Raw genomic sequence first — 110,407 nt, forward strand, 5'->3', positions numbered from 1 at the left:
TCTGCTTGGCACAGGATGGTGAAGCATACAGTGGTGCAAGTGTTCGTTACGCGTGGTTGCTTAACGAGACCATGTTTCGATTGCTGAGGAAATTCTCTCAGCGCTTCATGTGATCGGCGTTACCCTGCGTCTCATTGTTGCCTTGCTCTATGACCCGCTTGAGTAGCTCCATGTTGGCCTGACGATAGATTGGCTCAGATATGTCGGTCGAGGTGCGGTATAGTTTGGCTCGGACAGGCAGGCCCATCCCGCCTTGAACAACTTCGAGCTTTAGGGGCAGACGCTCTTCGTCAGACAGGCTCAATCGGAACTCAGCGAAGCCCTGCCTCTTCCCATCGACGTAGTCATAAGCCCAAACATCGAGCCCATCAGAAGTCTTGGAGCCCTCTAGAAGGAGATTATTGAAAATATAGCTTCCTTTGAGACCCTCGGTCTCAATCTCTCCATCGACTACGCCGCCATAAACGCGCAGCCTCATTCTCACTGGGCCGTTGGGAGCGGTTGATGATGCCCTTTCGTCCTCGGTGGCATCGACCCAATCTTCGACATTGCTAGTCCACTGACCCGTGTAATTCTGATCCAAGTTAAGCCAATCGACAACGCCTTGCGTCGCTTTGGGAGCTTCCGCCATAAAGGAGTTAACCTTTGCTGGAAGGTCAAGAACACCTAGGAAAAGGGAAACAATCCAGCCAGAAGCCGCTACCAATATTGTCGTTATGGAAAGCCGTGATTTCCCAGCCATATGGGCCTTATCCTCCGTGTGCGCTATAGCCAGTAATTGCAGTTGGTGTCAGATATGGAGGCTCATGGCTAAATAGTCCCGTATCTCAAAAAGGTTCACAGCGTGTTTGGATGCATCTGCGGGGTGGATGTAGATCGCCAGCCGATTGCTGAAAACACGCTCAGCAGAAGCATCCGCAAAGGATTGCGCCAGTCTTTCGATCATCTTTGTTCTGGAGAGTTGAATTCGCCCCCGTCCGGTCCCAATAATCGGCATCGCCACATCGGCAAGTTCGCCACGCTCAGCAATATAGGTCCAGAGTGCTTCAACTGCTTCGTCAACCATTCGAACCGAAGATCGGGCATTTCCGTCCTCATTTAGCTCCGACATCGCGATAAAAAAGAATGTCTTGCCGTGGGCCTGAAGTTTGGCAATCGTTCCAACAGGATAGCGCTTCTTCTTGCCTCGCCCCGAGGCATGATCGACAGATTGGACACTCTTAAGAGATTCAGAGATTTGCCTATCCATTTCTGCAGTATTACTATTGAAATAGCGGAACGCTAATTGACCTTGCAAGCTTTCGGGAGAAATAAGGCCGCTAGCAATATCTGTATCGAAGGTGGTGTTTGTGCTAATAACAACATTAGAGCATTTTGTTTCGAGTAAGTCTCCGATAATGACATCGTAACAAAAGTCTCTCTTTGGTATTTTGTAGGATACCCTCGAAATAGGGCGCCTTGTTGCGATCGTTATCGTCGCAGATATCGCAAATATTATAAATATAGCGTACTTGCTATACTTGTCTTTCGTATACATACTGAAGAAGTCAAGCATCTCAATAGCAAGGTATATGGCACCTGAAATGGAGAATATACTTACCAACGCACCCTTGGAGAACAAAGAATATCGCCAAAAAGACAGCGTAATTATTGACTTCCAGAAATAACGCACTATTCGATCCCCAATTTTTCATAGGTTTGTTCCGTGTAATAATAGGGACCTGTCTTTCCTTCCTTTTTGAATGCTGTGTGGCTGGCAGGCCAGTTTGTCATGGCGTACTCGACAATCTTCGTTCCAAAAGAAACATAGACAGCCAATTCATCACGGATAGCAGGAGGGCATAGATCGTCCTTCGCCCGTTTCCCGTTCAGATTTACACCGATAATTGGAAGTTCGAGACGAAGAGCAACTTCCATCTCCCATTTCACGAATTTGGTCAGATGGCGCGTATTGTCGCCGATCAGCACAATGAGAAGTTTAGAGTTCGCAAACCGTTCGCGCAGCTGCTTCTTAATACTCTCTTCTTGACTGCTATCCCTAGCCGTATTCAAATCGTGCGCATCATAGAAATCGAAAGTGAAATTTTTATTCTCTGCCCACGCCGTCATAAGTCGATAATATTTCATATCACTATCGCCATCAAAACAAATGTATGTTTTATTGCGGTATGCTATTGGTCTCACCCATATTCTCGAAATAGAACCGTGTGTTCCGCAATTTAACCGCGAAATTGAAGTTCATACTGCAACGAAATGAGTTTTCCCCAAATAGTTTCTTCGGCTTCTGCGGAGGAGTCCGCGGCTCTATAGCTTCCTTCAATGGTTGATCGACGCGCTTGCGATTGCCCGTACCAAGAATTGTTTGAGGGGGTATTCAAGCTGTTTCGCAGGGCTGCTTCCCCCATGGGGTACTGCTGATCTGGCAGGCGCAATCATCGACTTCACCGGCCATGCAGCCGATTTCAGCGCAGAATCCGGGCGTATTCCGCAAGGCATCAACGCGTGGACGACTTTTCCCCCGCTGATACACGTTTCACGCGCCACCGCAGCACTAACCCATTGAAATTGCCGATATCGGCTCGCCCAAACCATCCCTCGGCACGTGGACCGAAAAATTTTCTTTTCCACACCCCTTCGCACCTGACGGATAATCCCCCCATCGCCCTCAGGGAACCCGGGTCATGAACCGGATGCCTGGGGAGGGCGACGGCGTCCGGGCTGGCAGGGGATACGGTGCCCCTGCTGGGTGATGAGCCCCCAAGTCCGGGCCTTGCGGCGGCTGGCGGCGCGAAAGCGTTGAGGCGACTGAGCGGGGCAAGAGCGCTGGCGGACGCATGGCTGCGCGTCACGTACTAGCATCACATAGACGCAAGGCCATGCGTCCGGTTCCCAACCCGGCTTCATCAGCGCGGGACAGTTTTGTGCGCCCAAATTTCCCCCAACCACCCCTGCCCGCGCCCAAAACCCAGCGCGGGCGTCAACCGGAGACAAAGCCATGCCGAGGAAACGCAAGCAGATCGAAATCATCGACCCGCCGCTGCCGGGTTACGGCCACCTGCCTTTTTCCATGCACAACGCGCTCGTGCTCGCCGTCAGCATCGCCGCCACCATGGAGGGCGCGCATTTGAAGTGCCAGCGCCGCGAATGCCGCAATTTTGGCCGCTGCCGCGCCTCGCCACCCGAATTCGGCCGCGCCGGCTTCTGCCCGGTGCCACTCGGCCGCGACGCCGACCGCCGCATCGAAGGCATGCTGCTGTTCACCATGCAGCTCGCCAATGGCTGGCGGTAAGCTCTCAGGACGCGGTTCCTCGCCCCCGCAGCGCGGGGGAGAGGTGCCGAGCGCAGCGAGGCGGAGAGGGGGTGGCGCAGCGCCGACGACCTCCCTCCCCCTTGTGGGGAGGGATAAAGGGTGGGGGTATCCTTGGGAGCGCCGAGGAAAAGACCCCCACCCCGGCCCTCCCCACAAGGGGGAGGGAGAAAAACCCTCAGCCGACATCCAGCACGATCTTGCCGATATGTTCGCCCTCTTCCATGCGCTCATGCGCCCGCCAGGCTTCCCGCAGCGGGAAGATCATGTCCATGACCGGTGCCACGCGGCGGGTGGCGAGCAGCGGCCACACCTGCGCTTCAAGCGCTGCCGCGATTCCCGCCTTGAACTCGGTCGTGCGCGGCCGAAGCGTCGAGCCGGTATGGGTCAGCCGCTTGACCATCAGCCTTGAGAAATCGGCACTCGCCACCGCCCCGCCCTGCGTCGCGATCTGCACGATGCGGCCGTCGACGGCCGCGGCATGAAAGTTGCGGCCGACATAGTCGCCGCCGACCATGTCCAGGATGACATTGGCGCCCTTGCCGTCGGTGATCTCCTTGACCACGGCAACGAAGTCCTCGTTGCGGTAGTTGATCGCGCGGTCGGCCCCGAGTTTCAGGCACGCGGCGCACTTTTCCTCGGAGCCGGCGGTGGTAATCACATAGGCCCCAAAAGCCGAGGCGAGCTGGATCGCCGTCGTGCCGATGCCCGACGAGCCGCCATGCACAAGAAGCGTTTCGCCCGCCTTGAGCCCGCCGCGCTCGAACACATTGTGCCAGACGGTGAAGAAGGTTTCGGGCACGGCGGCCGCTTCGGTGAAGGTAAAACCCTTGGGCACGGGCAGCGCGTTGGTCTCGTGCACCTTGGCGTATTCGGCATAGCCGCCGCCCGGCGTCAGCGCGCAGACCGCGTCGCCGATGCGAAAGCGGGTGGCGTCCGCGCCAAGGGCCGCCACCTCGCCCGACACTTCGAGCCCGGGCAGGTCGGAGGCGCCGGGCGGCGCAGGATAAGCACCCTTGCGCTGCTGCACGTCCGGCCGGTTGACGCCCGCCGCATGCACCCGGATCAGGATCTCGCCTTTGCTCAGTTCCGGCAAATCGCGCTTTTCCGCCTTGAGCACGCGCGGCCCCCCCGGCTGCGAAATCGCCACGGCAAGCATCTTGTCGGGAAGTTGGGCTGCGTTGGCCATGTCTTTTTGCTCTCCGCTGGTCCGGTTCGCCCCGGACTTTACATGTGGTTGACCGCACTATGTATTCTGATTGGCAAATCAGGCAAACGCCTGTCTGGATGTGAAGGAGAGCGAGATGGCGCTGTTCGACGACGAGCCGAAGAAGAAAAAATCCGTCCACGAGATCGGCCAGGACCTGTCGCTGCTTTCGGTCGGCGACCTCAACGAGCGCATCTCAGCCTTGCGCGCCGAGATCACGCGGCTCGAGGCCGAGCTCACCGTCAAGGGCTCGACCAAATCGGCCGCAGAAGCGCTGTTCAAGCGCGGCTGATATCAGCCCGCCACCGATAAGCCCCAAAGAGGCTATCATCACATTTTAGCGCCTCATTGATTCGTGGTGGGACACCTGATGCTCGCAACCTACCGGCCGATCCTGTCGTTGCTTCGCGGCACCGCTTTCCTTTTGGCCGCCTCGGGCCTGCATGGCCTGCTGCTTCCGCTGCGCGGCCAGGAAGAAGGCTTTTCCACCACGGCACTTGGCTTGATGGGCACGGCCTGGGCCGGCGGTTTCGTCGCCGGTTGTTATTTTGCCCCGCGCGTCGTCCGCCGCGCCGGCCATGTCCGCGCCTTCGGCACATTTGCGGCTTCCGCTGCCATCATCGCCCTGCTCACCGGCCTGATCGTCAACGAAGTTGTCTGGATCATGCTGCGCGCCTTCACCGGCTTTGCCATGGCCGGCGCCTTCATGGTCATCGAAAGCTGGCTTAATGAGCGCGCCACCAATGAAAACCGCGGCACGGTCTTTGGCCTCTACATGATGGTCACCTACGCCTCGATCATGGCCGGCCAGATGATGGTCGCCGGCGGCGATGTCAGAAGCGACGCGCTGTTCATGGTCACAGGCATCTTGTTTTGCCTGTCGCTGATCCCGACCGCCGTTTCGAGTGCCGCCCACCCCAAGCCGCTGCAGGACGTTTCGCTCGACATCAAGGGGCTCTACGCCAATTCGCCTGTCGCCTCCGTGGCCTGCTTCCTCATCGGCGTCGCCAATGGCGGCTGGGGCACGCTGGGCGCTGTCTATGGCGCGCGCGTCGGCATTTCGACGCCTCAGATCGCTTTGATGATGAGCCTGGTGGTGGTCGCGGGCGCTGCCATGCAGATCCCGGTCGGCAAGATGTCCGACAGGACTGATCGCCGCTACGTGCTGATCGGTGCGTCGCTCGCTTCGGCAATTGCGGCAGCGCTGATCTTTTTGGTCGCGCCGCGCTCGGGTCCGTTCGTGATTGCCATGACGGCCAGCTACGGCGCCTTTGCCTACACGCTTTATTCGCTTGCCGTGGCGCACGCCAACGACCACGCCAAGCCGGAGGATTTCGTCAAGGTTTCCGGCGGCCTGCTGCTGCTCTACGGCTTCGGCACCATGGTCGGCCCGCTGCTTGGCGCGGGCCTGATGGACCACCTGCGGCCCGAGGCCTTGTTCCTGGCCACGGCTACAGCCCACTTCGCGCTTGCCGGCTACACCGCGCTGCGCATCAAGCGTCGCGCGCCTGTGCCGATCGAGGATCGCGAGGCCTTCAAGACCCAGCCCGCCGACCGCAGCGCAACCCCTGAATCGCTGCATCTAGACCCCAGGCAAAAGACCGAGCCCGAGATCTGAAAGCCATTCATCAAGGGTCGCGAGACAATGCAGCCAGCCTTGCGACTCATGGTTGAGATTTAGTGCCTGTTGCGGCACAAAGGAGCCATGACAGCTGACGACTCCTTCCTGGCTATTTCAGATGCCAACCGGCGCCATCTGCTGGAGGAATTGCGGCGCGGCCCAAAGACCGTCAGCGAACTGGCGGCCGGATTGCCGGTGTCGCGGCCTGCGGTGTCGCAGCACCTCAAGGTGCTTTTGGATGCTGGCTTGGTCAGTGCGCGTGCCGAAGGAACGCGCCGCGTCTATGCGGTGAGTGTCACCGGCTTCAGGAAGCTCAACATCTGGCTTGATCAGTTCTGGGATGCTTGAGAGGCGACGAGGAGCTTGCCTGAATGGCACGCTCTGGCGTGCAAAACACATCACCCTGTCCCGGCGGCGATGTGTTTCGCCGCCGGCCACGGCCCGCGCGAAAAGACGCAGGCCTTAAGGGGAGACCGTGATTGTGGCCTTAATGCTGGGTCGGGTCCCCTTTCAGCTTTTCAATCTCGTCCTTGAGAGCCAGCTTGCGACGCTTCAGCATGACGAGTTGCAGGTCGTCCACGGATGGATGATTCATCGCTTCGCCGAGCTGACGCTCGATGTCGCCATGTTTCCGCTGAAGCTCTTCAAGATGGGATGCAAGAGACATGATTGGTTCTCCCTTTCATGGTTTCCTCGGTCGCACCGCGCACAAGCGTGCCCACCGCAGACAGCGCTCTGTGACGGAACCATGACAGTCTGCCACCCCCGATCGGCGATGTCGAATAAAGTGTGGTAGCATTTCCTGACAGCGCGAAATGTGATAAGGGCTTCGCGGCCGGTGACAAGGAGTCGCCGCCCCCGCCTTAGGAGCGCCCCGGGTGCGCCAGTGAGTTTGCAGACGGTAGACATGTCGGAACAGGAACAGGCCGAGATTCGTCTCGAGTTTGCACGCTTGAAGCAGGACCATGCCGATTTCGACGCCGCGATCAACGCGATGATCGCGATGGGCTGCGATACGTTGCAGATCCAGCGGATGAAGAAAAAGAAGCTGGTCCTCAAGGACAAGATCACCCAGATCGAAGACCGGATCATCCCAGACATCATTGCCTGAGAATACGCCATTTGCGGCCGGCCCTTGGTTGCGGTGGCAGCGCATTTCGGTTAAGCGCAGGCTTGTCAAGCAGGGGTGCCGCGCGTGAGCAAGGACAGGGTCGACGTCGCCATCATCATGGGGAGCCAGTCAGACTGGGCGACCATGCGCCATGCCGCCGAATTGCTCGACGTGCTCGGCATTGCCTATGAGGCGCGCATCGTCTCGGCCCACCGCACCCCCGATCGTCTTTATGAATTCGCCAAGGGCGCCAAGGCTGCCGGCTTCCGCGTCATCATTGCCGGCGCCGGCGGTGCCGCCCACCTTCCCGGCATGACGGCGGCGATGACCCCGCTGCCGGTGTTCGGCGTGCCGGTCGAATCCAAGGCGCTGTCGGGTCAGGATTCGCTTCTCTCGATCGTGCAGATGCCAGCCGGCATTCCAGTGGGAACACTTGCCATCGGCAAGGCCGGTGCCGCCAATGCAGCGCTGCTTGCAGCAGCCGTGCTCGCGCTTTTTGACGACGCGCTCGCCACGAGGCTCGACGAATGGCGCGCCGCCCAGACCGCAAGGGTCGCCGAACAGCCGACGGACGACGCGTGAGCGCGCCGCTGCCTCTCGGAGCCACCATCGGCATCATCGGCGGCGGCCAGCTCGGCCGCATGCTGGCCATGGCGGCGGCCCGTCTCGGCTACCAGACCGTAGTCCTTGAACCGCAGGCCGATTGCCCGGCGGCCCAGGTCGCCAATCGCCAGATCGTCGCCGCCTATGATGCCCCCGCCGCTCTCGACGAGCTGGCGCGCGCAAGTGCGGTCGTCACCTACGAATTCGAAAACGTGCCCGTCGCCGCCGCCGAGCAACTCGCCCGGACCGTCGCTGTCTACCCGCCGGCGCGGGCGCTTGAGGTCGCACAGGACCGCCTGGTTGAGAAAGCCTTCCTGAACGGCATCGGGATATCCACAGCCCAGTTCATGCCTGTGGAAAACGACCAGGAGCTGGCCGCAGCCCTTCAGGCCTTTGGCGGCAGCGGCATCCTGAAAACCCGCCGCATGGGTTATGATGGCAAGGGCCAGCTGGTTTTCCGCAATGTCACGTCAGGCGGTTTTGATGGCGCCTGCGCCTCGCTCGGCAATGTGCCGCTGATCCTCGAATCCTTCGTCGCCTTCGAGCGTGAAATTTCAATCATCGCCGCGCGCGGCACCGATGGCAGCATCGCGGCCTTCGATCCGGCCGAAAACGTGCACAGCAACGGCATTCTTGCCAGCTCGACCTTGCCGGCAGCGATCGGCGCCGAGACTGCGGAAGCTGCACGCGAAGCCGCGCGCAAAATCCTCGCAGCCCTCGATTATGTCGGCGTTATCGGCGTCGAGTTTTTCGTCCTCGGCGACGGCTCGCTTTTGGTCAACGAAATGGCGCCGCGGGTGCATAATTCCGGCCACTGGAGCGAGGCGGCCTGCGTCGTTTCACAGTTCGAGCAGCACATCCGCGCCGTCGCCGGCCTGCCGCTCGGCGACGCCAACCGCCACTCCGACTGCGTCATGCAAAACCTGATCGGCGACGACATCACCAAGGTGCCGGCCCTGCTGGCCGAACCCGACGTCGCCGTCCATCTCTACGGCAAGGCGGAAGCCCGGCCCGGCCGCAAGATGGGCCATTTCACGCGGCTTGCGCCGCGCCACTGACAGGCGGTATCGGCAGCAAGGGCCTTCGCGATCTCGCCGCAAACGACGCAAAATCCGATTGCACCAGATTGAGGATCGGCAACGGGTGGATGGCTGGCGTTTGCGTGGTACGCAAGCGAGTATCCGACATCAGCAATGGCCATTGGGTTTGCCTATGTCCTACATAGATGCCTATCTCATCCCCTTAGAGCCCTCCAAACTTGAGGAATATGAGCGCTTTTCCAAGCATGTGGCTGAGGTGTATCGCGAATATGGCGCAACGCGGGTCGTGGACTGCCAGTTGGATCGTTCCGTCGCCAACGATGCCGACTTTCACGCGGAACAAGCACGCCATGATCTAAACGCCGACGGGACGCCGCTTCGCAACTTTGAGACGGCGGCTGCGGTCCGAAGCGGCGAGACGGTCATTCTTTCCTGGACCGAATGGCCAAGCAAGGCGGCACGCGACATAGGCCTTGCGAAGGCGCTGGCCGACCCACGCATACAGCCAAAAGAAGGTGAGACAATGCTGTTTGAAGGACGGCGCTTGATTGCCGGAGGCTTTCTCAAGCTGATCGACGTTTAGCCTGCAGTGGGTGGAAAGCGTTAAACAGAAGGTCCTTTGGTGCGGGCAGCGTCAGCGCAACATGGTCATCATCGCGAAGCGAGGCCGTCGAGCAGGAAGTCGAGGCCGCTTCGGAAAGCGCCATCCCAATCGTTGTCCAACAGCAGACGAGAGCGTTCGATTGTCGGGTAGCATTCGCCTTGACCTGCAAGCTGCTGCTGAGCGGCGGTCCTGTCGTCGTCCGAACGGTCGAAGCTCGCCCGGGTAATGGTGGCGCCCATCACATAATTCCAGAGCGACCATATCGCGACGTTCATATCTGCGTCCGCTACACCGGCTCCAGACAGGGTCTTGCTCAGCAGTTCCAGGCGGCTGAGGATGCTGGGGCCAAGCGCCCGGCGCGGCAACAAAGATACCGACCAGGGATGGCGCAGCATGCTGGCGCGCCAGTCGTCGAGCATATGAACGACGTCTCCGCGCCAGCCTTGAGACCCAGCTATCTCAGGCGGTCCGCGATATTCGAGCACCGAGTCGAGCGCCAGATCAAAGACATCCTCTTTGTTGTCGACGTGCCAATAGAGGCTCATCACGCCCGAGCCGAGGCGATCGGCCAGACGACGCATCGTCAATCCGTCGGCCCCTTGAGCGTCCAGCAGTTCCACCGCGGTCGCCACGATACGTTGCCGAGAGAGCGGCGGTTCACCGCGCAACTCCCGCACGGGCTGGAGCGGCCCGCTTGCCGCCTGAGACCGTTTGCCTCGGGCGCCGCTACGCTTGGCTGCCATTCGTCTTCCTCGCTGGTCGGAACCTCGATTTTGGCAGGCAACGTCAGCAATGTCGATGCTGAGCGGTTGACTCGTACGCCGTACCATACGATGAATCGAGCATCATGGTACGACGTACGAGTCAACATATGGGCGATGGGCCAAAGGTCGATCATGCCGGCCGTGAGGCTACGTTGCTCGCAGCCCGCGGAGCCAAGAGAAAATCATGTCACGCGCAATCAAGCATCTGCTTATCGGAGGGCTAATCATCATGACCACGGCAGTTCCCACTGCAACGACAGCGAATGAGAATGATCTCAAGCTGACCATCGTCAATCCAAAAAACCTCCACGACCCGTCGCCGAATGGCTACAGCACGGCGGTGATTGTGCCCCGCAATGCCCGGATTGCCTACATCTCCGGACAGGGCGGCCAAGACAGCACGGGAGCTTTGTCGCCCGACTTCGCTGTCCAGGTTAAGCAGGCCTACGCAAATTTGCGCACCGCGCTCGATGCGCTCGGCGCCAGGCCGGATCAGGTCGCCAAGCTCACGGTGTTCGTGGTCGATCACGATATGTCCAAGCTTGGCGTGCTGACCCAGAACGTTAGGGAAATGTTCGGCGAGGCGCTGCCGGCGCAGACACTGGTCCCCGTTCCCAAGCTTGCGATCGACCCGATGCTCTTCGAGGTCGAAGCCGTGGTCGTTCTGCAGTAGTGGCACCCGGATGCGCGATCGTTGCATCCAATGCCGGAGAGGCTGGCCCTACTGCGCCGGCACCGGGCAACTCAGGTCGCCCTCCTCGCATTTGAGATACACGCCGAGCTGCTCGACGCGCATGTCGGTGACGTCTTTCAGGCACATCGCATAGATCATCGGATAGACCGATCCGCCATCGACGCCGGAGGCAGAGAATTTGCATTCGGCGTCGCGGAAGGCGATCCAGGCGCGTTGCGACTCCTGCAGCAGTTTCTTGGTGTCGGCGCTGTCAGACAGGCGCTTGATGATCTCGCCATAGGCCTTGTTGAGCTTGGCGTCGGACACCGCGTAGTCGGCGCCGGCACAGATGTTCATGCCGGTCTGGGTCTGGTCGTTACGGTCGCATTCTTCGGCAACTGCCACGGACGCCACCATCGAACACGCGATTGAAGTCAGTAGAATCGAAAGCCGCATATCTCCCCTCCGTTGCTTGGACCTGCGCGAAAATTCCAGCGATGCCGATTGCTGGCAAGCCCTGGCATAAGGCATCTCCGGTGCGTTATACGCCGATGGCCAAATCAATCCGCGAACGTTGTGCTGCCTGCGGTTGACTGGCTACGACTCCTCGTCTAAGAGCCTCTCACACAAATTGGGCGCGCTCCTTTGGCGCGCTTTTAGTTTCGGCCCGGTGATGGGCCCCATCCGACGGGTTAGTGACATGAAGATCAAGAATTCGCTCAAGGCACTCAAGGGCCGCCATCGTGACTGCCAGCTGGTTCGTCGCAAGGGCCGCGTCTACATCATCAACAAGACCGCCCCGCGCTACAAGGCTCGTCAGGGCTGATGTAGGCCCAGCCGCTCGCGGCTGGCGCATCACGGCAATTTCAGTTTGACGTTCCCATGCGGGGGTCTAGAGTTTCCGCATGCGGAACGTTTTTGCCTTTTTCGCCCTGGCCATGGTGGCAACGTTCCCGCCGCAGCTGGCGCTTGCCCAATCCACCGACAGCCCCGTTGTCGCCAAAGCCGATAATCAGCTCGATTCGCTGTTTGCCGATCTAAAGCGCGAACGCAACGAAAAAGCCGCCGAGCGCATCGCCAGCCGCATCTCGGAAAGCTGGAACAAGTCGGGCAGTGCCTCGGTCGACCTGATGATGCTGTGGTCGGAGCAGGCGATCAAAGCCCAGAAATTCGACATCGCGCTCGATTTCCTCGACCAGGTGGTGACGCTGCAGCCGCAATATGCCGAAGGCTGGAACCGGCGCGCCACCGTGCATTTCCTGATGCGCAACTATCGCAAGTCGATGGCCGACATCGAACGCACGCTGGTGATCGAGCCACGCCATTTTGGCGCCCTGGCCGGCATGGCGCAGATCATGGCCGCCACCGGCCACGACGAACTGGCTTTGCGGGCCTGGCAGCGCGTGCTCGCCGTCTATCCGATGCTGCGCAACGCCCAGAGCGAGGTGTCGCGACTGTCGGAAGAGCTAGCCGGCGAAGGAATTTAAGGGGAATGGGGGAATAAGGCGGTAGGGCAATATGGCAGTATGTATCGGCGCCACCTTCGATGCCTTACCTACTGCCCTACTGCCCTACTGCCCTACTGCCCTACTGCCCTACTGCCCTACTCCCCCACTGCCCTACTGCCTAAATCCCCCCGAGCCGCATGAACATCCTCGCCGCAATCCTGGTCCTGCTGCTAGCGCTGATCCTCGCGCTTGCGGGCTTTACCCGCGTGACATCCTGGCTGATCGAGCGGCGCAATCCGCCGGTGGGCAGCTTCATCGACATATCAGGCACCCGCATCCACTATGTCCATGTGCGGGCATCCGCTGGCGCAGACCTGCCGCCGCTGGTCTTCATCCATGGCGCGAGCGCCAATCTGAAGGACCAGATGCTGCCGCTGAGGCAAATGTTCGAAGGCCGCGCTGAGATGCTGTTCTTCGACCGGCCCGGCCATGGCTGGTCCGGCCGCGGCCCAGGCAACAACGAGACCCTGTTCGAACAGGCGGCGACCCTCGCAGCACTGATGGACAGGCTCGACATCAAGGATGCGATCATCGTCGGCCATTCGTTCGGCGGCGCGGTGGCAGCGACCTTTGCCCTCGAACACCCCGAGCGCACGCGCGGGCTGCTGTTCTTGTCGGCGGCGACGCACCCTTGGCCAGGGGGCGGCACGTCGTGGTATTACAGTCTCAGCGCCAGGCAGATGATCGGGCAGATCTTTGCACAAACGGTCGCCAATCCGGCCGGGCTCATGCGCATCGACAACGCCACAATATGCGTCTTTTCGCCCAACAAAGTGCCGGACCTCTATGTCGACAACGCCTCGATCAAGCTCGTGCTGCGGCCAAAGGCCTTCCGCGCCAACGCCGTCGATGTCGAAGGGCTTTACCCCCACGTATTGGCCAACGCGCTGCGCTACCCCATGATCGAGGCACCGACGGTGGTGATCTCAGGCGACCACGACACTGTCGTTTATGAAGAGATCCATTCGATCGGCCTTGCCCGCGACATTCCGGACGCCGAACTGGTCTGGGTGAAGAACCTTGGCCACAAGCCGGACTGGGTGGCGCCCGATCTTGTCGCTGCGGCAGTCGAGAAGCTCGCCGGCCAGCCACGCGACCTCCAGGCGGCTGCGAGGGCTGTCGAGGCGCGGATTGTGGGTGACACGTATGGCACTGACATTTGCGTCAACGAAAAAGCGCCGATTTAGGGGAGTAAGGCAGTAGAAGCGGCTGCTCGCTACTGCCCTATTCCCTTATCTACTGCCTTTGCCTTCCGGCCCAACGTAAGCAATGCGCAGCATGTTGGTCGAGCCCGGCGTCCTGAGCGGCACGCCGGCGGTGATGATGACGCGGTCGCCGGCGGCGGCAAAACCCTCGTTGTAGGCAACGTTGCAGGCGCGTTCGACCATGTCGTCGAGATTGACGGCATCGGGCGAGACAACGCAGTGCGTGCCCCACAACAGCGACAGGCGGCGCGCCGTGTCGAGGATCGGCGACAGCGCGATGATCGGCACCCGTGGCCGTTCGCGCGCGGCGCGCAGGCCGGTGGTGCCCGAAGCGGTGTAGGTGACGATCGCCGCAAGCTTCAGCGTCTCGGCGATTTCGCGCGCTGCAAGCGAGATGGCATCAGCACCCGTTGCTTCTGGCTCGGAGCGCTGGGCATTGATGATGCCGGGATAGGTCGGGTCCTTTTCGACCTGCTGGGCAATGCGGTCCATCGTCGCCACCGACACGACCGGGTACTGGCCCGCTGCCGACTCGGCCGACAGCATGATCGCATCCGCACCTTCAAACACGGCGGTTGCCACGTCGGAGACTTCGGCGCGGGTCGGCACCGGTGCGGTGATCATCGATTCGAGCATCTGGGTGGCGACAACCACCGGCTTGCCGGCGCGGCGGGCGGCACGCGTGATCTGCTTTTGGATGCCCGGAACCGATTCGATCGGCATTTCGACGCCGAGGTCGCCACGGGCAACCATCAAGGCATCGGAAAGCTCGATGATCTCGGCCAGACGCGCCACAGCCTGCGGCTTTTCGATCTTGGACATCAAAAGCGCGCGGCCCTGGGCGATCTTGCGCGCTTCGGCGAGATCTTCAGGGCGCTGGATGAACGACAGCGCGACCCAGTCGACGCCGGTCTCGAGCACTGCGTCGAGGTCCCTGCGGTCCTTCTCGGTCAGCGCGCCGACCGGCAGGTCGGTGTCGGGCAGGCTGACGCCCTTCTTGTCGGAAATCTTGTTGCCGGCAACGACCGTGCAGACGATCGACTTGCCGTTGGTCTTCACCGCCCTCAGTTCAAGCTTGCCGTCATCGATGAGCAGGCGATGGCCTTCCTGCACCGACTTGAGGATCTCGGGATGCGGCAGGTGGACGCGGGTCGCGGTACCAAGCTCGGGATTGTCGTCAAGCGTGAAGGTCTGGCCGACGGTCAGCTCTTCCTTGCCGTTGGCGAACTTGCCGACGCGGAGCTTGGGTCCCTGCAAGTCGGCGAGGATGCCGATGGGACGGCCCACCGCTTCTTCGACCTTGCGGATGCGCCCGACAAGCGTGCGCATCGAATCGTGGTCGGTATGGCTCATATTGATGCGGAAGACGTCGGCGCCCGCATCGAAGAGCTTGCGGATCATGACCTCGTCGGAGGAGGCAGGACCGAGAGTTGCGAGTATCTTGACCTTGCGGCTACGTCTCATTGAGGGTTCGTTCCCGAGGCGGCTGCAGCGCCACCCGTTGCGGGCTCGTCGGTGAGCTGGACCATCCAGTTCGCCTGTTCGCCCGTATCGTATTCCTGGAAGCCGGCGCGCTGGAAACCGCGCGCCACGCAATCGGTGACGCCGGCAACCTTGAACTCTTTTTCAGCCACGCACATGTTGATGGGGCCATCCCAGCGTCCGCCACGCTCGGCATCTTCTGCATAGAGATAATAAAACCTCGATGACAGCGGGCCTTCGATCAGCGTCTTGCAGGTGGAACCTTCGATGTGCCACCAGCCTTCGGTGATCCAGCCGGCCTTGGCGCGATAGCCGATGCCGACGCCGACAAGGCTCTGGGTCGCGTTGCAGACCCTGAAATCGGCATGTGCCGGGGTCGCTGCGACTGACGTAAACAGCGGAATTGCCAGGAAAAGGAAGAGCATTGCGAAGGCTGAGCGTGCGCGCGGCCTCCCGGCAAATTCCATCCCCAAGCCCCTCTTCGACGAATTCTGCATTTTCTGGTGCCCTTTTCGGCAATGATCAGGCGCATGTCAACGCATGGCACAGCGCTTATCCAATCGATTTAGATGCGCTTGGCCGGCATGATTTGCTGCCCCATCTGGCATATTCGAAAAAAGGTTGGCAAAACAACGGCGTTAGCACATATCCCCACATCAGGGACGGCCACGAAACTACACCCAAGCCCTGCCGAAGGACAAATTGCCGCCGATGACGCGAACAGCAATCTTTGCCCCTTTCGAGATCATCGAGGGCGACCGCAACAGGGGCATGGTGCTTTTGTGCGACCATGCCCGCCGTGACCTGCCGCAAGAATATGGCGATCTCGGCCTGGCGCCCGAGGAGTTCGACCGCCACATCGCCTATGACATCGGCGCCGAGCAGGTCACCCGCAAGCTGGCGGCACTCACCGGCGCACCGGCGGTCCTGGCCAATTTTTCGCGGCTGCTGATCGACCCCAATCGCGGCGAGGACGACCCGACCCTGATCCGCCAGCTCTATGACGGCTCGGTCATTCCGGGCAATTATCCGATGTCCGAAGAAGAACGCGAGCGCCGCCTCGACACTTTCTACCGGCCCTATCACGACGCTGTCGGCGCCATGGTGTCCTCGGTCCACAAGCAGACAGGCACCACCCCCTTCATTCTGTCGGTGCATTCCTTCACGCCTGTCATGCAAGGCCGCGCCAGGCCCTGGCATGCCGGTGTGCTGTGGGACATGGATCACCGCGCCGCCTGGCCGCTGATCGAGATGCTGGCGCAAGATGTTGATATCGTTGTCGGCGACAACGAGCCCTATGACGGCGCATTGCGCGGCGACACCATGTTCCGCCACGCCATCGTCAATGGCTTTGCCCATGCGCTGATCGAGATCCGGCAGGACCTGATCGCCGACGACAGGGGAACCACCGATTGGGCCAAGCGCCTCGCCCCCATCGTTGACGCGATCAACAGCCGTGCCGATATACATGAGGTCAAGCAATTCGGCTCGCGCACCGGGCCGCTGTGATGGAGATCAAGATGGCCGAACTGACAAAAGCGCAGCAGCGCGATTTCGAGGCGGCTGCCTTCCGCCGCTTGCTGGAGCATCTGCGCGAGCGCAGTGACGTCCAAAACATCGACATGATGAACCTCGCCGGTTTCTGCCGAAATTGCCTGTCCAACTGGTACAGCGATGCGGCCAAGGAGGCTGGCGTCGAGCTGTCCAAGGAAGCGTCGCGCGAGATCGTCTACGGCATGCCTTATGCCGAATGGCAGGCCAAGCACCAGCTGGATGCTTCGGACGCGCAGAAAGCAGCCTTCGAGGCCAGCCGGCCCAAGGACCACTGACGCAGAATCTGCTGCGGCGTGTCAGCTGCGCCGCCACGTCCCCTTGACCCTCCTGCCATCATGAGGCATCGAACCGGGCCGAAATGCCCTTGGCGCGCCGAGTCGCGCTTTCCCATTCACAGTTGCCCCAATCACAATTGCGGAGTGCCCCATGGCCGACGAAATTTCAGACACCAGCCAGACCGTTGCCGCCGGCCAGTTGCGCGCCTTCATCGAGCGCATCGAGCGGCTTGAAGAAGAAAAAAAGACCATCTCCGACGACATCAAGGACGTCTATGCCGAAGCCAAAGGCACCGGCTTCGACACCAAGGCGCTCCGCACGCTGATCCGCCTGCGCAAGCAGGACCAGGCCGAACGCGATGAGGCCGAGGCGATCCTCGACCTGTACAAGGCCGCGCTTGGCATGGTCTGAGACCGACCATCGGCTCTCCGCGTGTCCGAGACGACACGCGGAGGCCCCGGGTGCCTGGAGCATTGGCGATCAGGCTGAGAATTTGGTTTCGCTTCGCCGCGTCCGCAGCTGTTCACCATGATGGCGAACGATACTTTCGCCGCACTTGTAAACGCGGCAGATATGATGCCCTATTTGAGGGTTAGACTGTCGCAAGAGCGGCAATGGCACGGGGTCACAGGCGATGACAGAGACCGGGCGCTTCCATCCTTCCGACAACCCTTTGGCCGGGCCGAGCGGCCTGCCGGCTTTCTTCTCCAGGCGCTGGAACGGCGAGGTTCCGCTCGGGCAGCTGTTCTGGCGCGACATGGTCACGGTCGGCAGCCTGATCAATGTCATAAGCACCATCGTTGCGCTGGCCATCCTGGCCGCCAAGATGTCGGCCTTGATGGCGGTCGCCGTCCACCTGATCCCGCTGCCGTATAATCTGTTCCTCTATGGCAGTGTGCTACGCACGGCAGACATGGCAGGCACGCCCAATGCCGGCACGATAAAGCTCGGCGCCACTTTATGGATCATCCTCGCCAGCCTGCTTTGAAGCTCAGCTCGCCGGCTCGAAGTTCAGCGCCACGCCGTTGATGCAGTAGCGAAGGCCGCTCGGCGGCGGGCCATCGGGGAAGACATGGCCAAGATGGCTGCCGCAGCGCGCGCAATGGCATTCCGTGCGCACCATGCCGTAGCTGCGGTCGACGGTGTTTTCGACGGAGCCTTCGACAGGATCGTTGAAGCTCGGCCAACCGGTGCCGCTTTCGAACTTCAGCTTGGATTCAAACAAGGGCTGGTCGCAACCAGCGCAGGTAAAGGTGCCGGCACGCTTTTCGTAGAGCAGCGCGCAGCTTCCCGGCCGCTCGGTGCCGTGGTGGCGCATCACCTGATACTGCTCGGGCGAAAGCAACGCGCGCCATTCGGCGTCGGTGCGGGTGACGGGGTAGGTCTTGGTGTCCATGCTATGGTCTCCCACGATTTTTCTTCGCACAGATAGTTACGAGTGTTGCCTGATGACAGGGCATCACTTCGCGGTGAAGGGAATCAGTGTTTCCGCGACAGTTGTTTCGTTGCTGCTTCAAGCCCGGCCAGCGTCAGCGGGTACATGCGGCTGGAGAATATCTCACTGACCATCTTGATCGAGCTGGTGTAGCCCCAGTGCTTTTCCCGCGTCGGATTGAGCCAGACGGCGTTGGGCCATTGCTCTAGTACCCGGCGCAGCCACACTGCCCCCGGCTCGGGGTTCCAATGTTCGACCGAACCGCCGGCATAGGCGATCTCGTAAGGGCTCATCGAGGCGTCGCCGACAAAGATCACCTTGTAGTCGTGGCCGTATTTATGGAGCACGTCGAGCGTCGGGATCACCTCCTGATGGCGGCGGCGATTGTCCTTCCACACGCCCTCGTAGAGGCAATTGTGGAAGTAGAAATATTCGAGCTGCCGGAACTCGACACGCGCGGCCGAAAACAGCTCCTCCACGACCTTGATGTGGTCGTCCATCGAGCCGCCGACGTCGAAGAACATCAAAAGCTTGACCGCGTTGCGCCGCTCTGGCCGCGTCTTGACGTCGAGATAGCCATGGTCGGCGGTAGCGTGGATGGTGCCAGGCAGGTCGAGTTCTTCGTCCGCACCCTCGCGCACCCAGCGGCGCAGGCGCTTGAGCGCCACCTTGATGTTGCGGGTGCCGAGCTCGACGCTATCGTCGAAGTTCCTGAACTCGCGTTTGTCCCAGACTTTTACCGCACGGCGATGGCGGCTTTCAGCTTGCCCGATGCGCACGCCCTCAGGATTGTAGCCATAGGCGCCGAAGGGCGAGGTGCCGCCGGTGCCGATCCATTTCGAGCCACCCTGATGGCGGCCCTTCTGCTCTTCGAGCCGCTGCTTCAGCGTCTCCATCAGCTTTTCGAAACCGCCGAGTGCCTCGACAAGTTTTTTTTCTTCGTCGCTGAGCGTCTTTTCGGCGAGCCGGCGCAGCCATTCCTCGGGAATGTCGGCGACATTGACAGCACCCTCCCCGGCAATCGCCTCGACACCCTTGAAGTAGTGCGAAAAAACCTGGTCGAAGCGGTCGATATGGCGCTCGTCCTTCACCAGCGTCGCGCGGGCGAGATAATAAAAGCCCTCGACATCATAGGTGACGAGATCGGCATCAAGTGCTTCGAGCAGCGCCAGATATTCCCTGAGCGATACCGGGACCTTGGCCGCCTTGAGTTCGAGAAAAAACGGTATGAACATGTCGGGCACTTTGCTTCGGCGCGGCGCGACACGCAAGCCGGTGAAGCGGGCGGCGGGTCGCTTCGCTGCCACACTCAAAGGTAAAAATAAGATTCAGTCTTTTTTGGTAATTTCCCGTTAGCAATTCAAACCAGTGGAGTCCGGGGGCCGAGTCTTGCCGTCGGTCGGTCTTGTTTTGCGTACGGGTAACAATGCGTTTTTCAGCTGCGTCAGCGATCCTTCTCGCCAGCATGGCCTTGGCCGGCTGCACCTCAAGCTCCGGCTTGGGCGACCTCATGGCGCAGGCAGGGACATCGTCCGAGACGACGAGTTCGGTCACCCGGCCAGCGAGCCCGATTCCATCAGCCGATGTGGCACCTGTCGCAGCGCAACGTGCCGTGCCTCAACAGGCCATGGCTGCGCCAAAACCGATGACGTTGGTCGCGCCGCCGGTAGAGGTGGCGATGGCAATGCCGACGCCGATGCCTCAGGCACCGATGGCACCGGCACTCGAACTTGAAGACATGCCTGTGCCGGCGACCAAGCCGAACGCGCTGGTTGCCCCATCACGGCCGATGCGGGCAACGCCTTTCGCGCCGGGCCAGATTTATGGCCGCCGTTTCCGCGACGCCAAGCCGATCAATTTCGGCAAGGCCTCGCCCAAGAACCTGGCCGTGCACGGCGTCGACGTCTCGCGCTGGCAGGGCGACATCGACTGGGCCAAGCTGCGCACGCAAGGCGCCAACTTCGCCTACATCAAGGCGACAGATGGCGGCGACCATCTCGACCCGATGTTCAAGAAGAACTGGCGTGCCGCCGAAGCCGCCGGCCTCAAACGCGGCGCCTATCACTTCTTCTACTGGTGCCGCACCGCCGGCGAGCAGGCCGACTGGTTCATCCGCAACGTGCCCAAGGTGGCAGGCGCGCTGCCGCCGGTGATCGACGTCGAGTATAATGGCGAGTCGAGCTGCAAACGCCGCCTGTCGCGCGCAAAGACGCTGGAGAAGATGCAGGTCTTCATGGACAAGCTCGAGCGCCACTACGGCCAGCGTCCGATCATCTACACCGCGCCCGATTTCTACGCCGACAATCTCGAAGGCGAATTCCTCAGCCACCCGTTCTGGCTGCGCGCCGTCGCCCAGCATCCCTCGAAGGTTTATCCGGGCCGCAAATGGGTGTTCTGGCAATATTCGGGTTCGGGCCTGTCGCACGGCGTCGACGGCAAGATCGACCTCAACGTGTTCCGCGGCAGCGAGGCTGCCTGGCACGAATGGGTGGCGAACACCGCAGGCTGAGGCACGGCGCGCGACGCGCCATGCCTCACTTGTAACTTACAGCAGGTCGTATTCGACGAATCCGGTGAGCCGCGCGACGCGGTCATAGAGCTTGCGCGCCGTGGCGTTGGTCTCGTGCGTCATCCAGTAGACGTTGCTGACGCCGATCTTGGCCGCTTCCTGCTTGACCGCCGCAATCAACGCCGCCCCGACGCCCTTGCCGCGCGCGGCGGGGTCGGCGAACAGATCCTGCAGGTAGCAGTTGTTGACCTCGGCCCAGCATGAGCGGTGGTAGAGGTAATGCGTCAGGCCGACAGCCTTGCCATCGGCAATGGCGATGAAGCCCTTGGGCTCGAACTCGCCATCGGCAAACAGACGCTTCCAGGTGATCTCGTAGATCTTGTCCGGCAGCACGGTGTTGTAGAAGTCGAGATAGGCCGTCCACAGCCGCCGCCACTCGGCATGATCGGCAAGCTGCAACGGGCGAATCGTGATGTCGGTCATCAGGCGTCTGCTTTCCATAATCGCGTTGGTTGGCTGGAGCCTGCCCGAGCGGCGATGCGTCGCCAACGGTCCAGAGCGCGGAAAGCGTTGTCCGGGCGGCGGCGCCCTTACCCCCACCCCTAACCCCTCCCCACAAGGGGGAGGGGGATCTTCATCATCGCTGCTGCCAAATCCTTTGAAGGCCGGATCCAGCCTATGCCGAAAAGTCCCCCTCCCCCTTGTGGGGAGGGGCTAGGGGTGGGGGTCCCCTTCAACGAGGATATTCGATCACCCCTGCCGTCTCGCCATGAACGCCAGCCGCTCGAACAGATGAACGTCCTGCTCGTTCTTGAGCAGCGCGCCATGCAGCTTGGGCAGCGCGTTCTTGGGGTCGGCGCGCAGGTCTTCGGGCGCCACATCATCGGCGACGAGCAGGCGGATCCAGTCGAGCGCCTCGGAGGTTGAAGGTTTCTTCTTGAGGCCCGGCACCTCGCGGATCTCGTAGAACTGCGTCAGGGCCGCGCGCACCAGGCTCTGCTTGATGCCGGGATAATGAACCTCGACGATCTTGTGCAGCGTGTCGACGTCGGGGAAGCGGATGTAGTGAAAGAAGCAGCGGCGCAGGAAGGCGTCGGGCAGTTCTTTCTCATTGTTGGAGGTGATGATGACGATGGGACGCACCTCGGCGCGGATCGTCTCGCCGGTCTCGTAGACGAAAAACTCCATGCGATCGAGTTCCTGCAACAGGTCGTTGGGGAACTCGATGTCGGCCTTGTCGATCTCGTCGATCAGCAGCACGACCTTCTTGCCGGCGGCAAAGGCGTCCCACAGCTTGCCGCGCTTGATGTAGTTCTTGATGTCGTTGAAGCGGCCGTCGCCAAGCTGGCTGTCGCGCAGGCGCGACACCGCGTCATATTCGTAGAGGCCCTGCTGCGCCTTGGTGGTGGATTTGACGTTCCATTCGATCATCTCGAGGCCGAGGCCGGCGGCAACCTGTCGGGCCAGCTCGGTCTTGCCGGTGCCCGGCTCGCCCTTGACCAGAAGCGGGCGTTCGAGCGCGATCGAAGCGTTGACCGCGACCATCAGATCCTTGTCGGCGACATAGGCCGACGTTCCTTCAAAACGCATGCGAAACTCCAAATACTGTCGGTGGGGACACTAGGGAGGTGCGGGCGATGGGGCAAGCGCAACGTCCCTTCTCCCCTTGGCGTGGAGAAACAGGCGCGTCTATCCACGCGGAGTGCTGACAGGTAGCGACAGTCGCGATCCTTCAGTGTCGCGGTCCTTCGCACCCCCCTCTGGCCTGCCGGCCATCTCCCCCACAAGGAGGGAGATCATGCTTTCATCGGCGCCTCAGCCAATCGCCAACGTCACAACGTTTATCCCTGCGAACCTGCAGGATGAGCGCCACCATCGACGCGACTGATCTCCCCCCTTGTGGGGGAGATGGCCGGCAGGCCAGAGGGGGGGGGCGAAGGAATGCGACGTAGAAAATGGACGAGGCCACCAGGAAACAAAAAAGCAAAACCCGTGTTCACGCTTCAGCCGTAAATATCGTTGCGCAGATCGCAGCATTGCCATGGCGCATCGCATCCGGAGCGCCTATATTGGCTGTGACGATCTGCGCTTCTCGGCAGGAGAGCATTTTCCCCGGGGCCTTAACGATCCTTAGGGAGCTGTCACTGGGAAGACCCGTGGGTCTTTTCACACGGCGCCCACCTACTTTGTAGGTCTCCGGGATCGACTTCTCCACCGGTTGTGTGGATCGTCACTTTCCCAACATCGAATGCCCGGCCCTGGGCGTCACCGACGCCTGGTAAAGCCGTCGATGGCAGCGACGATGGCTTCGCTCATGCCCGGGTCGCGTGTGTCGTGCCCGGCTTCGGATACCAGAACGAGTTCGCTGCCAGGCCAGTTTCGGTGCAGGTTCCATGGCGTGACCAGCGGGCTGCCAAGGTCGAGCCGGCCGTGGATGAGCACGGCGGAGATATGCCCGAGACGGCTTGCATCGCGCATCAACACGCCGTCTTCCAGCCAGGCACGGTTGCGCCAGTAATGGGTGACAAGACGGGCGAAGCCGAGCCGGAACTCCGGCTGCTGGTAGCGTGGATGCGGCTTGTGATCGCCGCGAATGGCAACGATCGCCATTTCCCAGTCGCACCAGTCCTGAGCTGCCTTGTGATGGATATCTGGGTCCGGATCCATCAGCAGGCGATGATAGCCATCGGCGAGATCGCCATCCCGATGTTCCACGGGCGCCGCGTCACGAAACCGCTCGAAGGCTTCCGGGAAAAACGCGCCGACGCCACGCGTGATCCAGTCGATCTCGCCCGCCGTTGTCGTGGCGATGGCATTGAGCACCATTTCGGTGACTCGTTCCGCATGAAGCCGGGCGTAGGCCAAGGCCAGCGTCGACCCCCACGAGCCGCCCAGCACCAGCCAGCGCTCGATGCCGAGATGGCGTCGCAAGCGTTCGATATCGGCAATCAGATGCTGGGTCGTGTTGGTGGACAGATCGATGCCGGGGGTGCTTGCATGAGGCACGCTGCGCCCAGCACCACGCTGGTCGAACAAAACGATACGATACACCTCGGGATCGAAATAGCGCCGCGCTCCAATAGAGCAGCCAGAACCAGGTCCGCCATGCAGGACTATTGCGGGCTTGCCTTCAGGCGCACCACAACACTCCCAGTAGAGGCGGTGGCCGTCACCGACATCGAGCGTGCCATGTTCATAAGGTTCGATCGCGGGATAGAGGTCAGCCATGGCGCGCAATTATCCGACAACGATTTCGGCTTTGTGACAGCTAGAGGGTGACGACCTGTCGTCGCATGGTCAATGCCGTGCCGAAGCGGGTTTGCTCTTCGCCGACCAGCTCGAACGCGCAGGAGGCGTAAAAACCCAGCGCTTCGGGATTGGCGATCACCCGTAAATGTCGGGCGCCCATGGCGGTGGCGACACGTTCAGCGTGAGCGACAAGCAAACGGCCGACGCCCTGCTTCCAATGCTCGGGCTCGACGAACAGCCCATCGAGTTCGGCATCGCCATCGGCTCGCGGCAGCACGACGCAAAAGCCCAGCACCGCGCCTTGCAATTCGGCGACATGGACGTACCCGGCTTCGATCTGCTCAAGCGGCAGGTCGATCGCATCGGGATCGGCCAAAAGCTGTTTGCGGTATTCGTCGGAGACAAGTGAAGATCGGCGCTGCAAATCTTCCAGCAGCGCACGTTCGCCGTTGCGGGCCAGGCGGATGATCGTTTCCAAATGAACGGGCATGTTCAAATTCCTGCGGCGAGCGCTTTGTCGAAGTCGCTATCGAAACACACGTGCGATCTGGCCTTTTCTAGCCTGACGCTTTTATAAAGGCGCCATGACGATGCAATCGCTGAAAAAACAACTGCGCAAGGAAGCACTGGCCCGGCGCGATGCGCTCGACCAGTTCTGGCGCATCGAGGCCTCGCTGGAGATGGCCGAGACCGCGCGCGACACCGTTCCGATCGAGCCGGGCACCATCGTTTCCGGTTTCTGGCCGATGCGCTCGGAGGTCGACGTCAGGCCGATGATGTTTGCGCTGCGCGAGCATGGCGCCAGGCTTTGCCTGCCGGCGATCCTCGACAAGCACACCATCGAGTTCCGCGAACTGGTGCGTGGCGCGCCCATGGTCGACATGGGTTTTGGCACCGTCGGGCCGCATGAGGAGGCCGAGGTTCTGGACCCCGACATCATGCTGGTGCCGCTTGCCGCCTTCGACGCGCGCGGCCACCGTATCGGCTATGGCGCGGGCTACTATGACCGCGCGATTGCCAAGCTCAACGATGCCGGCAAGCACCCCAGGCTGATCGGCATCGCCTTCGATTGCCAGGAGGTCGAGCGCGTGCCCGAAGAAAACCACGACGTCATCATCCCCGAAATACTGACCGAAAGCGGGTTGCGCAGCTTCGCCCCTGAATTGTAGATGATTTCATGAGACTTCTTTTTCTAGGCGACATGGTGGGCAAGGCCGGACGCACTGCGGTGTGGAACCAGCTGCCTGGCCTGATTTCGGATTTCCGGCTCGATTTTGTCATCGTCAACGGCGAAAACGCCGCCGGCGGCTTTGGCATCACCGAAGAGATTTTTCGCGAGACGCTGAATGCCGGCGCCGACGTGGTGACCACCGGCAATCACGTCTGGGACCAGCGCGAGGCATTGGCCTTTGCGCCGCGCGAGGAGCGTTTCCTGCGGCCCGCGAATTTTCCCAAGGGCACGCCGGGTAGAGGCTCGGGGCTGTTCATCGCCAGGAACGGCGCGCGCGTCCTGGTATCCAACATCATGGGCCGGGTGTTCATGCATCCCGAGCTCGACGATCCGTTCCAGGCCGGCGAGCGCGAACTTTCCGCCTGCCCGCTCGGCGAACAGGCCGATGCGGTGGTGATCGACTTCCACGCCGAGGCGACGAGCGAGAAGATGTGCTTTGCGCATTTCGTCGACGGCCGCGCCAGCCTCGTTGTCGGCACGCACACCCACCAGCCGACCGCCGACCACCAGATCCTCAATGGCGGCACGGCCTACCTGACCGATGCCGGCATGTGCGGCGACTATGATTCTTCCCTTGGCATGGACAAGGAGGAGCCACTCAACCGGTTCCTCTCCAAGGTGCCGAAGGGCCGCTTCGAGGCGGCCAACGGGCCAGCGACGATCTGCGGTGTCGGCGTCGACATCTCCGACCGCACGGGTCTTGCCGAGCGGATCGCGCCATTGCGTCGCGGCCCCCGGCTCGAAGAAACCGTACCTTCCTTCTGGTCCTGACATTGACGAGGGGCCGGTGGACACCTACTTGCCCGCAACACGTCAGCAAATGTTAGAGCGGCCTCGCGGCCGCTCGTTTGTTATTTACAAGGACTAAGGGGACACAAAGATGATCGAATTCCTGACGCCGTATCTCAGTTTCATGAACGACCCGACCGCCTGGGTGGCGCTGCTGACGCTGATCGCGCTCGAGGTCGTGCTCGGCATCGACAATCTGATCTTCATCTCGATCCTGACCAACAAATTGCCGGAGGCCCAGCGTGCCAAGGCGCGGCGGCTCGGCATCGGCGCGGCACTCGTCATGCGGCTTGTGCTGCTGGCGACGATTTCGTTCATCGTCGCGCTCACGGCACCTGTCTTCACCGCCTTCGGCCATGGCTTCTCCTGGCGCGACCTGATCCTGATCGCCGGCGGCCTGTTCCTGGTGTGGAAGGCAACCAAGGAGATTCACCACTCGGTCGATCCCGAGGACCACAAGGACGAGATCGTTTCGCGCACGCTGCAGCTGTCGCTGGGTGCCGCGATCTTCCAGATCCTGCTGCTCGACCTGGTGTTTTCGATCGACTCGATCATCACCGCCGTCGGCATGACCGACGAGATCGGCATCATGTACATCGCCGTCATCGTTGCGGTTTCGGTGATGCTGCTGGCAGCCACCCCGCTCGCCAAGTTCATCGAAAAGAACCCGACCATCGTCATGCTGGCGCTGGGCTTCTTGCTGATGATCGGCATGACGCTGATCGCCGACGGCTTCGGCTATCATGTACCCAAGGGCTACATCTATGCGGCGATGGGTTTTTCGGCGCTGGTCGAAGGACTCAACATGCTGCAGCGCAACCGCCGCAAGCGGCAAGACGCCGACAGGCACTGATGTTTTGAATAAATCCGGCGGCGGATCATCTCGCCGCCGGATGCATTTTCAAGAGACGCCCTTGCTCACCATGCGTCCGGCTCACGGACGAGGTCACCGATGGGCGAGCACTTCTTTGCCGGGGAACTTGATGGACAGGCTTATCTCCTTCGCCAACTTCCACCGAAGAGCCAGGGCATAGTCGCTCGAGCTGGTCAGTGGAATGACGAAGGCGCCTGGACCACCAATGACATTGTCGGCGAAATACTGGGTGAGATCGTACGGAACGCCGCGTATCACTTCGGGCAGAGCGATTGCATTGATCGTGCATCCCTTGGCGATTGCCCGCAGCCGGCTCACTTCAACGGGCAAGCCGTCATTGTTGGTGCCATTGGCCGAGATGTCGATGATCTTGCTGGAGGCATTTCCAGGGTATCTGTCGAACAGCAGGTCGCCCAAGTCGATGGCGAAGGAAATGGACGTCGCGCAGTAGGAATTGCATCCGTAGCCCCTGTCGCCCGCGTTGCGGATGACAGATGCCGCCGCCTGCGCGTCCTGTGCTCGGCAGACGCTTGTCCATGGCATCACTGAGCGCATTTGTCCGCGGCTCGACCATTCGACATAGGTGATCGCTATGCAGCCGGTACGGGTGCGCGCGATGGCTGCGATAACCTCGGGCGAGGAGATTGCGGCGGCATGGCCCTCGCGTTGCAAGTCGGCGGTGGCGGGATCGATGGATGCGGAGACATCGACCGCGAATACGATTGCGGTGTCGGCTTCGGCGGCCTGTGAGGGTGGAGGCCAAGCCGGTGTCAGGGCGGCGAGTATGGCCAGCGGGCGAGCCATCGCCAGCGCCGCTGGAACAGCGACGAACCCCGTTGCGGTACGAAACCGCTCCACGCCCATGAATGCCCCCCAATCCCTCGGGTGACCACGTCAGATGCTACGCCACATTCCGAACATCTGACAGGTGACCGAAGGAGCTACCTCCATGCGGCGGTGGGCTTTCCGCCCTCGTCGAAGACCTCAACATGCCGCTGCACAAATGGCGCATGTAGGAGAACGGCGGCAGGCACCAAGGCTGAATGGCCGGCGGCGGGCATTGCGTCCGTCGCCGGCAACACTTTCAGATCGCGACTTGTGCACTCACCACGCGTCGGGTTCGCGCACCATGTGCACGACATTGGCCGGGTTCATGATCCAGCCACCGCGGAAGCTTTCGCCGAGCGGCTCGATGGGGTCGCAACGGGTCACGCCGGCATCGGCCAACTGCCGCAGCGTGCCGGTGGAATCGGGCGTGAACAGTTCCAGCCAGACCTCTGCCTGGCTCATCGTCGCGGCCTCGTCGATCCAAAGCTGGTTGGGGCCGAGCTTGAAACCGATCGCCGGCGCCTTTTCGGTGATGGGCACAAGGCCGACAGTATCGCGATAAAAGGCGATGGTTGCTTCATATTGATGGCTGGGCACCTTCATGGCGATGTTGATGCCGCCCTCGATCTTTGCTGTCATTTTATTGCTCCTGATATGGTTCACTTGCAGTCAGACGTCGGCAGTTCACCGCGCATTTCGCTGGGGTAAAACCCCTCGCGAAGATTGATGCCGTATTCGACATAGGCCTTCATGGCCGAGAGCATCTGCGACCAGCCCTCGCAATTGGCGTAGGACGATTTTCGCCCGGCCGCGTCCTCGCGCCAGCCGTCCTCGGCGATGGTGACGAAGGTGCCGCCGTCGTCGAGTGGTTCGAAATTCATCTCGATGCGGGTCTTGTAGGCCGGCTTGATGTCGGGACCACTGCCATCCCAGCGCAAGACGATACGCTTGTCGGGCACGACCTCGTCGACTTCGACGGGGACCGAACCCCACCAGGTGACGGTGGCACCGGTGACCAGCGGTGCGCTGGCCCCGCCAAGGGTGGTGAAATAGCCGCTGAGCTTGGTGGGATTGACCACCGCGTCGAAAACCTCGGCCACCGGCTTGCCGATGCGGCCTGAAACTCTGAAACCAAGGGACATTGCCGCTCCTCCTGCTTGAATGGGAGAAGAATATGTTATAGATTTATAACATGTCAAGCGATTCGAAAGACGACCGCGTTTTCAAAGCCCTCGCCCACCAGCGCAGGCGCGAATTGCTGGACCGCATGAAGGATGCGCCGCAGACCACAGGCATGCTGTGCGAGGCCTTTCCCGACATGGATCGCTGCACCGTGATGCAGCATCTGAAAGTTCTGGAAGAAGCCGATCTGGTGGTCGCCAGGCGAGAAGGCCGCGAACGCTGGAACCATCTCAATTCACTGCCGATCAAGCAGGTCCACGACCGCTGGATCAGCGAATACGCCACTCATGCGATGAGCATTCTCGACCGGCTGAAGCTCGACCTCGAGGGCTGACGACGCCGGGATGCCCACAGGGCGGCGTCAAAGTATCAGATCAAGCAGCACTCGCCTTGCGTGCCTCGATGGCAGCGCCGTGCTCCTTGCCCCAATTGGCGAGCGGCTCAAGCGCATTGTCGAGCGAGATGCCGAGTTCGGTGGCGGAGTATTCGACACGCGGCGGCACCTGGGGGAACACCTCGCGATGAACCAGCCCGTCGGCCTCCATCTCGCGCAGCTGCTGGATCAGCATCTTTTCGCTGATGTCGGGCACGAGCCGCTTCAACTCGCCGAAGCGGCGCGGTTCGGTGTGGATCAACCACAGAATCAGCGCCTTCCATTTGCCGCCAATGACCTGAAAGGCCGGGCCGAGGCCGCAACTTTCCGGCTGCGTCTTTGCCATGGAAATCCTCAATTCTTACTTTGAAGTCAGTACCTTACAAAATTGTAGGTACTTGTTAGCACGAATGCAATGCATAGGTTTCGCACCATGCCGCGAATGTTTCGCGGTCCGACTTCAAGGACAAGACATGGAACCTGTACTCTTTTACGGCGTGCCGCATGGCTGCTCGTTCGGCTCGATCGTGGCGCTCGAATGGCTCGGCCAGCCCTACCGCCTGCACCGTATCGACATGCTGGCCGAAAAGCCCGGCGGCGCCTTTGCCAAGGCAAGCCCGCTCGGACAGACGCCGGCTCTGCTTTTGGGCGACGGCAGCGGGCTTAGCGAAAGCCTGGCGATCCTGCACCACATCGCCGCGCGCGGCCTCGACAAGGGACTGGGCTTCGCCCAGGGCACCAGGGAGTTCGACCAGCTGAACTGGATGCTGTCTTACCTGCATACCTCGTTCCACTCCGATCTCGGCTATGCCTGGAATGCCTTCAAGCTCGACAAGAACGACAAGGCCGGCCGCGAACTGCTGCGCAAGATGGCGCGCGAAAAGGCCGCCAACGACTATGCCTATCTGCAGACCGTGCTCGAAGGCCGCGAATGGCTGGTCGGCGACCACAAGACCGTGGCCGACGCCTATTTCATCGGCATCGCACGCTGGGGCGAGGACCTTGGCCTGTTTGATCTCGCCAGGGAGTATCCGCGCCTGCACCAGCACATGGCCAAGCTCCAAGCCGACCCGGCGGTGATCTTCGCCCATGCCATCGAAGACGAGAAGCCAGCGACCTCGGCCGGCGGCTTTCGTGGCCACACGACGATCAACGAGCTTTCGCCGCGCATCGCCGCATGACGTCTTGCCCTCCCGCCGCGGCGTCGTTGCGGGAGGGCCAACAACCCAAGTGCCGCCCACGGGCGGCGGACTGACGTTTTCGCGCATTCGGCAAAGGCCAAACGCTGGACGTCCAAACGCTGGACGTATTGAGCCGATTTATCTATAACGCGGCCCATTCCAACACTGCCGAAGCGACAAACAGGGGTCCCATGGCCGGCCATTCACAGTTCAAGAACATCATGCACCGCAAGGGCCGCCAGGACGCGGTGCGGTCCAAGATGTTCTCAAAGCTCGCGCGCGAAATCACCGTTGCAGCAAAGACCGGCGTGCCCGACCCGACGATGAACCCGCGCCTGCGCCTGGCCGTGCAGAACGCCAAGGCCGTGTCGATGCCGAAGGACAACATCGCGCGCGCGATTTCCAAGGCCTCGATGGGCGATGCCGAGAACTACGAAGAAGTGCGCTACGAGGGCTATGGCCCCGGCGGTGTCGCGCTGATCGTTGAAGCACTGACCGACAACCGCAACCGCACCGCTTCCAACGTGCGCGCCGCCTTCACCAAATCGGGCGGTGCGATGGGCGAAACCGGCTCGGTGTCGTTCATGTGGGACCGCGTCGGCGAGATCGTCTACGCCGCCAAGGCCGGCGACGCCGACAAGGTCATGGACGCGGCGATCGAAGCCGGCGCCGACGACGTGCAGTCCGACGAGGACGGCCACACCATCATTTGCGCTTTCGAAAACCTCGGCGAAGTGTCCAAGGCGCTCGAAAGCTCGCTTGGCGACGCCGAGTCGGTGAAGATCATCTGGAAGCCGCAGAACAACATTCCCGTCGACGAGGAGCGCGCCCAGTCGCTGATGAAGCTGGTCGGCACGCTCGAAGACGACGACGACGTGCAGAACGTCTACGCCAACTTCGAAGTCGACGAAGCAACGCTGGCCAAGCTCAGCGCGGCGTAACCAACAATATAATTGGCGCCTTTCGGAAGATTGCCGAGGGGCGCCAATTGCTTTCCCAAAATGGATGGTTAAGCCTCATTTTCGGTGAGGGGAGACCATCCAAATGACAAGTACTGAGAGCGCACCAGCGCGAGCGGGCTTCTGGCGCCGTGTCGGCGCGTTGCTGATCGATTCGATCATTATATCATTATATTGCTTCCGCTGCAAATACTGACGGCGGTATTGTTCGCGCAGACCAATGGCGCGGTGCAGGGCAATTTCGGCATCACCACGAGGGTCTGCGCAACGATCGAACATCTGCCCGAGGGCTTGCAGCCGCCTCCCCTGGCCAGCACCAATTCGATCACCGAATGCCGCGGCAGCCTTTTCGGCTTCGAGACGTCGCGTACCCTGTCGGTTGGCACCGTTATTGAACAGGGCAATATGACGACCGGCCGGTTCCTGACCTACGCGCTTGACGCCGATAGCAAGCCAACATCCCCGTTCGATATGACCTGGGTGGCGATGCTGGCGCTGCTGATCTACCTGATTTCGATGGAATGTCGGCGCGGCGCAACTGTCGGCAAACGTGTCCTCGGGGTGAGGACCATCGACACCGCCGCGCCCTCTCAAATCGGCATCCCGCTGCGCAAGGCGATCACCAGGCAATTGGCGATGTGGATTGGCACGATCCCGGCATTCCTTGTGATGATCAAGATACTGTTTTTCAGCGACGATCCGCTGAACGCGATGTCCGGCAATGGCTTCTGGCTTGCATTCACCGTCGCCTTGGGGATCGAGATCGCATGGTTCATCTGGATCATCGTTTCGGTTTCCAAGAAGCGCGATCCCATTTATGACCGCATCGCTGGAACGAGCGTATTGAGGATAGGATGACCCTCCCCCAGATCCGCATCACCTACTGCACCCAGTGCATGTGGCTTCTGCGGGCCGGAAGCCACAGAACAACGTGCCGGTCGACGAAGAACGCGCCCAGTCACTGATGAAGCTGGTCGGTATGCTGGAAGACGACGACGTACAGAACGTCTACGCCAACTTCGAAGTCGACGGAGATTGCCGGGAGGCGCCAATTGCATTCCCAAAATGGATGGTTAAGCCTCAGTTTCGGTGAGGGGAGACCATCCGGATGACAAGTATTGAGAGCGCTCCAGTGCGAGCGGGCTTCTGGCGGCGCTTCGGGGCTTTTTGCATCGACTATTTGGTTGTGTTCGTGCCGCTTTATCTGGTCATAGCCGCACTGTTTTCGCTGACCAATGGCGCCGTACAAGGTCATTTCTCCTTGAGGCTTGGCGCTTGTTATGACACTTCGGTTGAATGGCATTCTGCACCTCCTCCGGCCGGAATTGATGTTTGGCAGGAATGCAGAACGTCAATTTTGGGTATTACCACCGCTGTCCAGCTCGTGGGAAAGAACACCGAGAATGGAACTGGGATCACGATCCCGGTCGATGCGTCCGGGCAACTTCGCGATAAAGTGCTCGATGCCGGCATCGTCGAACCGCTTGTGCTATTCCTCTATCTGTTTTTCATGGAATGGCGTTCTGGTCGCTCCTTAGGAAAACGCTTCGTCGCCGTTGTCGTACGCGATGTCAACGATGAGCGGCGCATTGGCCTCTCTGCCAACAAGGCCTGTCTCCGCCAGTGTGCAAAAGCGGCAGGCCTACTGCCAATGACCGCCATACAAATCTGGTACACCGTGGCTGAATGGAGGGACGCCATCCCAAAGGACGAACAGCAGCTGGCCTTCTGGCGAGACGTGGCGCTGACCTCCATGGTATTCGCGGTTGCCTGGTTCGCTTGGATTGCCGTATCGATTATCTTCCGACGCGATCCGATCCAGGATCGCGTCGCCGAAACTACCGTCAGGATAGACACAGCTTGACCAACGCACCCCTCCCAACGATCCGCATCACCTACTGCACCCAGTGCATGTGGCTTCTGCGCGCCGGCTGGATGGCGCAGGAGCTGCTGTCGACCTTCGGGACCGAGCTTGGCGAGGTGGCGCTGGTGCCGGGCACTGGCGGCATCTTCACGGTGACCTGCGACGACAAGCTGATCTGGGACCGCAAGCGCGACGGCGGCTTTCCTGACGCCGCCCAGCTCAAGCAGCTGGTGCGCGACGTGATCGACCCCGAGCGCGACCTCGGCCATTCCGACCGCAAGGGCCACAAATCCAAGGACCCGGCCTGACCGGCAGCCACGAAAACTTTGCGGGGACCGCAAAACGGCGCCACAGATAAGATCGATTTGCTGCGCAATCAGGACATTGGATCGCGCCGTGGGACGGCACGGTCGCAGGGGCACAGAGCGGAAAGCATCCATGACAACAAGACCACGCATCGCAGTTCTTTTCGGCGGACGCTCCTCCGAGCACGACGTCTCGCTCATGTCGGCAAGCAACGTCGTCAAGGCTATCGACGCCTCCAGATACGAGGTCGTGCCCATCGGCATATCCCGCGACGGGCGCTGGTTCCTGGCTGAACTCGACCACGACGGCGCGCTGCCCAAGGCGGTGCCCGCTGATGGCACCGAGGTGGCGCTGGTGCCGGGCGGCAAGGGACGGCTGATCGCCCTGCCCGCCGGCGAAACGCCGTTCGAACTGCCAAAGGTCGACGTGCTGTTTCCGGTGCTGCATGGCCCGTTCGGCGAGGATGGCGCGGTGCAAGGTCTCGCCGAGGTGGCCGACATTCCTTACGTCGGCTCCGGCGTGCTTGGCTCGGCCAACGCCATGGACAAGGACGTGGCCAAGCGGCTGATGAACCAAGCCGGGGTGCCGGTGGCTCGCGGCGTGACCGTGCATTTCGGTGACCGGCCCTCTTTCGACGCCATCAAGGCCAAGCTCGGACTGCCTGTTTTCGTCAAGCCGGCGCGGCAAGGCTCATCCGTTGGCGTCAGCAAGGCCGAGACGGCGGAGCAGCTGGACAAGGCGCTGGCCGAAGCCTTCAAGTATGACCGCAAGGTGCTGATCGAGGAATTCGTCGCCGGCCGCGAGGTCGAGTTCGCCGTGCTCGAGGCGCCCGACGGCCAACTCTCCGTTTCCGTGCCGGGCGAGATCGCGCCGGCGGCGAGCCACGGCTTCTACACCTACGAGGCCAAGTACATCGATGCCGACGGGGCGGCCCTGCGCATCCCGGCGGAACTGCCCGAGGCGGCCACGGCCAAGCTGCAGGAGGTCGCCCGCGCTGCTTTCCTCGCGCTCGGCTGCGAGAGCATGGCGCGCGTCGACTTCTTCGTGAAGGCGGATGGCTCGGCGCTGGTCAACGAGGTCAACACCATCCCCGGCTTCACGAACATCAGCATGTATCCAAAGACGATGGCGGCCTCCGGCGTGTCGTACCCCGATCTCGTCGGCCGGCTGATCGAACATGCCGTGGCGCGTTGGAAGCGCCAGGCTTGAGACAGGAAAGGCCGGGTCATCCCGGCCTTGTGCCTATGCAGCGCGGAAGGCCATAACGAACGACGCCAGCGACACGAGACAGGCGACCGCGCGGACATGGTTCCACGGCAGCCATTCCTGGAGATATCGCGTCCACATCGTCGCCCCCTCGGCACTCGCCGGGTCGACGGCTGCGAGCGCGTCGTTGAGTGGCACGTTGAAGACCATGGTCACCAGGAAACAGCCCAGGAGATAAGCGACACTGCCGGCGAGCAGCCAGGCCGAGCCCGCCTCGCTCCAGCCGAAGATCGCCTTGGCGGCAAGCACCAGCGACAGCACCGCGAGCCCCACGAACACCGCCATGAACAGCGGGTTGATGATGGTGACGTTGATCTGCTGCATGGCGGCGATGCCTTGGGCCGCAGGCAAGCGCGCGAATGACGCCATGATCGTGTTGGAGAAGATGAAAAACAGGCCAGCCGCGATGCCACTGCCAAGGGCTGCGACAAAGACGAGCGCGGTGAACAGCAGCGCGATCATTGTGCGTCTCCCCATATGCCCGATGCGGAGACCGCCCTGGCATAGTCGCGGAAGTCTCGCGCGGGCCGGCCGAGTGCCTGCTGGACGCCATCCGCAAGATGTTCGTTGCGGCCGTCCAAAACCTCGGTGAACAGCATCACCAGCAGGTCGATGAGATCCGGTGGCAACTGCTGTTCGGCGAGGCTTGCCGCGAATTGTTCCGGTGTCAGCTTGATAAAGCGGATGTCGCGGCCGCTCGCCTTGGCGATCTCGGCGGTCGCCTCTGCGAAGGTCAGCAGGCGCGGGCCAGTGAGTTCGTAGAGCTGGCCGATGTGGCGATCGTCGGTGAATGCTGCCACCGCGACCTCGGCAATGTCATCGGCGTCGATGAAGGGCTCGCCGACAGCTCCCACCGGCAACGCCACTTCGCCTGCCAGCACTGCGTCGAGCAGGAAACCCTCGCTGAAATTCTGGGCGAACCAGCTGCAGCGCAGGATGGTCCAGTCGCAGCCCGTGCGCTTGATCAGGTCTTCCGCCCGCTGCGCCTCGGGCTCGCCGCGCCCCGACAGCAAAACGAGGCGCTTGACGCCCATGCCGACAGCAAGGTCGGCGAATGCACCGGCGGCCTCGGCGGCACCGGGAGCGGCGATATCTGGAAAATAGGAGATGTAGGCAGCGCCGACACCATCGAGCGCCGGCGCCCAGGTGGTGCGATCGTCCCAATCGAAGGACGGGGTGTTGCCGCGCGATCCGATGCGGACGGGGAGCCCCCGGGCCGCTAGCTGCTCGGCTATGCGGCGGCCGGTCTTGCCGGTGCCGCCAAGGATGAGAATGGGCTTCGTGGTCTGTTCGGTCACTGTCACTTTGGCCTCCTTCATAAACATGAGCATTCCTCACATTTGCAAATGTGATAAACCCTCATATTATGACCGTCAAGCAGAATCGTTTCGGGCCGGATGCCATGGAAGTTTTGGAAGAGAACAAGGCCTTGCGCCGCGCGCCGAGCCAGAAGCGCAGCCAGGAGCGCGTCGGGCGCATGCTCGAGGCTGCAAGCGCGCTGATTTCGGAAGGCGGCAGCGATGCGATGCGGATGGGCGAAGTCGCCGAGCGCGCTGGCGTGTCGATCGGCTCGCTCTACCAGTATTTTCCCGACAAGGGCGCGATCATCCGCACCCTGGCCGAACGCTACAATGCCGAGGGCCGCGCCTGCATCGCCGACGGGCTTGCTGGTACCCACGACACGCTGGGGCTCATCGCCGCCTTCGGCGGGCTGATCGATACCTATTACGGCATCTTCCTTGCCGAGCCTGTCATGCGCGACATCTGGTCGGGCACCCAGGCCGACAAGGCACTGCGCGACATCGACCTCCGCGACAGCCGCGCCAATGGCGCGCTGTTGGCTGAGGCGTGGCTGCGCGTGAAACCGGGGGCGGATGCGGCGGAGGTCGAGCGCAAAGCCTTCCTGATCATGTCGCTGGGCGAAGCGACGATGCGGCTCGCCATTTCGGTCGAGCGCGACGAGGGCGACGCGCTGGTGGCCGACTACAAACGCATGGCGCTTAGGGAGATCGAGGCGCTGTAGTGTCCCCCTCCCCCTTGTGGGGAGGGGTTAGGGGTGGGGGGGGTAATTGGCCGTTCACCCGTTTCCGGCGGCAAACGGAGAAGAGGCTGCCAGACACCCCCACCCTTTATCCCTCCCCACAAGGGGGAGGGAGGACGTCGACGCCCCGCTCATCCTCATCCGGTAGCAGACCGCAACAAAAAACCCGCCACAAGGGCGGGTTCTTGATAACAAGCGAAACGGGTCGGCTTAGATGCCGAGGCCTTCGTAGCGCTTCTTGAACTTCGACAGACGGCCGCCGCGATCGAGCAGGTTGTGGTGGCCGCCGGTCCAGGCCGGGTGCGTGGACGGATCGATATCGAGGTTCATCGTATCGCCTTCCTTGCCCCAGGTGGAGCGGGTCATGTAATCGGTGCCATCGGTCATGACGATCTTGATGGCGTGGTAGTCGGGATGGATATCGGCTTTCATCGCTCTGTTCCTGCTGTCGCGGCGCGGCTTGCGCAGGTATCCTGCGGCGATGCGCCTCTTTCGAAAATTCGAAGCCACGGCTAGATAGGCCACGGCTTCAGAAACGGTCGGCGTGCCTATACATCAGCCGATTTCGAATCACAAGGCCGCCAGCCGGCAAATGGGCCGCGGCCGAGAGGGAAATACCATGGCGAACACCACAACGGCTGCCAACGAAGCGCGCCGGCGTTCGCTGCGCCCGCTGAGCCGGCTCTCGCCCTACCTCTACCGCTATCCCAGGCTGGTGGTTGGCGCCATCATTTCGCTGGTTGCGGCCGCCGTGACCACGCTGACGCTGCCGATCGCGGTGCGCCGCATGATCGACCACGGTTTCTCCAGCGCCGATTCGAGCTTCATCGCCAAATATTTTGCCATGCTGGTGGCGATTGCCGCCTTGCTCGCTCTGGCTTCGGCCTGCCGCTACTATTTCGTCATCACGTTGGGCGAGCGCGTCGTCTCCGACATCCGCCGCGACGTCTTTTCCCATGTCACCTCCCTGTCGCCGGCCTTCTTCGACACGGCGATGTCGGGCGAGATCGTCTCGCGCCTCACCGCCGACACCACCCAGATCAAGTCGGCTGTCGGCGCCACCGCGTCGGTCGCGCTGCGCAACATCATCTTGTGCTTGGGCGCGCTCACCATGATGGTGGTGACGAGCCCCAAACTGTCCAGCCTGGTCATTGCCGCCATCCCGCTGGTCGTGCTGCCCCTGGTCGCTTTCGGGCGCTCGGTGCGGCGCAAGTCGCGCGCAGCGCAGGACACGCTTGCCGACGCCACAGCCTTCGCTAGCGAGCAGATCGGGGCGATCCGCACGCTTCAGGCCTTCACCAATGAAAGACTGGTAACGGGCAAGTTTGCCGCGGCGGTCGAGACGGCCTTTGCCGCTGCCCGCTCCTCGGTGCTGGCGCGCTCGGTGCTGACCTTTTTCGCGATTTTCATCATTTTCGCTTCGGTCGTGGCAGTGCTGTGGTTCGGCTCGCGCGACGTGCTCGAAGGCACATTGTCGCCTGGCACGCTCGGCCAGTTCCTGCTCTATTCGGTGTTTGCAGCCGGCGCCATGGGCAGCCTGTCGGAAGTCTGGGGCGATTTGAGTTCCGCTGCCGGTGCCGCCGAGCGCATCACCGAGATTCTTGGGGAAAAGCCGACTGTTGCAGCACCCGCTACGCCGGTCGCCCTTCCAGCCAAAAGCACCGGTGCGATCGAATTCCGCGACGTGACCTTCTCCTATCCTGTCCGGCCCGACCGCGCCGCTGTGCATGGGCTGAGCTTCACCGTGAAGCCGGGCGAGACTGTCGCTATCGTTGGACCATCAGGCGCGGGCAAGAGCACAGTCTTTTCGCTGCTGCTGCGCTTCTACGACCCAGAGGCCGGCGCGGTCCTGATCGACGGCGTCGACCTGCAGAAGGCCGATCCACAAGCCGTGCGCGACCGCATCGCGATCGTGCCGCAGGACGTGACGGTGTTCGCCAGCACAGCTGCCGAAAACATCGGCTTCGGCCGACCCGGCGCATCACGCGCCAAGATCGAGGCCGCCGCCAAGGCAGCCCTTGCCGACGGGTTCATCGAAAAGCTGCAGAACGGCTATGAGACTGAAGTCGGCGAGCGTGGCGTGACGCTGTCGGGCGGCCAGCGCCAACGCATCGCCATCGCGCGCGCCATCTTGCGCGACGCACCGATCCTGCTGCTCGATGAAGCCACCTCCGCGCTCGACGCCGACAGCGAAAGGCAGGTGCAGATCGCACTCGAGCACCTGATGCAGGGCCGGACCACCATCGTCATCGCGCATAGGCTGGCGACAGTTCTCAAGGCCGACCGCATCCTTGTCATGGACGGCGGTACGATCGTCGAGGAAGGCACCCACGCAAGCCTTGTCGCCAAGGGCGGCATCTATGCGCGCCTGGCCAAGCTGCAGTTCGACACCGGCGCCGACGCCTTCAAGGGCGCTGCGGAGTAGGCTGGCCAACCAGCCTCACAGGAACGTTGCGATGTCCGACAGCGGGCGCTTTTCCGTGGCGTGAACGGGGATCGTGGCGCCTTCCTTGGGATAGCCCACGACCATCAGGATGTAAGGCTTGTCGTGCGGATCGCGGCCGCAGATCTCGTTGAGAAAGCTCATCGGATTGGGCGTGTGCGTCAGCGTTGCGAGGCCGGCGCGGTGCAGTGCCGCGATCAGGAAGCCGGTGGCGATGCTGACCGATTCCGGCACGTAATAATTCTTGCGCGTCACACCGTCGGCCGAGCGGCTCTTGCGCTCGCCAAAGACGCAGATCAGCCACGGCGCCTCTTCCAGGAACGGTTTTGAGGCATCGGTACCGAGCGGCGCCAGGGCCTTGAGCCACTCCTCGCCGGCGCGGCCTTCGTAGAAGGCGCGTTCCTCGACCTCCGCCGCCTCGCGGATCTGGCGCTTGATATCGCCGTCGCCGATGACGGCGAAATGCCAGGGCTGGTGATTGGCGCCATTGGGTGCTGTGCCGGCTGCAAGAATGCAGGTCTCGATGATGTCGCGCGGCACCGGCCGCGTCGAAAAATCACGTACGGTGTGGCGCGTCTTGATCTCGTCATAGAACGACTGCGCCCCGGCCCGCATCTCCTCGATTGGCTTTTCCTGGTAGTCGGGCAACGGCACGGTGCGGTATTGGGCAACGGGCATATTCATCGAAGCAACTCGCGGCGAGAGTGACAGTAAAGACCCGCCCCGACATTCGGCAAAATAGCCGGCATCGTCAATCGCCTGGGCATGAGGCCAAGGAGGAAGCGCCAAGCGGGCAGCTAAGCCCGCCTGGCAATTGCCACGCCTAGAACTTCACCGCGAGGCTCGCCTTGACGCCATGGTCGCGGGCGTGGCTGGCGATCTGACCGGAATAGTTGAACCCAAGGCTCGCTTTCGGCGAGATCGCAACATCGAGCCCCGCCTCAACCAACAGCGCGTCGCGGGCAACAGGTGAGCCGTAGATGGTGAAGCTGTCGCCGCCGGCAAAGGCAACGATGCTGGCAGGGTTGACTTCGCCGAAGGCATGGCGCCAACCCAGCCCGCTGCGCACCGTGGCGGCGGTATCGCCAAGCTTGAAGTCGGTTGCCGCGCGCAGGCCGAGCGTCGTTGTCGTGCTGTCAAAACGCGTCGCAGCGCTGGTCAATGCCGCGGAACCGCCGGTTTCAGCAAATGCGTCGGTCGAGGAGCTGACGTAAGCGAGGCCAGCGAACGGCTCGAAGGCAAACCGGCCCTTTTCGACCCGGTAGCCCGCCTCGACAAAGGCTTGCGCTGTGCCGGCGTTGTAGTCGGCTTTCAGGGTTTCGCTCAGGCCGGGGAACGACACGTTGCGGCTGGTTTCGATGGTGTGCCAGGTGTAGGCGGCGCCGGCACGCAGGCCAAACGCGCCCCAATGACGGCCGCCATAGGCGCCGACATGGAAATTGTCGCTATCGCCGGAGGAAGCTCCGTCGTCGGCATCGAAGCTGGTGCGGCTGTAGCCGGCGAGCAGGCCGAGCCTGAAGCCATCGCCCACGATGGTGTCACCGCCAGCGATCAGACCGCCGGTGCTCTGGTCGAAGCCGCCAATGCCATTGCTGGCGTCGACCGAGCCCCAATTGCCGACCGCCTGGCCCCAGACGACAAAGCGATCCGTGTCGGCGGCGACCAGTTCAATGCCGTCGTCGCCATAGCCCATGACAGGCATGTCGGGGGCTGCCACGTCGCCAAAGGCCGAGCGAACGCGGTCGTTGGCGAACTGGCCCAGAAATGCGCTCGACTGGGTGGAGGCGCCACTTGCCGAAGCATGAACGTCGCCTGAGAGCTGGTTGAGCGCGTCGCGGGCTTCCTCTTCATTGGACGACATCATGAAGGCGGCGCGGAGGGGATTGTTCTCCAGCAGGCTGTCGATACCGCCGGCGACAGCGCCTTGGTTGGGTGACTGCGCGACGCTGCCAAGCGACGCGTCGTTGCGCGTCAGCGTCAGCGTCACATCGTTGCCGCCATCGCCGCCAGCGTAGCTGATGGAATGATTGAGGAAGAGAAGATTGTTGAGATTGCCGACCGAGGCGAAAGTGCCCGTGACCGCATCCGCACCATCATTCTGGATAAGCGTGAACGGGCCGCTGGTCGGGTTCCAGCTTGTGTTGGTCGGCGGCGACATGAGCAGGCTGAGCTTGGCACCCGATATGTTGACCGTGCCATTGACAGTGAGCTTGTCAGCACCGGCAGGCGTTGCCTCAATCTCGAGAATACCGTGGTTGACGTAGTTGCCGTTGATGGTCTGGCTGTGGACGAGACCCGTTGCGGCCGGGTTGGCCGTATCGCCGACTGCGTGGGTTGCGCCGGATGAAATGGTCACGTTGCCGATAACGGTGCCGCTGCCGCCGAAGCGAGCGCCTGAGTCCACAGAGACTGGCCCAGCCAACGTGCCGCTGCCCTTGTAGCCGACATTCAGCATGCCGGCATTCACGAACGTTTCGCCGGCAAATGCGGAACTGTCGCCGCTCAGCGTTATGGTCCCTGATCCCTGTTTGAAGAAGTCGCCCGAGCCAGCAAGCTTGCCGCCCCAGCGCTGGCCGTTGGACATATTGGAGATCAGCTTGCTACCCGCTTCGATGGTAATCGCGCCGCCCGCATTGGCGAGCCAGTTGCTCGTGCCGCCGCCATCGCCAAACTGCAGCGTACCGCCATTGGAAATCAGAACAGTACCGCTGCCGCTGTTACTGCCCGTCAGGATCAGCTTGCCGCCGCTAATATGCTCAAAAGCGCCGCCACCGCCGATTTTGCCGCCGAAGGTCACTTCGCCAGTACGGTTGAATACAAGAGTACCACCGTTGTTGACGGCACTGGCAATCGATCCAGTTGAGCCACCGTCACCGACCTTGAGTGTCGCCCCTGTGCCGATACCTACACTGCCGGTGAACGTGTTTGCCCCGGTCAGAACCTGCGTTCCCCCGTTAATCATGAGACCGCCGGCACCTGAAACGACACCTGCAAACACTCCGGTCGCTGCACTAACTCGTAGATAGGTGTTGCCGACAATGACGGAACCGTTGCCATTCAGAGTCTTGATTTCCGCAGAGGGAGCATCAGAGACGTCGAAAGTGCCTTCGACAGTAACGCCGCTGGACTGGTTGATGCGCCCCTGGCCGGCAAGGGCGAGTGTTCCACCCAGCGCAATCGTCGTTGCTCCAGTATAGGAGTTCATGCCGGTCAATGTGAGGGTGCCAGGCCCAGAAATATTCAGGCCGGCGGCGCCCTGGAGGGTCGAACCTACAGTAGCCGTCAGACCTGCATCCACCTGGATTGTTGCGCCCGTCGGAGCCAAATTCAGATTACCACCATTGATCTGATAGCCCGCCGCGGAGAATTTCAGTGTATCGAAGTGCTGGGTACCTGAAACCCCGACCCTGCTATTTGCGACACCCGCAAACACCGCGACACCGCCAAGCCAGACGTCATTTGCCGAGCCGTCTAGGTTGGTCCAATTGGTTCTGTTGTCCCATTCATCGCTGCCACCGTCGACCTGATTGTTGGCAGCGGTGTTGCCCCCATCCCAATACTGATCCGCCGCGAGCACAGGCGATGCGGCATTCAGCACGACCGCCACTGCCCCGAGCGTCACCAGCGCTGTGCCGGCCCGCAAGGCGGCGATACGCGCGATTGATCGGTTCGACGGTTGGCTTGGAGAAGTCCTGGTAGCTTGAATTGATTGAATACGAGTCCGCGTCGCAACGCTGCGGCCAAATAGATTCATTATGTCCCACCACTTGTATGCACGCCCCAACGGGCAAAAAACACGACGCAGGGACCCCGACGCCCTACCCAAAACTTAACAATAGTTTTGTTTAGAACAGCCAAGTTATTGTAGCAATGGAAAATATTAGCGACGGATCACTCAACTCGGGACAACTGGCACATCCGCAAGCTAGACTCATCTTGCCAGCGCGATGACTCCCGCATTGGCGCGGAATGACCACTTGCCAAGGGAAAGGCAAGCGGCAGGCTTTCGCCGCCTTCCGCTCCTCCGAACGTTCAGAACCTCACCGCCAGGCTGGCATTGACGCCATGTTCCTGCGCGCCGCTGGCGAGTTGACCACTGTAGCTCAGGCCGAGCGTGGCTTTGGGTGCGACGGCGATGTCGAATCCGGCTTCGAGCAGCAGTGCATCCCGGGCAATCGGCGTGCCGGCGATGGCGAAGTCGGCTCCGCCTGAAAAAGCCATGTCGGCGAGCGGCGCGACATCGCCGAAGGCGTGACGCCAGCCGGCCATGCCGCGCACGGTTGCCTTGGCATCGCCGAGGGCGAAGTCGGTGGCGGCGCGCAGGCCAAGCGTCGTCAGCGTGGCATCGTTGGTGGTGCCCAAACTGGTGAGCGCTGCCGCACCGCCGGTCTCGGTGAACGCGTCGGTCGATGTACTGATATAAGCAAGGCCAGCGAAGGGTTCGAACATCGCCCGTCCCATGTCGACCCGGTAGCCCGCCTCGACGAAAGCCTGGGCGGTGCCGGCGTCGTAGTCGGCCTTCAGCGTTTGGCTGAAACCGGGGAAGACGACATTGCGCGATGTTTCGATGGCATGCCTTGTATAGGCAGCCCCGGCGCGCAGGCCGAGCGCACCCCATTCGCGGCCGCCATAGGCCCCGACATGGAAGTTGTCGCTGGAGCCCGACGAGGCCCGGTCGTCGGCATCAAAGCTGGTGCGGCTGTAGCCGGCGAGCAGGCCGAACCTGAAGCCACCGCCAACGATGGTGTCGCCACCGGCGAGCAGGCCGCCGGTGTTCTGGTTGAAGCCGGCGGCATTGCCGTCGCCATCGACCGAGCGCCAGTTGCCGAGCGCCTGGCCCCAGGCAACGAAGCGGTCGCTGTCGGCGGCGACAAACTCGGGCCCGCCTTCGCCATAGGCCATGACGGGCAGCGACGATGCGGCGACATCGCCGAAGGCCGAGCGGATGCGGTTGGAGGCGACATCGCGCAGCTGGCCGCTGGCCTCGATGAAGGCACCGGCGAGCGAGGCGTGAACCTCGCCGGAGAGCTGGTCGAGGGCGGCACGGACCTCGTCCTTGTCGCTCGACAACAGCATGGCGGCGCGCACCGGATCGTTGGCGGCCATGCCTTCGACGGCTGTGCCGGTTGTAATCTGGTTGCGGGTCTGCCCGACCTCGGCGAGCGAAAGATCGTTGCGCGTGAGCGCCAGCGTCACGTCGTTGCCGTCGCCGCCGGCATAATTGATGAGGTGGTCGAGGAAGATCAGACTGTCGAGGTTGCCGCCGAAGGCAAAGGTGCCGGTCACAGCATGGGCACCGTTGTTGGAGATGAGGGTGAAGGGGCCGTTGAGCGGCCCCCAGGCCGCACTGGCCAGCGGCGACAGCAGCAGATTGAGCGTCGCACCCGAGATGTCGACGGTGCCGTTGACGATCAGCTTGTCGGCACCGGTCGGTGTCGCCTCGACCTCGAGAATGCCGTGGTTGGCGTAGTTGCCATTGATCGTCTGGGTGCCGACCGAATTGCCCGCACCATGGATGCCGCCGGCCAGCACTGTGACATTGCCGCCGATCGTGCCGGTGCCGCCGAGCCGCGCGCCCGACCTGACCTCGACCGGGCCAAGGATCGAACCGACACCGCCGACGCCAACGATCAGCGTGCCGGCCTCGACACTGGTGCCGCCGGAGTAGTTGCTGGCGCCGGAAAGAGTGAGTGTGCCTGAGGTCTCCTTGACCAAGCCCGCCGCACCGGTGATCGCACCGCCGAAATTGCCGCCGGAGATGCTGATGTCAGCGCTGTTGGTTACGATACCTGCGCCTTGCAGATTGTTGATGATGGGATTGCCGCCAAACCTGGACCCGTTGAAGTCGAGGGTGGCGCCAGGCTGCACCGTCGTCGAGGCCGCGAGCCGTGTCAGAGTACCAAGCCCGCTGCTGTAGCTTTCGGCCCTGAGGGTGCCGCCGGCAACCACAACCGATTTGATGTCGGTCCAACTCATACCGGCAGTCGCATGCAGGATGGTGCCGCTATCGGTGGGGCTGCCAAATATCACGGTCGCATCGTAGAGATTCAGGTAACCCTTCAGGGTCAAGTTCTTGCCCGCAGCGGCGGCGATCGTGCCGGTCCGGGCAATGTTGATTTTGGCATCAAGCACCATATCGGCAGTGCCCAACAGCTTACCACCGTCGATGCTCACCGCTCCCGACCCCAGCGCCGACGCGCTGGAAACGGCAAGCGTACCGGCTTCGATCCTGGTGCCACCGGTGTAGGTGTTGGTGCCTGAAAGCGTCAGAGTGCCGGCGCCGGTCTTCTTCAGGCTCCAAGCGCCAGCGTAGAAACCAGCAGGTTTGGCATAACCGGGGTTGGCCGCCAGGAACCCCTGCTCGTCGGAAATCACGTCCGAAATCGTCACCGTCTGGCCGGCGGTGGGCGCAAAAGTCACCGTGCCGTAGCCTTGCAGGAACATGCCGGAGCCGGCCGCCTGGCCGGACGTTGGCGCCATACCCCCGAAGGTCGCGCCACCCGCGCCCGCCGTGACACTGCCACCTGATATCGCACCGCTGACGATTGTCAGCGAACCGCCGTTGGCGACGAACAGCCCGCCGCCCAGAGCACCGCCACCACCGCCCGCCGAGCCGTCAAGGCCGGAGCCGCCATTGCCAGCGGCAAAGCCGCCGGCTCCACCGCCGCCGCCGGCATAGCCGCCACCGCCGCCGCCATAGCCGCCGCCGCCGCCGCCGCCGCCGAAACCGCCAGCGCCGCCGGCTATGCCGCCGTCGCTGGTCAAGCTGCCGCCGCCGCCACCGCCGAAGCCGGCAGCGCCGCCAGGGCCGCCGGCGGCGCTGCCGCCGCCGCCCGACAAATCTCCGGCCGCCGCATCCGCCGCACCGCCATTCGCGCCGCCGCCAACTCCAGCTGAATCACCGTGCTGGCCAACAAACGCGCCGCCGCCGCCGCCGCTTGGACGCTCCCAGTCTGCGCTGGCCCCGCCGTCTCCTCCCAACCCGCCGCCGCCGCCGGCACCCGATGAGGCTGAGGCCGAAGAATTGTCCGCCCCACCGTTGCCACCGATAGCCTGGTTGCCGGCGAAGGCGACGCCAGAAAGCGAGACGGATGCGCCAGTGCCAGCACCGGCGTCAGCACCACGCACAAACAGCGCGCCGCCAGCACCCAGGCCACCGCCACCGGATTGGCCCCCAAAGCCCTCGCCACCATCGCCGCCCTTGGCGCGGCCGTCGGCGAGCGTGACGTCGTTGATGGCGATCGTCCCGGCATTGGCGAAGAAGATGCGCTGGGTGTTGCCACCGCTGATGGTGTTACCGTTGCCGTTGATGGTGAGCGGGCTGGTGGCCAGCGGCGCACCGGCCGCATTGCGCAGGCCGAGCGGCGGCAGCGGTGCGGTCAAGGTGATGTTGGCGCTGACATTGATGGTGTTCGACTCGCCATTGCTGTTGGCGGTGGTGATCGCGGCGGCAAGTTCGGTTTCGTTGGTGACGTTGAAGGTTGCGGCAAGTGCCGGCTGCGCGAAGGCCGAAAGCGCGATCAGGGACACGCCCGAAAAGGCGTGTCTTGCATGTTGTCTTGTCGGCATGTCGGTCCCCATCAGGCGGAATTTCGCTTTACCAGCACCGAACACTTGCTTCGCCGCCAAGCGCCCGGCTGCGGCCATCGCCCGCGCGGGACAGCGACACAAGCGGCCGCACTCTGCAGCAGCTTCGCCAGACGGCAGGGGTAGCGCGTAGCCGGAGCGGGAAAAATACGGCAGATGGCGTATTTCGACGCGGCACCGGCGAGAAGATGGATGAGCCAGGCTGCTGTCGCGTGCCGCCAGTGTCCGGAGCCGCTACGGTCGCGGTGCCACGCGGCTGAACTACCATGCGGCGTGCCTGCCGGCGTTCCTTCCCGAGAAGATGCACCCGCCGAGAAATGTGCCCTCGAGTGCGTTGTAGCCGTGATAACCGCCGCCGCCGAAACCTGAGACCTCGCCCGCCGCATAGAGGCCGGGGACGGGTTCGCCATCCACGCCCAACACCTGCCCGTCGAGATTGGTGTGCAGCCCGCCCAGCGTCTTGCGGGTCAACACATTGAGACGGACGGCGATCAGCGGGCCATTGGCCGGATCGAGTATCTTGTGCGGCCGGGCCGTGCGCACCAGCCGGTCGCCGAGATATTTTCGCGCGCCGTGGATGGCGGTGACCTGCGCGTCCTTGGAGAAAGGGTTGTCGATCTCGCGGTCGCGCGCCGCGATCTGGGCATGCAGGTGGTCATCGTCGATCAGGCCGTTGCCGGCGAGCGCGTTCATGCCAGCGACGAGGTCGCGCAGGTTGTCGCGGACGACAAAATCCTCGCCATACTGCTTGAAGGCCTCGACAGAAGGCGGCGCACCCCTGGCGCGGCGGCTCTTGAGCACGGCGAGCCAGCTCTTCGAGGTCAGATCAGGATTCTGCTCGGAACCCGAGAGCGCAAACTCCTTCTTGATGATCTTCTGGGTCAGCACGAACCAGGAATAGTCGTGGCCCACAGAAAGGATGCGCCTGAGCGTGCCCAACGTGTCGAAGCCGGGCAGGAACGGCGCTTCGAGCCGCTGCCCCAGAGCGTCGAACCACAGCGACGACGGCCCAGGCAGGATGCGGATGCCGTGGTTGGGCCAGATCGGGCCCCAGTTGGTCACACCCTCAGTGTAGTGCCACATGCGGTCGCCATTGATGACAGTGCCGCCCGCTGCCTGAGTGATCGCGACCATGCGTCCGTCGACATGATGCGGCACGCCCGCGACCATCTTTTTCGGCGCCTGCCCAAGCCGGTCGGCCGGCCAGGCTTTTCGGACCAGCTCGTGGTTGCCGCCGATACCGCCCGAGGTGACGAGGACAGCGCCGGCGTGGAACTCGAAATCGCCAGTCACCTTGCGGCCCGACTGCTGGCCGCGCTCGACATCAGAGGTTTCGAGGATTTCGCCTGAAACACCAGTGACGGCGGCTCCGGTCTTGATCAGGCGGCTTGCCTGATGGCGGAATTTCAGCGCGATGCGGCCAGCGGAGGCATGTTCACGAACGCGGCGCAGAAACGGTTCCAGCACGCCGGGGCCAGTGCCCCAGGTGACATGGAAACGCGGCACCGAATTGCCGTGGCCATGCGCCTGGCCGCCGCCGCGCTCGGCCCAGCCGACGACGGGGAACCAGCGCATGCCCTGGGCATGCAGCCACGGCCGCATCTCGCCAGCGGCAAAATCGATGAAGGCTTCGGCCACCTTGCGCGGCCAGAAATCTTCCGGGCGGTCGAATTGCGCCGACCCCATCCAGTCCTGCAGCGCAAGCTCGCGGCTGTCCCTGATGCGCATGCGGCGTTGTTCGGGGCTGTCGACGAAGAACAGCCCGCCAAGCGACCAGAAGGCCTGGCCGCCAAGCGAATTCTCGCCCTCCTGTTCGAGGATGATGACGCGCTTGCCGGCGTCCGCCAGTTCGGCGGCCGCGACAAGGCCGGCAAGCCCGCCGCCAACGACAATCGCATCCGCATGATCCGCCAACCGCCCCTCCCAAGACTATCGGTCATGGCCGCGAGTTTCGGGCAAAGGGTTTGAAGATCAAGCGGAAAGTCGGGACGGTTTGGTTCCGCTTGGGAAGGTTTATCAGGCTCCGTAGCGCTTTTTGAGATGGCTGGTGAAATGCACCGCGTTGAGCTTTTCGCCGGTGGCGCGTTCGAGCAGTTCGGGCGTCGACCAGCGCGAGGCCTGCGACCAGATCTTGTCGCGGCGCCAGTTGTTGACCGTCTCGAAATGACCGCGCGCGATCTCGTCGTCGACCGAAGGATGCGCCTTGGAAAGTGCCGCCCATTGCTGTGCCGCCATCATCGCGCCCAGCGTGTAGGATGGGAAATAGCCGAAGGCGGCACTTGGCCAGTGCACGTCTTGCATCGGGCCGTCGGCCGGATTGTCGATGGTCGAAAGGCCAAGGTACTCGCGCATCTTGGCGTCCCACGCCTCGGGCAGGTCCGACACGGACAGGCGGCCTGAAACAAGCTCCTGCTCCAGCTCGTAACGCAAGATGACATGCAGCGGATAGGTGACCTCGTCGGCATCGACGCGGATCAGGCCGCGCTCGACATGGTGCACATGCGGCAGGATCTCGTCCATCGACCAGCGCTCGCCGAGATGCTGCTCGACCAGCGGCAGCGCCCAGCGCCAGAAGGACGGATTGCGGCCAAGCTGCTTTTCGACGAACAGGCTCTGGCTTTCATGCACGGCCATGCCACGCGCCTTGCCGAGCGGCCAGTGCGACCAGGCCTCGGGCAGGTTCTGCTCGTAGAGCGCATGGCCGGTTTCGTGCAGCACGCCCATCAAGGCCGACAGGAAATCGGTGGTCTTGTAACGCGTGGTGATGCGCACGTCGGATGGCACCCCGCCGCAGAACGGGTGGTGCGACACCGACAGGCTGCCACGCGTCAGGTCGAAGCCGACAGCACCCATCATGGCAAGGCCAAGCTCGCGCTGGCGCTCGATGGCGTAGACGCCCGACAGAGCGCGCTGCGGGTTCTTGGCGCGGCGCTCCTGCTGCACGGCAAGCGCTTCGGGCACGAAGTCTTTCAGGAAGGCCTTGAGGTCGGCGAAAACAGGCGTGATGTCGGCGGTGCGGTTGCCGGGGTCGTATTGCTCCATCATCGCGTCGTAAGGGGCAAGGCCGAGTGCTTCGGAACGAAGGGCCGCCTCCTCGCGGACAAGCGCCACGATACCTTCGAGAGCCGGCTGGAAGCCGGCCCAGTCGTTCTTGGCGCGCAGGTCGCGCCACAGCTGCTCCGAACGCAGCCGGGCGGATGTCTGGCGTTCGACGAACTCCGACGGCAGGCAGGTCATGTTGGTGTACTGGCGGCGGAATTCGCGCAGGGCAAAAACCTGCTCCTCGTTCAGCGCCTCCGTCTCGGCGGCAGCGATCCAGTCGGCGATCTCAGGTGCGGTGGCCTGGCGGTGGTGCATGCCGGCGAGTGCCGACAGCGCCTCGGCGCGCTTGGCGCCGCCACCGACCGCCATATGAGTCGCCTCGTCGGCGCCCAAAATGGCAAGCGCGTGTTCCAGCGCTTCGAGCTTGCGGCCAAGTTCGTCGAGTTTTGCGAAGGACATGGTGATTCCTCTGTCTCAAAATCGCGGCGAGAGGATACCAAACCCGCCGCGATCGCAAGACCGTTCGGATGGACCAGCTCTTGCCGATACGTTCGCCCTCGTGCTCAAATCCCTGCCATGGCGACCGAGGGGACGAAGATGGTTGCAAACATTCTGGTCGGGCTGGTGGCCCTCATCCATCTCTACATCGTCTATCTCGAAATGGTGCTTTGGGACACGCCACGCGGCCACAAGGCGTTTGGCCTCAAGCCGGAATTCGCCACGGCCTCGAAGGTGCTCGCGGCCAACCAGGGGCTCTACAACGGCTTTCTCGCCGCCGGCCTGATCTGGGGCCTGTGGCTGGGCGCTGCAGGTTTTGAGGTGAAGGTGTTTTTCCTGCTCTGCGTGGCGATCGCCGGACTCTATGGCGCGGCGACCGTCGGCCGCAAGGTCCTGTTCATCCAGACGGTGCCGGCAGCATTTGCGCTCGCCGCCCTGTGGCTCGGCTGGTAACCGACCCAAAACAAACGCCCCCGGATTGCTCCGAGGGCGCCTGGGGAGAATGCCGATGTCAACGCTGGGCTGTGTCGTGACTGATCTGGGAATCGAGGTTGGAAACCTCGCCCTGAAGCTGGCTGTATGCACCTGCGGACAGCATGCCGCTGTAGCCTGCATCGCTGACTGCGGCACGGCGGATCGCCGCGTCCTCGCCCCTGAGTTGGCGGGCTTCGGCAACACTGATCCGCTTCATGTGCCGATCATTGGCAATGCGCGCATCGTCATTGCGCAATTCAGAGAGAATGACGCCAACCGGATGGATCTGCGGGCGTCCTGAAATAGGTGCGGAATCGCCAGTGTTGTCGCCCGAACCTGAGCCAGGCTCAAGCCCGGAACGGCCATGGGTTTCATGGTCCCTGGCGAAAGCGGACGCCATGGGAGCCGAGATAAGGAGTGCGGCAAGCGCCGCCTTGAATACCATAGAGCGCATGGTCTTGCGTCTCCTAGATTTTGTGGGGCGGCTTTCGCCCCAACATTCGCCGTCCGTCTGGAAGCGTCGAGTCACGGTGGGAGGCCATCGCCGGCGTTTCCCGGACTGCATATGGAATCTAGTCCTGACGCAGCCGGGAGCATAATTAAGAAAAAATAATTATTGGGCGCGCTTGAAACGTTGCAATTGCGGCAAACTGGTCACAAGCCTGCCACATATGTGGCAGGCTTTCTCTCACACGGAGTCTTGATCTGGCGTGAAGTTGTCCAACGCAGCTGGGGGAGACGGCCGAGATGGCCGCCTCCCCCAGATACATTACATCACGAGTTGAAGACTGTTGTTCAAATGCCGATGCTAGGTGATCCGGCGCGCGAGTCGTCAAGACAGGCTGCGGCAAGCCGAAACGCGACAGGTCATCGCGACCTCGACGTACAATACCAGGCCGCATGCCCCGGCACGCAAGCCGAGCGAGGCTGCCCGGAGATCGGCAGCTGCGAATTCGTATTATCGTTGCCATTTGACCCAACAGATTCACGCGAATGCGACCGATCATGACCACCGTGCTCGTGGTCGCGTGCGAATGCCGTTGCCATTGGAGCGGAAACCAGGACTGCAGCTAAAATCGCTGTAAATGCCATAGAGCGCATTGTTGCGACTCCCGAAATTGCCGGGCGGCGAACCGCCACAGCGTTGGCTGTCCGTCAAGAATCGTCGAGTCGTGGTGGGAGGCCGTCATCGGCGTTTCCCGGACTTGAGCTGCGATTATAGGTCTGACACAGACGCAAGCATAATTAAGAAAAAGTAATTTTGGAATTTGCCCGAGCCACCATAGTCAGGTCTGGAAACGTCGAGCCGAAGCCCTATGTAGAGTGGGCACGTTTGTTCACGAAATCTTGATTCAGCGTTCCGTGAGCTTGAGTTCGATGCGGCGGTTCTTGGAACGTGCTTCATCGGTGCCGCTTTCGTCAAGCGGCTGGAACTCGCCGAAGCCAGCGGCTACCAGGCGGTTGGCCGGTACGCCATTTTCGATCAGGAACTTGACCACCGAAGTCGAGCGCGCCGAGGAAAGCTCCCAATTGTCGCGATAGCGGCCGGTGCCGGACAGCGGGATGTTGTCGGTGTGACCATCGACGCGCAGCACCCAGTTGATCTCCGGCGGGATTTCCTTCTGCAGCTCGAGGATGGCGCCGGCGAGCTTTTTCATCTCGCCCTTGCCGGCCTCGTTGATCTGCTCGGAGCCAGTCGGAAACAAGACTTCCGACTGAAACACGAAACGATCGCCGACAATGCGGATGTTTTCGCGGTCGGACAGGATCTCGCGCAAGCGGCCGAAGAAGTCGGAACGGTAGCGGTTGAGTTCCTGCACGCGCTGGGCCAACGCCACGTTCAGGCGGCGGCCGAGATCGGCGATCTTGGTGTTGGATTCCTTGTCCCGGGCCTCTGAAGCGTTGAGCGCGTCTTCGAGCGCGCCGATCTGCCGGCGCAACGCCGCGATCTGCTGGTTGAGCAGCTCGACCTGGCTGAGTGCGCGCTGGCTGATCTGACGCTCGCTGTCGAGCTCGCCGGTCAGCGAACCAATGCGCGCCGTGGCTTCGGCACCAGCGCCAGACCCTTGCGACAACAACTGTTCGAGCCGGCTCTTTTCGCTCTCGGCAGCGGACAGCGACGCCTGCAGATTGGCGAGCGCATCCTCGGTATCCTGGCTGTTGGAGCGCTCGAGCGCCAAAAGCTGCGTCAGCTCGTTGATCTGCGAATTGAGCCGCGTCAGCACCTCGTCCTTGCCCGAGATTTCGCGGCTGAGCAGGAACTGCGCCAGCACGAAGACGGAAAGAAGGAACATGATGGCCAAAAGCAGCGTCGACAAAGCGTCGACAAAGCCCGGCCAATAGTCGATGCGGCGGTCGCCGCGCCGCCCGCGCGCCAATGCCACCTTAGTGCACCCCTTCCTTCTTCAGGGCGTCGGCGATCTTTTCCAGCGTGTTGCGCATCGCCTTTTGTTCGTCCGACTGCGCCTCGACCCAGTCGCGCATGATCTGCTGCTCGCTGCGCATGTTCTTGACCAGGCCGGAGATGCCGTCGGCGAGATTGGCCATGGCGGCGGCGACGCGCGGGTTCGACCCGCCGTGCTCCTGCATGTTGCGCAGGCGCTCGGACAGCACGCGGATTTCGTCGGAAGAGCCGTTCTTGGCGTCGGCGACGACCATGTCGGAGGATAGGTCAGTAACGCTGGAGAGCCAGTTTTCCAGTTCGGTGTAGAAGCGCGTCTGGGCGCGGCCGGCCTGGAGGTCGAGGAAGCCGAGCACCAGCGAGCCGGAGAGACCGAACAGCGACGACGAGAACGCCGTGCCCATGCCTTGCAGAGGTGCTGCAAGGCCGGCCTTCAGCGATTCGAGCACGGCTGAGGCATCGCCCGTTCCGGGGTCGAGCGACTGGATGGTTTCGCCGATCGAACCGATGGTCCCCAGCAGGCCCCAGAAGGTGCCGAGCAGGCCAAGAAAGACCAGCAAGCCAACGAGATAACGCGAGACGTCGCGGCTTTCGTCGAGGCGGGTCGCGATAGAGTCGAGCATCGTCCGCATCGAGCTGGTCGAAAACGCCATCGACGAGGAACGGCCAAGCATCGCCTTCATCGGCGCAAGCAGTACCGGGTGCGTGGCCTCGGTGCCGGCGCGGAAGGAATTGACCCAGCGTATCTCGCGAAACAGGCGGCCGACCTGAACGAAGGCAAGGCAGATGCCGATGACAAGCACGCCGATGATAAGGCCATTGAGCCCGGGATTGGTGACGAAAGCGCTGGAGATCTGGCGCGTCAGGATCGCCGCGATGAAGGCGACGATCGCCAGGAAGATGATCATCGTCAGCAGGAACACCTGCGGAGAGGACAAGCGGTGCGGATCGTAGTTCAGCACATCGGAGCCTTTGCCCACCCCGAGAGATTTCAACAATGACATCGGCGCCCCGGTTCCAGTTCCCTGCGATTGGAGCCCGCGCATCCATTCGGACGCGCCTGGGTGGCTCCATCGCTTTGAAGTCCACGCGCCGCACTTTTGGGGAGTTTCGGCGCGATGTGTTCGTGGACTACGACTGTAAGCGGAAATGTGACGAAAATGAAAGACGCTTGCGCGCCCCGCCCCTCGGATCGCCCTGCAATCAGAGCCGCGCCACCACAAGAAGGTCGATCATCGCCGCCACATGCAACCCGGCGCCGGTGATGACGAAGCTATGCCAGACGGCACTTTGGAAACGCAGCCGCTGCCAGGTGTAGAAGACAACACCGCAGGAATAGACCATGCCGCCGGCAAACAGCAGCCACAGTGTGGCGGATGGCAAGGTGGCGATCAGCGGGCGCAGGATGACGACACCGCTCCAGCCCATGGCGAGATAAAAGGCGATGGCCAGCCGGTCGAGCCGTCCGGGCAAGAAGAGCTTGATCGCCATGCCGGCGATTGCCGCCGACCAGACGATTCCGGCCATCAAGCTTGCCGTGACACGATCTTCGAGCTGGACGAGGAACGGCGTGTAGGTGGCGGCGATCAGCAGGTAGATGCCGGCATGGTCGAAGCGGCGCAGCACCCATTTTGCCGGCGAGATCGGCCACAGATTGTAGACGCACGACACCGAAAGCACTGTGAGCAGCGCCACGACGAAGACCACGGCGGCAAGATATTCGCCGGTGGCGGTATGAGAGGCGGAGATCGCCAGCAGCGCCGATCCGGCAGCGACGGCCAGCACAATGCCGATCGCATGGACCACGCCGTCGGCAATGAGTTCGGCACGCGAATGGGTGTAGCGCCCGACAAAGGGCACAGCCGTCTCAGGCTTGCGGTGATTGTCCGTCATGGTTCGTCCCTGCGCGGCCCCTAATATGGGCAGCAGCAGGGAACGAAGGCAAGAAGCCTGCGACGCGACGGATTAGCGCGGTGTAACCGGCCGCTTCAGCGTCTTGATGAGCGCGCGGTGGATGGTCTCGTTGCCGGCGACGATCGAACCGCCATCGAGCATGTCCTGACCACCCTTGTCGTCGGAGACAAAACCGCCGGCTTCACGCACCAGAAGGATGCCGGCAGCGACGTCCCATGGCGACAGCGCGGTTTCCCAGAAACCGTCCATGCGTCCGGCAGCGACGTAGGCAAGATCGAGTGCGGCCGAACCGAGACGGCGGACGCCCGCCACTTCGCCCATGACGTTGCGCAGTTCGAGCAAGAAGTTGCCGTGGTGGCCGCGCCCGAGATGCGGCATGCCGCAGCCGATGACGGCGTCCGACAGCTTGGTACGGCCGGAAACGCGCAGGCGGCGATCATTGAGGAAGGCGCCACCGCCGCGCTCGGCGGTGTAGAGCTCGTCCATCGCCGGGTTGTAGATGACAGCGGCGACGATCTGGCCCTGACGCTCCAGCGCGATCGAGATCGAAAACACTGGAATGCCGTGCAGGAAGTTGGTGGTGCCGTCGAGCGGATCGACGATCCAGCGATGCTGGTCGTCCTCGCCCGCGACCACGCCGCGCTCTTCCATCAGGAAGCCGTAGCCCGCGCGCCCCTTCGACAGCTCGGCAAACAGGATGTCTTCGGCCTTGCGGTCGGCCTGGCTGACATAGTCGCCGGGGCCTTTCAGCGAGACCTGCAGATTCTGCACTTCGCCGAAGTCGCGAGACAGCGAGCGGCCGGCCTTCATAGCGGCCTGCACCATAACATTTAGGATCGCTGAACGCGCCATGATCTAGAACTTTCCGTTGCCGTGCTCAGTCCGCGCGGCGGACGTAGGTGAGCTCGTTGGTGTCGACGATAATGCGCTCGCCCGAAGAGATGAAGGGCGGCACAAGCACGCGGACGCCGTTTTCCAAAACTGCCGGCTTGTAGGACGAAGCAGCCGTCTGCCCCTTCACCACCGGATCGGCTTCGCTGATCGTCAGCGTCACCTGGTCAGGCAGCGCGATACCGATCGGACGCTCGTCATAAAGCTCGACCGTGACCATCATGCCGTCCTGAAGGAAGGCGGCGCGGTCGCCGACGAAATCCTTGAGCAACTCAAGCTGCTCGTAGCTCGCCGTGTCCATGAACACCAGCGCGTCACCCTGCTCGTAGAGGAACGAGAAGTCCTTCTGTTCGAGGCGGACCTTTTCGACCGTCTCGGCGGAGCGGAAACGCTCGTTGAGCTTGGTGCCGTTGATCAGGTTCTTGAGTTCGACCTGATTGTAAGCGCCACCCTTGCCGGGCTTGACGTGATTGGTTCTGACCGCCACCCAGAGGCCGCCGTCATGCTCGATGACGTTGCCGGGACGGATTTCGTTGCCGTTGATCTTGGCCATGGTTGGGTTCCGGAAGAGAGGTTTGCGCCGGAAGGGGCGCTGTCGGCGCCTCCAAGACCACAAAACGGCTTTTTAGGCAAGAGAAGTCGCGATTTTCGCGATATCAGCGAATGCGGTTTGCGCGCTCCAGCGCCTGTTTCATTTCGACATCGGTCAGGCCGCGCAGGAAGTCGTCCATCTCGGAGTCGTTGAGCCCGGCACGACGGGCATTGATGTACCAGGCCGCGGCGAGAATGGAATCGGGGTCGACACCGATGCCGCCCATGTAAAATTTGGCGAGCCGGTTCTGCGCGGCGACATTGCCGCCGTCAGCCGCAAGCTTCATCCAGCCGAAAGCCGACTTCAGATCGCGGTCGCCGCCGCGCCCGTCGGCCATCCACAGCCCGAGATCGAACTGGGCGGAGTCATAGTTCTGCCTTGCCGCGCGCACCAGCAGAAGGCGCGCCAGCTTGTCATCGCGGCGCTTGCCGCCAACGCCGTTGGCATAGATCTCGGCCATGGCATATTGCGCATCCGCAAGCCCTGTCGCCGCCGCCCGCTCATAATAGGGCACGGCCTTTTCGAGGCCCTTGCCGCCCGGCTCGCGCTGCACCAGCATCTGGGCATAGTTGAACTGGGCGAGACGATTGCCGGCTTCGGCTGCCGACTGCATCAGCGCGCTTGCAGCCTTGTCGTCGCGGGTGACGTAACGCCCGTCGAGCAGCAGCAGCGCATATTGGAACTGCGCTTCGGCGACGCCTTGTTCGGCGGCGCGCTCATACCACTTGGCCGCCTCGCCATCGTTGCGCGCTACGCCCAAGCCTCGCGACAGGATTTCGGCCACCAGCGTCTGCGCGGCGGCGTCTCCTGCCTCGGCACGCGGCAGCGCCAGATTGTAGGCCGTCATGTAGAGGCCGCGCTGGAACGCGCCATAAGCCTCATCCGACGGCTTGCCGCCAAAACGATTGGGGTCGATGCCATCAGGCGCCTTGACCGCTGGATTGGCGCCGAGGTCTGGCGCGCCCACCGGTGCCTGTCCAGGCTGGACAACGGGCGCTAGCGTTGGCGCGGGCGTCCTGTCCAGCGGCATGGGTGCCGGGCCGAAGCGGTTGGGATCGACCTTGTCGATAGCCTTGCCAAGCGAGGGAACAGCGCCCTGGTCGGGCGGCGTGATCGGTGCGCTCTCGACAGCAATCGCGGGCTCGAGCCCAAAGCCCAGGCACAGCAAGGCGGCAAGAAGGCGCGAACGATCCATCGGTGGCTACTCCTCGAAACGCGGCGCGGTCTCGTCGAGCAGCGCATTGGCGCGGGCCACCGCCTCGCGCGGGTCGATGCCCTCGCCGAATACCGCCGACGACAAGGCGACGAACTCGACGCCCGTTGCCGCCACCGCCTGCACAGAAGCGATGTCGGAACCGGCCATGACGATGCAGGGGATTTCGATCATCTCGGCCCACCACTGGCCAAGCGAAAGGTTGCGCGAATGCGGGTCGGGCTTGTTGTCGTAACCGAAGCGGCCAAAGAAGATGTAGTCGGGCCGCTCCTCGCCGAGCTCGAGCGCATCGTCGCGCGTCTTGGCGCCGCCGACGCCGACCATCATGCGCTCCTGATAGGTCTCGACAGCTTCGGCCAGTGCGGCCTTCTTGCCATCGATGTGGATGCCATCGGCCTGGACACGCCCGGCAACGCGGGTGTCACCGGCAACGACCACGGCCACGCCGGCCGCGCGTGCGGCGACGGCTACCTTTTCGGCAAAGCTCTGGAACGAGGCTTCATCGACGCCCTCGCCCGGCAAGATGAGCGATGCGACGTCGCCGCCGGACAAAGCCGCCTCGACATCCCCAGGCGAAACCGTAGGCGGCGCGATCAGCACGATGCGGCAGCGTTTGGGCGGCTTGTTTGCGTTCATGTTCTTTGATCCGGGTGCTTGACGCCTATGCAAGGCGATCATGTTTGCATTGGGGCATAGAACAAAGTGCCGCCGTTGAACAGGACGCGCTGCACGTGCCCAAGCACATCAAAAGATTGGCGCGGCACTCGCCAACATGCGGCGATCCAGCTATCTCCGGGCGGAAAGGCCGCCCATGACTTCGCTTCTGCTTGATCCATGGTTTTACGCCGCAGCCGTGCCGGCGGTGATTCTCGTTGGCCTGTCCAAGGGCGGCTTTGGCGGCGCTGTCGGGTTTGTCGGCGTGCCTTTGATGGCGCTGGTGATCTCGCCGGTACAGGCGGCCGCCATCCTGCTGCCGATTCTCATCTTGATGGACGTCGTGTCGCTGTGGACCTGGCGCGGCGTCTTTGACCGAACGATCCTCTGGCAGATGCTGCCGGGGTCGATCATCGGCATCGGCATCGGCTGGCTGACGGCATCGCTGGTGACGGCCGACGATGTGCGCTTCATCGTCGGCGCCATCGCCTTCGCCTTCGTGGCGCGCTGGCTCTACACCAGCATCCGCCATGGCGCCGATCACAAGGCCGAGCCGAACCGCATCGCCGCCGCCTTCTGGGGCTCGATCGCCGGCTTCACCAGCTTCGTCGCCCATGTCGGCGGCCCGCCCTTTCAGGTCTACACCTTGCCGCTCAGGATGGACCCCAAGCTGCTCACCGGCACAAGCGTCATCTTCTTTGCCGTGACCAACGCCATCAAGCTGGTGCCCTACTTCGCGCTTGGCCAGTTCGACGCGGCCAACCTGACCGCCTCGCTGGCGCTGATGCCGCTGGCACCCTTGGCGACGCTCGCCGGAGCCTGGCTGGTCAGGCGGATGCGGCCGGAAATCTTCTACCCCTTCACCTACGCCACGGTGGCAATCGTGGCGCTGAAGCTGCTTTACGATGGGGTCCGCGACTTCATGTGAGGATGACCGGCCCCAATGGCGCAGCCTTGGGCGATCAGGCCGCGTTGTCGCGGACGGGCCGCTAGCACCAGACGTATCAGCAAGAGCTGAAGTATGGTATTTCTTCCGCGCGCTGCGGAGGGCGGCGCGCGTCCACGACCGGCCTTGGGGGAGGCCAACGGCCGGCACATCTTCCCGATGACACTTCCAATGTAACTGCCCTGCAAGCACGTGGCCTGGCCGCGCGGCATGCGGTGGAAACACAGCCGGTGCTAATGCGCCGGCACAACGGCCTGCATGGCCGGAGATCAACCCATTCCCTGCCGGGGGAAAAGGCATTCGGAGAGAACTATGCAAGGGGTAGCACGGAATTTCTTCACGCTCGCCATCGTCTACGCGCTGGCCGGCATGGCACTTGGACTGCACATGTCGATCAGCCAGAACCACGACCAGATGCCAGTCCACGCCCACACCATGGTGGCGGGCTGGCTGATGTCGGCGGTGTTCGCCTTCTTCTACCATCTGTTTCCAGTCGCCCGAGACAAGATGCTGGCCAAAATCCATTTCTGGCTGACGGCTATCAGCGGCATAGGCCTTCTGGTCGGGCTGTTCTTGCTGCTCGGCGGCAATGCGGCGATCGAACCACTGGTCGCCATTTCGTCGATGGGCTTTTACGCGGCGATGTTTCTGTTCGCCGTCATCGCCCTTCCGGTGGTCTGGAAGTCGTGAGCCGGCACAACATCGGCGGGGCATCGCAAGCTGCGCCGTTGTGCCGTGGCGGCACAGTCGAAACCGGCGAATGGTGAATTCAGCGGCGCCCTTAAGCGTCCATTAAGCATTCCCGTTGTTTACTGTGCATATCCAGTCATCTGGATTCTTACCGAGTGGTTGGAGCCACTTTGTTTGACGCCTCCCTGTTAAACTCTTGAGAGCCGCGTTTTTCCGCGGCTCTTTTTTTTCGCGCGCAAAGCCCTGGAACGCCTTCCAAAAGTGGTCCAATCCGGCGCGTTAACCCTTTGTTAAACATGCGCTTGCGTTCAGATCGACGGAAGCGCATTTTCATCGGGCTTAGCGTATAGGAGCGGGCCGCGCAGAATCCGTCACCAAAGGCGGGCAGAACGCGGACAGGGTTTCAGGGTAGCGATGATGAACGAGCCTTCGAGGGAAAGTGCGAATACGATCAAGCTCGCCGAAAGGCGGGTGTTTTCGCCATCCTTCAAACCTCTCTACAATGAAGGCATGGGGCTGGTCGAACAGGCCGCCGAATATCTCGACGGTGCTGGCCGCGCCGAGGCCAAGAAGCTGTCGCGGCTTGCCGCCACGCTTTACGCCGCCGAATCGATGCGGCTGACCACGCGCCTGATGCAGATCGCCTCGTGGCTGCTTCTGCAGCGCGCCGCCAATTCCGGCGAGATGACCCGCGATCAGGTCGCCTCCGAAAAATCCAAGGTGCGGCTCGACACCGCTTCGGCCCATGACGACGCCGCCGGCTGGAACGAACTGCCGGGTGATTTCGTCGATCTGGTTCGCCGTTCGCTCCGCCTCCAGGCGCATGTGCGCCGCATGGACGAAGAGATCTACGGCAACGGCACGACCGTGGTGCCGGTACAGGCGATGCGCCGCAGCAACCCGGTTTCCGACCAGATCAGCCTGCTCAACACGGCGTTTGCCCGCAACTAGGCATTTTTTTGAGCGGGCTCGCACGTTCGATCGAGCGTGCGCGGCCGCTTCATTGTTTCCGGTTTGTTCACATTTCTCTGGCGTCCTGCATCCGCAACGGTAGAGTTGGTGGATGAAAGAGGCGATTCGCATTGTAGGCATCGATCCGGGGCTTCGGCGCACCGGCTGGGGCATCATCGAGACGCTCGGCAACTCGCTGCGTTTCGTCGCCGCGGGCACTGTGCGCTCCGACGACAAGGCGGCACTCGCCACCCGTCTCTGCCAGTTGCATGACGGCTTGGCCGACATGCTGCATCGTGAGATGCCGCATGAGGCGGCTGTCGAGGCGACCTTCGTCAACAAGGACGCGTCGGCGACGCTGAAGCTCGGCCAGGCGCGCGGCATTGCCATGCTGGTACCGGCCCGCGCCGGGCTGGTTGTCGCCGAATATTCGCCCAATGCCGTCAAGAAGGCGGTGATCGGCGTCGGCCATGGCGACAAGAAACAGATCGCCATGATGGTCAAGGTGCTGATGCCGAAGGCCGTGTTCGACACCGCCGACGCCGCCGACGCGCTGGCCATCGCCATCTGCCACGCGCACCACCGCCAGAGCCCGGCATACCGGCTGGCGCTGGCCGGCTAGGTGGATTCAATTGCGGCAGCGTCCCTTGCGCGTCCGAGAGGACGCGCGGCGCTGCGTGGTTGTTCTTGACTTGTTCTCATCGGAACAGTAAGTAATACCGCAGAGGTATTACCATGCGTGTCACCACAAAAGGCCAAGTGACCATCCCCAAGGAAATCCGCGACCGACTTGGCATCGGCCCCGGATCCGAGGTCGATTTTGTCATCACCGATGATGGCGCTCGTCTCATCGCCGTCAATGAGAACATTTCGGCGGAAGAAGCTTCCCGCAAATTCATGGAGACGCTGGACCGCATGGCCGGCACGCTGGATCTGGGCGACATGACCGCCGACGAGTATATCGACTGGCTGAGGGGACCGCGTGAAGACCTCAACGTTGATTGATACGAATGTTCTGATCGACGTATGGGGTCCGGTGGCACGCATGACCGCCTGGTCGAAATTGGCTGTCGCGGCATGCCGCCGCGATGGCGCGCTGGTGGTCAATACGATTGTCTGGTCCGAACTCGCGCCAATGGTTGCAGACGAATCGGTGCTTCGAAATGCGCTGGCCACGCTTAAAATGGACCGGGAGTTTGTGCCCTGGGACGCTGCGTTCCTGGCTGGAGCCACGCACTCGCGCTACCGTCGCGCCGGCGGTACGCGAGAGCGCACATTGCCCGATTTCCTGATCGGCGCGCACGCGATGGTTTCCGGCCACCGCCTGCTGACCCGCGATGCCTCACGCTACCGCACCTATTTCCCGGATCTCGAAATCATCGCACCTGATACCCATCCATGACGAGGCTTGAGACATGATCGGCAAGTTGAAGGGCACAGTCGACGAGATCGGCGAGGATTTCTGCGTGCTCGACGTCCATGGCGTCGGCTACGTCGCCTATTGCTCGGCGCGCACGCTTGCCGCCCTGCCCGGCGCTGGCGAAGCGGCGGTCCTGTTCATCGAGACCTATGTCCGCGAGGACATGATCCGGCTCTACGGCTTCAAGTCGGAGCTGGAGCGCGAGTGGTTCAAGCTGCTGCTGGCCAATGTCCAGGGCGTCGGCGCCAAGGTCGCGCTCGCCATCCTGTCGACGCTGGCACCGGCCGACCTCGCCAATGCCATCGCACTGCGCGACATCGCCATGGTCTCCAGAGCACCCGGCGTCGGCAAGAAGGTCGCCGAGCGCATCGTCACCGAACTCAAGAACAAGGCGCCGGCCTATGCAGGCGAAGCCACGGGCACCATCGGGCTCAAGCAGGAACTCGGCGAGGGCGTGGCACCTGCCCCGATCGCCGATGCAGTCTCCGCACTTGTCAATCTCGGTTATTCCCGCGACATCGCCGCCAACGCCATCTCAGCTGCCATGAAGACCGTCGGCGAGGACGCCGATTCTTCCAAGCTGATCCGCTTTGGCCTGAAGGAACTGGCGCGGTGATTGCCTTGCTCGCGGCTGAGCTCCGTGCGAGGACGGGCGCATGAACTCGCCCGACCGCATCATTTCCCCCGACAAGCGCGGCGAGGACGCCGACACCAGTCTACGGCCGCAGATCCTCGATGACTTCGTCGGCCAGGCGGCGGCGCGCGCCAATCTCAAGATCTTCATCGAGGCGGCCAAGGGCCGTGGCGAAGCGCTCGACCATGTGCTGTTTGTCGGCCCGCCCGGCTTGGGCAAGACCACGCTCGCCCAGATCATGGCGCGCGAACTCGGCGTCAGTTTCCGCTCGACCTCGGGCCCGGTCATCGCCAAGGCCGGCGACCTCGCCGCGTTGCTGACCAATCTCGAAGAGCGCGACGTGCTGTTCATCGACGAGATCCACCGGCTCAGCCCGGCGGTCGAGGAAATCCTCTATCCGGCGATGGAGGATTATCAGCTCGACCTGATCATCGGCGAAGGGCCGGCGGCCCGCTCGGTGAAGATCGACCTGGCGAAATTCACCCTTGTGGCCGCCACCACGCGGCTTGGCCTTCTGACCAACCCATTGCGCGACCGTTTTGGCATTCCCGTCAGGCTCAATTTCTACACCGTGGAAGAGCTGGAACTGATCGTGCGCCGTGGCGCCCGCATCCTCGGCATGCCGCTGGCAGATGACGGCGCCATCGAGATCGCGCGGCGCGCCCGCGGCACGCCGCGCATCGCCGGCCGGCTGCTCAGGCGCGTGCGTGACTTCGCATCGGTGGCCGATTCCGGCCCGGTGACGCGGCGCATCGCCGACGAGGCGCTGTCGCGGCTGGAGGTCGATTCGCTCGGGCTCGATTCGCTCGACAGGCGCTATCTCTCGATGATCGCGATGAATTTCGGCGGCGGCCCGGTCGGCATCGAGACCATCGCAGCAGGCTTGTCCGAGCCGCGCGACGCCATCGAAGACATCATCGAGCCCTATCTGATCCAGCAGGGTTTCATCCAGCGCACGCCGCGCGGCCGCGTGCTGACCGCGAACGCCTGGAAACATCTCGGCCTCGAAATCCCCCGCGACCTGACGATCCAGCAGATCAACCTGTTTCAGGAAGAAGAATGAGCTCACCCGGCTATCGTCCCGGACTGATAGCCGACATCGTTCGGCTGCACGCCGAGTACTACGCCCGCGAGTGGGGTTTCGGCCTGCCGTTCGAGGCGAAGGTCGCTGGCGAACTTTCCGCGTTCATGACTGGTTTCAGGCCGGGCCTCGACTTCTTCGCCGCCCGGGACGACGCAAGCAGCGCGCTTTTGGGCACGATCAGCCTTGAGGCGCCGACCCGGGCCGAGCCGCTGGCGCATCTGCGCTGGTTCATCACCAGCGACAGAGCGCGCGGCACCGGGCTTGGCCGCCAGCTGATGGCTGCCGCGATCGAGCATGCCGACGCGCAAGGCTTTCCCGGCATTTATCTCACGACATTCGACGGGCTGAAGCCCGCACGCCACCTCTATGAGTCTTTCGGTTTCACGCTCGTTGCGGAAGAAGAGCGCGACCAGTGGTCCGGCGGTGTGCGCGAGCAGCGTTTCGAGCGCCATAAGGCTCGATAAGGCGTTTATTGCCCGACGTCTTGGTCCAGCCGACCAGCCTCCCGGGAAGATGAGCGGGCATCCTATGAAGCTTGCTCTACCGGGAACGGCGTCGGCTCCCAGATACGGGCGAATCCTTTGGGCAACTTGGCCATGCGCGCGTCTTCCCAGGTCGCAAGTTGCCGGGCAATCGCGCCCCTGTCGCCCCTGTCGAGCGCCGGCCCGAGTCCATCGACCACCGACGCCACTTCCGCTTCGGCAAAGCCTGGAATGCACCAATAGGATCGGCCATTCCTGAGATCGTCGAGTTTGGCTCGTGCCGTTTCGAGATCGCCGCGCGCCGCATGCAAACAGACGCCGCGCAGTTCGTCGATCTCGAAATGGCGATAGGGGATCGGCTTGGTTTCGACATAGGCGACCAGATCGTCAAGCGTCTGGATACTGCGAAATACTGGCAAGATGTCCCGCTCCAATTGCTTGACGAGTTGGTGTGACCCTTCGGGATCCCAAGTGAAAAGCCCGGGCGTTTCCCGGTCGATCCTGTCTCCCCAGTTAAGCGGAAAGTTGCCGACAGGTTCACAAAAATGGGTCACGGCCCATTTCGGAACAAAATACTCGTCGTGGTTGCGAGTCAGGATGACGACGCCTCGCAACACGTGCCGAATTGGCTTCATGACGAGCCAACGACCGATCAGCTCAACATCCGGGTGGCGTGTCAGAAGCAGCTTGATGTGCCGCTTGATGAGTTGCGAGGCGGTCATTCGTAGGGCCTCACTTCGATTATGATGATCGGGCGGCCATGAAAAGCAAGCTGTCCCATCGCCAATTCAATGACGATTGTACAAGAAAATATTCCCACAATCAATGATTGAAGTTTTCAGACGCTATTCCAACCCCCGCACCACCTCCAGCACGTCCCCTTCAGCCTTGCGTCCCTCGAATTGGTCGACGATGCCAAAGGCGCCGCCATAGCCCCAGATCGACCAGGCGAAGCCATGCGCTTCGGCGCGTTCGATCATGTCGGCCACGTAAGCCGCGCGCCAGGCACCGGGCATGACATTGGGATTGTTGTATTCCTGCCGGATCATGCCGAACTCGCCGAGATAGATGTTTTCGGGCGCAATGCCGTTTTTCCTGGCCCAATCGGCAACCTGCTTGAACGGCGCATCAAGCTCAGCTTCGAGTTTCTCTTTGCTGTCCACCAGCGCCATCTGCTCGTCGAGATAAGCGAGCATGCCGGCACGGCGCAGCAAAGGCGCTTCGGCCTTGATCTTCGTCCTCACCTTGTCGAGGGCTGCGTCGAGTTCTGTGCGCGGCACGGCATAGGGCGGATAGGGCAGCCCGGTAACATAGGGGATGAAGTCGCCGGCCCAGGTCGCGCCTTGATGGGTGAGCAGGAAGGGCTGGTAGGAATGGAATGTCCAGATGACGTTGTCGTCGGGAATATCCTTGGGATCGAGTGCGGCAAGGCCCTCGGCACTTGCCCAGCAACTGCCTGACAGCACCAAGGTCAGCCGGGTCGCCGAGGCGCGCGCGGCGGCGTAAAGGCGTTTGAGACGCTCGGGCCAGAGCTTCGGCTCGGTCGGCTCGCAATCGACCACCGGCTCGTTCATCAGTTCGAGCGCCACCTGGGCCGGATCTTCCTTCGACAAAGTGAGCGCCATCTGGCGGACCAGTTCGACATAGCGATCAAAATTTGCCGGGTCGTCCATCACCTCCGCCATGCCGATCTGGCCATTGCCAGCAGCCGAAATGAGATGCAGGTCGACAACCGCCTTGAGCCCGGCCGCGCTAACCAGCCGGGCGGACTGCAGAACGCTTTGGAGCAGTTGGTCGCGCAGCGCTTCGGTCTTGTTGGACAGGAACACCGAGGGATCGACGGGAATGCGCACGACGTCGAAGCCAGCGTCCTTGAGCGCCTCCAGGTCAGCTTCGCCGAGCCGCTTGCGCCATTCGGGAAATGGCAGGATCACGTCCGAGTTGCCCCATTGCGCCTCGCTTGGCCAGGTCTCCCAGATATCGAGATTGATGCCGCGCTTCATCGAAAAGCTGGCGGCGCCGGCTGAGGCGACCGGCAGGACCAGCATCAGCAACGCCGTCAGACAGGTCTTGATCATCGCCATTATTGCTGCCATCCGGTTCGCTGCTGATAAGACTGGTGCCCAAAAGCCCGGAAAAAGGAAAGCCCCATGGCCCATCATGGTGAATTCGACGTGCTGGCTGCTGGCCTGGCCGGTGCATTGACGCCTTTCGGCCACCGGCTGATGGCGCGGGTCTATTATGCCGACACCGACTTTTCCGGCGTCGTCTACCACGCGCGTTACCTCGAATTCTTCGAGCGCGGCCGCTCGGATTTCCTCCGCCTCGCCGGCGTCCACCACACCGAACTCGCCGACGGCAAGCATGGTGAAAAGATCGTCTGGGTTGTCAGGCGCATGGAGATCGATTTCCGCGGCTCGGCCAAGATCGACGACGTCTTGACCATCGAGACCCGCACGGTGGAGATATCGGGCGCCCGGATCACCATGGCGCAGCAGCTCAAGCGCGGCGCAGACGTGCTGGTGGAGGCGCGCGTCGAAGCGGCGATCATCGGCGAGAACGGCCGCCCCAGGCGTTTTCCCAAGGACTGGATCGACGCCTTCATGCCGAAAGCGTGAACACAGTCGCGTTACCGGGTCCCCTTAGCGAGCAAACCCAACGTTGCGCCAGCGCGCGGCGCCTCACTTCCTAACCCATCCTTAACCATAACGGTCCATTAAGGGGGCAGTGAAAGTCGTAAGGAATCCGAGCGGCCTTCCTTTCACCAAATTTCGCCCCGAAAAGGCCGAAAAGGCGCATTTTGGGGCACTTCCGGAAGCATCGCGCGAACGGACCACGATGGGATGATGCGCAAGGGCTAGCCACAAGCCAGGCCCGGAAATCTTAAGGACTGTTACAAGATGGAAAACCTACCTCTCGCCCAGACCGGCGCGGAATTGTCGATTTGGGCGCTGTTCTGGCAGGCCGGCTGGGTGGTCAAGCTCGTGATGCTGGGCCTGCTTGGTGCCTCGGTGTGGACCTGGGCCATCGTCGTCGACAAGCTGATCGCCTACAACCGCATGCGCGCGGCCCTCAGCCGCTTCGAGCAGATCTTCTGGTCGGGCCAGTCGCTTGAGGAGCTCTACCGCAACCTTTCCGACCGCAAGACTACAGGCATGAGCGCGATCTTCGTCGCCGCCATGAAGGAATGGAAGAAGAGCTTCGAGAAGGGCGCCAAGTCGCCGCTCGGCCTGCAGACCCGCATCGACAAGGCGATGGACCTGGCGCTGACGCGCGAGATGGAGCGGCTGGAAGGCCGTCTCGGCTTCCTCGCCACCATTGGTTCGGCAGCACCCTTCATCGGCCTGTTCGGCACCGTCGTCGGCATCATGACCTCGTTCCAAGCCATCGCCGGCTCGAAGTCGACCAACCTCGCTGTCGTGGCGCCTGGTATCGCCGAAGCGCTGCTCGCCACGGCAATCGGCCTGCTTGCCGCTATCCCTGCCGTCATCGCCTACAACAAGCTGACATCCGACGCCGGCAAGATCGGGATGCGCATGGAGGGCTTCGCCGACGAGTTCTCCGCCATACTCTCGCGCCAAATCGATGAAAAAGTCGCCCAGCGGGCCTGAGGAGTAGACCATGGGTATGTCAGCTAGCGCGGGCGGTTCCGGCCGCGGTTCACGCGGCCACCGGCGGCGCGGCCGCCATCACGGCCTGATGTCCGAAATCAACGTCACGCCCTTCGTCGACGTCATGCTGGTGCTGCTCATCATCTTCATGGTGGCCGCACCGCTGATGACGGTGGGCGTGCCAATCGACCTGCCCGAAACCCAGGCCAAGGCGCTGAATTCGGAAACGCAGCCGATCACCATTTCGATCAACGAGGCCGGCCAGATCCACATCCAGGAAACCGAAATCCCGCTTGAGGAAGTCGTGGCCAAGCTCGGCGCCATCGCCAAGGCCGGCTATGAGGAACGCATCTATGTGCGCGGCGACAAGACCGCCGATTACGGCACCGTGATGAAGGTCATGGCCCGCATCCAGGCCGCCGGTTACAACAAGATCGGCCTCGTCACCCTTCAGGAACAGGACCTGTAGTCCGCAAAATGAAGATGAAGGCCGGCCTCACGACATCTGTGGTTTTGCATGCAGCGGTGCTGGGCTTCGGCCTGTTCACGCTGTCGGCGCCGAGCGCCCTCGAAGTCGCCGACGTCGAGGCGTTCCCTGTCGACATCGTGCCGGTGGAATCGATCACCCAGATCCAGAAGGGCGACAAAAAGGCCCCGGTCAATGAAAAGCCGGCGCCGAAGCCGACGAGCCGACCTGACATCGTGCCCAACGCCCAAAATGCCGGCGACAACAAGACCGACAGCGACAAGCCGCCGACGCCCGAGCCGACGCCAAAGGAAATCGACGTTGCGGCAGCCCCTCCGCCCTCGCCCAAGCCCGAGCCAAAACCGACCCCTGTCGAGCAGCCGAAGCCCGAGCCGGCGAAGCAGGCCGAACCCAAGCCTGTGCCGGTGCCGGCGACCGAGGTGACGCCGCAGCCGCAGCCCAAGCAGGACGTCAAGCCTGATCCTGTGGCCGAGACCATCGTCTCCGACCAGGCCGAGGCAGAGGCCGTCAAGCTGCCCGAAAACGCGCCCTCGCCTGAGGCAAAGCCGCAACCGCCCCAGGCGCAGACGGCCAAGACGCCGGACCGCAAGCAGGACGACAAGCAGACCCAGCAGGCCTCGTCCAAGCCCAAGTCGGAAGAAAAAGAGTTCAACGCCGACGAGGTCGCCGCCCTTCTCAACAAGCAGAAGCCATCAGGTGGCGGCGCCAAGCGCTCGACCGAGCAGGCCTCGCTGGGCGGCAAGAAGGACACTGGCGGCTCGAAGCTGAGCCAGAGCGAGATGGACGCGCTGCGTGGCGCAATTCAGCGCTGCTGGAACGTGCCGGCGGGAGCGTTGGACGGCGGCGGACTCAAGGTTTCCGTCAAGTTCAGACTGACCCAGACCGGCGAGATCGACGGGCGGCCGGAAATCATCTCCGGCGGCGGTTCGGCCGGCGTCGAGCGCGCAGCCGCGGAATCGGCGCGCCGTGCAGTGTTGCAATGCGCGCCCTACAATCTTCCCGCTGCCAAATATGCGGGCGGCTGGGACGAAGTCATCGTCAATTTCGACCCGAGCGAGATGTTCTGAGCGTCCCCGCTCACCCGGAACTAAGAGGCCTTTCTATGAAGCATGTAATCAGAGCGATCCTTTTGATCAGCGCCATGGCGAGCGGCATGACCGCTTTTGCCACCTTGCCCGCCCGCGCTCTGGTCGAACTCGATCTTACCAAGGGCAATGTCGAGCCGCTGCCGATCGCCATCACCGACTTCCTGTCGGGCGATGCGATGGGTGCCGAGATCGCTGGCATCGTCGCCGCCGATTTGAAGCGCTCGGGCCTGTTCGCACCGATCGACAAGGGCGCCTTCATTGAAAAGATCTCCAACCCGGATGTCGCGCCGCGCTTCGAGGACTGGAAGGTCATCAATGCCCAGGCGCTGGTGACCGGCCGCGTCAGCCAGGAGGCCGACGGCAGGCTCAAGGCCGAGTTCCGGCTGTGGGATACCTTTGCCGGCCAGCAGCTTGCCGGCGAGCAGTTCTTTGCCAACAAGACCAATTCGCGTCGTATCGCCCACATCATCGCAGACGCCATCTATGAGCGCCTGACCGGCGAAAAGGGCTATTTCGACACCCGCGTCGTGTTCATCGACGAGTCGGGCGCCAAGACCGCGCGCAAGAAGCGCCTCGCCATCATGGACCAGGACGGCGCCAATGTGCGCTACCTCTCCGACGGCCGTTCGATGGCGATGACGCCGCGCTTCTCGCCGACGCGTCAGGAAATCACCTACATGTCCTACGAGAGCGGCCAACCGCAGGTCTATCTCCTGCAGATCGAGACCGGCCAGCGCGAACTCGTCGGCAATTTCCCCGGCATGACCTTTGCCCCGCGCTTCTCGCCCGACGGCCAGAAGGTGATCATGAGCCTGCTGCGCGACGACGGCAATTCCAACATCTTCTCGATGGACCTGCGCAGCCGTACCACCACGCGCCTGACCAATTCCAGCGCCATCGACACCTCGCCCTCCTATTCGCCTGACGGCTCCAAGGTGGTGTTCACCTCCGACCGTGGTGGCCGGGCCCAGATCTACGTCATGGGTGCGGACGGCTCGGGCCAGAGCCGCGTCTCCTTCGGCGACGGCACCTATTCGACCCCGGTGTGGTCGCCGCGCGGCGACCTGATCGCCTTCACCAAGCAGTCCGGCGGCCAGTTCCAGATCGGCGTGATGAAGACCGACGGTTCGGGCGAGCGCATTCTGTCGACCGGCTACCAGCAGGAAGGCCCGACCTGGGCGCCCAACGGCCGTGTCGTCATGTTCTTCCGCGACCAGCCCGGCGGCGGCGGTCCCAAGCTCTATTCGGTGGATCTCACCGGCCGCAACGAACAGGCGATCCCAACCACCGGCTTCGCCTCCGACCCGGCCTGGTCGCCGCTGCTGGATTAACGCATCGCCTTAGAGACCCGGGAAATGGATAAAACGCCGCGCCTCGGAATCGATGCGCGGCGTTTTTGCAACGATGGCCGTTAACCTTCCCGAAAGGGGCGCGACCAATGGGCCAGGCGATGCCATTTGCCCAATGATGCCGCCTTTCCGCCGCATTTCCGCCTACGGTGCGCGGCGAAGTACATGTTGGACGACTGCCGTATGCGGGGACGTGACGGGCGAGCGGCAACGAAATTTTAACCACGTTTCTTGAATGCCGGTTAACCGCAACGTGGTTACTGGACATTCAACGAAATCACTCGAATGCGAAGGAGAGGCTGGATGCGCCGTATCGCAAAATTTGCAACCAACCCCGTGGTCGTGGCCCTGATCGCCTCTCTGGCGATTGCCGGCTGCGCCTCGAAGAAAACCCCTAACAGCGCGGCCGATCTCGGCCTCGGTGGCGCCGGCGGCGCGGCTACACCCGGTTCGGCGCAGGACTTCACCGTCAATGTCGGCGACCGTATCTTCTTCGATACCGACTCCTCGTCGGTTCGTGCCGATGCGCAGGGCATTCTCGCCCGTCAGGCCCAGTGGCTCGGCAAGTACAGCCAGTACGCTGTCGTTGTCGAAGGCCACGCCGACGAACGCGGCACCCGCGAATACAACCTTGCACTCGGCGCTCGTCGTGCCGCAGCTGCCCGCGACTACCTGATCTCGCAGGGCGTTCCCGCCAAGCGTCTCAAGACGATCTCCTACGGCAAGGAACGCCCGGTTGCGGTTTGCGACGACATTTCCTGCTGGTCGCAGAACCGTCGTGCTGTGACGACGCTCTCCGGCGCCGGCAGCTAAGCGGCCCAAATGCCACAGAGTTGAACGAAAGGCGGTCTTCGGGCCGCCTTTTGCTTATCTGCACGCTCGAAACAAAATTTGGCCGAAGTCTCGCGTCCTGATAAATGACGAGAGCGCATCGGCGCAAAGCAACCAATTCTCTTCCACGGCGAGAGGCTAATGCATTTTCGATCAATCCTGAGTGGCACGCTTGCCATCTTCCTTTTGTCCGGGGCCGCAGCGCATGCGCGTGACGGTATCGGCATCGACTTCCCCAAGATCGGCCTGCCGGGCGTATTCGGCAGCAAGACCCAGAGCAATGAGGGCACGATCCAGCTTGCCCAGGCGGGCGACCCGCGCGTCGCTGCGCTCGAAGAGCAAATCCGCAAGCTCAATGGCAGCATCGAGGAACTGAACTTCCAGATCCTGCAGATGCAGGAGCAGATGCGGAAAATGCAGGAAGACAACGAGTTCCGCTTCCAGGAACTCGAAGGCGGACAAAAGAAGTCCGATGCTTCCGGCAAGACCAACAGCTCGATCGTTGAGGCGCCCACGGCGCCTCAACCCGGCGGTACGCAGGCTGCCACGGCCACCGCGCCCGCCGCCGGCGGACACAGCGTCGAAGACGTGATCGTTGAATCCGGCACCGGTGAACCAGGTGCTGTTGCCGGTAGCACGGGCACGCCGCCGACAACCTTCGGCACCATCACTGTCGATGCCAATGGCAATGTGGTGTCCGAATCCACCACCCCGCAGGCCGCAGCACAGGCACAGCCGAAGGCGCCTGTCGCAGCCCAGCCGGCACAGCCAAAGGCCAATGGCACCGCCGTTGCCGCATTGCCTGACACCAACGACCCCAACGAGCTTTACCGCAACTCCTACCAGTTCGTGCTTTCGGGCGACTACACCACCGCCGAGCAGGGTTTTCGCGACCATATCTCGCGCTTCCCCACCGACCCCAAGACAGCCGACGCCCGCTTCTGGCTCGGCGAGTCGCTGCTTGGACAAAAGAAGTATCGCGACGCGGCCGAAATCTTCCTCGCCGCCAGCAAGGCATATCCGAAGTCCAAGAAGGCCCCTGAAATGATGCTTAAGCTCGGCGTTTCACTCGCCGGCCTGAAGCAGCGCGACGTCGCTTGCGCCACCTTCAGCGAGATCGGCAAGCGTTATCCCGACGCCTCCGGCGCGATCAAGGAGCGGGTCAAGCAGGAACGGGCTCTCGCCGCGTGCTGACGCAGCCGATCGACGCCGATTTTTTTCAAGACTTTTCCGAGTTCGACTTCGCCTCGCACAAGACAGTCGTCGCAGCGGTTTCCGGCGGAAGCGACTCGACTGCCCTCCTTCTTCTTCTCAAATCCCATCTCGAGCGGCTCGCGCCGCCGGCGCGGCTTTTGGCCGTGACCGTCGACCATGCGCTGCGGCCTGGTTCGGGCGCCGAGGCCGATCAGGTGGCGCAGCTCTGCGCGCGCGTTGGCGTCACACATCGCACGATGCGCTGGAGAGGCGACAAGCCCTCGACCGGCATCCCGGCGGCGGCACGGGACGCGCGCTACGATCTTCTGGCTGAGGCCGCGCGCGACGTGGGTGCCACGGTCGTCGTCACCGGCCACACCGCCGACGACCAGGCCGAAACAGTGCTGATGCGCGGCACGCGCGGGACAGGCCGCGGCAGCGCCGGCATGGCGCCGGCCACATTGTTTTGCGGTGACATCTGGATAGTCCGCCCCCTTCTTGGCCAACGCCGCGAAAGGCTGCGTGAGGTGCTCAGGGCGCGCGGCACAGGCTGGCTCGACGACCCGACCAACACCAACGAGGCCTATGAGCGGCCGCGCATGCGGCTGTCGCTGAGCGAGAACGGTGACCAGCGCATTGAAAACGTGCTGGTGGAGGCACGGCAGGCGGGTGTTGCGCGAACCGAACTTGGCGCGCGCGCAGCAAGCCTGATCGCCGAACACGCGAGTCGCGTTGCACCTGGCCTGCTCCGCCTCGACCCGGCATTCGCGCAAGCGCCCGACAGCGATGCGGCGGCCTACGCGCTGCGCATCCTCATTTCCGTGGCCGGAGGCATGGCCCATTTGCCCGACATGGCGCGGGTTTTGGACCTTCTGGCGCGCCTGGCCGGCAATTCGACTGAGGAAAAACCGACCCGCGCCACATTGTCGCGCGCACTGATCGACATCAGGCGCACTGGCATTTTTGTGCTGCGCGAGGAACGTGGATTGCCACCAGCAGCCCCGCTGGCGGCAGGCATCTGGGATGGCCGCTACAGGTTTTCAGCGCCTCTGGCGATCCCTGAACTTTCCGTCGCGCCGCTGGGTCTTGCCACTGCTTCGACGATGCTACCCGAGGCTAGTGCGCCGCAAAGTCTTGTCAGAACTGCACTTGCGGCCGAGCCAGCACTTTGGCGTCAAGAAACATTGGTCGACTTGGCAGTTCTAACAAATGCAGTAGCGCTCGCGGCACCCTGGGCGCGCTTCCTGCCGGCCTTCGATCTCGCCCCGGCCGCGGCTCTCCAAAAATTGATCGGTTCCGACCCGATCCCGGCCTCGCCATGCCATAGTCACATTGGTGTTCGACCTTAACCCAGACTTAGGGACGTGCTTGGCAATGTGGGAGCCGGTGCCTATGTTAGGGGCAAGCTTACTCTCACCATACGCGTTCCCCACGAACGCCAACGGGATATTCGATGAATCCGAACTATCGCAACTTCGCGCTGTGGGCGATCATAGCCGTTCTGCTCATCGCCCTGTTCAATCTGTTCCAGACCCCGCAGACCCGCGGCGCGTCGAGCGAAGTGGCCTATTCGCAGTTCCTGCAGGATCTGTCTTCCGGCCGCGTCAAGACGGTGACGATTGCCGGCGACCGCATCAGCGGCACCTATATCGACAACTCGGCTGGCTTCCAGACCTACTCGCCAGGCGACCCCACGCTTGTGTCGCGGCTTGAGCAAAAGAACGTCACCATCAACGCCCGTCCTGAAAACGACGGTTCCGGCTCGATCTTCTCCGTGCTGCTGTCCTGGCTGCCAATGATCCTGATCCTCGGCGTGTGGATATTCTTCATGCGCCAGATGCAGTCCGGCTCCGGCCGCGCCATGGGCTTTGGCAAGTCCAAGGCCAAGCTTCTGACCGAAGCGCATGGCCGCGTCACCTTTGGTGATGTCGCCGGCGTCGACGAAGCCAAGGCGGACTTGGAAGAGATCGTCGAATTCCTGCGCGAGCCGCAGAAATTCCAGCGCCTCGGCGGCAAGATTCCGCGCGGCGTGCTGCTCGTTGGCCCTCCCGGCACCGGCAAGACCTTGCTTGCCCGTTCGGTCGCCGGTGAAGCCAACGTGCCCTTCTTCACCATCTCCGGTTCGGACTTCGTCGAAATGTTCGTCGGTGTCGGCGCAAGCCGTGTCCGCGACATGTTCGAGCAGGCCAAGAAGAACGCGCCCTGCATCATCTTCATCGACGAAATCGACGCCGTCGGCCGCCATCGCGGCGCCGGCCTCGGTGGCGGCAATGACGAACGCGAGCAGACGCTGAACCAGCTTCTGGTCGAGATGGACGGCTTTGAGGCCAATGAGAGCGTCATCCTGATCGCGGCGACCAACCGTCCCGACGTTCTTGATCCCGCGCTGCTGCGTCCGGGCCGTTTCGACCGCCAGGTCGTGGTGCCGAACCCCGACATCGTCGGCCGCGAGAAGATCCTCAAGGTCCACGTCCGCAACGTTCCGCTGGCTCCCAATGTCGACCTCAAGGTCATCGCACGCGGCACGCCGGGCTTCTCGGGTGCTGACCTGATGAACCTCGTCAACGAATCCGCACTGATGGCAGCGCGCCGCAACAAGCGCCTCGTCACCATGCAGGAATTCGAAGACGCCAAGGACAAGATCATGATGGGCGCGGAGCGCCGCTCCTCGGCCATGACCCAGGCCGAAAAGGCGCTGACCGCCTATCACGAGGCCGGCCACGCCATCCTCGCGCTCAACGTGCCGTCGGCCGATCCGCTGCACAAGGCGACGATCATCCCGCGCGGCCGTGCGCTCGGCATGGTCATGCAGCTGCCGGAAGGCGACCGCTACTCGATGAGCTACAAATACATGATCTCGCGCCTGGCGATCATGATGGGTGGCCGCGTTGCCGAGGAGTTCAAGTTCGGCAAGGAAAACATCACCTCGGGTGCGTCTTCCGACATCGAGCAGGCGACCAAGCTGGCGCGCGCCATGGTGACGCGCTGGGGCTTCTCCGACAAGCTTGGCCATGTCGCTTATGGCGACAACCAGGAAGAGGTGTTCCTTGGTCATTCGGTCGCCCGCACCCAAAACGTCTCGGAAGAGACCGCGCAGATCATCGACGCCGAAGTGCGCCGCCTGATCGACGAGGCCTATTCGACCGCCAAGACGATCCTGACCAAGAAGAAGAAGGACTGGATCGCGCTCGCCGAAGGCCTGCTCGAATACGAGACGCTGTCTGGCGAAGAGATCAAGCAGCTCATCGCCGGCAACAAGCCCTCCCGCGACATGGGCGACGACACCCCGACCTCGCGCGGTTCGGCCGTGCCCAAGGCCGGCTCGACCCGCGGCAAGAAGAAGGGTTCCGAGCCCGAAGGCGGCATGGAACCCCAGCCGTCAAGCTGAGGCTCGCGAAAGCTGAATGAATGAAGAACGCCGCCGAGGAAACTCGGCGGCGTTTTTGTTTCGTTGCCAAAGGTGGTCAGTTTCGGCCGCCCAATGCGACGCGACATGCCAGGCCGGCAAAAACCGTGGCGAGGAAATATTGCGGCAGCTTGCCCAACCGAACCAGACCACCGGCGCGCTGGCGCAGGTGATTGCTCAGCAGGATGACCGAGCCATTGACGAAAAGGCCGATCCCGTTCAGCACCGTCGCCAGAACCAGCGTTTGTCCGATCATTGATCCGGCTTCGGGGTGGATGAATTGCGGAAACAGCGCCAGCACAAACAGCGCCATCTTCGGATTGAGAAGGTTGGTGGCAAGGCCCTCGCCCAGGATGCGTTTCGACGAAAACCGCTTGAGGTCAGCGGCAGGCGCAAAGCTTGGGCTCTGCGACCGCAACGTTTTCCAGGCAAGGTAGAGCAGATAGGCGCAGCCGGCCCAACGCACGATCTCGTAGGCGACGGGCACCGCTACGAACAGCTGGGAAAGCCCAAGGGCTGCGGCAAGCGCATGGCAATAGGTGCCGAGTGCGATGCCGAGATAGGTCAGGAAGCCCGCTGAGCGACCCTGGCTGATGCTGCGCGAGGCGATAAGCAGCATGTCGGGACCGGGCGTCGCGGTAAGAACCACGGAAGCGGCGGCAAAAAGCATGAGTGTGGAGATATCCGGCATATCGTTTTCCTCGATTGGAGCCGGAATTCCTGTCTAGCGGGATTTGGCGGAAAGGCAAGGTGAAGGGCTCCAAGCTCGAAGGCGGCATCGAGCCCCAGAAATCAAAACTGAAAATGCCGGTGCCAGCGAATGAAGGCGCTGATGGCCTTCGCCAAGCTCAAGGCCAACCTGCGCGCAAAGGCCATCAGAACCATCGACGCCCTGTGGCAAGCCAGAATGCAGAAGCTACTTCACCGCCGCAGGATATGGACTCACGTGAAAGTCCGCCGCTCTAGCTCACCGCCTATGCCCAATTCTGATTGGTATCTAACCGACAACAATCTCTATCTCATCCGGCTCAGTTGGGTGATTGGTCCAGATGCGCACGCGTGTCTCCCGCCCCGGAACCTTGATGCTGAGTATCTCAGGCATGTTGACGTCAAACAGAAGGACCACGCCTGCTGGGGTTGCCAGCATGCCGTCATATGCCGGCTTGGCGGGGCTGTGGGCTTCATCTGCATCAGCGAGCGAAACAGTAATGTCGCCATTCTGGAAGATCAGGCACGATACATTGATGCATTCAGCAGATGACCTAATGCCGCGCAACTCCCCGCCGATTGGGATGTCGACGTCCCTGGACCCGGCGACATAGAAGCTTGAGTACTCACACGCAATGGTTCGCCTATGAATTGTCATTTTACACTCCAACGCTTTAGCGCGCTAACCAATCCGCCCTGCGAATGACTGCAACCTAGGTGTTCAGTCCCGGCATTTGCTGGAGCTGATTTGACCTGAAGCGTTCAGGCTGCGATGTCCAGGTCCTGCAAATGAACTCGTCGGGCGCGAGGCCCTTGAGGGTCTTGAGCTTGCGCGCGTAGTTATTGGCCGAAGCGTAGCGCCTGATCGGGAACCTGATCGCCGTTGACAGACTGCGGCAGCATCTTATTTTTGAGGACTATCCCAGCCCTATTTGAATCTTGTCGGGCTCCAACAGGCGATTTGCCCAAATTCGAACGCGAGTTTCCGGAGTGGGCACTGCCATGCTCAGGATTTCCGGCATATTGGCGTCAAAAACGAGCACTAGGCCGCTCTCGGTGTTCAAGAATCCATCATAGATCGGCCTTTCCGACCTTCCGAGGTCATCAGCCCATCCCAAGAAGACTACGGTATCCCCATCCTGGGAATTGAGGCAGGACATGTTAATGCAATCTCGCGAGGCACGGACTGTTCTAGGCTCTCCCCCAACAGGCACCTCGACCTTCCTTGAGCCAGCTATGTAGAAGCTTGCGTATTCCGGCGCTATGCGCCGATCCAAGATAGTCATTTGTCGCTCCTGTATCCCAGCCCGTTGACCAGCCCACCCTGCGTATTGCTGCAGTTCCAGCAGTGAGGATAAATCCGGATTGGAACTCCCATAGAACGCGGCCATCGATGGTCACCGATGAAGTTCTGGCTATACGAAGCCGCCTCACCCAAAAACCCAACCCTTTTCTAAGGTTTTGTGACATAAACTCACCAAATGTGATGCGTTGGTCGGCTCAGGTTGTGGCAAAGCAATCGCGGGTGGACTCCACGGGGACAGGCTAAACATGGCTGGACGCTATTTCGGCACCGACGGCATTCGCGGACGGGCCAACAAATTTCCGATGACGGCAGAGATCGCGATGAAGGTCGGCATGGCCGCAGGCCTGTCGTTCCAGCGCGGCAACCATCGCCATCGCGTCGTGCTCGGCAAGGACACGCGCCTGTCGGGCTACATGATCGAGAACGCCCTTGTGGCAGGCCTTTGCGCCGCCGGCATGGACGTGTTCCTGCTCGGCCCGATCCCGACGCCGGCTGTGGCCATGCTGGTGCGCTCGCTGCGCGCCGACATCGGCGTGATGATCTCGGCCTCGCACAACCCCTACCACGACAATGGCATCAAGCTGTTCGGCCCCGACGGCTTCAAGTTGTCCGACGAGATCGAGGAACGCATCGAAGCGATGCTCGACCAGGACGTCGAAGCGATGCTTGCCGATTCCGACGGGCTCGGCCGGGCCAAGCGCGTCGATGGCGTGCATGACCGCTACATCGAATTCGCCAAGCGCACCCTGCCGCGTTCGATGTCGCTGTCGGGCCTGCGCATCGTCGTCGACTGCGCCAATGGCGCGGCCTACAAGGTGGCACCCGCTGCCCTTTGGGAACTCGGCGCCGAGGTCATTGCCATCAATGTCGAGCCCAACGGCTTCAACATCAACGACGAGTGCGGCTCGACCCACCCGGCCGGCCTGCAGAAGAAGGTGCACGAAGTGCGCGCCGACATCGGCATCGCGCTCGACGGCGACGCCGACCGCGTCGTCATCGTCGACGAGAACGGCACCGTTGTCGACGGCGACCAGATCATGGCGCTGATCGCGCAATCCTGGCAGCAGAGCGGCCGCCTCGCCGGCGGCGGCGTGGTGGCGACCGTCATGTCGAATCTCGGCCTAGAGCGCTTTCTCGGCGACATCAATCTCGAGCTCCACCGCACCAAGGTCGGCGACCGCCATGTCGTCGAGCACATGCGCGCGCATGGCCTCAACATCGGCGGCGAGCAGTCGGGTCACATCGTTTTGACCGACTATTCGACCACCGGCGACGGGCTGGTGGCGGCCCTGCAGGTGCTGGCCTGCATCAAGCGTTCCAACAAGCCGATGAGCGAGCTGAGCCGCATGTTCGAACCAGTGCCGCAGCTGCTCAAGAATGTGCGTTTCACCGGCGGCAAGCCGCTTGAGGAAGCGCTGGTCAAGGCTGCGATCGAAGATGGCCGCAACCGGCTGGGCAAGACCGGCCGCCTGGTGATCCGCCCTTCGGGCACCGAGCCTTTGATCCGTGTCATGGCCGAAGGCGACGATCCGCAGCTGGTCGAGACAGTGGTCAACGACATTGTCGGCGTCATTTCGGAAAGCCGTACGGCGGCCTGACATCAGATTACTTCAGCGAACCAAAAAGGCCCGCTTCAGGCGGGCTTTTTTGTGCACCCATGGTGCGCCTGTTCTTGGCGCGGATAGTTGTCTGCAAGCATTCGTAGTTAACCGACACGGTTAATCACACCTTAACCTTTACCGAGCATTGTCCACGCGGGTTAGTCATGATCGGGCGCGTAGCGGGTCCGCAGGCATAGGGTCTACAAGCATGTTTATTTTTGGAAGGAACGCGTTCATCGCCGCGCTGCTCATCGGCGTGGCCGCGCCGGCATTTGCGGCGGATCTGCCAGATCCGGGCATGCCGATCCCGATCGTTGCGCTACCGGCGTCCAGTGGCTGGTATCTGCGCGGCCATCTCGGCATGAGCAACCAGCAGCTCGGAAGTCTCCAGTCCGAGCCTTTCAACAATCCCCGCATCGAGCACGGCTGGCTCGACAAGGGCGGCTTCTCGTCCGCGCCGATCTTCGGCGGCGGCATCGGCTATCAGTTCAACGACTTCCTGCGTGGCGACATCACCGCCGAATACCGCGGCGCAGCCGACTTCAAGGCGCTCGACTACCTCTCCTACAACACCGGCACCCCGGTCGGTGTGGTGACGCGGACGAACGACTACGGCGCCAAGAAGTCGGAGTGGGTGGTCATGGCCAACGCCTATGCCGACGTCGGCACCTTCTACGGCATCACGCCATATGTCGGCGCGGGCATCGGCGCGTCGCGCAACACGATTTCGCACTTCCGTGACGTCAATGTCATCAATGGTGGCGCCGCCTATGCGGCTCCGGCCTCGCAGTGGAACTTCGCCTGGGCATTGCACGCCGGTCTCGGCATCAAGGCCACCGAACGCATGACCATCGATCTCGGCTACAGCTATGTCGACCTCGGCGACGCCCGTACCGGCACGATGTACAATGACAACGCGCTCTTCAATCAGCCAAACGACGGCATGCACTTCAAGGACATCACCTCGCATGACCTCAAGCTCGGTGTCCGTTATTCGCTGAACTAAGCGATCCCGGTCATTTCCCGCATTGTCGAACCGCCCGGCCCGCCGGGCGGTTTTTCTTTGGCAGCTTGCCAAAACACCGGCTAACCATCTGTTATCCTTAACTGCGACTTAACCTCTATGGTTAATGATGACATGAAAGGCGGCTGGATTCTCAGGCAACACCCGGCGCCATTCGGGAGAATGCGATCATGACATTGACGTATCGCATGGCGCTGGCGCTGGCCGCGACCATGCCCTGGCCACTCATCGCCAGCGCCGCCGACTATGAACCGCCTGTTGTCGTCGAGGAGGCACCGGAATATGTGCCCGTGGAAGTCGGCTCCGGCTGGTACCTGCGCGGCGATATCGGCTACAATTTCACCAAGTCACCCTATGACTTCACGCTGTACGGCGTGGAATCGAGCAGCACGCGCATCAACGGCAGCATCGGCGCCGGCTATCACTTCACCGACTACTTCCGCGGCGATCTCAACCTGGGGTTCCTGGCACGCGACCGCTTCGCTGCAACGGATGGCTTTGTCACCATCGAAGCTGAAAACAACATGTGGACCGGCATGGCCAACGCCTATGTCGACCTCGGCACCGTTGCTGGCTTTACGCCTTATCTCGGCGCCGGCATCGGTCTCATCTACTCCAGTCTGCGGGTGGACGACACCTCCCTGGCACCGGAATGGCACCTTCGCGACACGCAATACGCACTGGCCTATTCGCTCAACGCCGGCGTCAGCTACAAGGTCAGCCAGAACACGTCGATCGACGTCGGTTACCAGTATCTCGCCGCACCAGACCTTGAATATGCCGATGTGCCGGCAGTGGAAACCAAAAAGGGCGTCGATTTCCATCAGGTTAAGGTCGGCCTGCGCTACGATCTTTGGTAAGCATCTGATCTCGCATGCGAAAATCACGGCGGGCTAAGGCCCGCCGTTTTCGTTTCTGGAAAACTGTTCCAGCAGCGACTCAAATTTTCCTCTTGACGCCGGGAGCGACCGGGAATATCGCCGTCCGTGGGCCACCCCTCCCCAACGAGGGGCCAGCTATCTGGAAGGATAGAACCACGATGACGATCGTCACCAAGCCCGGACTCCGTCCGGCAAACCCCAATTTCTCCTCAGGTCCCTGCGCAAAACGTCCCGGCTGGTCGCTTCAAGTACTCGCCGACGCTCCGCTTGGCCGCTCGCACCGCGCCAAGGTCGGCAAGACCAAGCTCGAACAGGCGATCGCGCTGACGCGCGAGATTCTCCAGGTTCCCGCCGATTATCGCATCGGCATCGTTCCGGCCTCCGACACGGGCGCCGTCGAGATGGCGCTGTGGTCGCTGCTCGGCGAGCGCGGCGTCGACATGGTCGCCTGGGAAAGCTTCGGCGCTGGCTGGATCACCGACGTGGTCAAGCAGCTCAAGCTCGAAGACGTGCGCAAGTTCGAAGCCGCCTATGGCGAGCTGCCGGACCTCGCCAAGGTCGATTTCGACCGCGATGTTGTCTTCACCTGGAACGGCACGACCTCGGGCGTTCGCGTTGCCAACGGCGACTTCATTCCCGCCGACCGCAAGGGCCTGACCATCTGCGATGCCACCTCGGCAGCCTTCGCCCAGCGGCTCGATTTCACCAAGCTCGATGTCGTCACCTTCTCCTGGCAGAAGGTGCTCGGCGGCGAAGGCGCGCATGGCATGCTGATCCTCAGCCCCCGCGCCGTTGAACGCCTGGAGAGCTACAAGCCGGCCTGGCCGCTGCCCAAGATCTTCCGCCTGACCTCGGGCGGCAAGCTGATCGAAGGCATCTTCAAGGGCGAGACCATCAACACGCCGTCGATGCTGTGCGTCGAGGACTATCTCGATGCGCTGAAATGGGCCAAGGGCCTGGGCGGACTCGATGCATTGGTAGCCCGCGCGGACGCCAATTTCGCCGCCATCGATGGCTTCGTGCAGAAGTCGGGCTGGCTCGGCCACCTCGCCGTCGAGCCGGAAACACGTTCCAACACCTCGGTCTGCCTGTCGATTGTCGATCCCGATGTCGCCAGCCTCGACAAGGACGGCCAGGCGGCATTTGCCAAGGGCATGGTCTCAGTGCTCGAAAAGGAAGGCGTTGCCTTCGACATCGGCGCCTATCGCGACGCGCCTCCCGGCCTGCGCATCTGGGCCGGCGCGACCGTCGAGACCTCGGACCTTGTTGCCCTGATGCCGTGGCTCGACTGGGCCTTCGCCAATCAGAAGGCAGCGCTCAAGGCTGCGGCCTGACCAGACCTGCGGCGGCCTCCGGGCCGCCCATTTCCCGAACAGTTTGATCACTCTTCAAGGAGGCAGCTATGGCGCCCCGCGTTCTCGTATCCGACAAACTCTCCACCACCGCCGTCCAGATCTTCAAGGATCGTGGCGTCGAGGTCGACTATCTGCCCGACCTCGGCAAGGACAAGGAAAAGCTGCTCGAAGTCATCGGCCAGTATGACGGCCTTGCCATCCGCTCGGCGACCAAGGTCACCGAAAAGCTGATCGCGGCCGCGACCAACCTCAAGGTCATCGGCCGCGCCGGCATCGGCGTCGACAATGTCGACATTCCCGCCGCCTCCAGGCGCGGTATCATCGTGATGAACACGCCTTTCGGCAATTCGATCACCACCGCCGAGCACGCCATCGCGCTGATGTTCGCCGTCGCCCGCCAGATCCCCGAGGCCAGCGTGTCGACCCATGCCGGCAAGTGGGAGAAGAACCGCTTCATGGGTGTCGAGATCACCGGCAAGACGCTCGGCCTGATCGGCTGCGGCAATATCGGCTCCATCGTCGCTACCCGCGGCGTCGGTCTCAAGATGCATGTCGTTGCCTTCGACCCGTTCCTCTCCGAGCATCGCGCCGAGGAACTGGGTGTCGAAAAGGTCGAGCTCGACGAGCTGTTCGCCCGTGCCGACTTCATCACGCTGCATACGCCGCTGACCGACAAGACACGCAACATCATCAACGCCGAAGCCATCGCCAAGATGAAAACCGGCGTGCGTATCATCAACTGCGCCCGTGGCGGTCTCATCGTCGAGAAGGACCTCATCGCCGGCTTGAAGAGCGGCAAGGTGGCGGGCGCTGGCATCGACGTGTTCGAGGTCGAGCCGGCCGAGAGCAACGAGCTGTTTGGCATGGACAACGTCGTGTGCACGCCGCATCTCGGCGCCTCGACTTCGGAAGCGCAGGAAAACGTCGCCCTTCAGGTCGCCGAGCAGATGGCCGACTATCTGGTCAAGGGCGCTGTCTCCAACGCCATCAACATGCCTTCGATCACCGCCGAGGAAGCGCCGCGGCTCAAGCCTCTCGTCAAGCTCGCCGAAGTGCTCGGCGCCTTTGTCGGCCAGGTGACGGAAGACCCCATCACCGAGGTCGAAATCCTGTTCGACGGCCAGATCGCGCAGATGAACACCAAGGCGCTGATCAGTGCCGCTCTTGCCGGCCTGATCCGGCCGCAGGTCTCCGACGTCAACATGGTGTCGGCGCCGATCATGGTGAAGGAGCGCGGCATCATCGTCGCCGAGGTCAAGCGCGACAAGTCGGGTGTCTTCGACGGCTACATCAAGCTGACGGTCAAGACCGAGCACATGACGCGGTCGATCGCCGGCACCTGCTTCTCCGACGGCAAGCCGCGCTTCATCCAGATCAAGGGCATCAATCTCGACGCCGAGGTTGGCCAGCACATGCTCTACACCACCAACGCCGACGCGCCCGGCATCATCGGCCTGCTTGGCACCGTGTGCGGTGAAAACGGGGTCAACATCGCCAACTTCTCGCTCGGTCGCGACCGCCCGGGCGGCGATGCCATCGCGCTGCTTTATCTCGACGCCCCCTTCCCCGAAGACGTGCTCGCCAAGGTGCGGAACCACAAGTCCATCGACTCGGCCAGGCGCCTGCAGTTCGACGTCAACGGTTTCTAGTCAACAGCCCCTCCCAAGGCTGAGGAAGGCGCGGACCGGTTCCGCGCCTTTTTCTTTTTCGGCAACGGCAGTAGGATGTCGGCCTGCTTGGAGACGCCCGAATGAAACTGGTCGTGGACGTGCGCTGGGATGATGAAGCCTCGGTCTGGTACGCTGTCTCCCGAGGTCAAACCGGACTGGCGACAGAGAGCGAGTCTCTTGACGGTTTGCGTGAGCGGATCCTGGCCGTGCTGCCGGATCTGCTTGAATTGCCCCAGACCCAAATCGACGTGGAACTGGTCGTCCACGACATTTCAGCCAAGCCCAGCCCGATCGCCGCCGAATAGACGCGGGCTGCGTGCAGAACTTTGCCAAACCTCTGAAGAAACTTCTCACCGAGGCCGGCTGGCAATTGTTGCGGCAAGGCAAAGGCGATCACGAGGTGTGGCACAACCCGACATCAGGGCAGAAGGTAACCGTGGTTACCTTCCTCAAGTCTCGCCATCTGGCAAATGCGATCCTGAAGGACGCCGGACTGCCCAAGGCCTTCTAAGCTTCTTCATGTTCAAGCGTCCGGCCCGCTCCAGCCCGGCAGGTAGCTCGCTTCGGTTTGCCGGCCCAGTTGCAGGGCTTGCCGCGATGCCTTGTCGAAATTGTCATTGAGAAGGGCCACCGGCACCCTCCGGCGGAAGAAATCGGCCCACAGGAATTCGGCGAAGGGCGTGGTGTCCTTGGCGTAACCACCCAGCCGCCTGACCTCGCCGGCCAGGCTGCGATAGGGGTCGTCGATGAGCTTGTCGACGGACCTCGGGATATCGGCATAAGCCCGCCTTTTGCCCGATGCATCGAAGGGATGCATCCAGGCGCGGTTGTCGAGCACGACAAGAAACGCCTCCTTGTCGAGCCGCGATAGGTCGCAGATGACGTTGACGAAAACCTCCCGCAGCCCCTCCTCATATAAAGCGCGTGCCAGATGATGATGGTCGACGACGTGATATCGCCCTTTCGGCCCAACAACCACGGGAATGAAATGATGTCCGAGGAAGGCGCCAGCCTTGCTGGACGGCAGCGCGCGCAATTCGCGTCGCTTTACCGCCACTTCGCGCAGACCGACAGTCATCTGGGTGGGGCGCAGGTCCTCGACCAGAACCGGTTGTAGCGTCGGTTTGGTTTCGTTCGCCATGTCAGTTGCTCCCTTTGACCGATGCGGCCTCCGCGTTGAGTGCAGTGATCGCATTGTCGACGCTGCGGAAAATCCGGTTAGGCCCCAGGGCCACGGTGATGCCGAAACGCGCAAGTGCTGTTTGCGCCCGTACCGATTCCAGCCGAGCTATGGAGAAGGTCAGGCCGGCATCGTGGCAAGAAACGATAACGTCGGATAGTGCGGCGGCTGCGGTGTAGTCGATGTCGGTAACGTTGTTTGCCTCCAGCACGACGTGCTTCAGCGATCCGGGTCGCGTCGAGACCATAGCCTCGACGCCACGTTTGAAGCGTTCGGCATTGACGAAGGACAGCGGCGCCTGGAAGGCCACGACCAGCACGCCGTCGATGCGCTCGCCCTCGCTGCCGTCCGCCGGCGGCCACCAGATCGAGGTTCCGGGCACACGCTCGAACTCGATCGCCTGTGCCTGGGTCATGCCCCACAGGCCGTGCAGCAGCGACAGGCCAATGCCGGTGGCAACGCCAATCTCGATGGGCAAGGCAACGATGGCGAGGGCCGTGACGACGATGAGCGCGAACTCCACCGGCGCCTGGCGGAAGGTCGAGACGAAGGTCGGCCAGCGCAGGATGCGCAGCGCGATGAACATCAAGATACCGGCCAGTGCGGCCTGGGGCACGTTGGCGAGCAGCTTTGTGCCAAACAACAACAGCAGCAAGACGATGGCCGCGGCCAACAGACCAGCCAGCTGCGAGCGCCCGCCGGTTTCGGCAACGATGGCGGTACGTGGCGGGCTTGAGTTGACCGGAAAGGCTCCGAACAGGCCGGCCACGAGACTACCGGCGCCGACGCCGACGAAATCACGGTTCACATCCGGCTCCGCACCCGCCTTGCCGGCGAATGAGCGTGTGGTGGCCGCCGTCTGCACCATGATGACCAGCGAGATCAGCAGCGCCAGCGGCACGAGGGTGCGCATGTCCTCGAACGTGACGGTTGGCATGGCAAGCCTGGGCAGGGCGTCGGGCAAAACGCCCAAAACGGCAACGCCATATTGCGCCAGGTCAAACAGGGTCACAGCCAACGTCGCCAGCGCCAGTGCGATCAGCGCAACCGGGATGCGGGGACTGACGCGTTCGCCGACAGTCACCACAAGGAAAACGCCGACGCCAAGCGCCAGGCTGAGCAGATTGACCTGGCCGAGATCGGCGTAGACCGCCGCCAGCCTGTGAAAGACATCGCCGCTGCCCGACGGCAGCCCGAGCAATTCGGGCAGTTGCGAAATGATGATGTGGATCGAAATGCCGGCGAGGAAACCGGCGGTGACCGGCACGGATAAAAGGTCGGCGATCCAGCCGAGACGCAGCAGTCCGCCGGCAATAACGATCACCCCGACCATCAGCGCCAGCATGGCGGCAAGCCCGGCATATTGCGGCGAGCCTGACGTCGCGACCAGCGCCAGTCCGCCGGCGAAGATCGGCGTAATGGTGGAGTCGGCACCAGCCGAGAGGCAGCGGCTCGCACCGAAAGCGGCAAAAGCCACAGCGCCGGCGATGAAGGCGAAAAAGCCGATCTCGGGCGAGAATTCGCCCAGCCGCGCGGTTGCCATCTGCTCGGGAATGGCGATGGCCGCGAGCGTCAATCCGGCGGCCACGTCACCGCCAAGATCCGCCCGGCTCCAGCCTTGCAAGGCGCCAAAGAGAACACGCGGCCTTGCATGCAACAGCCCCGTTCGCAAACCTCGCATGCGCGCCTCGCCCATACTCGCATCGGCCACCCCAATGCATTCGCAACGGCGGCCTATTTCAACGCCGAGTGCTTGCCTCGCGTTGCCGTCAAGGTTGCGCCATCTTGCGCCCACTATGCTCGGCAAGCCAGATGCCGCCGAGCACAAGCACGATGGCCACCGCATGATAGGCCTGGAAAGCTTCGCCGATGATCATCACCGACAGCAGCGTTCCGAAGATCGGCACCATGTTGATGAACAGGCCCGCACGGTTTGCACCGATCAGCTCGACGCCCCTGATGTAGAATATCTGCGCCAGGATCGAGGGAAACAACACCATATAGACGGTGATCGCCCAACCCAGCGCGTCGGGCACAATCACGCGGCCCGTGGCGATTTCCCAAACGACAAACGGGATCGAGGTGACGAAGGCGGCTGATGTCATCACGATCATCAAGCTTAGCCAATGGATGTCGGGCTTGAAGCGCAGCGCCACCGTGTAGGCGCTGTAGACCAGCACCGCGATCAGCATCAGCGCATCGCCGAAATTCATGTCGAGCGCCGCCAGCGTTCTCAGATCGCCATGGCTGGCCGTGAGGGCGATACCGGTGAGCGACAGCAGGAAACCGATGATCTGGCCAAAAGTGACGCGCATGCGAAACAGGATGAAGTTGGCGGCGAAGATGACCATCGGCATGCCCGCCTGCTCGATGCTGGCGTTGATCGCCGAGGTGAAATTCAGCGCCGAATAAAGTGCCGCGTTAAACGCCGTGAAGCCAAGCCCGCCCAAAGCGACGAGCAGCCAGATATGCTTGCGCACGACCGGCCAGTCATTCCGCAACCGAGGCCAGCCGATGGCGCCAAGGATCGCAGCCGCGAATGCCCAGCGCAGCGACGTCAGCAGCATCGGCGAAGCATGGCCGACGGCGAGCTTGCCCGCCACTGCGTTGCCGCCCCAGAACAGCGTGGTCGCCAACAGCAGGAGATAGGCTTTTCGATGCATGCGACCGACTTTCGCTGGCGAGAGGTTACATGCCGGCCTAGGTGCTGGGTCCTGACAAGTAAATGCGCCCAAGTGCGGAATTTGTTGTGCCTCAGACGGTAAAGAAAGGTCGCACATCCAATTGCTTGGCGTTATAGAGGCCTGTCATTTTGCACTGTTCGCGGCCCGGCCCGCGATGTCGGAAGGAAAATATCATGGCCAATGTGGTGGTCGTCGGTTCCCAGTGGGGCGATGAAGGCAAGGGCAAGATCGTCGACTGGCTGTCGGAGCGCGCCGATGTGGTGGTGCGCTTCCAGGGCGGGCACAACGCCGGTCACACGCTGGTGGTCAACGGTGTCGTCTACAAGCTGTCGCTGCTGCCCTCCGGTGTCGTGCGCGAAGGCAAGCTGTCGATCATCGGCAATGGCGTGGTCTTTGACCCGCATGCCTTTGTCTCCGAATTGGCCAAGATCCGCGCCCAGGGCGTCGAAATCGGCCCGGATCGCCTGAAAATAGCCGAAAACACCGCGCTTATCCTGTCGCTGCACCGTGAGCTGGATGGTTTCCGCGAGGACGCCGCCTCCAATTCTGGAACGAAGATTGGCACGACCCGTCGCGGCATCGGCCCCGCCTATGAAGACAAGGTGGGCCGCCGTGCTGTCAGGGTGATGGATTTGGCGGATTTGGATACGCTCCCCCAGAAGGTCGACCGGTTGCTGACGCACCACAATGCGATGCGTCGCGGGCTCGGTCACCCCGAAGTGACGCATGATGCCATCATGACCGAACTGACTTCGGTCGCCGACAAGATCCTGCCTTACATGGACCGCGTGTGGAAAGTGCTGGACGACAAGCGCCGTGCCGGCCAGCGCATCCTTTTCGAAGGCGCGCAGGGCACGTTGCTCGACATTGACCACGGCACCTACCCGTTCGTGACGTCGTCCAACACGGTTGCCGGCCAGGCGGCCGCCGGTTCGGGCGTAGGCCCAGGCGCGATCAACTACGTGCTCGGCATCACCAAGGCCTATACGACGCGCGTCGGCGAAGGCCCGTTCCCGACCGAGCAGCAGAACGAGATCGGCGAATTCCTCGGCACCCGCGGCCATGAGTTCGGCGTGGTGACCGGGCGCAAGCGCCGCTGCGGCTGGTTCGACGCCGTGCTGGTGCGCCAGGCGGTTGCCGTCAACGGCATCAAGGGCATCGCGCTGACCAAGCTCGACGTGCTCGATGGCCTCGACGAGATCAAGGTTTGCACCGGCTACATGCTCGATGGCGAGCTGATCGACTATCTGCCGGCGAGCCAGGGCGCGCAGGCTCGCGTCGAGCCGGTCTACGAGACGCTCGAAGGCTGGAAGGGCACCACGGCCGGCGCCCGCAGCTGGAATGATTTGCCTGCCCAGGCGGTCAAGTATGTGCGCTACATCGAAGAACTGATCGGCGCGCCGGTGGCCATGCTTTCCACCAGCCCGGAGCGGGACGACACCATACTTGTGACCGACCCGTTTGAAGACTAGTTTTGGCAGCGTTCCGGCGGCTGATTTGCCGCCGGACGCGGCGCGGCCCAGAAGAAGAGATAGGTCGACGAGAGAATGGCAGACTTCGTAGCGGTTCTGAAGAAGACGCTGGATGGCATGGGTGACACCACGCCGGCGATGCGCGCGCGGGTTTACGACAAGGCCCGCAGCACCATCGCGGCCAAGCTCGCCGCCCTCAATCCGCAGCCACCCGCAGCCGTCGCCGAACGCCAGACGAAATCGCTCGAGGACGCCATCGCGACCGTCGAGGCGGAATTCAATGCAAAGCCGGTGGAAGACGATCCGCTGGCCGAACTGGAAAACGTCTTCACGTCGATCGCCCGCAACAAGGACCAGCCGGCCTACAGCCGCCCTGCGCCCGAGCCGGAAGTCCGCCGCTCCCCGGTGACGCCAGTCGCACCGCCGCCGGCTGCCGCCCCTGTTCCGCCCTCTCCTGCCCCAGCCTATGTGCCACGACCACGTGAGCCCCTGCCTGATTTCTCGGCGAGCCACGATCAGGATGAAGACGTACCGGTAGCTGACGACGACCACGTGGCAGACACTGCCGGCGACGATGTCGATGCGTTCCAGAACACCCGCCAGCGCCCGCGCAAGCGCATCAGCGGCGGCCTGATTGCCGCGGCCCTTGCCGTCGCGGTTGTCGGTGCCGGCGGCTATGGCCTGTGGGCCAACCGCGCTGCCTTTTCGGGCTCCAGCGCCGACAAGCCTGCCGAGACCGCACCGCCGGCAAACGAAGCAGCAGCACCGCCGCCCGCCAATGGCGGCCAGGCAGCCCAGGCGCCGGCCAATGGCGAGCCGGGCAAGTTCACCCAGCGCATGACGGTCGATGGCAAGGAAGTCGATCCGGGTCCGGCAAGCGGCACCAACGGTGTCGGCGAGGGCACGTCCGTCGCCGCCCTGACCCAGCCACCGCCTGCGACACCGCCGGCGACGCCCGAGCCCGCACCAACAACGCCCGCAACCCCGGCAGCACCTGCCGAGGGAGCGACGACACCACAGCCGGCGGCGAACGCAAATGCACCGGTGGCCGTCGGCCAGAAGGCGATCTTCTACGAAGAGCGCACCAATGTGGCGCAAGGCTCGGCTGAATCCGGCTCGGTTGTCTGGACGGTGGTGCAGGAATCGCCCGGCGGCGACCTGCCGCCCGAACCGGCGATTCGTGCCGAAGCAACAATTCCCGGCAAGGACATCCAGCTGCGCATGACCATCCGCCGCAATGCGGACAAGACGCTGCCGGCGAGCCATATCCTTGAGATGATCTTCCTGACGCCTGATGGTTTCGAGGGTGGCGGCATCGAAAACATCCTGCGGGTGGCGATGAAGAGCTCCGAACAGGATGCCGGCAATTCGCTGCTTGGCATTCCGGCCAAGATCGCCGACGGCTTCTTCCTCGTCGCGCTCAACGACACCAAGGCCGAAGTCGACGCCAACCTGAACCTTCTGCGCCGCCAGGGCTGGATCGACGTGCCGGTGGTCTACAAATCCGGCCGCCGCGCGCTGTTCACCCTGGAAAAGGGTATTCCGGGCGACAAGGTGTTCGAAGAGGCGATGAAGGCCTGGCAGGCCAAGGCGGCGGGATAAGTCTTTCGCTCGCTCGCGAATGCGATCTGCCTGACGCGAACGACAGCTCGCGTCAGAAGCCTTGGAACAGCATATCCAGGGCGGAGACTATCTGATCGTGATGGTTGCCTAGGTTGGTCCGACGGTTTCCCAACTCGGCTGTGGCAACGGCGCTTATGAGGTGTGTGGCCATCACAACTTTGCGGTCATCGACCTCGAATAAAGGATTGAGCTTCCGGACGGGCGGCGGCACCTCTTCTGCTGGCAGAAGAGGGATGACTACTCTCGATTTCAGATGATCAAGCAGGTCTGACTGTACGTCTAGCAGATAACTGCCTTCAAACGGGCCTGCAAACACATCATATCTGGCCATCAGAACAGCCGATACTTGGCCAATGGCAGCCCATTTTTGTCGACATAGTTGTTCCAGGCATCCAAGGTTGCCTGATTTTCCAACTTCCATCGTCGCGATTTCTCTTCGGAGACGGCCTTCGCAAGCGCCTCTTCAGCGAGCTGGGACATGTTCAAGCCCAATGCCTTGGCCTCATCGACCAGCCTGGAATCGAGGGACACATTCGTTGGCTTGCGCGTCGGTTTGGGTGCTTTCTGGAGCATGAAGCCCTCCTCAGTCATGCACATATAGTATGTGCATGACCTTATAAAGGCAACTGTTTGCCTACCCCTCGAGTTCCTCGCGCAGCATTTCCAGCTCGAACCATTCCTCCTCGAGCGCTGTCAGCGCCTCGCGCTCCTTGTCGAGGGCGGCGATGGTCTTTTGGAAGCCGTGCGGGTCGCGCTCGTAGAAGGCCGGATCGGCGATCTGGTTTTCCAGCCGCGAGATCGAAGCTGTCACCGCTTCCATCTTCTTGGGCAGGTTTTCGAGCGCGAACTTCTGCTTGAACGACAGCTTCTTCGATGCTGCCTTCGGCGCTTCGGGCTCGCCGCGGCCTGACGCCTGGCCGTTGGCGGCTTTGCGCGATTTCCGGTCCTCAAGCTTGGTGCCGCCGCGCTGGGCCAGCATGTCGGCATAACCACCGGCATATTCGATCCAGCGGCCTTCGACGTCGGGCGCGATGATGCTGGTCACCGTACGGTCGAGGAAGTCGCGATCATGGCTGACAAGGATGACGGTGCCGGCAAAACCGGCGACCAGTTCCTGCAGCAATTCCAGCGTCTCCATGTCGAGGTCGTTGGTCGGTTCGTCGAGTACCAGCAGATTGGCCGGGCGCGCCAGAACACGCGCCAGGATCAGCCGGGCGCGTTCGCCGCCCGAGAGTTCGCGCACCGGCGTGCGCGCCTGCTCAGGCTTGAACAGGAAGTCCTTCATGTAGGAGACGACGTGGCGCTGCTCGCCATTGATGACGAGGTTTTCGCCGCGCCCGTCGGTCAGATAGCTCGACAGGGTCTCGTGCGGATCGACAGCCTCGCGCTTCTGGTCGAGGGTTGCAATCTCAAGGTTGACGCCAAGCCGGATCGTGCCCGCGTCGGGCTCAAGCTCGCCGGTCAGCATCTTGAGCAAAGTCGTCTTGCCGGCACCATTGGGACCGACCAGGCCAACGCGGTCGCCGCGCTGGATGCGGGTGGAAAAGTCCTTGACCACGACGAGGTCGCCGAAAGCCTTGTCGATGTTCTTGGCCTCGATGATCAGCTTGCCGGATTCGGTCGCCTCACTCGCCACCATCGTCGCCACGCCTTCGGCACCGCGATGGCCGCGAAAGCTCTGGCGCATCGTCTGCAGTTCACCGAGCCGGCGCATGTTGCGCTTGCGCCGCGCGGTCACGCCATAGCGCAGCCAGTGCTCTTCGCGCACGATCTGGCGGCCGAGCTTGTGCTGGTCGCGCTCTTCCTCCTCAAGGATCTGATCGCGCCATTCCTCGAAATGGGCAAAGCCTCGATCAAGCCGGCGTGTCTGGCCGCGATCGAGCCACACCGTGTTGCGGCTGACGCGTTCGAGAAAACGCCTGTCGTGCGAGATGACGATCAGCGCCGACGACGTGCGGATCAGTTCTTCTTCCAGCCACTCGATGACGGCAAGGTCGAGATGGTTGGTCGGCTCATCGAGCAGCATGATGTCGGGCTCGGGCGCCATGACGCGGGCAAGCGCGGCACGCCGCGCCTCGCCGCCCGAAAGGTCGGCCGGAGACTCTTCGCCTGTAAGGCCAAGATGGTCGAGCAGATAGGTGGCGCGGTGCGGATCATCCGCAGGCCCTAGACCGGCCTTGACATAGGCGCGCACCGAAGCGAAGCCATCCATGTCGGGCATCTGCGGCAGGTAGCGGATCGTCGCCGACGGCTGGCGGAACACCACGCCATCCTGCGGTTCGACCAGCCCGGCAGCGATCTTAAGCAGCGTCGACTTGCCCGAACCGTTGCGCCCGACCAAAGCGATCTTGTCGCCCGAAGCCGCCGACAGCGATGCACCATCAAGCAGTGGCGTGCCACCGAAAGTCAGACGGATGCCGTCAAGATTGAGAAGCGGTGGCGCCATGTTCAAAATTCCAAGGCAGGAAAGGGATGGGCGAGAAGCAGCGCGCGGCCGCTACCGAGCGAAACACGCAAGGTGCCCCGCACTTCGTTGGAGAGTGTCAGCGATGAGCCGAACGGCACGTCGACGCTGTTGAGCGGCCATTTGGCGCCCTCTTCGGACAGGCCAGACAGTTCGGAAAAAGCGAGCACGGAAAACACCGTGCCGTCGTCATAGTCGAAGCTCATCGTGCCCGGCAAAAGCGGATGCGCCTCCTGGCGCCCGCTGGTCAGGATCACTTCGGTGCCAGCCTCGGCAAGCCGCAGCGCCAGAGCAAGGTGGAGAAAAGCATGGTCGGCGCGCGGGCCGCCAAAGGCGCCAACGAGCACCAGCGAGGTCGCGCCGCGCTGGAGTGCCGCCGCGACGGCGAGCTCGCCGTCGGTCTTGTCTTTTTCCTCGGGAAAGGTCTCGCGCGGCAAGTCGGCGAAGCGCGGATCGACGTCAGCCGGCACGGAATCGAAGTCGCCGAGCCACAGCTCCGGCATCAGTTCCAGGGTGGTGGCGTGGCGAATGCCGGAATCGGCCGCGATGACACGGCTGCCCGCGACCTGACGGTCGACGAGCGGCGTGCGCAAAAGCTCGCCGCCAAGGAGTATGGTGAACCGGGTCATGGCAGCGCATTACCAGTCCGGCGGCCGAAACGGAAGGCCGCGACGTTGGTTCGTGGCCGGCAAACTACCGCTTGCGTGGCCCCGCACGCGGCCTTATTTGTTGAACCGCTCTAACGGGGTGCCTGACGTGTTCACACGTGCTGGCTGAGAGGCATGGGAAAATCCAGCCAACCCGCTGAACCTGATCCGGTTTGTACCGGCGGAGGGATTAGATGCTTCGGACGCCCGGCGCTTCAAATTCCCTTTCAACACCAATGAAGGAGGCGCCGATGCGCACGATTATGCTGTCCTTGACCTCGGCCCTGGCGCTCGCCGCCGCAGCCTTTCCGGCCGCCGCCGAAGGCAAGCTTACCGTCTACACCTATGAAAGCTTCACTTCCGAGTGGGGTCCCGGCCCGCGGGTCAAGAAGGCCTTCGAGGCCGAATGCGGCTGCGAAGTCGACTTCGTCTCGGTTGCCGATGGTGTGGCCCTGCTCAATCGTGTGAAACTCGAAGGCGCCTCGACAAAGGCCGACATCGTGCTCGGCCTCGACACCAATTTGACCGCCGAGGCCAAGGCGACCGGCCTGTTTGCCGCGCACGGTGCGGCGGGCGAAAACGTCAAGGTTCCGGGCGACTGGAAGGACGACACCTTCGTGCCCTACGACTACGGCTACTTCGCCGTCGTCTACGACACCGAGAAGCTCAAGAACCCGCCCAAGAGCCTGAAGGAATTGGTCGAGGGCGACCCCGAGCAGAAGATCGCCATCCAGGATCCACGCACCTCGACGCCGGGCCTCGGCCTGCTGCTGTGGGTCAAGTCGGTCTACGGCGACAAGGCGCCGGAAGCCTGGGCCAAGCTCAAGGGTCGCGTGCTGACCGTGACGCCGGGCTGGAGCGAGGCCTATGGCCTGTTCACCAAGGGTGAGGCGCCGATGGTGCTGTCTTACACCACCTCGCCGGCCTACCACATGGTCGCGGACAAGTCCGAGCGCTACCAGGCAGCCTCCTTCGAGGAAGGTCACTATTTGCAGATCGAGGTTGCCGGCATCACCACGACAGGCACCAAGAACCCGCTGGCGGAAAAGTTCATGGCCTTCATGACAAGCCCGGGTTTCCAGGATGTGGTTCCAGAGACCAACTGGATGCTGCCAGCCGGCAAGACCGACAAGCCGCTCAATCCCGCCTTCGACAGGTTGGTGATGCCGGCCAAGACGCTGCTGTTCAGCGCCGAGGAGGTCGCCGCCAACCGCAAGGCCTGGGTCGACGAGTGGCTGAGCGTGATGAGCAAGTAGGCGTTTCATCGACTGATGATGCCGCTTGAACACCCCCCTCTGCCCTGCCGGCCATCTCCCCCTCAAGGGGGGAGATCAGCAGCGGCTCGGCATTGGCCAAAGTGGGACAGCGAAAGACGAGCAGAGACGGCAACACAGCTGATCTCCCCCCTTGAGGGGGAGATGGGCGGCAGGCCAGAGGGGGGCAACGTAGGGCACAACGTGGCCGCTCAGCGCCCATCCTGCTCCCAGAGCTTTTAGGTCGGCATGCGCTCTCATCAAACCTCCGATCCCCGCATCATCGCCGGCATCGCAGCACTCGCCGCCATCGGCGTGCTGATCGGCGGGGCGTTTGCCGGGCTTGGCATCGAGGCTGTGCGTAATCCGGAAGGAGCAGCCGCCGCCTTCGACGGTTATCTTTTCCGTGTCGCCCGCTTCACGCTGTGGCAGGCGCTGCTGTCGACGCTGCTTTCGGTCGCCCCCGCGATCCTCGTCGCGCGCGCTTTATCACGGCACCCGAGCTTTCCCGGCCGTGGGCTGATCCTGCGACTGTTTGCGGTGCCGCTGGCGCTGCCGGCCATCGTCGCAGCACTTGGCATCCTGTCGCTCTACGGCCGTGCCGGCTATTTCGCCGAACCGCTCACTGCCCTGACCGGTGGCACCTGGCCGGGCATCTACGGCCTGTCGGGCATCCTTGTTGCCCATGTCTTCTTCAACCTGCCACTGGCGACACGGCTGATGCTGGAGGCGCTGCACACCGTGCCGGCCGACCAATGGCGGCTGGCGAGCCAGCTCGGCATGGGCCCACGCGCGAGCTTCCGCCTGATCGAATGGCCGGCGATCCGCGCTGCCCTGCCCGGCATCGCCGGGCTGGTGTTCATGCTGTGCATCACTTCTTTCACCATTGTCCTGACACTCGGCGGCGGGCCGGCAGCAACGACGCTGGAAGTGGCGATCTACCAGGCGCTGCGCTTCGACTTCGATCCCGCGCGCGCGGTCGCGCTCACTTTGCTGCAGATCGCGCTCACCGCCGTCGTCGTCTTCGCCTTGATGCGGCTCGGCGCCAACACGACCGGCGACGCCAACCTTCCGGTGGCACGTCGCAACTACATCCAGGCAAAGGCAGGCGAGAAGGCGCTCAACGTCGCGGTGATCCTCATTGCCCTCATCTTCGTTGGCGGGCCGATGCTGGCGACCGTCGCCTCCGGGCTCAAGGCCGACCTTGGCCGCCTCGCCGGCGAGGCCTCGGTGCAGCGCGCAACGCTGACCAGCATCGTGCTGGCCACCTTGTCGGCGACGCTTGCCGCAGCACTTGCCCTGTCGCTGGTGATGGCGCGCCGGGCATTGGCCGGCAACAGACGGGGTGACAAAAAATCGCTGCTCGAACGCTTCACCGATACAGGTGCTGGTTTCGTCCTGGTGGTGCCGCCGATCGTCATCGGCGCCGGCTGGTTCGTGCTGGTGCGGCAATCGGTCGATGTGTTTGCCCTCGCCCCATTCATGGTCGTCACCGTCAATGCGGTGATGGCGATGCCTTTTGCCGTGCGCGCTGTCCGTCCGGCCTACGATGCGGCGAGCGAGCGCCACGAAAGGCTGTGCGCCCAGCTTGGCATATCAGGCTGGAGCAGGTTGCGGCTGATCGACTGGCCGGTGCTGCGCCGCCCGCTTGCCACCGCCTTCGCTTTTGCCATGGCCCTGTCGCTTGGCGATCTCGGCGTCATTGCCCTGTTCGGCAGCGACGCGGTGCAGACCTTGCCTTATCTTCTGCTCGCCCGCATGGGCAGCTACCGCACCGACGACGCGGCGGGGCTGGCACTGATGCTCGGGCTGTTGTGCCTCGCCTTGATGATGCTCGCCGACCGCCTGGGGAAAGAGACCGCGAAATGACCTCGACAAATGTGGCGGTGCGCCTCGACCAGGTGGTGTTCAGCTACAGCGACACCATGGTGCGCTTCGACGTCACCTTCGCGCCCGGCGAGATCACCGCGATCATGGGGCCGAGCGGTGCCGGCAAGTCGACGCTGCTCAACCTCGTTGCCGGCTTCGAAACGCCGCGAGAAGGCCGCGTGCTGATCGGCGGCGCGGATGTGACCGCGACCCCGCCGGCCGAGCGGCCGGTGTCGATGGTGTTTCAGGAAAACAATCTGTTCGCCCATCTCGACGTTGCCAAGAATGTCGGCCTCGGACGTTCGCCCGCGCTGCGGCTGAGCGCGACAGACCAGCGGGATATCGCCACAGCACTCGCGCGCGTCGGCCTCGCCGGCATGGAGAACCGCCTGCCCCGCGAACTCTCGGGCGGTGAACGCCAACGCGTGGCGCTGGCACGCGTGCTGGTGCGCGATCGGCCGATTCTCCTTTTGGATGAACCCTTTGCCTCGCTTGGACCAGCGTTGCGCGACGATATGCTCGACCTTTTAGCAAGCGTCCAAGCAGAACGCCGCATGACCGTGCTTTTCGTGACACACCAACCCGAAGACGCGCGAAAACTCGCCGAAAACATGGTTTTCGTCGAGTCCGGGACGGTTTCCGCAACAGGAAAGACTGCGGATTTCTTTACCAATTCTGGACCTGAGGCGTTCAGACACTATATCGGCAGTGAACGGTGATGCCACGATCACGCCGAGTTGCCCGGAAGCGGACATAATTTACAGCCAAATCGCCATATTGGCGGTAATGGCCTTATTGTGTTGGCAAGCTGAGTCTGGCTACGTCCTGGGACGCGGGCCGGTATCTGCTTCGCCTGCCGCCGAAGGAATTTGAAAGGACGCGAGCTCTGCCCACCTGCCGCGACGGACTGATCGAGACGAAAACGCCCCGCTACACGCGACTAGCCATCGCTGTCGCGCTGTCGGCGTTCGTCTCCGGTTGCCAGATGCTCAACACATCCGACGTTCGCGAATCCGGGTTCCAGCCGTCCAACAATCCGGTGACGGTCGACAACGTCACCCGCAACGACAAGCTCGCCGAGATCGCCAAAGCCCAGCATCCGCGCATCCTGGCGACCTATGGCGGCGAGTATTCCGATCCCAAGCTGGAGCGCATGGTCGCCAAGGTGGTCGGCAGCCTGACCACGGTATCGAGCAACCCGAACCAGACCTACCGTATCACCATCCTCAATTCGCCCAACGTCAACGCCTTCGCGCTGCCCGGCGGCTATCTCTACGTCACGCGCGGGCTTCTGGCGCTGGCCAATGATTCGGCCGAGTTGGCCGCCGTCATCTCGCACGAGATGGGCCACGTCACCGCCAATCACGGTATCCAGCGCCAGCAAAAGGAAGCCGAGGAAGTGCTGGCGACCAAGGTCGTCACCGACGTGCTCGGCGAAAGCCCGACGGCCAAGGCAGCGCTGATCCGCGGCAAGCTCAGGCTCGCCCAATTCTCGCGCAATCAGGAACTGGAGGCTGACGGCATCGGCATCAAGATGAGCGGCCAGGCCGGTTATGACCCGTTTGCCGCCGGCCGCTTCCTGCAGTCGATGGCCGCCTACGCCGACCTGCGCGCGGTCAGCGGTGCCACCGACGCCAGCCTCGACTTCCTGGCCAGCCACCCCAATGCGCCGCAGCGCATCGACCTTGCCCAGCGCCACGCCCGCCAGTTCGGCGCGCCGGGTATCGGCAGCCGCGACCGCGACTCGTTCCTCGCCGGCATTGATGGGTTGTTGTTCGGCGACACGCCTGATGAAGGTTATGTCCGCGGCACGACCTTCCTGCATCCGAAGCTCGGCATCTCGTTTTCGGTGCCGCAGGGCTTCATCATCGACAACACCGCCGCCGCCGTCACCGCGACAGGCCCAGACAATACCGCCATCCGTTTTGACGGCGTGACCATCGACGCCAAGCTGTCATTGTCCGACTATGTCAAGAGCGGCTGGGTGGCAGGGCTCGATCCGGCAAGCGTGCGCGCCGAAACGATCAACGGCAACGAGGCCGCCTTCGCGCGCGCCAGTGCCGAGGGCTGGCAATTCGACATCGTGGTGATCCGCAATGGCGCGCAGGTCTACCGCCTGCTGACGGCAGCGCCGACCGCCAGCACCACGCTCGAAACGGTCGCCCGTTCGGTCAGCTCCAGCTTCCACGTGATGACGGCTGCGGAGAAGGCAGCACTCAAGCCGCTGCGCATCCGCGTCGTCACTGTCCAGCCGGGCCAGACGATGGGATCGCTCGCCGCCGGCATGATCGGCGTCGACCGCAAGCTCGATCTGTTCAGGGTGCTGAACGCGATGGCACCGGGCGCAACAGTGTCGGCTGGCGACAAGGTCAAGATCGTCACCGACAGGTAGTGGGTCAGGCGGGCAGGAACGCCGAGTTCTGCCGCACCAGCGCGGATTTCAACTTCTCCATCGCCCGAGTCTCGATCTGGCGCACCCGTTCCTTGGAGATGCCAAGCGAGGTGCCGAGCTGCTCGAGCGTAGCACCTTCTTCCGTCAGCCGGCGTTCCTCGATGATCTGGAGCTCGCGTGCGTTGAGAACGCCGAGCGCGTCATGCAGCCAGCCCGAACGCCGCTCGATGTCGATCGCTTCGCCGACGAGTTCGTCGGGCAAGGGATCGTCGGACACCAGCAAGTCCATCCGTTCTCCGGAATCGCCGTCATCGCTGAGCGGTGCGTTGAGCGAGGTGTCGGGCACGGACAGGCGCATGTCCATCATCGCGACATCGGCTTCCGACACGCCAAGCGCCACCGAGATTTCCTGATATGCCGACGTGTTGCCGAGCGGGCCGCCGCCTTGAGCGAGGCGGGCGCGCATGCGGCGCAGATTGAAGAACAGCGACTTCTGCGCCGAACTGGTGCCGCCCCTGACGATCGACCAGTTGCGCAGGATGTAGTCCTGCATCGATGCCCGGATCCACCAGGTGGCGTAGGTCGAAAAGCGCACTTCGCGCTGCGGGTCGAAACGGGCCGCGGCTTCCAGCAGGCCGACATGCCCTTCCTGGATGAGGTCGCCTATCGGCAGGCCGTAGCGTCTGAACTTGACCGCCATGGCGATGACCAGGCGCATATGCGCCGTGGTGATGCGGTTGAGCGCGTCCTGGTCGTGCTGTTCTTTCCAGCGGATCGCCAGTTCGAGTTCTTCGCCGCGTTCGAGATAAGGTGCGCGCGACGCTGCCCTCAGCATCATCTGCTCGCCAGCCAAGCCTGCCCGGTCCATATACATGCTTCGCCCCTGTCTCGTGAGCAAGCCGGACGCGCTCAGCGGCGCTGCCCCGCAAGGCTATCAACGCGGCATTCTGGCGAATGTTCCCCGGACTGGGCTTGCCCTCTTTTCGTAGATTCAATTTCTAGTATGATCCCATAGTTGAAATTTCATTCCTTATCTTCAAGGTCCGCTTCTGACAGATTGCACCCAAACACAACGCGCCCGGCCCTTTGGCCGGCTCAAATTCGGGATCACATCAAATGAACTGGTTGAAATCGCTGGCCGTTGCCGCAACGCTCCAGATCGCAGCCGTGGGCGCTGGCCATGCCGGCGAGAACCTTAATCAGATCAAGGCTGCCGGCGTGTTCAAGATTGGCACCGAAGGCACCTATGCGCCCTTCACCTATCACGACGCCTCGGGCGCGCTGGTCGGCTTCGACGTCGAGATCGGCCGCGAGGTCGCCAAGCGCCTCGGCGTCAAGGCCGAGTTCCTCGAAGGCAAGTGGGACGGCCTGATCGCCGGCATCGACGCCAAACGCTATGACGCTGTCATCAACCAGGTCGGCATCACCGAGGCGCGTAAGGCGAAATACGACTTCTCCGAGCCCTACATCGCTTCGAAGGCGGTTCTGATCGTCAGCGGCAAGAACGCAGACATCAAGGGTTTCGCGGATCTCAAGGGCAAGAAGTCGGCCCAGTCGCTGACCAGCAATTTCGGCAAGATCGCCGAGGCCAACGGCGCTGAACTCGTCGGCACCGACGGCTTCGACCAGTCGATCCAGCTGGTGCTGAACGGCCGCGCCGACGCCACCATCAACGACTCCCTGTCTTTCTTCGACTTCAAGAAGCACAAGCCCGATGCCGACGTGAAGATCGTCGCAGAAGAGGCCAAGGCCGATTTCTCCGGCATCATCGTGCGCAAGGGCGAGCCCGAGCTCGTCGAGGCGATCAACAAGGCGCTGGCGGAGATCAAGGCCGACGGCACCTACAAGAAGATTTCCGAGGCCTATTTCGGCGCCGATGTCTCGCAGTAACCAGATCGTTTGCCAGGCGGCGGGCGACCCGGCCGCCGCCTGAAAGGCGCTCATTTTTCCACCTTTCATTTTTCCCATGAACTTGCCCGGAAAATCTGCGATTTTCCGGGCAAGTTTGTTATGGGAGGGAGCATTCATCTTGCCAAATTGGCTGCAATTGATGCTGGAGTCGCTCGGGCCCCTGTTGTGGGCAGCGCTCGTCTTCACCGCGCCGCTGACACTTCTCTCCTTCGCCTTCGGCCTGACTGTCGGGCTGGGTGCAGCGCTCGCCCGCCTGTTTGGCCCGTGGTGGCTGTCGGCGATCGTGCGCTTCTATGTCTGGATCATTCGTGGCACGCCGCTTCTGGTGCAGCTGTTCTTGATCTTCTACGGCCTGCCAAGCGTCGGCATCGTGCTCGACGCCTTCCCCGCCGCGCTGATCGGCTTCACCCTCAATGTCGGCGCCTATTCCTCGGAGATCATCCGCGCAGCCATCAGCTCGGTGGCCAAGGGGCAATGGGAAGCGGCCTATTCGATCGGCATGAGATGGTCGCAGGCGATGCGCCGGACCATCCTGCCGCAAGCGGCACGCGTAGCGGTGCCGCCGCTGTCCAATACCTTCATCTCGCTGGTCAAGGACACCTCGCTTGCCGCCGCCATCACCGTACCGGAGATGTTTCAGGCAGCCCAGCGCATCGTCGCCACGACCTATGAGCCGCTGATCCTGTATGTCGAGGCCGCCATACTCTATCTGGCGATGAGCTCGGTGCTGTCGTCGCTGCAGGTCAGGCTCGAAAAGCGCCTCAACCGCTATGGCGGCTTCCTGGAGGCGCGGACATGATCGGGCTTTCCCACATCATCAAGCGCTTTGGCGACAACGAGGTTCTGAAGGACGTTTCGGTCGACATCAGGGAAGGCAGCGTGACCGCCCTTGTCGGTCCCTCGGGCGGCGGCAAGAGCACGCTTTTGCGCTGCATCAACCTGCTGGAGATCCCGACGTCGGGCACAGTGCGCATCGGCGACGACACGCTTGAGTTCAGCCCGGACATCAAGGTTCCAACCAAAGCGATCCAGCAGCTGCGTCGCCAGACCGGCATGGTGTTCCAGAATTTCCAGCTGTTTCCGCATCGAACGGCGATTGAAAACGTCATGGAAGGCCTGGTCACCGTGCTGAAGTGGCCGGAGGCCAAGGCACGGAAGCGTGCGCTGGCTCTGCTCGAAAAGGTCGGCATGGCGCACAAGGTCGACGCCTGGCCGGCGACGCTGTCAGGCGGCCAACAGCAGCGCGTGGCGATTGCACGCGCGCTGGCGCCGCAGCCCAAAGTGCTTTTGTGCGACGAGCCAACGTCGGCGCTCGACCCCGAACTCGCACAGGAAGTGGTCGACGTGCTCGGCCAGCTCGCGCGCGAGGGCACAACCATGGTGATCGCCACGCACGATCTGCGCCTGGCGTCCAAGATAGCCCATGAGGTGGTTTTCCTCGAGGCAGGCATGGTCGTCGAAAAAGGCCCGGCGAGCGAGGTCTTCGGAAACCCGACCCATCAGCGCACCAAGCGCTTCATCGCGACCATCACGCATCAACATGGGCAAGGTGGCGAGGGGTAGGAAACGCCTGGGCCGCACCTCGCCTGCCAACACCTTCTCCCCGCTTTATGCGGGGAGAAGAAACCCGCTCACTCATGTCTTCATCGTTCTGGACTGTCACGATGTCCGACCATCACGGCATGGATCCCCGGGACTTCGCGCGTCGCTTCGCTCCTGCTCCGCCCGAGGATGACGAAGGAATTGAGGCTCGCTGCCAATCGCCCACGTCAGAGATTGGCAAGAAGCGTCAATGTCCCGCCAGTCGTCAGGAGTTTTCTGCCAAGCGCTAATCTTGGAGATTAGCAGCAAGCCAACATCCCTTCGTCATCCTCGGGCAAGCAGGAGCGAAGCGAACTGCGCAGACCCGGGGATCCATGCCGTAATCGAGCAACTGTGATGAGGATCCAGACGTGCCTGCATCTCATCCAGGCACAAGCTGCAGCATGAACGAAACATTGTGATTTGGGAAATGCGTCACGTCTATGCGGATGCACAGCGCTTTACTCGACAAACAAAAAACCCGGCCAATGACCGGGTTTTTCGTAATCTCAGTGGAGAGCCAGATCAGGCTGCTACTTCCTGCTCTGCTTCGGCTTCCTCATTGTCGGCCTTGGCGCCGCGCTTCGGACCCTTGTTGAGGTTGGTCTCGATGAGACGAACGGCCTCGGTCTCCGACAAGCGGTTGACGGCTGCCAACTCGCGCGCCATGCGATCGAGCGCTGCTTCATAAAGCTGGCGCTCGGAATAGGACTGCTCCGGCTGATTGTCGGCGCGGTAGAGGTCGCGCACGACTTCCGCAATCGAGATCAGGTCGCCGGAATTGATCTTCGCATCATATTCCTGCGCGCGGCGCGACCACATGGTGCGCTTGACGCGGGCGCGGCCCTGCACGACCTTCAACGCACGCTCGACATAGTCGGTCTCGGAAAGCTTGCGCATGCCAATGGTGGTCGCCTTGGCGACCGGCACCTTGAGGCGCATCTTGTCCTTCTGGAAGTCGATCACGAACAGCTCAAGCTTGTGTCCCGCCACTTCCTGCTCGTCGATGGATATGATCTGGCCGACCCCATGCGCCGGGTAGACGATAAACTCACCGGTCTTGAAACCGTGACGCCCTGCGGATTTCTTCTGCGGGATGGAAGTTGCCATACGCCCTGAACTCCTTCTTGTGACACCGGCCCGCCGAGGCCAGTTAATCGGGATAGTCGCAAAACGCGACCTTGTGCCGCACGACGTTCGACCCCCCAGCCGGAGAGCTTGGACCGGTAAACCGCTAAAGCAGCGGCCTCCGGGCCCAGATTACTCTGGTCCGAATTGGGGTTGTCACCTTTCAGTGATTTAGGCTTCGCGCCATAGATCGACGTTGTGTCATCGGCATGTTGATCTAGCCCTAACACAAAAAGTCGGAAGAATCAAGATTTTGGTGGATACGCGAAGATGTTGCCGCGTCAAGAGTCGAGCGCGGCACTCAATCGTACGATCTACCGCCTTTGGCGCCTGTACCATTCCGACTGAATCGCAATGCGGCTCTATATTCCTGCTGGAGCATGATCTTTTCCGAAAACCGGTTCCCACCTTTGGGGATCATGCTCCGGGGCGGTGCAGGTCTCAGTTGCCTTCGCCAGGCTCCGGCGAAAAGAACTTCTCGAACTTGCCTTCGATGCCATCAAATTCCTTGGCGTCGGCAGGCGCATCCTTCTTGGCCGTGATATTGGGCCATTTGTCGGCATATTCGGTGTTGATCTGCAGCCATTTGTCGAGGCCCGGCTCGGTGTCGGGCTTGATCGCGTCGGCCGGGCATTCCGGCTCGCACACGCCGCAGTCGATGCACTCGTCGGGATGAATGACGAGCATATTTTCGCCTTCATAGAAGCAGTCGACCGGACAAACCTCGATGCAATCCATGTATTTGCATTTGATGCAGTTGTCGGTGACGACATAGGTCATGGCAGGCTCCGGGACTTCCCGTATTTTTGTATCTTTGTCGGTGAGGTAGCCCCTTTAAAGACCTGTTGCAAGGGCGGCCATTCCGCGCAGAAGGCAGTTGGCGGAACGTAATTCTCAACTTGATCGCTGCGGCTCCAAAGCCTTTGCGTCACTCATCGCGAAGACGGTCGGTGGCGCGCCGTTCTTTTTTTGTCGGACGGCCGCTTCCAGCCTCGCGCAGCGGTGGCCGGGCGTCGGGCGGTGCCTGGTCCTTGGGCGTGGGAACAGGCGATATATCCTCGTAGAGCTTGCGCGCTTCTTCGGCCGGCCCGCGCCGCTCGCCCGGCAGCAGCACCTTGTAGATCAGGATGCGGCGGTCGAGCGTGATGGTCAGGACATCGCCTGTCTTGATGATGTCGGAGGCCTGGCCAAGCTTCTGGCCGTTGCTCCTGACCCCGCCTGACTGGGCGAGCTTGGCGCCCAGCGAGCGCGACTTGACCGCGCGCGAAAAGAACAGCCACTTGTCGATGCGCTGTCTTCCCTCGCCGGCCAAGGCGTTTACTTCTTGAGCTGGTCGCGCAGCGCGGCGAGCTTGGCGAAGGGCGAATCGGGATCGATGCGCACCGGACGCTCTTCGCGCGGCTTTGGCTGGAAGGCAGGCTTGCCCTTGAAGCCGCCGCGATCACCGCCATGCTTTTCGCCCTGCGGACGCTCGCCACGGCCACGGCTTTCGGGACGACCGCCCTCGCCCTGCGGCTTGCCACCGGGCTTGCGATCAAAGCGCGGACGGCCGTTTTCACGACCGCCTTCGCCACCTTCACGGCTGCGATTGGCTTCGCCCTGACGAACGGCGGGAGCGCCAGGGGCACCCGCGGCACGCGGCTCACGCTGGCCGCCACGCGGACGGTTGTCCTGGCGATGACGCGGACGCTGTTCGAAGCGGCCCTGGCGCCACAGCAAGATCGGCTTGGGCTCTTCCGCAGCCTCGGAAGCTTCTGCTGCTGCGGCTTCCACCGGAGCTGCTTCGGCAGCGGGAGCTTCAGCGACAACCGTTGCCACTTCCGGCTTGGACGCAGCTTCAGGCTCGGCCTCGACGACCGCCTCGGCTGCAACTTCGGCCGCAGGTTCGACCTGCTCGGCAATCGCCTCTGGTGCCTGCTCGGCCTGTTCGATCTCGGACGCCTGTTCGGCGTTGTCGGCAGGCGCCTGCTCAGGGGTTTCGGCCGTCTCGACGGAGGGTTCGGCGGATGCCTCTTCGCTGCTGGCAGCGGCTGCGGCCGCCTTTGCAGCAAGTGCTCGAGCTACGGCTTCGCGGGCGATGGTGTCGATCGTTTCGAGCTTTTCCTTGACCTCGACGGCGGGCTTCGGTTCGGCGCGATAGCCAAGGCCCTTGAGGATCTCTTCCATGTCGTCGCCAGTGGCGCCGAGGATCGACATCATCTGCGGCGTGACGATAAACGAGCTGCCGTCATAGGCACCGTCGGGACGCGCGCCCGTGCCCTGCTTCCAGGCAAGTGCCGGGCGGATGAGGTCGGCAAGACGCTCCAGGATGTCGACGCGCACGGCACGACGGCCGAGATTGCGGAAGCCGGCGAGCTTGTAGAAGGTCTTGTCGAAGGTCGGGTCGATGACGACGGAGGTGCGGCCAGCGGCAAGCGCGTGCACGACATCGCCAAAGCCCGGCTTGTCCTTGCCGTCGTTCTTGATTGCCCACAGCAGTGTCACCAAGCCTGCCGGAGCCGGTTTGATCAGCGCGGGCACGAAGACATGATAGGCGCCGAAGCGCACGCCGAGCCGGCGCAGGGCCGCACGGCCTTCCTGGTCGAGCGACTTCACCTCCTCGGTGATGTCGCGGCGGTTGAGCAGGCCGAAATTCTCGACCAGCTGGAAAGCGATGCCTCGGCCGATGCCGGAAAGCTGCTCGGCGGCCTTGAGATCGACCAGCGGCTTGAGCAGCGACTCGACCTGGAAATTGACAAAACGTTCGGCACGCGCCGCGACCTTGTCGCGGGCCGGCCCCGTCAGCTGCTCGTCGGCGAGCAGGATAACACGCGGCTTGAGCGCGTCTTCGCCTTCGACCAGCGTGCCGATCGGCGCGCCGATCCAGCGCAGCACGCCGTCGGAGCCAAGTGCGATGTCGCCATTGGGCGACGCCGAAAAACGCTCGGCGCGCGAATCGAATTCGGTGGCGAGCGCCTTTTGGGCTGCCGTGCGCACTGCCTTGGCGTCTTCTCCGCCAGCACTCTGGTCGGCGGTGAAACGGAACCCTTGCAGTTCACCGACATGGTGGCCCTCGACGAGGACGGTTCCGGACGGGCTGATTTCGGCTTCAAGCATGGTGTTTTCTCTAAGGCGGCGCATGAGGACGGAAGTCCTGCGGTCTACAAAGCGTTTCGTCAACCGCTCATGCAGCGCATCCGACAATCTGTCTTCGATGTCGCGCGTTTTTTCTTGCCAGTGTGCCTGATCGGCAAGCCAGCCAGGGCGATTTGAGACAAAAGTCCAGGTTCTGATCTGGGCGATCCGGTGTGAAAGCGTGTCGATGTCGCCTTCGGTGGAATCGGCGCGGCGTACCTGCTCGGCCATGTAATTCTCGTCGACGTGACCGCGCCGGGCGAGATCGTCATACATCGAGGCGATGAGGTCGGCGTGCTGGGCGGGCGCAATCCGGCGATAATCCGGCAGCGCGCAGGCTTCCCACAACAGGGCAACCCGCTCGCGATTGGTGGCAAGCGAGCGGATGTTTTCGTCGCGCGAAAGATGTTCGAGTGCCTGGGCATCGACCGCCGGCAGCGCACGCGTCAGGCCCTCGACGGGCGCCACGGTGTCGAGCGAGCGCTTGAGCGCATCGAGGCTGGCGAAGTCGAAGGAAGCGGTGCGCCACTGCAGCACCTTCACCGGCTCGAAATCATGCCCCTCGATCTTTTCGATCAGCTCCTCGTCGAACGGGTCGACCTGGCCGGTGACGCCGAAGGTACCATCGCGCAGATGGCGGCCGGCGCGGCCGGCGATCTGGCCAAGCTCGGCGGCGGTCAGCTGGCGATACTGGTAGCCGTCGAACTTCCGGTTCTGGGCAAAGGCAACATGGTCGACGTCGAGATTGAGCCCCATGCCGATGGCGTCGGTGGCGATCAGATAGTCGACGTCGCCCGATTGGTAGAGTTCGACCTGGGCATTGCGGGTGCGCGGGCTGAGCGCGCCGAGCACCACCGCAGCACCGCCCTGCTGGCGCCTTATCAGCTCGGCGATGCCGTAGACCTCATCGGCGGAGAAAGCCACGATGGCCGAACGGCGCGGCAGACGCGTCAGCTTCTTCGAGCCGGCATAAGCGAGATGCGACAGGCGTGGTCGGGTGACCACCGAAACGCCCTTCAACAGGCGCTGCAGGATGCCGTGCATGGTTGCGGCGCCAAGCAGCAGCGTTTCCTGCCGGCCGCGCAGATGCAGGATGCGGTCGGTGAAGATATGGCCGCGCTCGAGATCGCCGGCGAGCTGCACCTCGTCGATGGCGACAAAGGCGGCGTCGGTCTGGCGCGGCATCGCTTCGACGGTGCAGACGGAATATTTCGCGCCCGCCGGCAGGATCTTCTCCTCGCCGGTGACCAGCGCCACCTTGTGGGCGCCGACCTTTTCGCAAACCCTGCCATAGACCTCGCGCGCGAGCAGCCTGAGCGGCAGGCCGATGATGCCACTTTCGTGTGCCACCATGCGCTCGATGGCGAGATGGGTCTTGCCGGTATTGGTCGGACCCAGAACCGCTGTGACATCGCGGCCTGACAGGATCAGCGGGTCGTTTGGCTTGGAGTGGACATTCATTCTAAGAAACCGCCCTCGGCGCCGGTCCAAACCGGCGTTGCGCCGCCTGTCGCGACGACTGGACACATAGGGATTTGTAGGCCGAAGCGAAAGCGGAATGTTCCAGATTTAAGAGTTGGAACGAGTCTGGAACGAATCAGCGACGAATCACTGACTCCG

The 110,407-nt window shown here is 62.5% G+C and carries 116 protein-coding genes, 1 other RNA gene, 1 pseudogene and 1 riboswitch; of the genes and pseudogenes, 66 read left to right on the forward strand and 52 right to left on the reverse strand.

Going from position 1 to position 110,407, the window contains the following annotated elements; translation table 11 throughout:
- Positions 1–97: 97 nt before the first annotated feature.
- From AC1RTB_RS16275 to AC1RTB_RS16285, 3 genes are read right to left on the reverse strand one after another with little or no spacing between them, the layout of a single operon-like run.
- Positions 98–742: a hypothetical protein gene (locus tag AC1RTB_RS16275; protein WP_492879786.1), complete on the reverse strand. Its 645-nt coding sequence runs from the start codon at positions 740–742 to the stop codon at positions 98–100.
- A 48-nt stretch (positions 743–790) separates the two neighbouring features.
- On the reverse strand, positions 791–1,672 hold the full coding sequence (locus AC1RTB_RS16280; protein ID WP_492879785.1) for a macro domain-containing protein: 882 nt from the start codon (positions 1,670–1,672) through the stop codon (positions 791–793).
- Entirely contained in the window at positions 1,672–2,184 is a 513-nt protein-coding gene (locus AC1RTB_RS16285) for a TIR domain-containing protein (RefSeq protein WP_492879784.1), read from the reverse strand. The genes AC1RTB_RS16280 and AC1RTB_RS16285 overlap by 1 nt, the downstream gene beginning before the upstream one ends.
- Before the next feature lie 811 nt (positions 2,185–2,995).
- Here AC1RTB_RS16285 and AC1RTB_RS16290 point away from each other — a divergent pair.
- Complete coding sequence (locus AC1RTB_RS16290; protein WP_492879783.1) at positions 2,996–3,289, forward strand: hypothetical protein; 294 nt, start codon at positions 2,996–2,998, stop codon at positions 3,287–3,289.
- A gap of 196 nt (positions 3,290–3,485) precedes the next feature.
- Here the strand turns inward: AC1RTB_RS16290 and AC1RTB_RS16295 are convergent, their stop codons facing one another.
- On the reverse strand, positions 3,486–4,496 hold the full coding sequence (locus AC1RTB_RS16295; protein WP_492879782.1) for an NAD(P)H-quinone oxidoreductase: 1,011 nt from the start codon (positions 4,494–4,496) through the stop codon (positions 3,486–3,488).
- Between the two features lie 115 nt (positions 4,497–4,611).
- Here AC1RTB_RS16295 and AC1RTB_RS16300 point away from each other — a divergent pair, with 115 nt between their 5' ends.
- From AC1RTB_RS16300 to AC1RTB_RS16310, 3 genes are all read left to right on the forward strand, one after another.
- Entirely contained in the window at positions 4,612–4,806 is a 195-nt protein-coding gene (locus tag AC1RTB_RS16300) for a DUF1192 domain-containing protein (RefSeq protein WP_492879781.1), read from the forward strand.
- A 78-nt stretch (positions 4,807–4,884) separates the two neighbouring features.
- Complete coding sequence (locus AC1RTB_RS16305) at positions 4,885–6,132, forward strand: MFS transporter (protein ID WP_492879780.1); 1,248 nt, start codon at positions 4,885–4,887, stop codon at positions 6,130–6,132.
- Positions 6,133–6,219: 87 nt separating this feature from the next.
- Positions 6,220–6,483: an ArsR/SmtB family transcription factor gene (locus AC1RTB_RS16310; RefSeq protein WP_492879779.1), complete on the forward strand. Its 264-nt coding sequence runs from the start codon at positions 6,220–6,222 to the stop codon at positions 6,481–6,483.
- A gap of 139 nt (positions 6,484–6,622) precedes the next feature.
- Here AC1RTB_RS16310 and AC1RTB_RS16315 read toward each other — a convergent pair whose 3' ends face one another.
- A complete protein-coding gene (locus AC1RTB_RS16315; RefSeq protein WP_476786053.1) occupies positions 6,623–6,802 on the reverse strand; it encodes a YdcH family protein in 180 nt (59 codons plus the stop codon).
- A 240-nt stretch (positions 6,803–7,042) separates the two neighbouring features.
- Between AC1RTB_RS16315 and AC1RTB_RS16320 the strand changes: the two genes are divergently transcribed.
- The 4 genes from AC1RTB_RS16320 to AC1RTB_RS16335 all read left to right on the forward strand — a co-directional run bounded on the left by AC1RTB_RS16320 (position 7,043) and on the right by AC1RTB_RS16335 (position 9,472).
- Positions 7,043–7,246: a YdcH family protein gene (locus tag AC1RTB_RS16320; protein ID WP_214391539.1), complete on the forward strand. Its 204-nt coding sequence runs from the start codon at positions 7,043–7,045 to the stop codon at positions 7,244–7,246.
- Between the two features lie 117 nt (positions 7,247–7,363).
- On the forward strand, positions 7,364–7,828 hold the full coding sequence (gene purE, locus AC1RTB_RS16325; RefSeq protein WP_492879946.1) for a 5-(carboxyamino)imidazole ribonucleotide mutase: 465 nt from the start codon (positions 7,364–7,366) through the stop codon (positions 7,826–7,828).
- The gene (locus AC1RTB_RS16330; RefSeq protein ID WP_492879778.1) at positions 7,825–8,907 is read left to right on the forward strand and encodes a 5-(carboxyamino)imidazole ribonucleotide synthase; all 1,083 of its coding nucleotides are present in this window, start codon (positions 7,825–7,827) and stop codon (positions 8,905–8,907) included. The genes purE and AC1RTB_RS16330 overlap by 4 nt, the downstream gene beginning before the upstream one ends.
- 154 nt (positions 8,908–9,061) lie before the next feature.
- Positions 9,062–9,472, forward strand: coding sequence for a DUF1428 domain-containing protein (locus AC1RTB_RS16335; RefSeq protein ID WP_492879777.1), 411 nt, complete (start codon positions 9,062–9,064; stop codon positions 9,470–9,472).
- A gap of 68 nt (positions 9,473–9,540) precedes the next feature.
- Here the strand turns inward: AC1RTB_RS16335 and AC1RTB_RS16340 are convergent, their stop codons facing one another.
- The gene (locus tag AC1RTB_RS16340) at positions 9,541–10,236 is read right to left on the reverse strand and encodes a TetR/AcrR family transcriptional regulator (RefSeq protein WP_492879776.1); all 696 of its coding nucleotides are present in this window, start codon (positions 10,234–10,236) and stop codon (positions 9,541–9,543) included.
- A 205-nt stretch (positions 10,237–10,441) separates the two neighbouring features.
- Between AC1RTB_RS16340 and AC1RTB_RS16345 the strand changes: the two genes are divergently transcribed.
- Positions 10,442–10,930 carry a RidA family protein gene (locus AC1RTB_RS16345; protein ID WP_492879775.1) on the forward strand — a complete coding sequence of 163 codons (489 nt, stop codon included), beginning with the start codon at positions 10,442–10,444 and terminating at the stop codon, positions 10,928–10,930.
- Between the two features lie 48 nt (positions 10,931–10,978).
- Here the strand turns inward: AC1RTB_RS16345 and AC1RTB_RS16350 are convergent, their stop codons facing one another.
- On the reverse strand, positions 10,979–11,335 hold the full coding sequence (locus AC1RTB_RS16350) for a lysozyme inhibitor LprI family protein (protein WP_492879774.1): 357 nt from the start codon (positions 11,333–11,335) through the stop codon (positions 10,979–10,981).
- A gap of 295 nt (positions 11,336–11,630) precedes the next feature.
- Between AC1RTB_RS16350 and ykgO the strand changes: the two genes are divergently transcribed.
- The 3 genes from ykgO to AC1RTB_RS16365 all read left to right on the forward strand — a co-directional run bounded on the left by ykgO (position 11,631) and on the right by AC1RTB_RS16365 (position 13,625).
- The gene (gene ykgO / locus AC1RTB_RS16355; RefSeq protein ID WP_010661422.1) at positions 11,631–11,756 is read left to right on the forward strand and encodes a type B 50S ribosomal protein L36; all 126 of its coding nucleotides are present in this window, start codon (positions 11,631–11,633) and stop codon (positions 11,754–11,756) included.
- Between the two features lie 79 nt (positions 11,757–11,835).
- Positions 11,836–12,417 carry a tetratricopeptide repeat protein gene (locus AC1RTB_RS16360; protein ID WP_492879773.1) on the forward strand — a complete coding sequence of 194 codons (582 nt, stop codon included), beginning with the start codon at positions 11,836–11,838 and terminating at the stop codon, positions 12,415–12,417.
- Between the two features lie 158 nt (positions 12,418–12,575).
- Positions 12,576–13,625 carry an alpha/beta fold hydrolase gene (locus AC1RTB_RS16365; RefSeq protein ID WP_492879772.1) on the forward strand — a complete coding sequence of 350 codons (1,050 nt, stop codon included), beginning with the start codon at positions 12,576–12,578 and terminating at the stop codon, positions 13,623–13,625.
- Between the two features lie 45 nt (positions 13,626–13,670).
- Here AC1RTB_RS16365 and pyk read toward each other — a convergent pair whose 3' ends face one another.
- Both pyk and AC1RTB_RS16375 read right to left on the reverse strand, forming a co-directional pair.
- Entirely contained in the window at positions 13,671–15,107 is a 1,437-nt protein-coding gene (gene pyk / locus AC1RTB_RS16370) for a pyruvate kinase (protein WP_492879771.1), read from the reverse strand.
- Positions 15,104–15,592 carry a DUF1036 domain-containing protein gene (locus tag AC1RTB_RS16375; protein ID WP_492879770.1) on the reverse strand — a complete coding sequence of 163 codons (489 nt, stop codon included), beginning with the start codon at positions 15,590–15,592 and terminating at the stop codon, positions 15,104–15,106. The genes pyk and AC1RTB_RS16375 overlap by 4 nt, the downstream gene beginning before the upstream one ends.
- 244 nt (positions 15,593–15,836) lie before the next feature.
- Between AC1RTB_RS16375 and AC1RTB_RS16380 the strand changes: the two genes are divergently transcribed.
- The 4 genes from AC1RTB_RS16380 to AC1RTB_RS16395 all read left to right on the forward strand — a co-directional run bounded on the left by AC1RTB_RS16380 (position 15,837) and on the right by AC1RTB_RS16395 (position 17,943).
- The gene (locus tag AC1RTB_RS16380; protein ID WP_492879769.1) at positions 15,837–16,634 is read left to right on the forward strand and encodes an N-formylglutamate amidohydrolase; all 798 of its coding nucleotides are present in this window, start codon (positions 15,837–15,839) and stop codon (positions 16,632–16,634) included.
- Positions 16,635–16,645: 11 nt separating this feature from the next.
- Entirely contained in the window at positions 16,646–16,954 is a 309-nt protein-coding gene (locus tag AC1RTB_RS16385; RefSeq protein WP_492879768.1) for a DUF1244 domain-containing protein, read from the forward strand.
- A gap of 151 nt (positions 16,955–17,105) precedes the next feature.
- The gene (locus tag AC1RTB_RS16390) at positions 17,106–17,366 is read left to right on the forward strand and encodes a DUF2312 domain-containing protein (protein ID WP_492879767.1); all 261 of its coding nucleotides are present in this window, start codon (positions 17,106–17,108) and stop codon (positions 17,364–17,366) included.
- A 223-nt stretch (positions 17,367–17,589) separates the two neighbouring features.
- Positions 17,590–17,943: a hypothetical protein gene (locus tag AC1RTB_RS16395; protein ID WP_492879766.1), complete on the forward strand. Its 354-nt coding sequence runs from the start codon at positions 17,590–17,592 to the stop codon at positions 17,941–17,943.
- 3 nt (positions 17,944–17,946) lie between these two features.
- Here AC1RTB_RS16395 and msrB read toward each other — a convergent pair whose 3' ends face one another.
- Together msrB and AC1RTB_RS16405 are read right to left on the reverse strand one after the other, a co-directional pair.
- Positions 17,947–18,351, reverse strand: a complete 405-nt coding sequence (gene msrB, locus AC1RTB_RS16400) for a peptide-methionine (R)-S-oxide reductase MsrB (protein ID WP_492879765.1) — start codon at positions 18,349–18,351, stop codon at positions 17,947–17,949.
- A gap of 83 nt (positions 18,352–18,434) precedes the next feature.
- A complete protein-coding gene (locus tag AC1RTB_RS16405; RefSeq protein WP_492879764.1) occupies positions 18,435–19,625 on the reverse strand; it encodes a vWA domain-containing protein in 1,191 nt (396 codons plus the stop codon).
- A 191-nt stretch (positions 19,626–19,816) separates the two neighbouring features.
- Here AC1RTB_RS16405 and AC1RTB_RS16410 point away from each other — a divergent pair, with 191 nt between their 5' ends.
- Complete coding sequence (locus tag AC1RTB_RS16410; RefSeq protein ID WP_492879763.1) at positions 19,817–20,899, forward strand: glycoside hydrolase family 25 protein; 1,083 nt, start codon at positions 19,817–19,819, stop codon at positions 20,897–20,899.
- Positions 20,900–20,935: 36 nt separating this feature from the next.
- On the opposite strand, the gene AC1RTB_RS16415 is transcribed toward AC1RTB_RS16410, so the two are convergent.
- Together AC1RTB_RS16415 and AC1RTB_RS16420 are read right to left on the reverse strand one after the other, a co-directional pair.
- Positions 20,936–21,382, reverse strand: a complete 447-nt coding sequence (locus tag AC1RTB_RS16415) for a GNAT family N-acetyltransferase (protein WP_492879762.1) — start codon at positions 21,380–21,382, stop codon at positions 20,936–20,938.
- A gap of 267 nt (positions 21,383–21,649) precedes the next feature.
- The gene (locus AC1RTB_RS16420) at positions 21,650–22,489 is read right to left on the reverse strand and encodes an AAA family ATPase (RefSeq protein ID WP_492879761.1); all 840 of its coding nucleotides are present in this window, start codon (positions 22,487–22,489) and stop codon (positions 21,650–21,652) included.
- Between the two features lie 487 nt (positions 22,490–22,976).
- Between AC1RTB_RS16420 and ssrS the strand changes: the two genes are divergently transcribed.
- A non-coding RNA gene (gene ssrS, locus AC1RTB_RS16425) (6S RNA) lies at positions 22,977–23,132 on the forward strand.
- 32 nt (positions 23,133–23,164) lie between these two features.
- On the opposite strand, the gene pip is transcribed toward ssrS, so the two are convergent.
- Together pip and AC1RTB_RS16435 are read right to left on the reverse strand one after the other, a co-directional pair.
- Positions 23,165–24,127 carry a prolyl aminopeptidase gene (gene pip / locus AC1RTB_RS16430; RefSeq protein WP_492879760.1) on the reverse strand — a complete coding sequence of 321 codons (963 nt, stop codon included), beginning with the start codon at positions 24,125–24,127 and terminating at the stop codon, positions 23,165–23,167.
- A 40-nt stretch (positions 24,128–24,167) separates the two neighbouring features.
- A complete protein-coding gene (locus AC1RTB_RS16435) occupies positions 24,168–24,626 on the reverse strand; it encodes a GNAT family N-acetyltransferase (protein WP_492879759.1) in 459 nt (152 codons plus the stop codon).
- A 106-nt stretch (positions 24,627–24,732) separates the two neighbouring features.
- On the opposite strand from AC1RTB_RS16435, the gene AC1RTB_RS16440 reads away from it, so the two are divergent.
- The 3 genes from AC1RTB_RS16440 to AC1RTB_RS16450 all read left to right on the forward strand — a co-directional run bounded on the left by AC1RTB_RS16440 (position 24,733) and on the right by AC1RTB_RS16450 (position 27,021).
- Positions 24,733–25,317 carry a 5-formyltetrahydrofolate cyclo-ligase gene (locus AC1RTB_RS16440; RefSeq protein ID WP_492879758.1) on the forward strand — a complete coding sequence of 195 codons (585 nt, stop codon included), beginning with the start codon at positions 24,733–24,735 and terminating at the stop codon, positions 25,315–25,317.
- Positions 25,318–25,325: 8 nt separating this feature from the next.
- The gene (locus tag AC1RTB_RS16445) at positions 25,326–26,150 is read left to right on the forward strand and encodes a TIGR00282 family metallophosphoesterase (protein WP_109578178.1); all 825 of its coding nucleotides are present in this window, start codon (positions 25,326–25,328) and stop codon (positions 26,148–26,150) included.
- A 109-nt stretch (positions 26,151–26,259) separates the two neighbouring features.
- Positions 26,260–27,021, forward strand: a complete 762-nt coding sequence (locus AC1RTB_RS16450) for a TerC family protein (protein WP_492879757.1) — start codon at positions 26,260–26,262, stop codon at positions 27,019–27,021.
- A gap of 93 nt (positions 27,022–27,114) precedes the next feature.
- Here AC1RTB_RS16450 and AC1RTB_RS16455 read toward each other — a convergent pair whose 3' ends face one another.
- The 3 genes from AC1RTB_RS16455 to AC1RTB_RS16465 all read right to left on the reverse strand — a co-directional run bounded on the left by AC1RTB_RS16455 (position 27,115) and on the right by AC1RTB_RS16465 (position 29,012).
- Positions 27,115–27,846, reverse strand: a complete 732-nt coding sequence (locus AC1RTB_RS16455) for a DUF1194 domain-containing protein (RefSeq protein WP_492879756.1) — start codon at positions 27,844–27,846, stop codon at positions 27,115–27,117.
- Positions 27,847–28,146: 300 nt separating this feature from the next.
- The gene (locus tag AC1RTB_RS16460) at positions 28,147–28,509 is read right to left on the reverse strand and encodes a hypothetical protein (protein WP_492879755.1); all 363 of its coding nucleotides are present in this window, start codon (positions 28,507–28,509) and stop codon (positions 28,147–28,149) included.
- Positions 28,510–28,529: 20 nt separating this feature from the next.
- Positions 28,530–29,012 (reverse strand): SRPBCC domain-containing protein, encoded by a 483-nt coding sequence (locus AC1RTB_RS16465; RefSeq protein ID WP_492879754.1) that lies wholly within the window; start codon positions 29,010–29,012, stop codon positions 28,530–28,532.
- 50 nt (positions 29,013–29,062) lie between these two features.
- Here AC1RTB_RS16465 and AC1RTB_RS16470 point away from each other — a divergent pair, with 50 nt between their 5' ends.
- Positions 29,063–29,386, forward strand: coding sequence for an ArsR/SmtB family transcription factor (locus AC1RTB_RS16470; RefSeq protein WP_492879753.1), 324 nt, complete (start codon positions 29,063–29,065; stop codon positions 29,384–29,386).
- Between the two features lie 40 nt (positions 29,387–29,426).
- Here AC1RTB_RS16470 and AC1RTB_RS16475 read toward each other — a convergent pair whose 3' ends face one another.
- A complete protein-coding gene (locus tag AC1RTB_RS16475; protein ID WP_492879752.1) occupies positions 29,427–29,771 on the reverse strand; it encodes a winged helix-turn-helix transcriptional regulator in 345 nt (114 codons plus the stop codon).
- Positions 29,772–29,898: 127 nt separating this feature from the next.
- Here AC1RTB_RS16475 and AC1RTB_RS16480 point away from each other — a divergent pair, with 127 nt between their 5' ends.
- The 7 genes from AC1RTB_RS16480 to AC1RTB_RS16510 all read left to right on the forward strand — a co-directional run bounded on the left by AC1RTB_RS16480 (position 29,899) and on the right by AC1RTB_RS16510 (position 34,944).
- A complete protein-coding gene (locus tag AC1RTB_RS16480) occupies positions 29,899–30,606 on the forward strand; it encodes a glutathione S-transferase family protein (RefSeq protein ID WP_492879751.1) in 708 nt (235 codons plus the stop codon).
- Positions 30,607–30,797: 191 nt separating this feature from the next.
- Complete coding sequence (locus AC1RTB_RS16485) at positions 30,798–31,547, forward strand: YebC/PmpR family DNA-binding transcriptional regulator (protein WP_492879750.1); 750 nt, start codon at positions 30,798–30,800, stop codon at positions 31,545–31,547.
- A gap of 246 nt (positions 31,548–31,793) precedes the next feature.
- Positions 31,794–32,423: an RDD family protein gene (locus tag AC1RTB_RS16490; protein WP_492879749.1), complete on the forward strand. Its 630-nt coding sequence runs from the start codon at positions 31,794–31,796 to the stop codon at positions 32,421–32,423.
- A gap of 25 nt (positions 32,424–32,448) precedes the next feature.
- Positions 32,449–32,658: a YebC/PmpR family DNA-binding transcriptional regulator gene (locus tag AC1RTB_RS16495; protein ID WP_492879945.1), complete on the forward strand. Its 210-nt coding sequence runs from the start codon at positions 32,449–32,451 to the stop codon at positions 32,656–32,658.
- A gap of 15 nt (positions 32,659–32,673) precedes the next feature.
- The gene (locus tag AC1RTB_RS16500) at positions 32,674–33,429 is read left to right on the forward strand and encodes an RDD family protein (protein WP_492879748.1); all 756 of its coding nucleotides are present in this window, start codon (positions 32,674–32,676) and stop codon (positions 33,427–33,429) included.
- Positions 33,426–33,737 (forward strand): Rdx family protein, encoded by a 312-nt coding sequence (locus tag AC1RTB_RS16505; RefSeq protein WP_492879747.1) that lies wholly within the window; start codon positions 33,426–33,428, stop codon positions 33,735–33,737. Before AC1RTB_RS16500 ends, AC1RTB_RS16505 begins: the two co-directional genes overlap by 4 nt.
- A gap of 130 nt (positions 33,738–33,867) precedes the next feature.
- A complete protein-coding gene (locus AC1RTB_RS16510; RefSeq protein ID WP_492879746.1) occupies positions 33,868–34,944 on the forward strand; it encodes a D-alanine--D-alanine ligase family protein in 1,077 nt (358 codons plus the stop codon).
- A gap of 33 nt (positions 34,945–34,977) precedes the next feature.
- On the opposite strand, the gene AC1RTB_RS16515 is transcribed toward AC1RTB_RS16510, so the two are convergent.
- A complete protein-coding gene (locus AC1RTB_RS16515; protein ID WP_492879745.1) occupies positions 34,978–35,463 on the reverse strand; it encodes an anthrone oxygenase family protein in 486 nt (161 codons plus the stop codon).
- The gene (locus AC1RTB_RS16520) at positions 35,460–36,299 is read right to left on the reverse strand and encodes an NAD(P)H-binding protein (protein ID WP_492879944.1); all 840 of its coding nucleotides are present in this window, start codon (positions 36,297–36,299) and stop codon (positions 35,460–35,462) included. Before AC1RTB_RS16520 ends, AC1RTB_RS16515 begins: the two co-directional genes overlap by 4 nt.
- A 104-nt stretch (positions 36,300–36,403) precedes the next feature.
- Between AC1RTB_RS16520 and AC1RTB_RS16525 the strand changes: the two genes are divergently transcribed.
- Positions 36,404–37,024 (forward strand): TetR/AcrR family transcriptional regulator, encoded by a 621-nt coding sequence (locus tag AC1RTB_RS16525; RefSeq protein ID WP_492879744.1) that lies wholly within the window; start codon positions 36,404–36,406, stop codon positions 37,022–37,024.
- A 228-nt stretch (positions 37,025–37,252) separates the two neighbouring features.
- On the opposite strand, the gene rpmE is transcribed toward AC1RTB_RS16525, so the two are convergent.
- Positions 37,253–37,474, reverse strand: a complete 222-nt coding sequence (gene rpmE, locus AC1RTB_RS16530) for a 50S ribosomal protein L31 (protein WP_476799537.1) — start codon at positions 37,472–37,474, stop codon at positions 37,253–37,255.
- A 187-nt stretch (positions 37,475–37,661) separates the two neighbouring features.
- On the opposite strand from rpmE, the gene AC1RTB_RS16535 reads away from it, so the two are divergent.
- Entirely contained in the window at positions 37,662–39,467 is a 1,806-nt protein-coding gene (locus AC1RTB_RS16535; RefSeq protein ID WP_492879743.1) for an ABC transporter transmembrane domain-containing protein, read from the forward strand.
- A gap of 15 nt (positions 39,468–39,482) precedes the next feature.
- Here AC1RTB_RS16535 and AC1RTB_RS16540 read toward each other — a convergent pair whose 3' ends face one another.
- The 5 genes from AC1RTB_RS16540 to AC1RTB_RS16560 form a co-directional block, all read right to left on the reverse strand.
- A complete protein-coding gene (locus tag AC1RTB_RS16540; protein WP_492879943.1) occupies positions 39,483–40,163 on the reverse strand; it encodes a nitroreductase family protein in 681 nt (226 codons plus the stop codon).
- A 145-nt stretch (positions 40,164–40,308) separates the two neighbouring features.
- Entirely contained in the window at positions 40,309–43,107 is a 2,799-nt protein-coding gene (locus AC1RTB_RS16545) for an autotransporter outer membrane beta-barrel domain-containing protein (protein ID WP_492879742.1), read from the reverse strand.
- A gap of 410 nt (positions 43,108–43,517) precedes the next feature.
- The gene (locus AC1RTB_RS16550) at positions 43,518–47,054 is read right to left on the reverse strand and encodes an autotransporter domain-containing protein (protein ID WP_492879741.1); all 3,537 of its coding nucleotides are present in this window, start codon (positions 47,052–47,054) and stop codon (positions 43,518–43,520) included.
- A 279-nt stretch (positions 47,055–47,333) separates the two neighbouring features.
- Entirely contained in the window at positions 47,334–48,986 is a 1,653-nt protein-coding gene (locus AC1RTB_RS16555) for an FAD-binding dehydrogenase (RefSeq protein WP_492879740.1), read from the reverse strand.
- A 102-nt stretch (positions 48,987–49,088) separates the two neighbouring features.
- Positions 49,089–50,573 carry a carboxypeptidase M32 gene (locus tag AC1RTB_RS16560; RefSeq protein ID WP_492879739.1) on the reverse strand — a complete coding sequence of 495 codons (1,485 nt, stop codon included), beginning with the start codon at positions 50,571–50,573 and terminating at the stop codon, positions 49,089–49,091.
- A gap of 138 nt (positions 50,574–50,711) precedes the next feature.
- On the opposite strand from AC1RTB_RS16560, the gene AC1RTB_RS16565 reads away from it, so the two are divergent.
- On the forward strand, positions 50,712–51,065 hold the full coding sequence (locus AC1RTB_RS16565) for a DUF1304 domain-containing protein (protein ID WP_492879738.1): 354 nt from the start codon (positions 50,712–50,714) through the stop codon (positions 51,063–51,065).
- A 58-nt stretch (positions 51,066–51,123) separates the two neighbouring features.
- Here AC1RTB_RS16565 and AC1RTB_RS16570 read toward each other — a convergent pair whose 3' ends face one another.
- The 8 genes from AC1RTB_RS16570 to AC1RTB_RS16605 form a co-directional block, all read right to left on the reverse strand.
- Complete coding sequence (locus AC1RTB_RS16570) at positions 51,124–51,540, reverse strand: hypothetical protein (protein ID WP_492879737.1); 417 nt, start codon at positions 51,538–51,540, stop codon at positions 51,124–51,126.
- A gap of 898 nt (positions 51,541–52,438) precedes the next feature.
- Entirely contained in the window at positions 52,439–53,470 is a 1,032-nt protein-coding gene (locus tag AC1RTB_RS16575; protein ID WP_492879736.1) for a peptidoglycan -binding protein, read from the reverse strand.
- 1 nt (position 53,471) lies between these two features.
- A complete protein-coding gene (locus tag AC1RTB_RS16580) occupies positions 53,472–54,491 on the reverse strand; it encodes a MotA/TolQ/ExbB proton channel family protein (RefSeq protein WP_492879735.1) in 1,020 nt (339 codons plus the stop codon).
- A gap of 199 nt (positions 54,492–54,690) precedes the next feature.
- Complete coding sequence (gene trhA / locus AC1RTB_RS16585) at positions 54,691–55,380, reverse strand: PAQR family membrane homeostasis protein TrhA (protein WP_492879734.1); 690 nt, start codon at positions 55,378–55,380, stop codon at positions 54,691–54,693.
- A gap of 72 nt (positions 55,381–55,452) precedes the next feature.
- Positions 55,453–56,253, reverse strand: a complete 801-nt coding sequence (locus AC1RTB_RS16590) for an inositol monophosphatase family protein (RefSeq protein WP_492879733.1) — start codon at positions 56,251–56,253, stop codon at positions 55,453–55,455.
- Between the two features lie 25 nt (positions 56,254–56,278).
- A complete protein-coding gene (efp, locus tag AC1RTB_RS16595; RefSeq protein ID WP_476788178.1) occupies positions 56,279–56,845 on the reverse strand; it encodes an elongation factor P in 567 nt (188 codons plus the stop codon).
- 103 nt (positions 56,846–56,948) lie between these two features.
- Positions 56,949–58,079 carry a tetratricopeptide repeat protein gene (locus AC1RTB_RS16600; RefSeq protein WP_492879732.1) on the reverse strand — a complete coding sequence of 377 codons (1,131 nt, stop codon included), beginning with the start codon at positions 58,077–58,079 and terminating at the stop codon, positions 56,949–56,951.
- Between the two features lie 6 nt (positions 58,080–58,085).
- A complete protein-coding gene (locus AC1RTB_RS16605; protein WP_492879731.1) occupies positions 58,086–58,733 on the reverse strand; it encodes a thiamine phosphate synthase in 648 nt (215 codons plus the stop codon).
- A gap of 175 nt (positions 58,734–58,908) precedes the next feature.
- Here AC1RTB_RS16605 and AC1RTB_RS16610 point away from each other — a divergent pair, with 175 nt between their 5' ends.
- The 9 genes from AC1RTB_RS16610 to AC1RTB_RS16650 all read left to right on the forward strand — a co-directional run bounded on the left by AC1RTB_RS16610 (position 58,909) and on the right by AC1RTB_RS16650 (position 64,940).
- Positions 58,909–59,679 (forward strand): sulfite exporter TauE/SafE family protein, encoded by a 771-nt coding sequence (locus tag AC1RTB_RS16610; protein ID WP_492879730.1) that lies wholly within the window; start codon positions 58,909–58,911, stop codon positions 59,677–59,679.
- Positions 59,680–60,009: 330 nt separating this feature from the next.
- Positions 60,010–60,387 (forward strand): hypothetical protein, encoded by a 378-nt coding sequence (locus AC1RTB_RS16615; RefSeq protein WP_492879729.1) that lies wholly within the window; start codon positions 60,010–60,012, stop codon positions 60,385–60,387.
- Positions 60,388–60,804: 417 nt separating this feature from the next.
- Complete coding sequence (gene rcdA, locus AC1RTB_RS16620; RefSeq protein ID WP_492879728.1) at positions 60,805–61,338, forward strand: protease adaptor protein RcdA; 534 nt, start codon at positions 60,805–60,807, stop codon at positions 61,336–61,338.
- Positions 61,339–61,450: 112 nt separating this feature from the next.
- Positions 61,451–61,960, forward strand: coding sequence for a crossover junction endodeoxyribonuclease RuvC (gene ruvC, locus AC1RTB_RS16625; protein WP_492879727.1), 510 nt, complete (start codon positions 61,451–61,453; stop codon positions 61,958–61,960).
- A gap of 113 nt (positions 61,961–62,073) precedes the next feature.
- The gene (locus AC1RTB_RS16630; RefSeq protein ID WP_492879726.1) at positions 62,074–62,343 is read left to right on the forward strand and encodes an AbrB/MazE/SpoVT family DNA-binding domain-containing protein; all 270 of its coding nucleotides are present in this window, start codon (positions 62,074–62,076) and stop codon (positions 62,341–62,343) included.
- The gene (locus AC1RTB_RS16635) at positions 62,321–62,740 is read left to right on the forward strand and encodes a type II toxin-antitoxin system VapC family toxin (protein WP_492879725.1); all 420 of its coding nucleotides are present in this window, start codon (positions 62,321–62,323) and stop codon (positions 62,738–62,740) included. Before AC1RTB_RS16630 ends, AC1RTB_RS16635 begins: the two co-directional genes overlap by 23 nt.
- Positions 62,741–62,753: 13 nt before the next feature.
- Positions 62,754–63,374 carry a Holliday junction branch migration protein RuvA gene (gene ruvA, locus AC1RTB_RS16640; protein ID WP_492879724.1) on the forward strand — a complete coding sequence of 207 codons (621 nt, stop codon included), beginning with the start codon at positions 62,754–62,756 and terminating at the stop codon, positions 63,372–63,374.
- A gap of 40 nt (positions 63,375–63,414) precedes the next feature.
- A complete protein-coding gene (gene ruvB, locus AC1RTB_RS16645) occupies positions 63,415–64,455 on the forward strand; it encodes a Holliday junction branch migration DNA helicase RuvB (protein ID WP_492879723.1) in 1,041 nt (346 codons plus the stop codon).
- Positions 64,452–64,940: a GNAT family N-acetyltransferase gene (locus AC1RTB_RS16650; protein ID WP_492879722.1), complete on the forward strand. Its 489-nt coding sequence runs from the start codon at positions 64,452–64,454 to the stop codon at positions 64,938–64,940. Before ruvB ends, AC1RTB_RS16650 begins: the two co-directional genes overlap by 4 nt.
- Before the next feature lie 62 nt (positions 64,941–65,002).
- Here AC1RTB_RS16650 and AC1RTB_RS16655 read toward each other — a convergent pair whose 3' ends face one another.
- Positions 65,003–65,680: a hypothetical protein gene (locus AC1RTB_RS16655; protein ID WP_492879721.1), complete on the reverse strand. Its 678-nt coding sequence runs from the start codon at positions 65,678–65,680 to the stop codon at positions 65,003–65,005.
- A 123-nt stretch (positions 65,681–65,803) separates the two neighbouring features.
- The gene (locus AC1RTB_RS16660; RefSeq protein ID WP_492879720.1) at positions 65,804–67,054 is read right to left on the reverse strand and encodes a glycoside hydrolase family 5 protein; all 1,251 of its coding nucleotides are present in this window, start codon (positions 67,052–67,054) and stop codon (positions 65,804–65,806) included.
- Positions 67,055–67,108: 54 nt separating this feature from the next.
- Here AC1RTB_RS16660 and ybgC point away from each other — a divergent pair, with 54 nt between their 5' ends.
- From ybgC to ftsH, 9 genes are all read left to right on the forward strand, one after another.
- Positions 67,109–67,576, forward strand: coding sequence for a tol-pal system-associated acyl-CoA thioesterase (gene ybgC / locus AC1RTB_RS16665; protein ID WP_492879719.1), 468 nt, complete (start codon positions 67,109–67,111; stop codon positions 67,574–67,576).
- Positions 67,577–67,858: 282 nt separating this feature from the next.
- Positions 67,859–68,569 (forward strand): protein TolQ, encoded by a 711-nt coding sequence (tolQ, locus tag AC1RTB_RS16670; RefSeq protein ID WP_492879718.1) that lies wholly within the window; start codon positions 67,859–67,861, stop codon positions 68,567–68,569.
- Positions 68,570–68,579: 10 nt separating this feature from the next.
- Entirely contained in the window at positions 68,580–69,038 is a 459-nt protein-coding gene (gene tolR, locus AC1RTB_RS16675; RefSeq protein ID WP_492879717.1) for a protein TolR, read from the forward strand.
- A gap of 14 nt (positions 69,039–69,052) precedes the next feature.
- The gene (locus AC1RTB_RS16680; RefSeq protein ID WP_492879716.1) at positions 69,053–70,123 is read left to right on the forward strand and encodes a UCP034077 family protein; all 1,071 of its coding nucleotides are present in this window, start codon (positions 69,053–69,055) and stop codon (positions 70,121–70,123) included.
- Positions 70,124–70,158: 35 nt separating this feature from the next.
- A complete protein-coding gene (gene tolB / locus AC1RTB_RS16685) occupies positions 70,159–71,475 on the forward strand; it encodes a Tol-Pal system beta propeller repeat protein TolB (protein WP_492879715.1) in 1,317 nt (438 codons plus the stop codon).
- A gap of 321 nt (positions 71,476–71,796) precedes the next feature.
- Positions 71,797–72,306 carry a peptidoglycan-associated lipoprotein Pal gene (pal, locus tag AC1RTB_RS16690; RefSeq protein WP_492879714.1) on the forward strand — a complete coding sequence of 170 codons (510 nt, stop codon included), beginning with the start codon at positions 71,797–71,799 and terminating at the stop codon, positions 72,304–72,306.
- A gap of 159 nt (positions 72,307–72,465) precedes the next feature.
- The gene (gene ybgF / locus AC1RTB_RS16695; protein ID WP_492879713.1) at positions 72,466–73,518 is read left to right on the forward strand and encodes a tol-pal system protein YbgF; all 1,053 of its coding nucleotides are present in this window, start codon (positions 72,466–72,468) and stop codon (positions 73,516–73,518) included.
- Positions 73,512–74,867, forward strand: a complete 1,356-nt coding sequence (tilS, locus tag AC1RTB_RS16700; RefSeq protein WP_492879712.1) for a tRNA lysidine(34) synthetase TilS — start codon at positions 73,512–73,514, stop codon at positions 74,865–74,867. Before ybgF ends, tilS begins: the two co-directional genes overlap by 7 nt.
- 104 nt (positions 74,868–74,971) lie before the next feature.
- Positions 74,972–76,906, forward strand: a complete 1,935-nt coding sequence (gene ftsH / locus AC1RTB_RS16705; RefSeq protein ID WP_492879711.1) for an ATP-dependent zinc metalloprotease FtsH — start codon at positions 74,972–74,974, stop codon at positions 76,904–76,906.
- A gap of 76 nt (positions 76,907–76,982) precedes the next feature.
- Here ftsH and AC1RTB_RS16710 read toward each other — a convergent pair whose 3' ends face one another.
- The 3 genes and pseudogenes from AC1RTB_RS16710 to AC1RTB_RS16720 form a co-directional block, all read right to left on the reverse strand.
- Complete coding sequence (locus AC1RTB_RS16710; protein ID WP_492879710.1) at positions 76,983–77,615, reverse strand: LysE family translocator; 633 nt, start codon at positions 77,613–77,615, stop codon at positions 76,983–76,985.
- A gap of 306 nt (positions 77,616–77,921) precedes the next feature.
- Positions 77,922–78,290 (reverse strand): hypothetical protein, encoded by a 369-nt coding sequence (locus AC1RTB_RS16715; protein ID WP_492879709.1) that lies wholly within the window; start codon positions 78,288–78,290, stop codon positions 77,922–77,924.
- A 55-nt stretch (positions 78,291–78,345) separates the two neighbouring features.
- Positions 78,346–78,480: pseudogene (locus AC1RTB_RS16720) on the reverse strand (IS481 family transposase); the annotation flags it as partial.
- Between the two features lie 703 nt (positions 78,481–79,183).
- On the opposite strand from AC1RTB_RS16720, the gene glmM reads away from it, so the two are divergent.
- The 7 genes from glmM to AC1RTB_RS16755 all read left to right on the forward strand — a co-directional run bounded on the left by glmM (position 79,184) and on the right by AC1RTB_RS16755 (position 85,980).
- A complete protein-coding gene (gene glmM / locus AC1RTB_RS16725; protein ID WP_492879708.1) occupies positions 79,184–80,536 on the forward strand; it encodes a phosphoglucosamine mutase in 1,353 nt (450 codons plus the stop codon).
- A 211-nt stretch (positions 80,537–80,747) separates the two neighbouring features.
- Complete coding sequence (locus tag AC1RTB_RS16730) at positions 80,748–81,545, forward strand: outer membrane protein (protein ID WP_492879707.1); 798 nt, start codon at positions 80,748–80,750, stop codon at positions 81,543–81,545.
- A 188-nt stretch (positions 81,546–81,733) separates the two neighbouring features.
- The gene (locus tag AC1RTB_RS16735) at positions 81,734–82,423 is read left to right on the forward strand and encodes an outer membrane protein (RefSeq protein ID WP_492879706.1); all 690 of its coding nucleotides are present in this window, start codon (positions 81,734–81,736) and stop codon (positions 82,421–82,423) included.
- Between the two features lie 179 nt (positions 82,424–82,602).
- Positions 82,603–83,778, forward strand: a complete 1,176-nt coding sequence (locus tag AC1RTB_RS16740; protein WP_492879705.1) for a phosphoserine transaminase — start codon at positions 82,603–82,605, stop codon at positions 83,776–83,778.
- Positions 83,779–83,846: 68 nt separating this feature from the next.
- Complete coding sequence (gene serA / locus AC1RTB_RS16745; RefSeq protein ID WP_492879704.1) at positions 83,847–85,448, forward strand: phosphoglycerate dehydrogenase; 1,602 nt, start codon at positions 83,847–83,849, stop codon at positions 85,446–85,448.
- A 101-nt stretch (positions 85,449–85,549) separates the two neighbouring features.
- Positions 85,550–85,774 carry a DUF1902 domain-containing protein gene (locus tag AC1RTB_RS16750; RefSeq protein WP_492879703.1) on the forward strand — a complete coding sequence of 75 codons (225 nt, stop codon included), beginning with the start codon at positions 85,550–85,552 and terminating at the stop codon, positions 85,772–85,774.
- A gap of 11 nt (positions 85,775–85,785) precedes the next feature.
- A complete protein-coding gene (locus AC1RTB_RS16755; protein ID WP_492879702.1) occupies positions 85,786–85,980 on the forward strand; it encodes a type II toxin-antitoxin system HicA family toxin in 195 nt (64 codons plus the stop codon).
- Positions 85,981–85,992: 12 nt separating this feature from the next.
- Here the strand turns inward: AC1RTB_RS16755 and AC1RTB_RS16760 are convergent, their stop codons facing one another.
- The 3 genes from AC1RTB_RS16760 to AC1RTB_RS16770 all read right to left on the reverse strand — a co-directional run bounded on the left by AC1RTB_RS16760 (position 85,993) and on the right by AC1RTB_RS16770 (position 89,312).
- Complete coding sequence (locus AC1RTB_RS16760; RefSeq protein ID WP_492879701.1) at positions 85,993–86,610, reverse strand: ParB-like protein; 618 nt, start codon at positions 86,608–86,610, stop codon at positions 85,993–85,995.
- Position 86,611: 1 nt separating this feature from the next.
- Positions 86,612–88,330, reverse strand: coding sequence for a SulP family inorganic anion transporter (locus AC1RTB_RS16765; RefSeq protein ID WP_492879700.1), 1,719 nt, complete (start codon positions 88,328–88,330; stop codon positions 86,612–86,614).
- A gap of 88 nt (positions 88,331–88,418) precedes the next feature.
- Positions 88,419–89,312 carry a DMT family transporter gene (locus AC1RTB_RS16770; protein WP_492879699.1) on the reverse strand — a complete coding sequence of 298 codons (894 nt, stop codon included), beginning with the start codon at positions 89,310–89,312 and terminating at the stop codon, positions 88,419–88,421.
- A gap of 194 nt (positions 89,313–89,506) precedes the next feature.
- On the opposite strand from AC1RTB_RS16770, the gene AC1RTB_RS16775 reads away from it, so the two are divergent.
- The gene (locus AC1RTB_RS16775) at positions 89,507–90,805 is read left to right on the forward strand and encodes an adenylosuccinate synthase (RefSeq protein ID WP_492879698.1); all 1,299 of its coding nucleotides are present in this window, start codon (positions 89,507–89,509) and stop codon (positions 90,803–90,805) included.
- 75 nt (positions 90,806–90,880) lie between these two features.
- Entirely contained in the window at positions 90,881–92,407 is a 1,527-nt protein-coding gene (locus AC1RTB_RS16780) for a hypothetical protein (RefSeq protein WP_492879697.1), read from the forward strand.
- A 52-nt stretch (positions 92,408–92,459) separates the two neighbouring features.
- Here AC1RTB_RS16780 and AC1RTB_RS16785 read toward each other — a convergent pair whose 3' ends face one another.
- The 4 genes from AC1RTB_RS16785 to AC1RTB_RS16800 are packed head-to-tail and all read right to left on the reverse strand — an operon-like array spanning position 92,460 to position 95,521.
- Complete coding sequence (locus AC1RTB_RS16785) at positions 92,460–92,759, reverse strand: CcdB family protein (RefSeq protein WP_492879696.1); 300 nt, start codon at positions 92,757–92,759, stop codon at positions 92,460–92,462.
- Positions 92,759–93,019, reverse strand: a complete 261-nt coding sequence (locus tag AC1RTB_RS16790; protein WP_492879695.1) for a type II toxin-antitoxin system CcdA family antitoxin — start codon at positions 93,017–93,019, stop codon at positions 92,759–92,761. The genes AC1RTB_RS16785 and AC1RTB_RS16790 overlap by 1 nt, the downstream gene beginning before the upstream one ends.
- A gap of 43 nt (positions 93,020–93,062) precedes the next feature.
- Positions 93,063–94,874 carry an ABC-F family ATP-binding cassette domain-containing protein gene (locus AC1RTB_RS16795; RefSeq protein WP_492879694.1) on the reverse strand — a complete coding sequence of 604 codons (1,812 nt, stop codon included), beginning with the start codon at positions 94,872–94,874 and terminating at the stop codon, positions 93,063–93,065.
- Positions 94,875–94,876: 2 nt separating this feature from the next.
- Positions 94,877–95,521, reverse strand: coding sequence for a thiamine diphosphokinase (locus AC1RTB_RS16800; protein ID WP_492879693.1), 645 nt, complete (start codon positions 95,519–95,521; stop codon positions 94,877–94,879).
- A gap of 104 nt (positions 95,522–95,625) precedes the next feature.
- Positions 95,626–95,746, forward strand: a riboswitch (TPP riboswitch).
- Between the two features lie 44 nt (positions 95,747–95,790).
- Here AC1RTB_RS16800 and thiB point away from each other — a divergent pair.
- The 4 genes from thiB (at position 95,791) to AC1RTB_RS16820 (ending at position 101,053) form a co-directional block, all read left to right on the forward strand.
- The gene (gene thiB, locus AC1RTB_RS16805; protein WP_492879692.1) at positions 95,791–96,795 is read left to right on the forward strand and encodes a thiamine ABC transporter substrate binding subunit; all 1,005 of its coding nucleotides are present in this window, start codon (positions 95,791–95,793) and stop codon (positions 96,793–96,795) included.
- 246 nt (positions 96,796–97,041) lie between these two features.
- Positions 97,042–98,661: a thiamine/thiamine pyrophosphate ABC transporter permease gene (gene thiP / locus AC1RTB_RS16810; protein WP_492879691.1), complete on the forward strand. Its 1,620-nt coding sequence runs from the start codon at positions 97,042–97,044 to the stop codon at positions 98,659–98,661.
- Positions 98,658–99,380 (forward strand): thiamine ABC transporter ATP-binding protein, encoded by a 723-nt coding sequence (gene thiQ, locus AC1RTB_RS16815; RefSeq protein ID WP_492879690.1) that lies wholly within the window; start codon positions 98,658–98,660, stop codon positions 99,378–99,380. Before thiP ends, thiQ begins: the two co-directional genes overlap by 4 nt.
- 266 nt (positions 99,381–99,646) lie before the next feature.
- A complete protein-coding gene (locus AC1RTB_RS16820; RefSeq protein WP_492879689.1) occupies positions 99,647–101,053 on the forward strand; it encodes a M48 family metalloprotease in 1,407 nt (468 codons plus the stop codon).
- 4 nt (positions 101,054–101,057) lie between these two features.
- On the opposite strand, the gene AC1RTB_RS16825 is transcribed toward AC1RTB_RS16820, so the two are convergent.
- A complete protein-coding gene (locus AC1RTB_RS16825) occupies positions 101,058–101,927 on the reverse strand; it encodes an RNA polymerase factor sigma-32 (RefSeq protein WP_492879688.1) in 870 nt (289 codons plus the stop codon).
- Between the two features lie 242 nt (positions 101,928–102,169).
- On the opposite strand from AC1RTB_RS16825, the gene AC1RTB_RS16830 reads away from it, so the two are divergent.
- The 3 genes from AC1RTB_RS16830 to AC1RTB_RS16840 all read left to right on the forward strand — a co-directional run bounded on the left by AC1RTB_RS16830 (position 102,170) and on the right by AC1RTB_RS16840 (position 104,527).
- Complete coding sequence (locus tag AC1RTB_RS16830) at positions 102,170–102,943, forward strand: amino acid ABC transporter substrate-binding protein (RefSeq protein ID WP_492879687.1); 774 nt, start codon at positions 102,170–102,172, stop codon at positions 102,941–102,943.
- Between the two features lie 139 nt (positions 102,944–103,082).
- On the forward strand, positions 103,083–103,763 hold the full coding sequence (locus tag AC1RTB_RS16835; RefSeq protein WP_492879686.1) for an amino acid ABC transporter permease: 681 nt from the start codon (positions 103,083–103,085) through the stop codon (positions 103,761–103,763).
- Positions 103,760–104,527 carry an amino acid ABC transporter ATP-binding protein gene (locus AC1RTB_RS16840; protein ID WP_492879685.1) on the forward strand — a complete coding sequence of 256 codons (768 nt, stop codon included), beginning with the start codon at positions 103,760–103,762 and terminating at the stop codon, positions 104,525–104,527. Before AC1RTB_RS16835 ends, AC1RTB_RS16840 begins: the two co-directional genes overlap by 4 nt.
- A gap of 543 nt (positions 104,528–105,070) precedes the next feature.
- Here the strand turns inward: AC1RTB_RS16840 and AC1RTB_RS16845 are convergent.
- The 4 genes from AC1RTB_RS16845 to AC1RTB_RS16860 all read right to left on the reverse strand — a co-directional run bounded on the left by AC1RTB_RS16845 (position 105,071) and on the right by AC1RTB_RS16860 (position 110,248).
- A complete protein-coding gene (locus AC1RTB_RS16845) occupies positions 105,071–105,655 on the reverse strand; it encodes a CarD family transcriptional regulator (protein WP_492879684.1) in 585 nt (194 codons plus the stop codon).
- A 459-nt stretch (positions 105,656–106,114) separates the two neighbouring features.
- Complete coding sequence (gene fdxA, locus AC1RTB_RS16850) at positions 106,115–106,453, reverse strand: ferredoxin FdxA (RefSeq protein ID WP_492879683.1); 339 nt, start codon at positions 106,451–106,453, stop codon at positions 106,115–106,117.
- A gap of 148 nt (positions 106,454–106,601) precedes the next feature.
- Complete coding sequence (locus tag AC1RTB_RS16855; RefSeq protein ID WP_492879682.1) at positions 106,602–106,985, reverse strand: RNA-binding S4 domain-containing protein; 384 nt, start codon at positions 106,983–106,985, stop codon at positions 106,602–106,604.
- A 5-nt stretch (positions 106,986–106,990) separates the two neighbouring features.
- On the reverse strand, positions 106,991–110,248 hold the full coding sequence (locus AC1RTB_RS16860; protein ID WP_492879681.1) for a helicase-related protein: 3,258 nt from the start codon (positions 110,246–110,248) through the stop codon (positions 106,991–106,993).
- Positions 110,249–110,407: the final 159 nt, after the last annotated feature.

The sequence above is a fragment of the Aminobacter sp. GW821-FHT11F06 genome, assembly GCF_058808215.1.

Coding starts and splice junctions, on each gene's coding strand:
- AC1RTB_RS16710 (WP_492879710.1), bottom strand. CDS start 77,615: ATGCCGGATATCTCCACACTCATGCTTTTTGCCGCCGCTTCCGTGGTT.
- AC1RTB_RS16480 (WP_492879751.1), top strand. CDS start 29,899: ATGGAACCTGTACTCTTTTACGGCGTGCCGCATGGCTGCTCGTTCGGC.
- AC1RTB_RS16465 (WP_492879754.1), bottom strand. CDS start 29,012: ATGTCCCTTGGTTTCAGAGTTTCAGGCCGCATCGGCAAGCCGGTGGCC.
- AC1RTB_RS16820 (WP_492879689.1), top strand. CDS start 99,647: ATGCTCAACACATCCGACGTTCGCGAATCCGGGTTCCAGCCGTCCAAC.
- AC1RTB_RS16315 (WP_476786053.1), bottom strand. CDS start 6,802: ATGTCTCTTGCATCCCATCTTGAAGAGCTTCAGCGGAAACATGGCGAC.
- AC1RTB_RS16535 (WP_492879743.1), top strand. CDS start 37,662: ATGGCGAACACCACAACGGCTGCCAACGAAGCGCGCCGGCGTTCGCTG.
- AC1RTB_RS16630 (WP_492879726.1), top strand. CDS start 62,074: ATGCGTGTCACCACAAAAGGCCAAGTGACCATCCCCAAGGAAATCCGC.
- efp (WP_476788178.1), bottom strand. CDS start 56,845: ATGGCCAAGATCAACGGCAACGAAATCCGTCCCGGCAACGTCATCGAG.
- AC1RTB_RS16660 (WP_492879720.1), bottom strand. CDS start 67,054: ATGGCAGCAATAATGGCGATGATCAAGACCTGTCTGACGGCGTTGCTG.
- AC1RTB_RS16565 (WP_492879738.1), top strand. CDS start 50,712: ATGGTTGCAAACATTCTGGTCGGGCTGGTGGCCCTCATCCATCTCTAC.
- pyk (WP_492879771.1), bottom strand. CDS start 15,107: ATGAGACGTAGCCGCAAGGTCAAGATACTCGCAACTCTCGGTCCTGCC.
- AC1RTB_RS16460 (WP_492879755.1), bottom strand. CDS start 28,509: ATGACAGCAAAGATCGAGGGCGGCATCAACATCGCCATGAAGGTGCCC.
- AC1RTB_RS16455 (WP_492879756.1), bottom strand. CDS start 27,846: ATGGCTCGCCCGCTGGCCATACTCGCCGCCCTGACACCGGCTTGGCCT.
- AC1RTB_RS16485 (WP_492879750.1), top strand. CDS start 30,798: ATGGCCGGCCATTCACAGTTCAAGAACATCATGCACCGCAAGGGCCGC.
- AC1RTB_RS16540 (WP_492879943.1), bottom strand. CDS start 40,163: ATGCCCGTTGCCCAATACCGCACCGTGCCGTTGCCCGACTACCAGGAA.
- AC1RTB_RS16775 (WP_492879698.1), top strand. CDS start 89,507: ATGGCCAATGTGGTGGTCGTCGGTTCCCAGTGGGGCGATGAAGGCAAG.
- ybgC (WP_492879719.1), top strand. CDS start 67,109: ATGGCCCATCATGGTGAATTCGACGTGCTGGCTGCTGGCCTGGCCGGT.
- tolB (WP_492879715.1), top strand. CDS start 70,159: ATGAAGCATGTAATCAGAGCGATCCTTTTGATCAGCGCCATGGCGAGC.
- AC1RTB_RS16500 (WP_492879748.1), top strand. CDS start 32,674: ATGACAAGTATTGAGAGCGCTCCAGTGCGAGCGGGCTTCTGGCGGCGC.
- AC1RTB_RS16790 (WP_492879695.1), bottom strand. CDS start 93,019: ATGACTGAGGAGGGCTTCATGCTCCAGAAAGCACCCAAACCGACGCGC.
- purE (WP_492879946.1), top strand. CDS start 7,364: ATGGGGAGCCAGTCAGACTGGGCGACCATGCGCCATGCCGCCGAATTG.
- AC1RTB_RS16305 (WP_492879780.1), top strand. CDS start 4,885: ATGCTCGCAACCTACCGGCCGATCCTGTCGTTGCTTCGCGGCACCGCT.
- AC1RTB_RS16440 (WP_492879758.1), top strand. CDS start 24,733: ATGACGATGCAATCGCTGAAAAAACAACTGCGCAAGGAAGCACTGGCC.
- AC1RTB_RS16380 (WP_492879769.1), top strand. CDS start 15,837: ATGACGCGAACAGCAATCTTTGCCCCTTTCGAGATCATCGAGGGCGAC.
- ykgO (WP_010661422.1), top strand. CDS start 11,631: ATGAAGATCAAGAATTCGCTCAAGGCACTCAAGGGCCGCCATCGTGAC.
- rcdA (WP_492879728.1), top strand. CDS start 60,805: ATGAACGAGCCTTCGAGGGAAAGTGCGAATACGATCAAGCTCGCCGAA.
- AC1RTB_RS16570 (WP_492879737.1), bottom strand. CDS start 51,540: ATGCGCTCTATGGTATTCAAGGCGGCGCTTGCCGCACTCCTTATCTCG.
- AC1RTB_RS16765 (WP_492879700.1), bottom strand. CDS start 88,330: ATGCGAGGTTTGCGAACGGGGCTGTTGCATGCAAGGCCGCGTGTTCTC.
- AC1RTB_RS16770 (WP_492879699.1), bottom strand. CDS start 89,312: ATGCATCGAAAAGCCTATCTCCTGCTGTTGGCGACCACGCTGTTCTGG.
- AC1RTB_RS16290 (WP_492879783.1), top strand. CDS start 2,996: ATGCCGAGGAAACGCAAGCAGATCGAAATCATCGACCCGCCGCTGCCG.
- AC1RTB_RS16760 (WP_492879701.1), bottom strand. CDS start 86,610: ATGGCGAACGAAACCAAACCGACGCTACAACCGGTTCTGGTCGAGGAC.
- AC1RTB_RS16560 (WP_492879739.1), bottom strand. CDS start 50,573: ATGTCCTTCGCAAAACTCGACGAACTTGGCCGCAAGCTCGAAGCGCTG.
- AC1RTB_RS16395 (WP_492879766.1), top strand. CDS start 17,590: ATGACAGAGACCGGGCGCTTCCATCCTTCCGACAACCCTTTGGCCGGG.
- AC1RTB_RS16785 (WP_492879696.1), bottom strand. CDS start 92,759: ATGGCCAGATATGATGTGTTTGCAGGCCCGTTTGAAGGCAGTTATCTG.
- msrB (WP_492879765.1), bottom strand. CDS start 18,351: ATGGACACCAAGACCTACCCCGTCACCCGCACCGACGCCGAATGGCGC.
- AC1RTB_RS16375 (WP_492879770.1), bottom strand. CDS start 15,592: ATGGAATTTGCCGGGAGGCCGCGCGCACGCTCAGCCTTCGCAATGCTC.
- serA (WP_492879704.1), top strand. CDS start 83,847: ATGGCGCCCCGCGTTCTCGTATCCGACAAACTCTCCACCACCGCCGTC.
- AC1RTB_RS16730 (WP_492879707.1), top strand. CDS start 80,748: ATGTTTATTTTTGGAAGGAACGCGTTCATCGCCGCGCTGCTCATCGGC.
- AC1RTB_RS16825 (WP_492879688.1), bottom strand. CDS start 101,927: ATGTATATGGACCGGGCAGGCTTGGCTGGCGAGCAGATGATGCTGAGG.
- AC1RTB_RS16320 (WP_214391539.1), top strand. CDS start 7,043: ATGTCGGAACAGGAACAGGCCGAGATTCGTCTCGAGTTTGCACGCTTG.
- fdxA (WP_492879683.1), bottom strand. CDS start 106,453: ATGACCTATGTCGTCACCGACAACTGCATCAAATGCAAATACATGGAT.
- AC1RTB_RS16445 (WP_109578178.1), top strand. CDS start 25,326: ATGAGACTTCTTTTTCTAGGCGACATGGTGGGCAAGGCCGGACGCACT.
- pip (WP_492879760.1), bottom strand. CDS start 24,127: ATGGCTGACCTCTATCCCGCGATCGAACCTTATGAACATGGCACGCTC.
- AC1RTB_RS16715 (WP_492879709.1), bottom strand. CDS start 78,290: ATGACAATTCATAGGCGAACCATTGCGTGTGAGTACTCAAGCTTCTAT.
- AC1RTB_RS16780 (WP_492879697.1), top strand. CDS start 90,881: ATGGCAGACTTCGTAGCGGTTCTGAAGAAGACGCTGGATGGCATGGGT.
- AC1RTB_RS16525 (WP_492879744.1), top strand. CDS start 36,404: ATGGAAGTTTTGGAAGAGAACAAGGCCTTGCGCCGCGCGCCGAGCCAG.
- AC1RTB_RS16410 (WP_492879763.1), top strand. CDS start 19,817: ATGCGTTTTTCAGCTGCGTCAGCGATCCTTCTCGCCAGCATGGCCTTG.
- thiB (WP_492879692.1), top strand. CDS start 95,791: ATGCGCACGATTATGCTGTCCTTGACCTCGGCCCTGGCGCTCGCCGCC.
- AC1RTB_RS16385 (WP_492879768.1), top strand. CDS start 16,646: ATGGCCGAACTGACAAAAGCGCAGCAGCGCGATTTCGAGGCGGCTGCC.
- ruvA (WP_492879724.1), top strand. CDS start 62,754: ATGATCGGCAAGTTGAAGGGCACAGTCGACGAGATCGGCGAGGATTTC.
- thiQ (WP_492879690.1), top strand. CDS start 98,658: ATGACCTCGACAAATGTGGCGGTGCGCCTCGACCAGGTGGTGTTCAGC.
- AC1RTB_RS16515 (WP_492879745.1), bottom strand. CDS start 35,463: ATGATCGCGCTGCTGTTCACCGCGCTCGTCTTTGTCGCAGCCCTTGGC.
- AC1RTB_RS16340 (WP_492879776.1), bottom strand. CDS start 10,236: ATGGCAGCCAAGCGTAGCGGCGCCCGAGGCAAACGGTCTCAGGCGGCA.
- AC1RTB_RS16650 (WP_492879722.1), top strand. CDS start 64,452: ATGAGCTCACCCGGCTATCGTCCCGGACTGATAGCCGACATCGTTCGG.
- AC1RTB_RS16360 (WP_492879773.1), top strand. CDS start 11,836: ATGCGGAACGTTTTTGCCTTTTTCGCCCTGGCCATGGTGGCAACGTTC.
- pal (WP_492879714.1), top strand. CDS start 71,797: ATGCGCCGTATCGCAAAATTTGCAACCAACCCCGTGGTCGTGGCCCTG.
- AC1RTB_RS16750 (WP_492879703.1), top strand. CDS start 85,550: ATGAAACTGGTCGTGGACGTGCGCTGGGATGATGAAGCCTCGGTCTGG.
- AC1RTB_RS16680 (WP_492879716.1), top strand. CDS start 69,053: ATGAAGGCCGGCCTCACGACATCTGTGGTTTTGCATGCAGCGGTGCTG.
- AC1RTB_RS16600 (WP_492879732.1), bottom strand. CDS start 58,079: ATGGATCGTTCGCGCCTTCTTGCCGCCTTGCTGTGCCTGGGCTTTGGG.
- AC1RTB_RS16615 (WP_492879729.1), top strand. CDS start 60,010: ATGCAAGGGGTAGCACGGAATTTCTTCACGCTCGCCATCGTCTACGCG.
- AC1RTB_RS16510 (WP_492879746.1), top strand. CDS start 33,868: ATGACAACAAGACCACGCATCGCAGTTCTTTTCGGCGGACGCTCCTCC.
- AC1RTB_RS16840 (WP_492879685.1), top strand. CDS start 103,760: ATGATCGGGCTTTCCCACATCATCAAGCGCTTTGGCGACAACGAGGTT.
- ruvB (WP_492879723.1), top strand. CDS start 63,415: ATGAACTCGCCCGACCGCATCATTTCCCCCGACAAGCGCGGCGAGGAC.
- AC1RTB_RS16345 (WP_492879775.1), top strand. CDS start 10,442: ATGTCACGCGCAATCAAGCATCTGCTTATCGGAGGGCTAATCATCATG.
- AC1RTB_RS16830 (WP_492879687.1), top strand. CDS start 102,170: ATGAACTGGTTGAAATCGCTGGCCGTTGCCGCAACGCTCCAGATCGCA.
- AC1RTB_RS16740 (WP_492879705.1), top strand. CDS start 82,603: ATGACGATCGTCACCAAGCCCGGACTCCGTCCGGCAAACCCCAATTTC.
- AC1RTB_RS16550 (WP_492879741.1), bottom strand. CDS start 47,054: ATGCCGACAAGACAACATGCAAGACACGCCTTTTCGGGCGTGTCCCTG.
- glmM (WP_492879708.1), top strand. CDS start 79,184: ATGGCTGGACGCTATTTCGGCACCGACGGCATTCGCGGACGGGCCAAC.
- tolQ (WP_492879718.1), top strand. CDS start 67,859: ATGGAAAACCTACCTCTCGCCCAGACCGGCGCGGAATTGTCGATTTGG.
- AC1RTB_RS16295 (WP_492879782.1), bottom strand. CDS start 4,496: ATGGCCAACGCAGCCCAACTTCCCGACAAGATGCTTGCCGTGGCGATT.
- AC1RTB_RS16605 (WP_492879731.1), bottom strand. CDS start 58,733: ATGAACGCAAACAAGCCGCCCAAACGCTGCCGCATCGTGCTGATCGCG.
- AC1RTB_RS16470 (WP_492879753.1), top strand. CDS start 29,063: ATGTCAAGCGATTCGAAAGACGACCGCGTTTTCAAAGCCCTCGCCCAC.
- AC1RTB_RS16405 (WP_492879764.1), bottom strand. CDS start 19,625: ATGTTCATACCGTTTTTTCTCGAACTCAAGGCGGCCAAGGTCCCGGTA.
- tolR (WP_492879717.1), top strand. CDS start 68,580: ATGGGTATGTCAGCTAGCGCGGGCGGTTCCGGCCGCGGTTCACGCGGC.
- AC1RTB_RS16310 (WP_492879779.1), top strand. CDS start 6,220: ATGACAGCTGACGACTCCTTCCTGGCTATTTCAGATGCCAACCGGCGC.
- AC1RTB_RS16365 (WP_492879772.1), top strand. CDS start 12,576: ATGAACATCCTCGCCGCAATCCTGGTCCTGCTGCTAGCGCTGATCCTC.
- trhA (WP_492879734.1), bottom strand. CDS start 55,380: ATGACGGACAATCACCGCAAGCCTGAGACGGCTGTGCCCTTTGTCGGG.
- AC1RTB_RS16275 (WP_492879786.1), bottom strand. CDS start 742: ATGGCTGGGAAATCACGGCTTTCCATAACGACAATATTGGTAGCGGCT.
- thiP (WP_492879691.1), top strand. CDS start 97,042: ATGCGCTCTCATCAAACCTCCGATCCCCGCATCATCGCCGGCATCGCA.
- AC1RTB_RS16580 (WP_492879735.1), bottom strand. CDS start 54,491: ATGTCATTGTTGAAATCTCTCGGGGTGGGCAAAGGCTCCGATGTGCTG.
- AC1RTB_RS16415 (WP_492879762.1), bottom strand. CDS start 21,382: ATGACCGACATCACGATTCGCCCGTTGCAGCTTGCCGATCATGCCGAG.
- ybgF (WP_492879713.1), top strand. CDS start 72,466: ATGCATTTTCGATCAATCCTGAGTGGCACGCTTGCCATCTTCCTTTTG.
- AC1RTB_RS16450 (WP_492879757.1), top strand. CDS start 26,260: ATGATCGAATTCCTGACGCCGTATCTCAGTTTCATGAACGACCCGACC.
- ftsH (WP_492879711.1), top strand. CDS start 74,972: ATGAATCCGAACTATCGCAACTTCGCGCTGTGGGCGATCATAGCCGTT.
- AC1RTB_RS16845 (WP_492879684.1), bottom strand. CDS start 105,655: ATGGCAACTTCCATCCCGCAGAAGAAATCCGCAGGGCGTCACGGTTTC.
- rpmE (WP_476799537.1), bottom strand. CDS start 37,474: ATGAAAGCCGATATCCATCCCGACTACCACGCCATCAAGATCGTCATG.
- AC1RTB_RS16800 (WP_492879693.1), bottom strand. CDS start 95,521: ATGACCCGGTTCACCATACTCCTTGGCGGCGAGCTTTTGCGCACGCCG.
- AC1RTB_RS16735 (WP_492879706.1), top strand. CDS start 81,734: ATGACATTGACGTATCGCATGGCGCTGGCGCTGGCCGCGACCATGCCC.
- AC1RTB_RS16390 (WP_492879767.1), top strand. CDS start 17,106: ATGGCCGACGAAATTTCAGACACCAGCCAGACCGTTGCCGCCGGCCAG.
- AC1RTB_RS16590 (WP_492879733.1), bottom strand. CDS start 56,253: ATGGCGCGTTCAGCGATCCTAAATGTTATGGTGCAGGCCGCTATGAAG.
- AC1RTB_RS16610 (WP_492879730.1), top strand. CDS start 58,909: ATGACTTCGCTTCTGCTTGATCCATGGTTTTACGCCGCAGCCGTGCCG.
- AC1RTB_RS16420 (WP_492879761.1), bottom strand. CDS start 22,489: ATGCGTTTTGAAGGAACGTCGGCCTATGTCGCCGACAAGGATCTGATG.
- AC1RTB_RS16795 (WP_492879694.1), bottom strand. CDS start 94,874: ATGGCGCCACCGCTTCTCAATCTTGACGGCATCCGTCTGACTTTCGGT.
- AC1RTB_RS16655 (WP_492879721.1), bottom strand. CDS start 65,680: ATGACCGCCTCGCAACTCATCAAGCGGCACATCAAGCTGCTTCTGACA.
- AC1RTB_RS16335 (WP_492879777.1), top strand. CDS start 9,062: ATGTCCTACATAGATGCCTATCTCATCCCCTTAGAGCCCTCCAAACTT.
- AC1RTB_RS16300 (WP_492879781.1), top strand. CDS start 4,612: ATGGCGCTGTTCGACGACGAGCCGAAGAAGAAAAAATCCGTCCACGAG.
- AC1RTB_RS16860 (WP_492879681.1), bottom strand. CDS start 110,248: ATGAATGTCCACTCCAAGCCAAACGACCCGCTGATCCTGTCAGGCCGC.
- ruvC (WP_492879727.1), top strand. CDS start 61,451: ATGAAAGAGGCGATTCGCATTGTAGGCATCGATCCGGGGCTTCGGCGC.
- AC1RTB_RS16475 (WP_492879752.1), bottom strand. CDS start 29,771: ATGGCAAAGACGCAGCCGGAAAGTTGCGGCCTCGGCCCGGCCTTTCAG.